Genomic DNA, 111,477 nt, shown 5'->3' with positions numbered 1-111,477 from the left:
CGACCTTCGGCATATTCGAGCGCGCCTTCGAGGCCGCGCGATCCGACCGACGAAAGTGAGACGGGCCCTTTGGCCGATATCCTGACCGATCAACCCGACCTGACGATCTGCGACCGGGAGCCGATCCACCTCCTGGGGGCCATTCAGAGCTTCGGTTTCCTCCTGTCGGTGTCCGCCGACTGGATCGTCAGCCGCGCATCGGAGAATCTCGCCGATCATCTCGGCATCGCCTGGGACGCCGCGATCGGCCAGTCGCTCGAAACCGTGGTGTCGCAGCAGGCCGTCCACGACCTGCGCAACCGCATCGCCTATCTGCAGGGCGAGGACAGCGTCGAGCGGCTGCTGCGGATCCGGCTGAAGCCCGATCTGCCCGAATATGACGTCGCGATCCATTTCAGCCAGAGCATGATCGTGATCGAAGGCGAGCCGAGCGGCGCCGCGGGCCATGAGGATATCGGCATCACCGTGCGGTCGATGCTGATGCGGCAGAGCCAGGCGATGTCGATGCAGAATTTCCGCCTCCACGCGGTGCGGCAGATTCGGGCGATCACCGGCTATGACCGGGTGATGCTGTATCGCTTCGACGGCGACGGGGCCGGCGAGGTGGTGGCGGAATCGGTGGTGTCGAAGCGCGAGAGCTTTCTCGGCCTGCGCTATCCGGCCAGCGACATTCCGCGCCAGGCCCGTGCGCTCTACGTCCGCAACAATCTGCGGCTGATCGCCGACCTGGTCGATCCCGGCGTGCGGGTGATGCCCGAGCGCGATCTCGCCGGCCAGCCGATCGACCTGTCGATGTCGGTGCTGCGGTCGGTGTCGCGGGTCCATATCGAATATCTGCTCAACATGGGGGTCAAGGCGTCGCTGTCGATCTCGGTGGTGTGCGAAGGCCGGCTATGGGGGCTGATCGCCTGCCACCATTACAGCCCGCTCAGGCCGACCCTCGAACAGCGTACCGCCGCCGAACTGTTCGGGCGGATGTTCTCGATGATGCTCGAATCGCGCGAGCGCGAGGAGAGTGCGGCCTATGAGCAGCGCTCGCGCGGCATCGCCGATCGGCTGATGGCGGTGGTCGCGCAGGACGCCGACCTGCTCCACAATCCCGAATGGGTCGGCGATACGATCGGCGCGGCCATCCCCAATGACGGGGTCGGGGTCTATCTCGACGGCAAGGTGTCGCTGTCGGGACTGACCCCCGACGAGACCCAGTTCCGCGCGCTGGTCCGCGATCTGTGTCGCGGCGCCGCCTCGCAGATCATCACCACCGACCGGCTCGAGGGGCTCCATCCGCCGGCGACGGCCTATGCCGACCGTGCCTCGGGTCTGCTCGCCATCCCGATCTCGCGCTCCCCGCGCGATTTCGTCATCCTGTTCCGGGCCGAGAAGGTGCGCACCGTCCGCTGGGCCGGCGATCCGCAGAAGGCGATGGAGGAGGAGGCCGGCGGCGTTCGCCTGTCGCCGCGCAAGAGCTTCGAGCAATGGCGCCAGCTCGTCCAGGGTGTCAGCGAGCCCTTCAGTGCCGCCGAACAGCGCGTCGCCGAGGCGGTGCGGACTTCGCTGCTCGAGGTCGTGCTGTTGCTCGCCGAGGGGCGCGATGACGATCGCAACCGCGCGCATGAGCGCCAGGACCTGCTGATCGCCGAGCTCAATCACCGGGTCCGCAACATATTGAGCCTGGTGCGCAGCCTGGTGTCGCGCACGCGGGCGACCGCGCTGACCTATGAGGAGTTCGTCGAGACGCTCGAGGGGCGCATCCAGGCGCTCGCGCGCGCGCATGACCAGCTGACCGTCAAGCGCTGGGCGGCGGCCGAGATCGAACCGTTGGTGCGCGCCGAGGCGAGCGCCTATCTGGCGGGCAAGGAAAACCGGATCCGGGTCTCGGGTCCGAAGGCCGCGCTCGATCCGGTGGCGTTCAACACGCTCGCACTCGTGCTCCACGAACTGATCACCAATGCCGCCAAATATGGCGCGCTGAGCGACAATGGCACCGTCGAGCTGCGTTGGGGCGTCGAAGTCGGAGGCGACCTGCTGATCCTCTGGCGCGAAGACGGCGGTCCGGCGGTCCAGGCGCCCTCGCGCAAGGGCTTCGGCACGACGATCATCGAGCGCTCGGTGCCCTATGAGCTGGGCGGGCGGGCGCGGGTCAATTACCGGCTGACCGGGCTCGAGGCCGAATTCACGATCCCCGGCAAATATGTGACGATCGGCAGCGGCACCGTCGCCAGCCTCGGCGAGAATGAGGTGCTATCGGCGGTGCCGGCCGAGGATTTCCCGAAGCGGGTGATGCTCGTCGAGGACAGCATGTTGATCGCGCTCGACGTCGAGGAGACGCTGCGCAAGCTCGGCGCGGACACCGTGCTGACCGCCTCGAACATCCGCCAGGCGCGGGAGATCGTCGCCGAAAATCAGCTCGATTTCGCGATCCTCGACATCAATCTCGGTTCGGAGACCAGCCTCCCGATCGCCGACGAACTCGAGCGTGCAGGCACCCCGTTCATCTTCGCCAGCGGCTATGGCGAACAGGCGCAGCTGAGCGAGCGTTTCCCGGGGGCGATCGTGGTGTCCAAGCCCTATGGCCGGGATGAGATCGTCAAGGCGCTCGGCGAGTTGCGCCAGAAATCATAGGCAAAAGAAAAGGGCCGGCGCTTTCGCGCCAGCCCCTGTTTGACCGTTAGGTTTCGGTCGTCGTGCGACGGGGTCAGATCTTGTTGATCACGCCCTTCACGTCGCCCTTGGCCTTCTGCAGGTCGCCCTTGGCTTCCTGGGCATCGCCCTCGGCGGTGATGTCGGGGCGGTCGGTCGCCTCACCGATCGCGCGCTTGGCCTTGCCGATCGCTTCGTTGGCATGGCCCTTCGCCTTGTCGAGCATCTCACCCATATCGAAACTCCTCTTCACACGCCGGAAGATGTCCGGCTCATAATATAGAACGCGTTGGAAAAGCGTTGGTTGCCTCGGAATCTACGCTGGTACGGTCGCGTCGTCGAAAAATAGGGCTTGCGCGATCGCCGCCTTCACGGTCGATCGCTGGAACGGCTTGGTGATCAGGAACGCCGGTTCGGGCCGCTCGCCGGTGAGCAGCCGTTCGGGGAAGGCCGTGATGAAGATGACCGGTACCCGGAACTGCTCGAGCATCTCGTTGACCGCGTCGACCCCCGAACTGGCGTCGGCCAGCTGGACGTCGGCGAGGATCAGCGACGGCCGGTTGCGGCGCGCGGCCGCGACCGCCTCCTGATGGGTCGTCGCGATCGCGGTGACCTCATGGCCCAGGTCGGTGACCAGCGCCTCGATATCCATTGCGATCATCGGTTCGTCTTCGATGATCAGCACCCGGGCATGGGTCTGGCGTTCGATCTCGGTCAGCGCCTCGGACACCAGTTCGGCGATGTCGGCGCGGTCGCACCCCATCAGATAGCCGGCATCTTCCTCGGTGAATCCTTCCATCGCGGTGAGCAGCAGTGCCTGGCGGGGACGGGCCGACAATTGCGCCAGCCGCCGCCGGGCGAGGCTCTCGGGGCTGCCGTCGGTCGGCAGCTCGGCGCTATGCTCGTCCCAGATGTCGAGGAACGCCGCGTAGAGGCCCAGGCGGGTATCGACGTCGCGCGGAAAGGATCGCGGATCGGCGACGATCGCCTCGAGGGTCGCGCGCACCGCGGCATCGCCATCGGCCTGCGCCCCGGTGAGCGCGCGCGCATAACGGCGTAGGAAGGGAAGGTGCGGGGCGAGGTCCTGGCCTAGTGACACGATGGTTCCGATGTTCGAAGAGGGTTGGCGGTCAAACGCTGCGCCGGCCGGGAAGTTGCCATGCGGCCGGCATTCGCGCGACTATCGCGCGAATGCCTCCTGTTCGGTCGGATAGACCCCGGTCAGCACCACGTCGAAATGCTCGCGGATCCGGTCGTTGCATTCGCACGCGGTCGAGCGCAGCCGGTCGGGATCGACGATGATGATCCGGCGACGGCGCGAGGCGAGGATGTTCTTCTGGGTCAGCTGGCGCAGCGAACGGTTGATGAAGCTGCGGCCGACGCCGAGCATTTCGCCGAGCTGTTCCTGGGTGATCACGATCTCGTTGCTGCCGATCCGGTCGCGGGTCGCGAGCAGCCAGCGCGCGAGCCGCTGGACGATCGTGTGCGAGGCGTTGCAGGCCGCCGACTGGAACAGCTGCGCGACCAGGCAGTCCGAATAACGTGCCATCCAGTTGGCGACCGCCGGCGATTGATGGCGGATCGCGTTGAACGGATCGAGCCCGGCGCGCAGGAACGGGCCGCCGAACTGGACATGGGCACGCGCATAAGCGGGCAGGCGGCCGGTCGAGACGATCCCGCCGACCGCACCTTCATTGCCGACCAGTGCGGTATCGACCAGATGGTTGAGATCGGCCGCGACGACGAAGGCCGCAGCGGCGGCATCGAGCGGAAACCAGGCGTGGGTCACCTGCGCCCCCGACTCCTGGAGGATGCGGCCGGTCGGATAGTCGTGCAGCGAAAGGATCGGCAGCAGCAGGTCGAGATCCGAAGGTCTGAGCGCGGCAAGCAGACGGTTACGGCAGGCAGTGGCGGAATCGATCATTCCTGACTCCATGTTGATACGGGGTCGGAACGCTCGTTGCCGGCTTCTGTTCACGCCGACACAGTTTGGCGTGCAACTTTCCTGTCTCGGAACGATACGGCGGCGTAGCGATTTCGTGCCGGAACTATCGCGGTCGCTTTGGGTTTTCGTCGGCCCGCGATGCTCTATACTCGATCAGGATGAACGCGTTGACCTTCCCGGCCGGCCAGGACGATCTCGTCCGTTTCGCCGCCGATCTCTGTGCAACGCCGTTTGCGCTGATCGGCTATGCCGACGATGGTCATATGCGACTCGGATCGGTTTACGGCATCGAGTCGTCGGATGCCGCGATCGGGCGGATTGCCCCGCTTGTTGCCGCCGATGGCGAAGTGGTCGAAGTCGCCGATCTTGCCGCTGCCGGCGGTGCGACCTTCGCGCGTTTCGGTGCGGTGGCGGCCTTGCGATCGGCGACGGGAGCGACGATCGGTTTCCTGGCCGTCGTCGACACCGCGCTTCGGCCCGCCGGCCTCGATGCGCTGCAGCGCCGCGGATTGAAGCTTCTGGCCGACCAACTGTCGTGCCAGGCCGAACTGCGCCGCGCAGCAGCCGATCGCGACGCGGGCGCTTCGGCCAGCGAAGCCGCGCTGGCGGCGAGCGACCAGCGCTTCACCGTGCTCGCCGACACCATGCCGCAGATGGTCTGGTCGACGCTGCCCGACGGCATGCACGATTATTATAATGCCCGCTGGTACGAGTTCACCGGGGTCCCGCGCGGATCGACCGACGGTGAGGCATGGAACGGAATGTTCCATCCCGACGACCAGCCCAAGGCGTGGAAGCGCTGGCGCCATTCGCTCGCGACCGGCGAGCCCTATGAGATCGAATATCGGCTGCGCCACCATAGCGGCGTCTATCGTTGGACGCTGGGCCGCGCGCTGCCGATCCGCGACGACGACGGCGCGATCGTGCGCTGGTTCGGCACCTGCACCGACATCGACGAGCAGAAGCGGACCAGCGAGGAGCGCGAGGTGATCGCGCATGAGCTCAGCCACAGGATCAAGAATATCTTTTCGGTGATCTCGGGGCTGATCGGTCTTTCGGCGCGCTCGCACCCCGAAATCCGCGAGGTCGCCAACGATCTGCGCGATCGGGTGCTCGCGCTCGGCCGCGCCCATGACTTCGTCCGGCCGCACAGCGAGGAATCGCGTGCCGGCCGGCAGCTGTCGAGTCTCAAGGGGCTGCTGGCCGAACTGGTCGCCCCCTATCAGGACCAGGCAGGAGGCCGCATCGCGATCGCGGGGGAGGATGCCGATGTCGACGACCGGTCGGCGACTCCGCTGGCGCTGATCTTCCATGAATTGCTGACCAATGCCGCCAAATATGGGGCGCTGTTCGCCGATGACGGCCGGGTCGCGATCACCATCGGCCATGATGGCGACGACTGGTCGATCGACTGGATCGAAAGCGGCGGTCCGGCGATTTCCGCGCCGGTGCGCCGCGGTTTCGGCACGCGGCTCATCGAACTGAGTCTCGAACGGCAATTGGGCGGGCGGATCGTTCGCGACTGGAAGCCCGATGGGCTTCAGGCGCGGATCATCGTCCCGCCGACCGCAATGTCCCGGTCGTCAGCATAGCGTTGAACGCGGTGAGGCCCTTGATCGAGCCGGGATCGATATCGCTCTCGCCGCTGGCGAAGGCCACCGCCTGAAGCACGGTGTCGGCCTGGAAAGGCTTGCTGATCACCCCCATCGCCGCACTTTCGGCGTCGCCGATCTGCGAGGGGTTGGCGGTCACGAACACCACCTTGGCGCCGTAGCGGCGATCGAGGTCGACCGCCACCGACGGGCCGGTCGCGCCGTCGCGCAGGTTGATGTCGACCAGCGCGACATCGCAATCGGGGGCCATGTCGAGCGCGGAGTTGCGGTCGGCGGCGATGCCGATCACGTCATGTCCGGCGGACAGCAGGATATTCTCGAGATCGAGCGCGACGAAAATCTCGTCTTCGACAATCAATATTCGCGACATTCACACACCACAGAACACGCCCCTTATGGGCGGACAGAACGTCGATCGTGGCGCACGGTTCCCGCCTCCGTGGCGATTTTTCACAAGCGGTGGTCAATGACCCAGCAGGCGCTCGCGATCGGCGTTCGCGATCTCGACCAGCCAGTCGACAAAGGCCCGGATGCGCGGCTGCATCAGCACGTCCTTGTGGGTGACCAGCCAGAAGCTGCGCTGGATACGGATCGCCGGCAGGATCCGCTGTAGCGCGGGATCGGCATCGCCGATGAAGCAGGGGAGGACGGCGATGCCATAGCCGGCCGACGCCATCGCATGCTGGGCGTTGATGCTCGACGATCTGAGACTCGGCTTCAGATGCGCGGCGATCTCTTCGAGATAGTCGAGTTCGGGCGCATAGACGAAGTCGGGAATGTAGCCGATCAGCCGGTGCTGTCCCAGTTGCGCGGGGGTCGCGATCGGCGGGCGCTTTTCCAGATAGGCGTGCGACGCGAACAGCCGCAGCCCGTAATCGGTGAGTTTGCGGATCACCAGCGGACCCTTGCGCGGCCGGGTGAGGACGATCGCGACATCGGTCTCGCGCCGCGACGGGTTGAGGAAGCCGCTGTTGGCGACCAGGTCGACCTGCACCTGCGGGTAGATATCCGAAAAATCGCCGAGCCGCGGCGCGATCATCCGGCTGCCAAAGCCTTCGGATGCGCTGACCCGGACCAGCCCCTCGGGCCCGAGGCCGGTGCCGTCGTGCCGGGCGATCCCCGCCATCGCCCCGTCGATCGGCTCGACCTGCGCCAGAAGCCGTTCGCCGGCCTCGGTGAGCCGCTGGCCGTCGCGTTGCTGTTCGAACAGGGTCGTGCCGAGCGTGGTTTCGAGCCGCCGGAGCCTGCGGCCGACGGTGGTCGCGTCGGCGCCGATCGACTGCGCCGCGCGGCCGATCTGCCCGGTCCGGGCGACCGCCAGAAAATATCTCAGATCATCCCATATCATGGCTGCATTATTGCAGGTTTGACATGCAGGTATAGTGGTTGATTTTGCAGGTCCGCCGGACGAGACAGCCGGCAGTTGCACAGGAGAGTTTCATGGCCGGCATAAGGGAATTGTCGCACAAGATCGCGGGATCGCCGACGTTCGAGGCATTGCGCTACTCGGACGTGTTCGATCCGAACACCGGTCAGGTCCAGGCGCGGCTCGAACTGGGCGGCCAGGCGGTGCTCGACGCGGCGGTGGCGGCAGCGCAAAAGGCGCAGCCGGCCTGGGCGGCGACCAATCCGCAGCGGCGCGCCCGCGTGATGTTCCGCTTCAAGGAACTGATCGAGAAGAACATGGACGAGCTGGCGGCGATGCTGAGCGCCGAACATGGCAAGGTGATCGCGGATTCGAAGGGCGACATCCAGCGCGGGCTCGAAGTGGTCGAGTTCGCCTGCGGCATCCCCCATGCCCTGAAGGGCGAATATACCCAGGGCGCAGGGCCGGGCATCGACGTCTATTCGATGCGCCAGCCGCTCGGCATCGGCGCCGGCATCACCCCGTTCAATTTTCCGGGCATGATCCCGCTGTGGATGTCGGGGGTCGCGCTCGCGGTCGGCAACGCCTTCATCCTCAAGCCCTCCGAGCGTGACCCGTCGGTGCCGAACCGGCTTGCCGAGCTGTTCCTCGAGGCGGGGCTTCCCGAGGGCGTGTTCCAGGTCGTCCACGGCGACAAGGAGATGGTCGACGCGATCCTCGATCATCCGGCGATCGGCGCGGTCAGCTTCGTCGGCTCGTCCGACATCGCCCAATATGTCTACAGCCGCGGCGTCGCCGCCGGCAAGCGCGTCCAGGCGATGGGCGGCGCCAAGAACCATGGCATCGTCATGCCCGACGCCGATCTCGACCAGGCGGTCGAGGAACTGTGCGGCGCGGCGTTCGGGTCCGCGGGCGAGCGCTGCATGGCGCTGCCGGTGGTGGTCCCGGTCGGCCAGGACACCGCCGAGCGGCTGCGCGCCAAGCTGATCCCGGCGATCGAGGCGCTCAAGGTCGGCGTGTCGACCGACAAGGACGCCCATTATGGCCCGGTCGTCACCGCGATCCACAAGGCGAAGATCGAAGGCTGGATCCAGACCGGGGTCGACGAAGGCGCCGAGCTCGTCATCGACGGCCGCGGCTTCAAGCTGCAGGGGCATGAGGAAGGCTTCTTCGTCGGCCCGTCGCTGTTCGACCATGTGAAGCCCGGCATGTCGGCCTATCAGGAAGAGATTTTCGGTCCCGTCCTGCAGATGGTCCGCGCCGACACGTTCGAGGAGGCGATCGCGCTGCCGAGCCAGCACCAATATGGCAATGGCGTCGCGATCTTCACCCGCAACGGCCACGCCGCGCGCGAATTCGCCTCGCGGGTCAATGTCGGCATGGTCGGCATCAACGTGCCGATCCCGGTGCCGGTCGCCTATCACAGCTTCGGCGGCTGGAAGCGCTCGGGCTTCGGCGACCACAACCAGTACGGCATGGAAGGCGTGCGCTTCTGGACCAAGGTCAAGACCGTCACCCAGCGCTGGCCCGACGGCGGCGCCGGCGACAGCGCCTTCATCATCCCCACCATGGGGTGAGCCTGGGGGCGTGAATGTTCAGCCCCGGCGGTCCAGGCCGCCGGGGCGATACCGTCCGGAACGGGGCGAAGCCGATTGCCTGATCCCGGTTAAAAAGGTTAGGCGCGACAGGAGCGAGGTCGGGAATCAGGCCGGATCCGAACCGGCGGACCCGTGGCTCAGGTGAGGATCATAGCGCGATGAGTCAGTTCGATCTCACCGAGGAACAGCAGGCGATCCAGGAGATGGCGCGCCGCTTCACCGCCGATGCGATCACCCCGTTCGCCGCCGAATGGGACGATCGGCATATCTTCCCGCGCGACACGGTGAAGGCCGCCGCCGATCTCGGCTTCGGCGGCATCTATGTGTCGGAGGAAGGCGGCGGCATCGGCCTCGGCCGGCTCGAGGCGGCGCTGATCATGGAGGCGATGGCCTATGGCTGCCCGTCGACCAGCGCCTTCATCTCGATCCACAACATGGCCGCCTGGATGGTCGACCGCTACGGCAACGAGGCGGTGAAGGCCAAATATCTGGCGTCGCTGGTCTCGTGCGACCTGATCGCCTCCTATTGCCTGACCGAACCGAGCGCGGGTTCGGACGCGGCGAGCCTCAAGACCCGCGCGGTGCGCGACGGCGACGATTATGTCGTGACCGGATCGAAGGCGTTCATCTCGGGCGGGGGCGCCAACGATCTTTATGTGACGATGGTCCGTACCGGCGAGGAGGGGGCTAAAGGCATTTCCTGCCTGGTGATCGAGAAGGACATGCCCGGGGTCAGCTTCGGCGCGCAGGAGCGCAAGCTCGGCTGGCGGTCGCAACCGACCGCGCAGGTCAATTTCGACGCGGTGCGGGTACCGGTCGCCAACCGGATCGGCGATGAGGGGCAGGGCTTCCGCATCGCGATGGCCGGGCTCGACGGCGGGCGGCTCAACATCGGCGCCTGCTCGCTCGGCGGTGCCCAGCGCGCGCTCGACGAGGCGGTCGCCTATGTCAAGGACCGGCGCCAGTTCGGTCAGGCGATCGCCGATTTCCAGGCGACCCAGTTCACCCTCGCCGACATGGAGACCGAACTCCAGGCGGCGCGCGCGCTGCTCTATCTCGCCGCGGTCAAGGTGACCGAGGGCGCGGCCGATCGGACCCGCTTCGCGGCGATGGCCAAGCGTTTCGCGACCGACGCCGGCTGGTCGGTGGTCGACCGCGCGCTCCAGCTCCATGGCGGCTATGGCTATTTGCAGGATTTCCCGATCGAACGGCTGTTGCGCGACCTGCGCGTGCATCGCATCCTCGAAGGAACCAATGAGGTGATGCGGATGATCGTCGGCCGCGAGATGGTCAAATGACCGAAGATGTCCTGACCTTCGTCGAAGGCCGGGTGGGACGCATCCGCCTCAACCGCCCCAAGCCGATCCATGCGCTGACCCATAAGATGTGCAACGCGATGATCGCGGCGCTGACCGCCTGGCGCACCGACCCCGAAATCGACCTGGTGATGATCGACCATGCCGAGGGGCGCGGCTTCTGCGCTGGCGGCGACATCCGCACGCTCGCCGACAGCGTATCGCGCGGCGGCGAGGAGGGGCGCGCCTTCTTCTTCGACGAATATCGCCTCAACCATCTGCTGTTCGCCTATTCCAAGCCGACGATCGCCTTCATGGACGGGATCACGATGGGCGGCGGGGTCGGCATCTCGCAACCCTGCGACGTCCGCGTCGTCACCGATCGCACCGCTTATGCCATGCCCGAGACCGGGATCGGCCTGTTCACCGACGTCGGCGGCGGCTGGTATCTGTCGCGCATGCCGGGTCGCACCGGACGCTATGTCGGCCTCACCGGCGCGCGGCTGGGCGGCGCCGAATGCCTCGCGCTCGGTCTCGGCACCCATTATGTCGCCGGCGAGGATGTCGAGACGCTGAAGGCCCAGATCCTTGCCAATCCGGCCGGGCTCGACGCCGCGCTGCGCAGCCTCGTCTCGATGGTCCCGCCCGCGCCGATCCTCGATCATGTCGCCGCGATCGACCGGCTGTTCGCCTCGGACCGGCTCGAGGATATCCGGGTCGCGCTCGCCACCGATCCGTCCGACTGGGCTGCGGCCACCCTCAAGACGCTCGAAACGAAATCGCCGCGCTCGTGCAAGACCGTCCTGCGCCTGCTCGCCGAGTCCGAACGGCTCGACGATTTCGCCGACGAGATGGCGCTCGAATATGCGATTGCGGTCCGGATGTTCGACCATCCCGATTTCATCGAAGGGGTGCGGGCGCTGATCGTCGACAAGGACAATGCGCCGCGCTGGTCGCCCGCGACCCCCGAGGAGGTCGACGCCGCCGCCCTCGACGCCATTTTCGCACCGCTGCCGCCCGACGCGGCCTGGACTCCCCTGCTGCCGATCAAGTGAGGAACGACATGAGCTACGAAACCCTTCTCGTCGAAACCCAGGGCGCGGTCACGATCGTTCGCCTCAATCGTCCGCAGGCGCTCAATGCGCTCAACACGACGGTGCTCGCCGATCTGGTCGCCGCCTTCCGCGCCTATGATGCCGATCCGAGCCAGCGCTGCGCGATCCTGATCGGCAGCGACAAGGCGTTCGCCGCCGGTGCCGACATCAAGGAGATGCAGTCGAAGGGCTTCGCGGCGATGTATGGCGAGAATTTCTTCGCCGATTTCGAACTGCTCACCCGCACCCGCAAGCCGTGGATCGCGGCGGTGTCGGGCTTCGCGCTCGGCGGCGGCTGCGAGCTGGCGATGATGGCCGACATCATGATCGTCGCCGACAATGCCAAGTTCGGCCAGCCCGAGATCAAGCTCGGCGTCGCCCCGGGCATGGGCGGTTCGCAGCGGCTGACCCGCGCGGTCGGCAAGTCGAAGGCGATGGACATGGTGCTGACCGGCCGGATGATGGACGCGGTCGAGGCCGAGAAGGCCAGCCTCTGCTCGAAGATCGTGCCGCTCGCCGATCTCCTCGCCGAGACGCTCAAGATGGCCGAGACGATTGCCGCGATGCCGCCGCTTGCCGCGATCGCCAACAAGGAAATGGTCAACGTCGCGTTCGAGACCGGGCTGGCCCAGGGCATATTGTTCGAACGCCGGCTGTTCAACGGGCTGACCGCGACCGCCGACAAGGCCGAGGGGATGACCGCCTTCGTCGAGAAGCGCCCCGGCGTCTGGAAGGGGGAATAATCGGATGGCCCGGATCGGATTCATCGGCCTCGGCAATATGGGCGGCGGCATGGCCCGCAACCTCGCCAAGGCCGGCCATGACGTGCGCGCGTTCGACCTGTCGGCCGATGCGCTCGAGCGCGCGACCGCGGGCGGATGCCTCGCGGTCGGTTCGGCGGCCGAAGCGGTCGCCGAGGCCGAGTTCGTCGTGACGATGCTGCCTGCGGGCAAGCATGTCCGCGCGGTCTATGAAGGCGAGATTTTCGAGGCGGTGCCAGCGCATGCCCTGCTGCTCGACTGTTCGACGATCGACGTCGCGACCGCCAAGGCGGTCGGGGCGGCGGCGGGGGCCAAAGGCCTCGCGATGGTCGACGCGCCGGTATCGGGCGGCATCGCCGCCGCCGAGGGCGGTACGCTGACCTTCATGGTCGGCGGTTCGGTCGAGCATTTCGACCGCGCCGAACCGATCCTCGCGGCGATGGGCAAGGCGGTGATCCATGCCGGTGCGATCGGATCGGGCCAGGCCGCCAAGATCGCCAACAACATGCTGCTCGGCGCGACGATGGTCGCGACCTGCGAGGCGTTCCTGCTCGCGCAGAAGCTCGGGCTCGACCCGCAGACCTTCTTCGACATCTCGTCGAAGGCCTCGGGGCAGAGCTGGTCGATGACCACCTATTGCCCGGTGCCCGGCGTCGGCCCGGAAACCCCCGCCGACCGCGACTATGAGGGCGGTTTCGCGACCGCCTTGATGCTCAAGGACCTCAAGCTGGCGATGGGCGCCGCGCAGGATGTCGGTGCGAGCGTGCCGATGGGGGCCAGTGCCGAAAGCTTCTACCAGGCGTTCGCCAATATGGGCGCCGGTGGCAAGGATTTCTCGGCGATCATCCAGCTGCTCGATGGCAGCTACGGCAAGGCGGCGTTCTGAGAAGGAAGCGCTATGCTACCATGTCGCTGAACTGGAGCCGCGCGAGCCGGGCGTAGAGCCCGTCGCGCGCGCTCAGGCTGGCATGGGTGCCTTCCTCGACGATCCGGCCCTCGTCCATCACGATGATTCGGTCGGCGGCGCGCACCGTCGCCAGGCGATGGGCGATGACGATCGTGGTGCGGGTCGCCATCAGCCGGTCGAGTGCGTCCTGCACCAGCTTTTCGGATTCGGCGTCGAGCGCCGACGTGGCCTCGTCGAGCAGCAGCAGCGGCGAGTCCCGCAGCAGCGCCCGCGCGATCGTGATCCGCTGGCGCTGGCCGCCCGACAGTCGCGCGCCGCTCTCGCCGAGGAAGGTGTCGAGCCCCTGCGGCAACGCGCGCAGGAAGGTCGCGGCGTTGGCGGCCTCGCAGGCCTGCCAGATCGCGTCATCATCGGCATCCCAGCGGCCATAGCGCAGATTGTCGCGTGCCGACGCCGCGAAGATCACATTTTCCTGCGGCACCAGCGCCATCCGCAGCCGCACCTCGGCGGGATCGGCCTGGGGCAGGGCGACGCCGTCGATCCGGATCACCCCGGCTTGCGGATCGTAGAAACGCTGCGCGAGCTGGAACAGGGTCGACTTGCCCGCACCCGACGGGCCCACCACCGCGACGGTCTCGCCGGGTTCGACGCGCAGCGTGAAATCGTCGAGCGCATTGATCTCGGGTCGGGTCGGATAGCGGAAGGTGACATTCTCGAACGCGATCCGGCCCAGCGCGGGCTCGGGGAGCGTGGCGGGACGGGCGGGGGCCTTGATCCCGGGTTCGGTGTGGAGCAGTTCGCCAAGCCGCGCCGCCGCACCGGCGCCGCGGATCAGGTCGCCGAACACTTCGGCGAGTGCGCCGAACGCGCCGGCGACGACCCCGCCGGTCACCATGAACGCGGCGATCGAGCCGCCCGACAGGCGTCCGGCCTGGACGTCGATCGCCCCCTGCCACATCACCAGCGTGATCGATCCGAAGATCAGCCCGATCACCACCGCGGTCATGATTGCGCGGGTGCGGATGCGCCGCCGCGAGGTCGCGAACGCCTGGGTCGCGGCGTTGGCGAAGCGGTCGGCCTCGCGCTGCTGCTGGCCGAACGCCTGGACGATCTTCATCGCGCCGAGCACCTCGGCGACCATCGATCCGACGTCGGCGATCCGGTCCTGGCTGTGCTTGGACAGGTTGCGCAGCCGCCGGCCCATGATCAGGATCGGGGCGAGCACCACCGGAATGCCGATCAGCAGCATCGCCGCGAGCTTGGGCGCGATCGTGAACAGGGTGATGACCCCGCCGATCACCAGCACGACGTTGCGCAGCGCGATCGACACCGTCGTACCGACCACCTGCTCGATCACCGAAGTGTCGGCGGTCAGTCGCGACGCGATCTCCGACGGCCGATTCTCTTCGAAGAACCCCGGCGCGAGCCGCAGCAGATTGGCCTGGACCGCGATGCGGATGTCGGCGACGACCCGTTCGCCGATCCACGAGACGAAATAGAAGCGCACCGCGGTCGCCAGCGCGAGCATCACGACGATGCCGAGCAGCAGCCCGAAATAGCTACCGACATCGCCGCCCGATGCCAGGAAGCCTTTGTCGATCACCAGCTTGACGCCATAGGGGATCGCCAGGGTCGATCCCGCGGCGACCAGCAGCGCGATACCGGCGGTCAATATCCGCCACGGATAAGCGAGCGCGAACCGCCAGATCATCAACAGTTCGCCGAGCTTGCGCCGGGGCGGCTTCTCGCTTGCCGCGATGTCGTTCAGCGGGCTGTCGTTATCGGTATCGGCCATGGCTTGGCGCCTAGCATCTGGCCGAAAGATGCTCAATCGCGGCTTGGAGAGTTATTCGTAATACCTACATGCAATCTTCACATGCGGCCTATTGCCCTTCGCATTGCGTGTCGGCGCGTTTTGGACGTAAACCCCTGAAAGAACCCGGGGGCGGAGACATCGATGTTGTACAATGCCTATGAGTTCCAGCGTTCGCTTCTGTCCGCCGCCAGCACCTGGGCCGGGATCGGCGCCGAATGGCTGCAAAGCCCGCTCAACCCCTTCGCCTATAACGGCATGACCCCGGTGCTCGCATCGGGGCTCGACGTTTTCGCCCATGCCTCGGCGTCGCGCGGCAAGCCCGACTTCGGGCTCGACAGCACGATCGTCGATGGCCGGACCGTTCCGGTCATCGAAGAGATCGTCGTCGAAAAGCCGTTCGGCAGTCTCAAGCGTTTCGTGCGCGACGGCGTCGAGGGCCAGCCCAAGCTGATGATCGTCGCGCCGATGTCGGGCCATTACGCCACGCTGTTGCGCGGCACCGTCGAGCGGATGCTGCCCAGTTACGACGTCCACATCACCGACTGGGCCGATGCCAAGCTGGTGCCGGTCGAGGCCGGACATTTCGATCTCGACGACTATGTCGATTATCTGATCGAGTTCATCGCCGCGCTCGGCCCGAACAGCCATTTGCTGGCGGTGTGCCAGCCTTCGGTACCCGCTTATGCCGCGGTCGCGCTGATGTCCGAGGACAAACATCCCTGCCTGCCGGCATCGCTGACGATGATGGGCGGCCCGATCGACACGCGCGAGGCGCCGACCCAGGTCAACACCGTCGCGACCCAGCGCCCGCTCGCCTGGTTCGAACAGAATGTCATCCAGACCGTGCCGATGCTCTATCCGGGCAGCGGCCGGCAGGTCTATCCGGGTTTCCTGCAGTTGACCGGTTTCATGGCGATGAACCTCGGCAACCACATGACCAGCCATTGGGATATGTTCCGCCATCTCGTCGAAGGCGACCAGGAAAGCGTTCAGGCGACCAAGAGCTTCTACGACGAATATCGCGCGGTCTGCGACATGTCGGCCGAATTCTACCTCCAGACGATCGACAGCGTGTTCCAGCGGCACCTGCTGCCCAAGGGCGAGCTGACCCATCGCGGCCGCAAGGTCGATCCGGCGCACATCACCGACGTCGCGCTGCTGGCGATCGAGGGCGAGCGCGACGATATTTCCGGTCTGGGGCAGACCCGGGCGGCGCTGTCTCTCGCCACCGGGCTCGCGGACGACAAGAAGCACTATATGATGGCGGAGGGCGCGGGCCATTATGGCATCTTCAATGGCCGCCGCTGGCGTGAGACGATCGCGCCGGTGCTCGAGCAGTGGATCGCCGCCCATGGCCGCTAGGCCCTGGCTGACCCTCGCGATCGCGCTGGCAAGCGCGTCGACGCTTGCCTTCACCCTGGCCCCTGCTCGTGTCGATGCCGCGGTTCCCGATGCCGAAATGCAGCAGGCGGTGCAGGCTGCGCAGGCCGCGGTCGGCCAGCAGGATTGCGGCGGCGCGCTCAGAGCGCTCGACCCGCTGGTGCCGCGGCTCGACGAGGGACCGCAGCGTGCGGTGGTCCAGCGGATGCGGCTGGTCTGCCTGGGAGTCGAGGGGCGTGCTGGCGATATCCCCGCGGTCCAGCGCGAGCTCGCCAAGTCGATGCCCCGCGACGGCGTCGTCCAGGCATTCGGGGTGCTGGTGGCGGCCGACGAGAGCCGCTTCACCGATGCCGCCAGCCAGATCGAGGCGCTCGCCGCCAATTCGCCGCGCAATCTCGAGATACTGACCGGGGCCTCGATCCGGGCGATCGTCGTCCGGCTGAGCGAGCAGCGCGCTTATGGCGAGCGCGGCCGGATGCTGGTCGCGCTCGCCCGCGCCGATTTTCAGCCGACCGACATCCCCGAATTGCGGGTGAGCTTCGCGCAAGGTGCGATCGAGTCGCTGGTCAAGTCGGGGCAGACCGACGAGGCCGCCGAACTGCTCGACCGGATCGACCAACCCGAATTGTTGAGCGGCATGGCGATCGAGCGCCAATATGTCTCGCTATGGCCGGCGATCGAGACCCGGCTCGGTACCAATGGCGCCGCCCAGGCCGATCGCTTCGCCAAGGACCGGCTCAATATCTTCGCCAACGCCCCCGATTCGATCGCTGCACGGCGCGATGCGGTGGTCGCGATGCTGATGCTCGGCCGTTATGACGATGCCGATGCGATCGCCCGTGATGTCGCGGTGCATGAGGGGATGGACCGCGACGAGGTCCGGATCGTCCTGGCCCGGGTGCGTGCGCTGGCGGTGCTCGGCCGTATCGACGAGGCGACGGTGCTGCTCGCCCAGTTCGCCGCACTCGACGTCCGCAAGACCCCCGAGGCGTCGCCCGCCCTGATCAGCTATTCCGAATTTCTCGACGAACAGGGGCAGGAGCAGAAGGCGCTCGACGTCGCCCAGGCTGCCCAGGCCGGTTCGGCCGCCTACCTCACCGATTTCGGCAAGCGCTGGCTCGACCGCACCGAGGTCTGCGCGCTGGCGGCGCTGGGCCGAACCGCGGAAGCGGGCGAGGCGATGGAGCGACTGCTCAAGCTCTCGGCGCAGAACGAGCCGGCGACGATCGAGGCCTTGCTGTGCGTGAAGCGCGATGCCGAGGCCGCGAAAATGGCGGTCAAGGGCTTCGACGATGAGGATGTCGCCGGCAATCTGGTGATGCAGTTCCAGCCGCAGGCATCGCTCTGGGCGCCGTCGCCGTCGCGCCTCCGGCTGTTGTGGGAAGCGTTTCTCACCCGGCCCGAGGTCAAGGCGGCGTTCGAGCGCAAGGGACGGGTGCTGCCGCGCAAGCTGTGGCCTTCGCCGACCCCCCGTGCGGTGCCGCGTCGTGGCGGTTCCAACCTGACCTGATGCGAGTTCGCTGATGCCGTCATTGTCGGTTCGGGTCGATCGCTGGCCGGTGGCCGGGGTCTTCAACATCGCCCGCGGCGCAAAGACGCATGTCGATGTCGTGCTCGTCGAGATCGCCGATGGCGGGCATATCGGGCGCGGCGAGGCGACCGCGATCTATTATCATGGCGAGACCGCCGATGGTGTTGCGGGGCAAGCGGAGGCGGTTGCCGATACGATCGCCGCCGGCGCCGGCCGGGCCGACATCGGCTGGCTGATGCCCCGCGGCGCCGCGCGCAACGCGGTCGATTGCGCGCTGTGGGACCTCGAGGCGAAGCGGTCGGGGCGTCCGGCGGCGCTCATCGCCGGCCTGTCCCCGCTCCAGCCGCTTGAAACCGCCTTCACCATCTCGCTCGCCGATCCCGACGTCATGGAGCAGCGTGCCCGCGCGGCGGCGCCGGTCTATCCGCTGCTCAAGCTCAAGCTGGCGGGGGAGGGCGATATCGCCCGGGTCGCGGCGGTGCGCCGCGGCGCCCCTGGCGCGCGGCTGATCGTCGACGCCAATGAAAGCTGGACCGACCGCGACGTTGCGGCGGAAGCGGCGTCGCTGCTGCCGTTCGGGGTCGAACTGATCGAGCAGCCGGTCAAGGCGGGGCAGGATCATCTGCTCGACGGGGTCGTCTCGCCGATCCCGCTCGCCGCCGACGAGAGCTGCCAGGACCGCGCCGATCTCGCCGCGTGCGTCGGCCGTTATGCGGCGATCAACATCAAGCTCGACAAGGCCGGCGGCCTGACCGAGGCGCTGGCGCTTGCTGTCGAGGCGCGTGCAGCCGGGCTCGAGATCATGGTCGGCTGCATGTTGTGCACCTCGCTCGGCATCGCGCCCGCCATGCTGGTCGGGCAGGGCGCGCGCTGGGTCGATATCGACGGCCCGCTGCTACTCGCCGCCGACCGCAACCATGGTATCGCTTTCGCGAACGGTATCGCCCAGCCGCCTTCGCCGCTGCTCTGGGGTTGAGCATATCGATCGAGGATGCCTCAGCATCTTCGAGATCGCATAGGAACGATCAGCGTTCCGCAGGCTCGGGATAGGGCATGATCGCTCGCCCGTCGGGCGCGGCGGTGAAGCTGGTCTGGGTCGGATAGGCGAATTCGATCCCTTCGCGCGCGAAGGTCTCGAGGATCGTCACATAGATTTCGTGGCGAACCTGGTTGAAGATCTCGCCATCCTCGTCGATCACGTCGAACACCAACTCGTAATCGATGCTCGACGCGCCGAAATTGACCAGCCAGCAATGGCCGAAGCTGCTCTTGTCGGCGGCGACGACGATCGCCTTGACCATCTCGGGGATGCGTCGGCAGACCTCGGGCGGAGTCTGGTAGATGATCCCCAGGTTGACCGTCGCGCGGCGGCGCAGCGTGTGGGCGAGGTTGCGCAATTCCTTATTGAGCAGGTTGGTGTTGGAGATCACCACCTCCTCGCCGGTGGTCGCGCGGACCCGGGTGGTCTTGAGCCCGATCGCCTCGACCGTGCCGACCGTCTGGTCCCATTTGACCGTGTCGCCGCGGCGGAACGGGCGGTCGAAGATGATCGACAGCGCCGCGAACAGATCCGAGAAGATGCCCTGGGCGGCCAGGCCGATCGCGATGCCGCCGACCCCCAGCGAGGCGATCAGGCCGGTGGTGTTGACCCCGAGATTGTCGAGGATCAGCAGGATCGCGATCGCGAAGCAGACCACCGTGACCAGCAGCCGGATGATCCCGACCGCGCTGCCGAGCGTCGACAGATTGTCGTCCTCGCCCGCGCGCTTCTCGACGATGCCGATGACCAGTTCGCGGATCCACAATGCGGCCTGGATCGCGGTGGCGACGATGAACAGGAAGCGGATCGTGGTGTCGAGCGTCGGCGGCGGCGAGGCATAGCCCCCGACCAGTCGCGAGGCGAGCATGACGATGAAGAAGAGGTTGGTCTTCGACACCGCCCGGCCGACGATCATCGGCCAGTGACCGCGGCCGTCGAGCCGGCACAGCCGCATGCCGAGCGCGCGCAGGCCGTAGAGCAGCGCGACGATGATCGCGCCCGCGCCCAGCGCGATCGCGATGCTGAGATAATGGATCAGGATCCAGTGGATCGTCTGGTCCCACAGCCGGGCCAGGCCCTGCGGGGAATCGATCAGGGGGGCGACGTCGATCACGCCGCTATTGCCGGTTTTGCTCATATTCGCGTCAGTTTACGACCGTCCCAGCTGTTCCCGGCCCCAACGGGGTTTCGGGGGCAAACGTTCCGCAGATGCGTCGACCTGTTCCTCTTCCTCCGGTTCGGCCTCGCCGCCGCGTCCGCCGCGTTTCCGGAACGGGTTCCAGACGCGCTTGTTGACATAGGTCTGGACATAGCGATCGAAACCGATCTCGACCGCGACCAGCAGATAGATGAACGGCTGGAAGGCGATGCCGACGAACGACGCGCCGAGCAGATAGATCAAATGGCCGTGCTGCAGCGCCGCCGCGAGCGGCGAGACCCAGTCATGCTCGTCGACATTGTCGCGATAGCGCCGCCGGATCACCTCCATGCGGAAGATGCTGCCGAGATGGAGGATCAGGAACATGAGCAGGCCCGGATAGCCCTGCTCGCCGAGCATTTCGAAATAGCTGTTGTGGAAGGCGCGGCCGGCATCATAGCCGGTCGCGTGGACGATGACGCCGTCGGCGGTCTTGTAGGACAGGTCGATCGTCAGCTTGTTCTGCAGGAAACAGTTGAAGCCGCCGCCGAGCGGATGATCCTGGACATAGTTGAGCGTCCATTTCCACACCGCGATGCGCGTGCTCGCCGATGAATCGCCCTTATAGCCGGCGATCGTGTCCATCCGGCTGAAATAGCTCTTGGGCAGCAGCGGGATCGCCGCCAGCGCGATCGCGGTGAACACCGCCAGATAGGTGAAGCGCCGCTTGGTCGCGCGCAGCTCGAGCAGCACCATCAGCGCGAGGCAGAGCAGCCCGGTGCGCGCCTGGGTGCCGACCGGGATCAGCATGCAGGCGAAGGCGAGGCCGAAGAAATAGATCTTGGTGAAGATGTTCTTCGGAAAGATCGTGCTGTGCTTGGCCATGTACAGGCATAGCGGGATCACGCAGACCGCGACCGCCGAGATGATGCTGCCCTCGTAGAGGCCGCTATTGTTGCTCACCATCAGGTTGAGCGTGCCATAGCCGCCGCCGCCCATCAGCGTCTTGCCGCCGCCGACGATGACGATCGCGCCCAGCGACACCAGCATGAAGGCGAGTGTCGATTCGATGCGCAGCCGGGTGTAGAGCACCATCGGCATGAACATCGCGAACAGCAGCGCCTTCCAGACCCAGTCCCACTTGTCGAGCGCCTGGACCGGGAAGTCGGCGGTGAAGGTCGTGTAGCCGGCCAGCATCAGCAGCAGCAGGATCAGGATCTGGCGCTTCGAAAAACGGAACGTCGTCTTGTCGTCGTTGAGCGCCCATCCGGCGAAAGCGCCGATGAAGAAGATCAGCGAGATCGGAATCGAATTGAGCAGATAATAGGATAGCCGCTGCGGCGAGACGATATCGATATAGATATAGCCGAGCATGAGCAGGAACGGGCGTCGCAGCCCCATCAGGGCGATCGCCGTGATGAAGGTTACGAGGAGGAGATCACGCACGCGGGCCGACCGTCTTGAAGCGGCGGCCGGTCGCGACCGGCTCGACATTGAGATCGGGGTTGTTGAAGATCCTGAGCGCGATCAGAAACAGAAGGCCGTGCGCCAGCAGGAGCGATGCGAAGTCGATCATGGACAGGCTCCGGCCCCGAAACAGGTTGACAAGCAAATCACTATCGTGCGCCTTCCGGCCGATGAAGATCCTTCATATCCTCGATCATAGCCTGCCGATCCATAGCGGATACACATTTCGTACCCGCGCCATCCTGAAAGCCCAGGTCGAAATGGGCTGGCAAGTGATGGGGGTGACCGGCCCGCGCTACAACAGCGCCGACCCCGATCCCTATGAGGAGGATGGGCTGGTCTTCCGCCGGACACCGCCGGTGAAGGCCGCGCGCGCGCCCGTCGGTGAGCTGCGCGAAGTCGCGGCGCTTGCAAGACGGGCCGCGCAGGTCGCGGCCGAATGGAAACCCGACCTGCTTCACGCCCATTCGCCGGCGCTCAACGGTCTTGCCGCCTTGCGCGTCGCGAAGCAGTTGCGGCTGCCCCTGATCTACGAGATTCGCGCCTTCTGGGAAGATGCCGCGGTCGGCAACGGGACCGGTAGGGAAGGTTCGCCGATGTACCGGATCACCCGTGCGCTGGAAAATCACGTGGTCAAGCGCGCCGATGCGGTCGCGGTGATCTGCGAAGGGCTGCGCGGCGACCTGGTCGCGCGCGGAGTCGATCCGGCGAAGATCATGGTGTCGCCCAACGGCGTCGACCTTGAACTGTTCGGCGATCCGCCGCCGCCCGATCTCGAACTCGCCGCCCGGATCGGCGTCGAGCCCGGCGACGTGATCGGCTTCATCGGTTCCTTCTACGATTATGAAGGGCTCGACGATCTGATCGCGGCCATGCCGGCGATCGTCGCGGCGCGGCCGAACGCCGCGCTGCTGATGGTCGGTGGCGGCCCGATGGAAGAGGCGCTGCGCAAGCAGGCCGAAAGCTCGCCGGTCGCCGCGCGCATCCATTTCATCGGCCGGGTGCCGCATCACGAGGTCGAGCGCTATTACAGCCTGATCGACGTCCTCGCCTACCCGCGCAAGTCGATGCGATTGACCGATCTGGTGACCCCGCTCAAGCCGCTCGAGGCGATGGCGCAGCGCCGGCTGGTGGCGGCGTCCGATGTCGGCGGCCATCGCGAACTGATCGAGGACGGCGTCACCGGCACCCTGTTTCCGGCCGACGATCCCGCGGCATTGGCTGCGGCTGTGGCCGGCCTGCTCGCCGACCGGGCGGGCTGGGACGAGCGGCGCGGGGTCGCGCGCAACTTTGTCGAACGCGAGCGCAATTGGGCTGTGAACGTAGCGCGTTATCGGCCTATATATGAACGGATCGCCGGAGGGCGTTCGCGTTAGCCCGTGCGGTTAAATCAATCGCAAGCCGCTTCGTGCTAACGGCCATCAACCGGGTGTAGCATAGGCGAAAAGATGGGCGTGAAACAGGTCAGGCGGCGTACGAGCCTGTTGATGGGCATATCGCTCGCGCTGCTGCTGGGCAGCGCCGCGGCTTTCCTGATCTTCGCGCTGCCGCAATATACGCTCGAAAAGATCACCGTCGCCACCCGGCTGGCCAAGCTGATGGTGCAGGCCGAACCGCCGATTTCGGGGGATGATCGCATCCTGCTGGCGATCCTGGCCGGGGTGGGAACGACCGGGATCGGCTGGGTGCTGATCGACTGGCTGTTCTTCGGGCGCGCGGGGCTGTCGGTCTTCGTCCGATCGCGCGGCGACCTGTATGACGATATCGAGGATGGTGGCGCCTATCGGCCGAGCGATCCGCTCGATCTGGTGCTGCCGAGCCCGATCGACGGCGCCGCCGCCGCACCGCGTGGCGGTGATGCGCGCCGTCCGCTTTCGGCGCGCACCGATATCGGCGATCCGCCGCTTTCGCAGCCGATGCCGGCGCAGCCTGCGATGCCCCAACCGCAGCCGGCGGCCCCGCCGCCGCTGTCGCCCTTCGCCGCCCCGCCCAGCCTCGACGATCTGCTGCCGCCGCTCGACAGGCTGGCTGCGACCGCCGAGCCCGCCGCCGCGCCCAGCCTGGTCGATCCGGTTTCCCTGCTCGGTCTGGCGCCGTCGGGCAATCCGACGCTGCTCGACCTCGATCTGGGCCGGGACATGGCGAGCCGTCCGACGCTGCTCGATCTTCAGGCGATGTCCGTCCCGGCGCCGGCGGATCCGCAGCCCCCGGCAGCACCCCAGATCGCGCCCCCCGTGACGCCGGCGTCGACGGCCCCCATTCCGCCGATCTCGGCTTGGCCGCCGGTACCGCCACAGGCGCCGGTGACGCCGCCTGCCGCATCTATTCTCGCTGGTCCGCCGGCTGCCGTTCCGGCGCCCGAGCCCGCCGCGCCGTCCTGGCCGCCTGCGGCCCCGCCGGTCGCTGCCCGGCCATCGATTACGGCAGCGGATATTTTCGCGTCATTCCCGCCGGAACTGCCGCGGCATGATGCTTCGCTGATCATGCCGACGGATGTCGGACCCGCGGTCTCGCCGGCCGAAACCCCTGTGGCGCAGCCATCGCCCGCTCCGCAGGCGCCCGTTTCGCAAGCGGCTGTTCCGCCCGTCGCCCCGGCTCCGATATTCGCGCCACCGGCAGCTATCGCGGCCCCACCGGCCCCGGCTGCCCCGCCTCCTGCCGCGCCGTCTCCCGTCGCGCCGTCTCCCGTCATTTCGCCCCCCCAGGCGGCTGCGATTGAAACCCCGGCCGTTGCCGTCGCATCGGATTTCACCCCTGATATTTTCGATCGGGCACCGATCGAGGATCTGCTCAACCGCCTCGAGGGGCGGATTCGGCAGCGCCGCACACCGGTTCGTGCGGCGCTTGCAGCACCTTCGCCCGAAGCGCCCCCTGCAAACCCGGCCGTCGCCGCCGATGTGGTCGCCGCGCCGCCGCCCGAGGCCGAATCCGTGCGCCGACCGCTGCCCCCGGGCTTTGCTTCGACGCGGTTGGTCGAATTTCCGCCGCCGGCTCCCGAGCCTGCGGTGACCGAGCCGGCACCGACCGATGTCGTCGCGCCGATCCCGGCCGGTATACCGGCGGCCGCGATCGATGGCGACGATCTGCTCGACCAGCCGCTTTACATCGCGCTCGAAAGATTGCGTGGGCTGATCAAAGGCTGACCGGCCGCATCACCGCCGGTCGTAGAGATAGAGCCCCAAGCTGATCGCCAGACCGGCCGCGAGGCCGGCCACGAAACCGATCGACGGCTGGCCATAGCGGACACCGATCAGCGCGCCGGCGATGATCGAGAAGGCGATGATCGCGCCGCCGGCGCGGGAGGCTTTTTGGGGTTCGCTCGACATCGGCCTCCCTTGCCATGCAGCGCATGCGGACGCCAGCCGCTTGGCGGTGATCATGCGAGCCTGGTGGAGTGCGCACGCTCCAGCGCTTTGATTTGATAGGATAAGCGTGCGGCCCGTCGATCCCGCCCGATTGGCCGTCGATCGGACGGCCCGCAAAATGGTGAACGACTCATGCACCACCAGCCTTCACAAAAGCGGCATGTCTGACGGCTAGACCGCTTCTTGCCAGGAAGCTGGGAAGGGCAGGATAGTTGGAAGAACTGTTTTACATCGCCGATCGCGCCAGCATCGACGACGCTACCAGGCTGATCAGCCAATTCGGCGACCATGCGGTGATCGAAGCCGCCCAGCGTGCCGATCGCTATCGTGGCCTCGGAAACGCGATCCGCTTTTGCCAATGGCGCCAGATCGAGCGGGTGATCTCGGTGCTCAGCCAGGAATGTTCGATCGGCACCGTCCACTGATCGGCGGCTAGGGGCGCTGCTGTCCCATATTGGCGTCAATTCGTCGCAACCGCGACTCCGCTCGACCTGTGTTACAACTGGGTACTGGCGGGGGCGCATCACCAGCGGTAGAGAGTCGGCATGTATGCCGGTCGAGCGCCGTTTTGCGGCCAGTCCTTCGCGGTGGTCGCGATGCTGTGCGTTGCTGCGCCGCTCATGGCGCAGACCGCCGATCCCCAGCCGGTCGAACTGCCCGCGCTCGATCCTTCGTCCGACATGGCGCCGCTGCCCGATCTCGGGGTCGACTGGCCCGATCCCACCCGCGAGGGTGCCCAACCCGGCCCTGCCGCGACCGCGCCGGCCGCTGGCCAGTCGGTCCCCTCGGCGGTGGCGATCACCGACAGCGGGGCCGGCGACAAGCAGGCCGAGCAGCATTACAGCGTGGTCATCGACGGGCTGAGCGGTTCCGGGGGGATCGCCCCCGAGACCGAGACCGCGCTCCGCCTGCGCTTCAAATCGCTGTCCGCGCTCGAGGAAGGCAAGGGCGTCGGTAACGTCGCCCAGGTCGATCGCCGCGCCCGATCGGACGAGGGGCTGGTGCGGGACCTGATGCGCGCGGCGGGCTATTATGACGCCAACGTCACCGCGCGGATCGAAGGCGCCGCAGCGGGGCGGTTGCGGGTCACCCTGGTGGTCGAACCCGGCGACCTCTACAGCTTTTCGGCGATCGATCTGCCCGGGGTCGGTGCGGCCGGATCGCATGAGGTGGCGATCCGCAAGAGCTTCGGGCTCGCCGTCGGCGATCCGGTGGATTCGGACCGGATCGCCACCGGCCAGGCGGCGGTGAAAACCGCATTGGGCCATGACGGCTTCGTGTTCGGCAAGGTCGGCGAGCCGAAGCTGAGCATCGATCACGATGCCCATCAGGCGACGCTGACGATGTCAATCGATCCCGCGGGCTCGCGCAAATTCGGCACGGTGACGATCGAGGGCGATCGGCTGTTCAGCGCGAAACATCTCGGCCGGATCGCGCGGTTCCATAGCGGCGATCCCTATGATGCCGCCCGCCTCGAGGACTTTCGCCGTGCGCTGATCCAGACCGGCCTGGTCTCCTCGGTCGTCATCAAGCCGGTGCAGTCGGCCGATCCCGAACTGGTCGATATCCAGGTGAAGCTCGAACCGGCGCCGCCGCGCACCGTTTCGGGATCGCTCGGCTATGGTACCGGCGAAGGCTATCGCGTCGAGACGAGCTGGCAGCATCGCAACCTGATCCGGCCCGAAGGCGCGGTCACCTTCCGCGGCGTGCTCGGCACCCAGGAACAGTCGCTCGGAGCGGTCCTGCGCCGCAACAATTACAAGGCACGCGACCGGGTTCTCACCGGGCAGGTGTTGCTGAGCCATCTCAACGAAAATGCCTATGAGGCGCGGTCGCTGACGCTGGCGGCCGGGCTCGAACGCCAGACCAACATCATCTGGCAGAAGAAATGGACCTGGTTCTATGGCGGCGAACTGGTCTTCTCGAAGGAAGACGACACCGTCAAGGCGACCGGCGCGCCGCGCAGCCGCCAATATCTGATCGGGGCGCTGCCGTCGGGCCTCTCCTATGACGGGTCCGACGACCTGCTCAATCCGACCCGCGGCTATCGGCTGGCCGGCCGGATCTCGCCCGAACTGTCGCTTCAGGGCGGCGCCTTCGGCTATGGCAAGGTGCAGATCGACGGCAGCTATTATCAGCCGGTCAGCGATCGTGCGACGATCGCCGGGCGCATCCGGCTCGGTTCGATCATCGGCGCCAGCGCCGAACGGATCGCGCCGACCCGTCGCTTTTATGCGGGCGGCGGCGGATCGGTTCGCGGCTATGGCTACCAGAAGATCGGGCCGGTCGACGTCAATGGCGATCCGGCCGGCGGGCGCAGCCTCGCCGAATTCTCGGTCGAGGCGCGGGTCCGGTTCGGCGATTTCGGCGTGGTGCCGTTCCTCGACGGCGGCAATCTCTATGCGGGGGCGGCGCCGAGCTTCGCCAATCTGCGCTACGGCGCTGGTCTTGGCGTGCGCTATTATACCAGCTTCGGGCCGATCCGGGTCGATGTCGGCACCCCGCTGAATCCGCGATCGGGCGACAGCCGGGTCGCGGTCTATGTCTCGCTGGGGCAGGCCTTCTGATGGCCGACGAGACACCGCTGGCGATCGAGGACCCGGCTCCGCTGGTCCGGGCACGGTCCTGGTGGCGCATGGCGCTGCGCGCGGTCGGCATGCTGCTGCTCGGGGTGGCGCTGCTCGCGGCGGCGGCGGTGTGGATGCTCGACACCGCACCCGGGCACCGGCTGATCATCGACCGGATCGCCAGGATCGCGCCGTCCTCGGGGCTCCGTATCAAGGTCGGAAGGATCGAGGGGTCGATCTGGAACCGGGCGACGATCCGCGACCTGCGGCTCTACGACAGCCAGGGCCTGTTTCTCGAGGCGCCCACTATCAAGCTCGACTGGCGGCCGGCGGCGTGGGTCGCCAACCGATTGTCGATCAACCGCGTCGAGTCCGACCTGGTGATGCTCGATCGCCTGCCGCGATTGAAGCCATCGCCGAGCAAGGGGCCGCTGCTGCCGGGTTTCGACATCCATCTCGGCAGGCTCCATATCGGCCATCTGCGGCTGGCGCCGGCGGTGTCGGGGCAGCAGCGTGTGGCGCGGATCGATGGCAGCGCCGATATTCGCAAGGGCCGGGCGATGATCCGGCTGACCGCGGACAGCAACGCCCATGACCGCTTCCGGCTCTCGGTCGATGCCGAACCCGATCGCGACCGCTTCGACATCGATGCTCGGGTGACCGGACCGGCCGAAGGCGTCATCGCCGGGCTCATCAAGGTTCGGCGGCCGATCGACGGCATCATCGCCGGCAAGGGCCGCTGGAGCGCATGGAAGGGCCATGCCGGGCTCGATCTCGGCGCGCTCAAGCTGGCGGACCTGCAACTGACCGCCGATCACGGCAAATATAGCTTCGGCGGCATGCTCGCGCCGTCGAGCCTGCTCAGCGGCAAGCTCCAGCGACTGACGGCGCCGCGGATCGAATTGTCGGGAGCAGCGACGCTTGCCGATCGCCGGCTCGACGGCAATTTCGCGGTGCGGACTCCCGAGATCGAATTTGCCGGTTCGGGGACGCTCGACCTGGCCGCCAGCACCTTCAACGGGGTGGTGATCGACGGGCGGCTGGTCGTGCCCAAGGCGCTGTTCCCGAACATGACCGGCCGCAACATCAAGCTGCATGTCGGGTTCGACGGACCTTTCGCGACCGCGGCCTATAGCTATGCGCTGACCGCCGATCATGTCGCCTTCGACGAGACCGGCTTCGATATGGTGCGAGCCGACGGCAAGGGGATGCTGTCGAAGCCGCCGGTCAAACTGCCGGTGCGGCTGACCGCGCGGCGGGTGACCGGAGTCGGCGACGTCGCCGGCGGGATCCTCGGCAATCTCAAGATCGATGGGCTGCTCGCCGTCACCGCGACCGAGGTGATCGGCAAGGGGCTGTCGCTGTCGTCGGACAAGCTCGGCGGCAAACTCGATCTCAGGCTCGACCTGCGGACCGGCGACTATGATGTGGCGCTCTCGGGCAAGCTGCTGCGCTATTTCATCCCCGGGGTCGGCATCGTCGACGTCAATTCCGAACTGAGCGTGGTGCCGGGCGCGGGCGGCCATGGCACCACGGTGGCCGGACGCGGCCGGGCCTGGGTGCGGCGCTTCGACAACAGTTTCCTGCGCTATCTCGCCGGCGGTCTGCCCCAGATCGACACCCGGCTGCGCCGCGGCCCCGACGGGATATTGCATTTCGAACGGCTGCTGCTCACCGCGCCCTCGATCCGGATCATGGGGAGCGGCTTGCGCCGTCGCGACGGCAGCTTCGCCTTCAAGGGCAGCGGCACCCAGGCACAATATGGCGCCTTCGACATCGCGCTCGACGGCAATATCTCGCGGCCGAAGATCGATCTGCTGTTCGCGGCGCCGCTCGATGGGCTGGGGTTGAAGGATGTCGCGCTGCACCTCGATCCGACCGCCGAGGGCTTCGCCTATAGCGCCGCCGGCGGGTCGCTGCTCGGGTCGTTCAAGAGCCATGGTGCGATCCTGCTGCCAGCCAGTCAGCCGGCGACGATTGCGGTCGCCGCGGTCGAGGTATCGGGTGCGCGCGGTGCGGGCAGCCTGCGTTCGGATCCGGGCGGCTTTACTGGCCAGATCGATCTGGCCGGCGGCACCGTCACCGGTTCGATGGGCTTTGCGGTGCGGAACGGCATCCAGGCGATCGACATGGACCTGCTCGCCCGGCGCGCGACCTTCGCGGCGGCGACCCCGATCAGCGTCGGCCGCGGTCGTTTCCGCGGCACAGTGCTGCTCGATCCCGCCGGTACCGCGGTCAACGGCAGCGCGACGGCGTTCGGGGTGCGGCGCGGTGGTCTGGTACTCGCGCGCGGCCGGGCCGATATCCGCACCGCGGGTGACCGCGGTACGATCAACGCCAGCGTTTCGGGGCAGCGCGGTCGCGGTTTCCAGCTCAAGACCGCGATCAGCTTCGGACCCGATCGGATCGCGGTCGGTGCCGACGGGGCGATCGATCGCCGGCCGATCAAGCTTGACGACCAGGCTGTCCTGGTCCGCGACGGCGATGCCTGGCGGCTCGAACCGGTGAGCCTCACCTTCGGTCAGGGCAGCGCGACGATATCGGGCCGGTTCGGCGGCGATGCCAATGTCGTGCGCGCGGGGGTCAAGGCGATGCCGTTGTCGGTGCTCGACCTCTTCTATCCCGAACTAGGGCTGAGCGGCACCGCCACCGGCGATCTCGATTATCATGTGCTCGCCGGGCGCCGCTTGCCGACCGGCCGCGCCAATCTGACGATCAAGGGGATGTCGCGCTCGGGGCTGGTTCTGTCGTCGCGGCCCGCCGACCTCGCCATCGCCGCGGTGCTCAGCGAGACCGGCGCGGCCGCGCGCGCGGTTGTGTCGAGCGAGGGCAAGGTGATCGGCCGGGCGCAGGCGCGGATCACCGGTCTGGCGGCCGATGGCGAGATCGGCGATCGGCTGGCGGCGGGCAGTCTGTTCGCGCAGCTGCGCTATAACGGGCCTGCCGACACGCTGTGGCGGCTGGTGGGGGTCGAGACGATCGACCTGACCGGTCCGGTCGCGATCGGCGCCGACATCGGCGGCACCGCCGCGGCGCCGCTGATCAAGGGTTCGCTGCGCACCAGCCAGGCGCGGCTCGAAAGCGCGGTGACCGGCACCGTGATCAGCAACATCGCCGCGAGCGGCCGGTTCGATGGCTCGCGGTTGATCATCGACCGATTGTCGGGCCAGACCCGCGGCAATGGCCAGGTCAGCGGGCGCGCGGCCTTCGACTTCGCCGCCGGCCGCGGTTTCGGGATGGACGTGGCGATCGATGCGCAAAATGCCCAGCTGCTCAACCGCGACGATATCGGCGCAACCGTCACCGGACCGCTCACGATCAAATCCGACGGCAATGGCGGAACGATCGCCGGTGATGTGAAGCTGGTGAAGAGCCGCTTCCGGCTCGGCCGCGCGGTCGCCGCGCAGGGGATCCCGAAATTCGAGACGGTCGAACTCAACCGGCCCGCCGACTCCGACGAGGACGATGCCCCGCGCGCGCCGTGGAAGCTCGCGATCAAGGCCAATGCCCGCAACCAGCTGATGGTCAACGGGCTCGGGCTAGACAGCGAATGGCGCGCCGATCTCGATATCGGCGGCGCGATCGACAATCCGGCGATCACCGGCCGCGCCGATCTGGTGCGCGGTGGCTATGAATTTGCCGGGCGCCGCTTCGATCTCGAACGCGGGATCATCCGCTTCCTCGGCGAGGCACCGCCCGATCCGGTGCTCGATATCCTCGCCAAGGCCAATATCAACGGGGTCAGCGCGGCGATCCAGGTCAGCGGAACCGGGCTCAAGCCGCAGATCAGCTTCACCAGCACCCCGGCGTTGCCCGAGGACGAACTCCTGTCGCGGTTGCTGTTCGGCACCTCGATCACCAACCTGTCGGCGCCCGAAGCCTTGCAACTGGCGGCGGCGGTCGCCTCGCTGCGCAACAGCGGCGGCGGGCTCGATCCGATCAACGCGGTGCGCCGCGCGACCGGGCTCGATCGGTTGCGGATCATCCCGGCCGATCCGACCAAGGGGACGGGGACCGCGGTCGCGGTCGGTAAATATATCGGCCGCAAGACCTTCGTCGAGGTGGTCAGCGACGGGCAGGGCTATTCGGCGACCAATGTCGAGTTCCAGATCACCCGCTGGCTGTCGCTGCTGTCGAGCATCTCGACGATCGGGCGCCAGAGCGGCAGCGTGAAGGTGTCGAAGGACTATTGATAGCGGGTGCCCGCTTATTCGAAATGCACCACCGTATCGGCATCGGCGGATCGATCGAACAGGCGGCCATGCTCGACGACGAGCACGATCATAAGCGCGGCAAGGCCGCCGCCGGCAAAGCCGAGCGCGAGCGGCAGGGTCGACCCCGAGAAATTCTGGCCGACTGCCAGCCCGATCGCGGCGCCGATCAGCGTCGAGACGAAGCCCTGCACCGATGACGCCGACCCGGCGATATGGCCCATCGGTTCCATCGCCATCGTGTTGAAGTTCGATCCGGTCATGCCGAAGAAGAACATCGTGATCGCCTGGAGGATCGCGAAGCTGACGATCGTCTCGCGGCCGGCGGCGGCGATCGCAACATGGACCAGGCTCGCGGCGATCAGCGACAGCATCGCGACATGCGATACCCGACGCATGCCGTAACGCTCGACGATCCTCGCGTTGATCAGCGCCGCGCAGGCCATCATCCCGGCGACGCAGGCGAACATGATCGGAAAGATCTTCGGCGCATGGAAGATGTCGCTGAACACCTGCTGCGAGCTGTTGATGAAGCCCATCAGCCCGCCGAATATGCAGGCGCTGGCGACGGTATAACCGATCGAATAACGGTTGCCGGTGATCGCCTTGCCGGCGCGCCACAGCGTCATCGCGCTGATCGGGCGGCGATCCTCGATGTGCAGCGTCTCGGGCAGGCGAAACCAGGCCCAGATCATCACGAACAGGCTGAAGATCGACAATATGTAGAAGATCCACTGCCAGGGCGCGACCAGCAGGATCGCCTGGCCCAGGCTCGGCGCCATCACCGGGACGGCGAGGAAGGTCATGAAGCACAGCGACATCACCCGCGCCATCTTGCGCCCCGAATAGCAGTCGCGGATGATCGATACCGACAGGACGCGGGTCGCCGCGGCGGATATGCCCTGGGTCGCCCGCGACACCAGCAGCAGGTCGAAGCTCGTCGCATGCGCGGCAAGCGCGCTCATCGCCGCATAGACCGCCATCGCCGCGATCAGCACATTGCGCCGGCCATAGCGGTCGGCGAGCGGGCCGTAGAAGAGCTGGCCGATGCCGAAGCCGACGATATAGACGACGATGATCAGCTGGCGGTGATTTTCGATCGTCACCCCGAATTCGCTGCCGATCGCCGGCAGCGCGGGCAGCATCGTGTCGATGCCGAGCGCGTTGACCGCCATCAGCGCCGCCATCAGCGCGACGAACTCGCCGAACCGCATGCCGGGATGCGGCGTCCGGGAGAGGGCGGGGTCGGAGGCGGGGCCGTGCACGTCGAATTCCAATCTGCTTTGTTGCGCCGCGATAATCGCGGTTACGCCTGGTGGCAACGCGGGATGTGGTTGCTGATGCGCCTGGCGATGCTTCCAGGATCCCGCTCTTCTCCGCATTTTCCGCCGACCCCAAACGGAAAAGGGCCCCGGAGCTTTCGCCCCGGAGCCCCTTCTGGCCCAACTGGTCGAAAGATCAGTAGGAGTAGTACATGTCGAATTCGACCGGCGACGGGGTCATTTCCCAACGCGCGACGTCCGGCCACAGCAGTTCCATATAGGACTCGATCTGGTCTTCGGTGAACACACCGCCCTTGGTGAGGAAGGCATGGTCGGCCGCGAGGCTGTCGAGCGCTTCGCGCAGCGAGCCGGCGACGGTCGGAACCAGCGCGAGTTCTTCCGGGGGAAGGTCGTACAGATTCTTGTCCATGGCTTCGCCCGGATGGATCTTGTTCTCGATCCCGTCGAGGCCGGCCATCAGCAGCGATGCGTAGCACAGATACGGATTGGCCATCGCGTCGGGGAAACGGAACTCGACGCGCTTCGCCTTGGCGCCCGAGCCATAAGGAATGCGGCACGACGCCGAACGGTTGCGCGCCGAATAGGCGAGCAGCACCGGCGCTTCATAGCCCGGCACCAGCCGCTTGTAGCTGTTAGTGGTCGGGTTGGTGAAGGCGTTGAGCGCCTTGGCGTGCTTGATCACGCCGCCGATGAAATACAGGCACATGTCGCTGAGGCCGGCATAGCCGTTGCCGGCGAACAGCGGGGTCTTGCCGTCCCAGATCGAGATGTGGGTGTGCATGCCCGAGCCGTTGTCCTTGGCGATCGGCTTCGGCATGAAGGTCACGGTCTTGCCGTAGGCCTGCGCCACGTTCCAGCAGACATATTTGTAGATCTGCATGCGGTCGGCGGTGGTGACGAGCGTGCCGAAGGTCAGGCCCAGCTCGTGCTGCGCGGCGGCGACCTCATGGTGATGCTTGTCGCAGGGCAGACCCATTTCGAGCATGGTCGAGACCATCTCGCCGCGGATGTCGGTCGCGGGATCGACCGGAGCGACCGGGAAATAACCGCCCTTGGCGCGCGGACGGTGGCCCAGATTGCCGCCTTCATATTCCTTGCCGGTGTTGGTCGGCAGCTCGACATCGTCGATCTTGAAATAGGATTCGTTATACTGGGTGTCGAACTGGACATTGTCGAACATGAAGAATTCGGCTTCGGGACCGACATAGACGGTGTCGCCGATACCGAGCGTCTTCACATAGGCCTCGGCGCGCTTGGCGGTCGAGCGCGGGTCGCGCGAGTAGAGTTCGCCGGTCGAAGGCTCGACGATGTCGCAGACCAGGATCAGCATCGGCGTCGCCGAGAAGGGATCGGTCCAGACCGCGTCCAGATCGGGCTTGAGCACCATGTCGGACTCGTTGATGGCCTTCCAGCCTTCGATCGACGAGCCGTCGAACATGAAGCCTTCGTTGAGCTCATCCTCGCCCACGACGCCGGCGACCATGGTCAGGTGCTGCCACTTGCCCTTGGGGTCGGTGAAGCGAAGATCGACCCATTCGATCTCCTGGTCCTTGATCAGTTTCAGAACGTCTGCGGCCTTGTTCGCCATGGTAGTGCCTTCCCCGTGAAAGAACCCTGAAAGATGCGGGCGGTCGTTGCCGCCCTATGCCTGTCGGCTGTGCCTGTGGGCGCGCGTCAGATAGCGTCCGCGTCCCTCTCCCCCGTCCGGATCCGGACGGCCCCTTCGACCGGCAAGATGAAGATCTTGCCGTCCCCGATGCGACCCGTCTGGGCCGCTGCTGCGATCGCTTCGACCACGCGGTCGGCCAGAGAGTCGTCGACGACGACCTCGAGCTTCACCTTGGGGAGGAAGTCGACGACATATTCCGCGCCGCGATAGAGCTCGGTATGGCCCTTCTGGCGCCCAAAACCCTTGGCCTCGGTCACGGTGATTCCGGACACGCCGACCTCGTGCAGCGCTTCCTTCACCTCGTCGAGTTTGAAGGGCTTGATGATGGCTTCGATCTTTTTCACCTTGGCCCTCCCCGGCCGCGCTTGGGGACCTTCAATAAGCGTGCCACCGCGCGAGTCGCAAGGATAGGCGTCCCGCGCTGTACGGAAATTCGCTGCGATGCCGCAAAACTTTGCAGAAAGTTGCGCATTGCCCGTTTTTTGGGCAATGGCTGCCCTTCACGCCGACATCGACCACCCGGCTTGCTCTGGGCCGATCAGGCGTAAGGCGGATTGTGCAGCCCGCGGCTCGACTGGGTGAAGATCTCGCAGCCGGTCTCGGTGATCCCGATCGAATGCTCGAACTGCGCCGACAGCGAACGGTCGCGGGTGACGGCGGTCCAGCCGTCGTCGAGCATCTTCACGTCGGGCCGGCCGATATTGATCATCGGCTCGATCGTGAAGAACATGCCGGGGCGCAGTTCGGGGCCGGTGCCCGGGCGGCCGACATGGACGACCTCGGGGGCGTCGTGGAACATCCGGCCGAGGCCATGGCCGCAGAAATCGCGGACCACGCCATAGCGGTGGCGTTCGGCATGGCTCTGGATCGCGTGGCTGATATCGCCGAGCCGGTTGCCGGGCTTCGCCTGCTCGATCCCCAGCATCAGGCATTCATAGGTGACGTCGACCAGCTTGCGCGGCTTGATCGCGACGTCGCCGACCAGATACATGCGGCTGCTGTCGCCATGCCAGCCGTCGAGCAGCGGGGTGACGTCGATATTGACGATGTCGCCGTCCTTGAGCGTGCGCGACGACGGGATTCCGTGGCAGACGACATGGTTGATGCTGATGCAGCAGCTATGGGTATATCCGCGATAGTTCATCGTCGCGGGAACCGCGCCACCGGCGATCGTCATGTCGTAGACGATCCGGTCGAGCTCCTGGGTCTCGACCCCGGGGACGACATGCGGCACCAGCGCATCGAGGATATCGGCGGCGAGGCGTCCGGCCGCGCGCATGCCGGCAAAGCCGTCGGGTCCGTGGAGCTTGATGGCGCCGGTGCGGGAGGCCGCGCCGGCCTCGTCTGCGATCACATAGTTGGTCATCTTCATAATATAGCGACATTCGTCGCGCTTTGCGAGCGCGGGGCGGCGCGCTATGGCCGACGTCATGGACTCGGAACGCATCTGGACCGCCGCGCTGCTCGTGATCGGCGACGAAATCCTCTCCGGCCGCACCCAGGACAGGAATATCGCCCAGGTCGCGACCTGGCTCAACGTTCAGGGCATCCGCCTCGCCGAAGTGCGGGTGGTGGCCGACGACATGGGCGCGATCGGTGAGGCGGTGACCGCGCTCAAGGCGCGCAACGATTATCTGTTCACCACCGGCGGCATCGGCCCGACCCATGACGACATCACCGTCGATGCGATCGCGACCGCGCTCGGGCTCGACATCGTCGTCCATCCGGCGGCGCGCGCGATCCTCGAACGCCATTATGAAACGCGCGGCGGGCTGACCGACGCCCGGCTCAGAATGGCGCGGGTCCCCGACGGCGCCACCTTGATCGAGAACCGCGCCTCGGGCGCGCCCGGCATCCGCATCGGCGACATCTTCATCCTCGCCGGGGTGCCGGCGATCGCGGCGATGATGCTCGACGCGCTGACCGGCAAGCTGCAGGGCGGCCGGCCCGTCGTGTCGCGGGTGGTCGGCTGCTGGGTCGCCGAGAGCGAGATCGCCGATCTGCTGCGTTCGACCGAGGCCGCGCATGACGGTGCCCAGATCGGCAGCTATCCCTTCTTCCGCGAAGGAAAGACTGGCGCCAATTTCGTGGTGCGATCGGTCGACATCGCGATCGTCGATGCCTGTATTAACGCGATCTCGGCCGGGCTGGTCGCGCTCGGTTACGAACCGGTGCCCGAAGGGATCTGATCACCGGCCACGCCGACGATCAGATCGACCATTTTATCGCATTTCCCGAGCCGTCGGCCTGGCCGACCGGAGCATTCTCTAGTCAGCTGGAATCACCTGACGACTCGGAGAATGCGCAAAACAAAGGAAATCTAGAGCACTGAGCGATTAAACCTAATCGTTCAGTGCTCTAGGAAATGCTGTGATCCCTGACCCTGCGCGTCAGCGCCAGCGAGACCAGCGCGAGGAAGGCAAAGCTCGACGCGATCACGAACGCCGCGCCCGGGAAATGGACCGGCGCGTGCGGCCCGGTGAAATAGGCGAGCGCCGGATTGAGCAGCATCGGCCCGGCGATCGCGGCGACCGAATTGAGGCTGCCGATGAAACCCTGCATCTCGCCCTGCGCGTCGGCGGGGGCGCGCTGCGACATCAGCGCGGTGATCGAGGGCTGGACCAGCGCCTGCAGCGCGGTGAGCGCGACGATCGCGAAGCCGATCAGCGGCGACGTGTTGACGGCGAGGATCGCGAAACCGACCATCGCGACGCTGACCCCGATCATCGCGGTGCGCCGTTCGCGGAAGCGCGCGATCACCCGGCCTAGCACCATCGTCTGGACCAGCGCCATCGATACGCCCGCCAGCGCCAGCGACGCGCCGATCGTGCCGGTCGACCAGCCATATTGGGCGATCGCGAAATAGGACCAAGTCGCCGGATAGACCATCGACGCGATCCCCCACAGCAACAGGATCCCGGCCAGGCCGAGCACGCCCTGCAGCTTGCGCGCCGCCAGCAGCGCACCGACCGGATTGGCGCGGCGCCACTCGAAGCGCCGGCGCTTTTCCCTGGGCAGCGTCTCGGGGAACACGAAGATGCCGAACAGGAAGTTGATCGCCGCGGTGGCGGCGGCGGCATAGAATGGCGCGCGCGGGCTGATCTCGCCGAGCAGCCCGCCGATCGCCGGGCCGATGATGAAGCCGATGCCGAACGCGGCGCCGACCAGGCCGAAGGTCTTGGCGCGGTCGGCGGGCGGGGTGACGTCGGCGAGCGCGGCGGTGGCCGGGCCGAACGACGCTCCGAACACCCCCGCGATCGCGCGGCCGGCGAACAGCCAGGCGAGGGTGGGAGCGAAGCCGAGGATCAGATAGTCGATCGCGAAGCCGCCGAGCGCGAGCAGCAGCACCGGCCGCCGGCCGAAGCGGTCGCCAAGATTGCCGGCGAGCGGCCCGCACAGGAACTGCATCAGCGCATAGACGGTGGCGAGCCAGCCGCCGATCCGGGTCGCCTCGGCCAGGTCGACATGGCCCAGCTCCATCACCAGCCGCGGCAGCACCGGAATGATGATGCCGAAGCCGATCGCATCGATCAGGATGGTGCCGACAATGAACAGCAGGATCTTCTTCCGGCCGGATGGATTGGTCGACGTCATGGTCCCCGCAACGCTGCTTCGCGGAGAATCCCCCTCCCGCGCAGGCTTCATCGTCCGGCGCGTGCGCGAACACAAGAGCCGAGCAAGCAGATCGTGACGAACCGGCCGGGCTCGTCCATGAAGGCGGTCGAACAGCAAGGGGACGCGCATGACCCGTATCATCATCGCCTATGTGGCGACGCTCATCGTCTTCGCCGCGATCGACGCGATCTGGCTGACGCAGGTCGGCCCGTCGCTCTACCGGCCGATCATCGGCGCGATCCTCGCGCCCGAACCGCGGATGACCCCCGCGGTGATCTTCTATCTGCTCTACATCGCCGGCATCGTCACCTTCGCGGTCGGCCCCGCGCTCGCCGCCGCCGACTGGCAGGTCGCGCTGGTCAAGGGCGCGCTGTTCGGCTTCTTCGCTTATGCGACCTATGACCTCACCAACCAGGCGACGCTCAGCGTCTGGTCGACGAAGATCACCCTGCTCGACATGGGCTGGGGCACGTTCGTCACCGGCACGTCGGCGACGATCGCCTTCTTCCTGACCCGGCTGGTCGCCAGATGAGGGGCGACAAATGAAGGTCGAGGGCGGCTGCCATTGCGGGCTGGTGCGGTTCGAGGCGGAGATACCCGAACAGCCGATCGAGATCCTCGACTGCGACTGCTCGATCTGCACGATGTCGGGCTATCTGCACCTGATCGTGCCCGATACGAAGTTCCGGCTGACCGACGGCCAGCGCGAGACGGTGACCTACCGCTTCGGCAGCGGCAAGGCCCGCCACATCTTCTGCGGCCAGTGCGGGATCAAGAGCTTCTACCGTCCGAAATCGCACCCCGACGGGGTGAGCATCAACCTGAAGTGCGTCGATGACTGGGAGGCGCTGGAGGTAAGGGTGGTGGCATATGCGGGGCGGTGAGGGGGAGTCGCGTTTACATCTGGCGTGTTCGGTAAGCTGACATCGCAATTTCCTGACGCCGCCGAAATTCTGGCCAGAATTCGAGACTATGCGCGCGGCGGGTCCGCAATGGTTCACGTTGCAAAGCCCGATATTCTTTCGTAGCCTATGCGTATCAAGTTTCCGGGGGGACACGTGATTTGGGTTGATTTAGCGGCGGCGGCAGCTTTGCTCGCCGCGCCGGCTGCCGATGGCGCGGCGCCCGTTGTCGAGGCGCCCATTGCCGAGGCGGGGTGTGAGCTCCACGTCTGGCCTGGTTCCGGACTCAATTCGGTTTATAGCGGCTGGTTCCATGGCGGGCTGGTCAACGGAGCCGTGACGGGGCGCGACGGATATCCGGTCGTGCCCAGCGAACCGATCGACACGCGAAATCAGGTCGAGCTTCTTGCCGGGTCCGCGCCGCAGCATCTCCTGGGACGGCCCGATTATCGGCTGGTCGTCCATGACGAAGCTCTCCCCAGCCGCACAATTCGGACCAGTGTCACACGGATCGATGAATCCAAGGCGGCCTGCTATACCGAGCTGATTGTCGATGACGTGTTCTTCCAACAGGATATCGTCGATGGCAGCTTCCTGAAAATTCTGTTCCGCTATCGTGATTTCGGCGCGGATATGGCGCCGCAGCGCGTGTTCGGGACGTGGGTCAAGACGAGGCTCAAGCTGCTGCCGCCGCAGCCCGGCACCGACATGGCCGCGGCAGGCGACGAATTGCGCGCAGCCTTTTCGAACGACGTCAAACTCTTCGCCACTGCGGTGCTCAAGTCGCGGCCGGCGCATTGATCGCCTCAGTGGCGCTTTAGAATCATCTTCTATGTGGGAATGCCCCGGGGCAAAGGGCAGGAAGGGACTATAGGCAATGAAATTATCGATTTTGCGCGTCGCGGGGCTGGTCGCTTCGATGGTCGCGATTTCATCATCCGGTCAGGCGATGGCGCAGGCTGCGCCGTGCGAGCTGCATGTCTGGCCGGCGGAACGGATGAACTCGATGACCACAGGGCTGCTCGGCGGCGGTCTGCTCGACGCTGCGCTGCATAGCGGCAAGGACGCAAGCAACAAGGCGCAGATGGCAAGCGCGCTCGACAGCCCGTCGCAATTGGATGCGCTACAGTCTTTGAACCTGGTCGAACTTCTTTCGCGCAAGCCAGGCACCATCATCGTCCGGCACGAGCAGCCGCTCGAGCGCAAGACGATGAACAAGATCAAGACGCGCAGATCGGATTCCAAGGCCGAATGCTATTCGGAGCTGATCGTCGCGGACGTATTTTACCAGAAGGCCGCAATCTATGGCCGGTCGCTGCGCACGCTCTTCATGCTGCGTGAATTCGGAAACGATCAGACAATCGACTATGAGTATAAAGCTTGGGGTGGCAACGGCCTGAAGCTGTTTCCGGCCAAGGAGGGAGAGGATGCGATCGCCGCGCTCAATGAACTCGTGTCGGTATTCAACAAGAATTTCGAGGAATATGCCAACAACGCGCGCAAATCCATCGCCGTGAAGCCCCTGTGAGCGCGCCGGGCAGTCACGATCGGTCGTGACTGCCCGCCCGTCGCCCACGGATAGGGCGGCGAGATATATTTGTTGGGCGTTGCCATATATGAGCGGGCTGCCATCGGCAGCTTCGCTGGTGCACGGCGATGTTCGCGCCCTGCCGGTGCCGTAAAATATGGTCCTGCAATTGCTTTCGCGCGGCACATAGGCAGATTCCGATGTCCACACCGGTGCTTGCTGCGCAATGGTTGATGCCGTTCGATGTCGGGCGCTTATCATTGAAGATCGCCGAAGCTGTGAAAATATGCGCGCCATGCCTCGACCAACCCGCCCTGCCGAAGACGCCGCCACCGCCACCTCCTTCTTCGCCACGCGCGTACCCGCGATGGAGGTCGGCCACTTTGCGAGCATGTGGCACATCCTGGGGCTCGCCCATTTGGTGGAACTCGATTTCGGGCGGATCGCGGCGGAGCATGCGCTATCGGGGGCCGATCTGCTGCTGCTCGGGGCGTTGCGGGTCGCGGGCGGCGCGCCGATGCGGGTGACCGATCTGGCGGAAAAGATGCATGTGTCGATGGCGGTGTTCTCGACCCGGGTCGTCCGGCTGGAGCGGGCTGGGCTGGTGCGGCGCGAGCGCAGTCCATCGGACCGCCGGGCGTCGCTGATCACCCTGACCGGCGCGGGCGAGACGACCGCCGATGCGGCGATCGCCGATATCGCCGAGCGCGGGGCGTTCGCGCAGGCGCATCGGCGGCTGGGCGAGGACGAGCGGGCGGAGATGGTGGCGATGCTCGCGCGGCTGCACGACATGCTCCATCGCCATACGGTGATCAGCCCGCGCGGCTGAAGCTTAAGGGCTCAAGCAAGCCGGGCTCGCCGTGCCTGCCGGTGTCGGATAGCGACAGGCCGGCAGCAGGGAGAGGGCGATGTTCCGGACCAATCTGAGCTTCGATATGCGGTCGATGGCGGGCGGCACGCCGCAGCCCGAACTTTACGCCGCCGCGCTCGACATGATCGCCTTCGCCGACGAGGGCGGCATCGAGAATGTCATCGTCTCCGAGCATCATGCGTCCGAGGACGGCTATATCCCGGTTCCCGCCCTGCTGGCCGCCGCCGCTGGCGCGCGGACCCGGCGGATCGCGATCACCCTGGGGGCGATCGTGCTCCCGCTGCACGATCCGGTGAAGGTCGCCGAGCAGATCGCGGTCACCGACCTGATCTGCGGCGGCCGACTGCATACGGTGTTCGTCGCCGGCTATTCGGCGCAGGACTTCGCCGCCTTTCGCCGCTCGCTCGCCGACCGCGGCCGGCTGATGGACCAGGGGCTGGCGATCATCGTCCGGGCGCTGGCCGGCGAGCGGTTCCGCGACGGCGACCGCGCGGTGTTCGTGCGGCCGCTGGCGGGGGAGGGGCGGCCGCTTCTCTATGTCGGGGGCGGGGTGCCGGCGGCGGCGCGGCGGGCGGCGCGCCATGGGATCGGTTTCTGGCCGATGCACGACGAGCTGATCGCCGACTATGAGGCGGCGTGCGCGGCGGCGGGTCGGGCGCCGGGCCCGGTGATGCGCACGGCGATCGGGGTCCATGTCGCGCATGATATCGAGCAGGGCTGGCGCGAGATCGGGCCGCATGCGCTCCATCTGGCGCGCAGCTATGCCGAGATCAGCGGCGATTATGCCCAGTCCAACTCGCCGCTGCACGGGCTCGACAGCCTCGATGCGGTGCGCCGGTCGGGGGTGGTCCAGGTGCTGACGCCCGACCAGTGCGTCGAAATGGCGGGGGCGCGGCCGTTGGCACTGACCCCGCTGATCGCGGGGCTGGCGCCCGAGATCGGATGGCGCAGTCTGCGGCTGTTCGTGGACGAGGCGCTGCCGCGGATTCTGGCGCTGCAGTAAGGGCGCTTGTCTGGAAGGTGAGGCGTGAACCTTGGTGGCATCGACCTGCGTCGGCGCAAATCCTCTGTCGACAACGCGAATATCGATTTGCGATGCTGCGATCGTGGGTCGGAACCGGTGACGCATGATGGCGGAACCGGCCGCGCGATGGGAGATATGCATGTCGTTTGGACTGGGGGACGCCGCCAATATCGCCACGATCGCCGGGGTCGCCGGCATCGGGCTGGCCTGGTTGTCCTACCGTCATGGTGTCGAGGGGGACAAGGCGAGTCACATGAACGCGCTGTTTCGCGATTTTTTGCGGCTGGAGTTCGACTTCTTCAACAGCGATCAGCCCAAACCGCGCGAGAGCGATGCCTGGCGATCGCTGTTCAGCTACAAGATGTGGGTGCTGGAAGAGATCTGGACCTGGGTCGACAGCCAGCGTTTCCGTACTTTTCCACTGCAGTCGCGCCGGGCCGCGATGCATCGCCGGATGCTCGCCGGCTGGCATGACACGCTGATCTTCCATCTCCAGCATCGCGCCGACGAGCGTGGCTGGCGCGACCTGATCGACAATGCCGGCTGCTACGCCCCGGGTTTCATCGTCTTCGCACGGCTGCGCCATCCGCACAGCCCCGACTATCGCAAACAGGGCGAGACCATCGAATGCCCGGTTTGTGCGAAGCCGGTTGCGGCCGAGCCAGGCTGGCTGTCGGAGTGTTTGCCCGCCCGTTAAGGGGCTTCATTGGTGAGTGGCTTGCGAGGTCCGGCACGCCGAGCAGGCCGCTACCCCGCCGGCTTCAGCCGATAATGGCTCACCGCCCAGGGCACCCCGTCCTTATGGCCGAACAGCCCCGCGGTCGCGAGGAAGAACAGCCGCCAGCGCCGCTCCCACAATTTCGCGTCGGCGCCATAGGTCTGGCGGAACAGCCGGGCGATCGCCGGCTGGTTGGCGTCGAAGCGGGCGAGCCAGTCGAACGCGGTGCGGGCATAATTCTTGCCGTTCCAGCGCCATTCCGCCTCGACCGTGAACAGGTCGGGGAAGTGCCGGATCAGGCCGTGGCTCGGCATGATCCCGCCGGTGAAGAAATGCTGGGCGATCCAGTCGGCCTTGTCGGCATGATCGAAGCGGTAGCTTGCCTTGTCGTGGGTGAAGATGTGGATGAACAGATGGCCGTCGGGCTTCAGCCAGCCCTTCACCCGGGTCAGCAATTCCTCCCAGTTCGACATATGCTCGAACATCTCGACCGAGACGACCCGGTCGAAGCGCTGTTCGGTCCGGAAATCGTTCATGTCGCAGGTGATCACGGTCAGGTTGGTCGATCCCTGCGCCGCCGCCAGCTTCTCGATATGCGCGCGCTGCGAGTTCGAGTTGGAGACCGCGGTGATCCGCGCGCCCGGATAGCGCGCTGCCATATAAAGGCTGAGCGAGCCCCAGCCGCAGCCGAGTTCGAGAATGTCGAGCCCGTCGGCAAGCCCGGCATGGTCGGCGGTCGCGGCGAGCGCGGCTTCCTCGGCCTCGGCGATCGTCGTGCCGTCGTCGGCGTAGAGGCAGCAGCTATATTTGCGGCGCGGCCCCAGGCACATGTCGAAAAAGGCCGCGGGCACCTCATAATGCTGGGCATTGGCGTCGTCGGTGTGGATCGCGATCGGATAGTCGCGCATCGTCGCCGCGAACGCGGCTTCGGTGTCGGGGGCCTTGGCGAGTTTGCGGCCGGTGCGCCCGACCAGAAACTCGACGCCGGCCAGGGTGATATTATCGGGTAGCGGCAGGCGCTCGACGGCGGACGTCGCGGCAGCAATCAGGTCCATCAGGGCTTACTTTCTGGGAGGAAGGGGAAAGAAGGCGCTGGTGCGCGCCATGTAGCGGCGGAAGGCGTCGCCGCGCGACCGCAGCATATGCGCCTCGAGCGGTGGGATGCCCGAGGCATATACGAGCAGCCAGTACATCATCGCCGGACCGATCAGCGCCAGCCAGCCCTGCCACCAGCCGCCCGCCGGATCGATCGCGATCACCGCATAGGCGACCCAGCCGAGCCACTCGAAGAAATAATTGGGATGGCGCGACCAGCGCCACAGCCCGACGTCGCAGACCTGGCCATGACGGGCCTTGGCGAAGGCGCGCAACTGGGCATCGGCGACGCCTTCGCCGATCACCGACAGGATCAGCAGCGCCAGTCCGGCATAGTCGGCGATCGAGAGCGCCGGGCCGGGACGCAGCGCCGCGGCATAGGCCGACACCACCAGTCCGAGCCCGCACAGCGCCTGGATCTGCAGGAACAGGAACAGCTGTGCCTGGAAATTCGCCCCCCAGGTCCGGCGCAGATCGGCATAGCGCGGATCCTCGGTCCGCGCCGACCAGGTCCGGGTCAGGATATGCCAGCCGAGCCGGATCGACCAGAAGCCGACCATCGCCGCCACCAGCCAGCGCCGCGCATCGGGCGCGTCACCCGCGGTCGTCAGGATGACGATCAGCCCGCCGACCCCGATCGCGAACGACCAGAACACGTCGGCCCAGCCCGATTGGCCGGTGATCCGCTGCACGCCCCAGGCGGCCGCCATCATCGCCGACAGGACGACCGCCGCGATGATGATGCTGATCGATGCCGCCATAGTCGCCCCGAACCCCCCGTGCTTTCCTACCCAATACGCAGGCCGAGGCAAATCCGTTGCGTCGGCAACGCGCCCGATCGAAATTCGCCTCCTGCGTTCGGCGCCGGTCTTGCGCTTTCGGTCGCCAGGCGTAGCAGTCGGGACGGGGCCGCATGCAACCCGATCGCCGAAGCCGCCGTATCTGCGGAAAGGTGTCGGGCCGCGTGGCGTACGGTCCGGGGGGCGTATGTGAGGATGATCGGATGACGAACGGCCGCGCTGGGCAGCGGATCGCCATAATCGGCAGCGGGATCACCGGGCTTTCGGCGGCCTGGCTGCTGTCGCAGACCAACGATGTCGTGCTCTACGAGGCCGAGGGCCGGCCCGGCGGGCACAGCCGGACGATCGACGTCGACATGCGCGGCCATGACGGCGACGCCGACACGCTCGGGGTCGATACCGGCTTCATCGTCTTCAACGACCGCACCTATCCGAACCTGATCGCGATGTTCGATCATCTGGGCGTCGCGGTGCGCGCGACCGACATGAGCTTCGCGGTGTCGCTCGACGACGGCAAGCTCGAATATGCCGCCGGCGACCGGATCTGGCAGCTGTTCGCGCAGCCGTCGAACCTGTTCTCGGCGCGCTTCTGGTCGATGCTGCGCAACCTCGTCCGCTTCTACCGCGAGGCAGCGGCCGGGATCGGCGGCTTCGGCGACATGACGCTCGGCCAGATGCTCGAACAGGGCCGCTATGGCGAGGCGTTCCGCGACGATCATCTGCTGCCGATGGCGGCGGCGATCTGGTCGGCGCCCGCGCAGCTGCTGCTCGACTATCCGGCCGAGGCGTTCGTGCGCTTCTGCGACAATCATGGTCTGCTCAATCTCGGCGCGCGGCCCAAATGGCGCACCGTCATCGGCGGCAGCCGGACCTATGTCGACCGGCTGCTCGGCGATTTTTCTGGTGAGCTGCGGCTGTCGACCCCCGTCGCGAAGGTCGATCGCCAAAATGGGCAGGTGACGATCACCGATCGCCACGGTCAGGTCGATCGCTTCGACGAGGTGGTGATCGCCGCGCACGGCAACCAGGCGCTCGCCATGCTCGCCGATCCCAGCCCGCAGGAACGCGACCTGCTCGGCGCCTTCCGCTATTCGACCAACATCACCGTGCTCCACGACGATCCCGCGCTGATGCCGAAACGCCGCGCGCTGTGGGGGGCATGGAATTATTTCGGGCGACGCCACGCCAACGACGCGACCGGCGACCTGTGCGTCAGCTACTGGATGAACCGGCTGCAGGGGCTGCAGACGAAGCGGCCGCTGGTGGTCACCCTCAACCCCAACCGCGCGATCGCGCCGGGGCGCGAGATCAACCGCACCAGCTTCGAACATCCGATCTTCGATCATGCCGCGCTCGAGGCGCAGCGCGCGATCTGGGCGATCCAGGGCCAGCGCAACACCTTCTACGGCGGCGCCCATCTCGGCGCGGGCTTCCACGAGGACGGGCTCCAGGCCGGGCTCGCCATCGCCGAGATGCTCGGCGCCAGGCGGCCCTGGACCGTCGCCGACCCCAACGGCCGGCTGGCGATGGAGCTGGCCCGCCCGTACGGGGTCGCGGCGTGAAATCGGCGATCTACGCGGGCAAGGTCTTCCACCGGCGCTTCCGCCCGCGTGCCCATACGCTACGCTACCGCATCTTCCAGTGCCTGTTCGACCTCGACGAGATCGATGCGATCGCGGGCGCGCACCGGCTGTTCTCGCGCAACCGCTGGAACCTCTTCTCCTTCCACGACCGCGACTATGGCGATCGCTCGGGGGCGCCGCTGCGCCCGCAGATCGAGGCGCTGATGACGGCGGCGGGGCGGTTGCCCGATGGCGGCCCGATCCGGCTGCTGACGATGCCGCGCATGCTCGGCCATGTCTTCAATCCGCTGTCGGTGTGGTTCTGCCACCGCCGCGACGGATCGCTGTCGACGATCGTCTATGAGGTGACCAACACCTTCAAGGAACGCCACTCCTATGTGATCCCGGTCGAGGACGGCGCCGAAGGCACCATCCGCCAGTCGTGCGACAAATGCTTCTACGTTTCGCCGTTCATGGATCTCGACATGCGCTACGACTTCACCGTCGAGGCGCCCGGCGAACGGACCGAGGTGGTGGTCGAAGGCGGCGACGCCGGTGGCCCGCTGATCGTCGCCGCCTTTTGCGGCGCCCGGCAGGAACTCAGCGACCGTGCGCTGCTCGGCGCCTTCCTGCGCCACCCGCTGCTCAGCCTGAAGGTGGTCGCCGGCATCCATGTCGAGGCGCTGTGGCTGTTCCTCAAGCGGATCGGCATCCGCCGCCATGTCGCCAGCGGTGGCGATGGGGTGTCGATCGTGACGGGGCAGGTGCCGCAGGCGGCGGAGTAGGCCTCCGCCGGAGAGGCAAGAAAGTCCGCTATTCCACCGTCACCGGCTTCGCCAGGTTACTTGGCCTGCGGGCTTGGAGTGGATTGCGTCATTCATTTGCATTACATAAAGCGGAAAGGAGATCGACGTGACCGCCAACGCCCTGATCCAGACCCGTATCGATGCCGATGTGAAGGAACGTGCTGCGGCCGTCTTCGAGCAGATGGGTTTGACCCTGTCCGATGCGGTGCGGATCCTCCTGACCCGCGCTGCACGCGAGGGAAGGGTGCCGCCCGAACTGCTGGTCGATCAGCAGATCTACGACCAGTGGTTTCGAGAGCGGGTCCGCGAGGCGCTGGACGACCAGCGCCCCGATGTTGCCGACGATGACGTCAGCGCGCGCTTTGCCGCGCTACGCTCCGAAGCGCGGAAGGGCATTGCGCCGACATGAGGTTGGTCTGGTCGGCACATTCGATCGACGACCGCCTGGCCATTTTCGACTGGATCGCCGCTGACAATCCGGATGCGGCGGCGCGCAACGACGAACGCATCGAGCGCGCCACCCATCGGCTCGTCGATTTCCCAAAGAGCGGTCGCCCCGGTCGGATCGAGGGCACATATGAACTCGTGATCGCCCTCACATCCTACATCGCGGCCTATCAGGTCGATGGGGATGTTGTGCGCATTCTTCGCGTCATACATGGCGCGCGCATGTGGCTGGACGATATCCCGCCGGATCGCGAGCACGAATAGCCTCGGTAGCCCGATCGCTTCATTCCACCGTCACCGACTTCGCCAGGTTGCGCGGCTGGTCGACGTCGGTGCCCTTGGCGACCGCGACATGATAAGCGAGCAGCTGCACCGGCACCGCATAGACGATCGGCGCGATCAGCGGGTGGACCTTGGGCATGGTGATCGTCGCGACGCAGCTGTCGCCGGCCGCCGCGATCCCGTCATAGTCGGAGATCAGGATCACCTTGCCGCCGCGCGCCTGGACCTCCTGCATGTTCGACACGGTCTTGTCGAACAGCGGACCCGTTGGCGCGATCACGATCACCGGGACATTCTCGTCGATCAGCGCGATCGGACCATGCTTCATCTCGCCGGCGGCATAGCCCTCGGCGTGGATATAGCTGATCTCCTTGAGCTTGAGCGCGCCTTCGAGCGCCAGCGGATAATCGGTGCCGCGGCCCAGATAGAGCACGTCGCGCGCGACCGCGACGATGTTCGCCATCGCCTGGATCGCCTCGTCATAGGCGAGCGCGCCGTTGATCGCGGCGGGCGCCTCGGCGAGGTGGCGGACCAGTTCCTTCTCCTCGCGCGGCGACAGCCGGCCCTTGGCGCGGGCCAGATTGGCGGCGAGCGCGGCGAGCACCGCGAGCTGGCAGGTGAACGCCTTGGTCGAGGCGACGCCGATCTCGGGGCCGGCATGGGTCGGTAGCAGCAGGTCGGCCTCGCGAGCCATCGTGCTGGTCGGCACATTGACCACCACCGCGATCTTCTGGCCCTCGCCGCGCGCATGGCGCAGCGCCGCCAGCGTGTCGGCCGTCTCGCCCGACTGGCTGATGAAGAGCGCGAGCCCGCCTTCCTCCATCACCGGCGCACGATAGCGGAACTCGGACGCGACATCGAGGTCGACCGGCACCCGCGCGAACTGCTCGAACCAATATTTGGCGACCATGCCGGCATAGAAGCTGGTGCCGCAGGCGACGATCGTCACGCGCTTGATGCTCGACAGGTCGAAATCGGGAATCGGCAGCGATACCTGGTCGTCGAGCCGGCGCAGATAGGATTTGAGCGTCTGGGCGACGACGATCGGCTGCTCGTAGATCTCCTTGAGCATGAAGTGGCGGTGATTGCCCTTGTCGATCGTCAGGCTCGACACCCCCGACAGGACGATCGGACGCTCGACCTTGCGATCTTCCTTGTCGAAGATCTGCGCGCCGTCGCGGGTGATGACGACCCAGTCGCCCTCCTCGAGATAGGCGATCTTCTGGGTCAGCGGGGCGAGCGCCAGCGCGTCCGATCCCAGATAGACCTCGTCGTCCTCGCCATAGCCGACCACCAGCGGCGAGCCGAGCCGCGCGCCGATCAGCATGTCGGGATGCTGGCGGAACAGGATCGCCAGCGCGAAGGCGCCGTGGAGCCGCTTGAGGTTGGTGCGGACCGCCTCGATCGGGTCCATGCCCTGTTCGACATCCTGCGAGATCAGATGCGCGACCACCTCGGTGTCGGTCTGGCTCTCGAAGGTGCGGCCCTTGGCGATCAGTTCGTCGCGCAGCGTCTTGAAATTCTCGATGATGCCGTTGTGGACCAGCGCGACCTCGCCGGTCGCGTGCGGATGGGCATTGTCCTGGGTCGGCGCGCCATGGGTCGCCCAGCGTGTATGGGCGATACCGATGACGCCCGGCAGCGGATCGGTGGCGAGCTTCTTCGCCAGATTGTCGAGCTTGCCCTCGGCGCGGCGGCGATCGAGCACGCCGTCGTGGATCGTGCAGACCCCGGCCGAGTCGTAGCCGCGATATTCGAGGCGCCGCAGGCCGTCGACCAGCCGGTCGGCGACGTCATGCTTACCCAATATGCCGATGATGCCGCACATGGACTGTCTTTCCTCTCAAAGCGTGTAGGGCACGCGGATGCCCAGCATGTTAGCCGGGAAGTCGCGGGTGTTGCGAGTGACCAGAATCATATTCGTCGCCTGCGCGCTTGCCCAGACGATCGCGTCGGGCAGCCGCAGCCGGCGATGCTGCCCGCACAGCAGCGCCGCGCGGCGCGCAATGTCCTCGCTGATCTCGATCGTCTGGAAGCGGCGCAGGAACAATTCGGTCTCGGTGCGGACGGCGGCGGGGGCGGCGGCCATGATCTCGATCCAGCTCAGCCGGCTGATCGATCCGCCGCGCGCCCGCGACAGTTCGTGGCGCGCCTGCGCGACCGTGCCGAGCGCATCGATCAGGATGTTGCTGTCGAAGAAATAGCCGCTCACCGCGCGCCGCCATCCCATTCGGTGCGGATCCGGTGCTGATGCTCGACCCCGTCCTCGGCGAAGCCATGCGCCGCCCACAGCCCGAAATAGCGTTCGATCGCGTCGCTCTGCTTCTCGGCGCGGAACGCCGCCACCGCCTCGCGCAGCAGCGCCGCGCGCGACATCCCGGTCTCGCGCGCACGCCGGTCGAGCCAGTCGATATCGTCGTCGGGAAGATCGGCGAGGATGCGCATGATGCCATGATATCATATCATGATATCTTCGCAACTTTCCCATCTTGCCGCCCGCGAATATTTCACGGAGGCTGTATCGATCTTCGGGGGAGGGTGCATGCGATATCGGGCGATGAAGACGATCGGCCTGGCCTGGGCGATCACGGCGGCTGTGGCCACGCCCGCGGCGGCGGCGGACAAGGCGGCCAGCGCCGAGGCTGTGCCGGCCGATGCCGCGCAGCGCGCGCTGTACCGCGAGGGGCTGGCGCTGGTCCAGGCCCATCAGCCCGCGCAGGCGATCGAGCGGTTCGACCAGGTGATCGCTTGGTACGACGACCATTATGCCGACGAGAAAAGGCGAATCTATTGCGCGCGCGAGCCCCAGGAGGTGCTGATCTACATGCTGGAGGCGGCGGCCGCGAAGAAAAGTGCGATCGCGCTCGATTCGACCTGGTCCGACGCGATCTTCTTCAAGGCGTTCGCGCTGATCGATCTGGGGCGCCGTGAGGAGGCGAAGCCGCTGATCGAGCGGGCGATCGCGATGGCCCCGCAGAACAGCCAATATCTGGCCGAGTTCGCCGAATATAAAAAGGGCGATCGCGACTGGCAGGGGGCGCTCGACCTGTTCCAGCAGGCGGCGGCTGCCGCCGAATTCGTCGCCGAGGACCATCGGTTGGTGCCGCTGGCGCGCGCCTGGCGCGGCATGGGCTTCGTGATGATCGAGATGGGCAAACTCGACGAAGCCGAGGCGATCTTCAAACGCTGCCTCGAACGCGACCCGAACGACCGCGGCGCGCGCGCGGAACTCGCTTATATCCAGCAGCAGCGTACGCGGGCGAAGGCCAGCCCGAGCAGTTGAGGGGGGCGTAACCTGTTACTTCGTCATGCTGAAACACGTTCAGCATGACCGAGAAGGACGGGGGAGCTTCTAACCCTTCTTCGCTTCGGCCTTCTTCGCCGCCATCGTCGCCCGGAAACTCGCCGCCCAGCCTGCCTTCGCCTCCTGCCGGCCGCGACCGAGGGCGAGCGCGTCGGGCTCGACGTCGCGGGTCATCACCGATCCGGCGGCGACGATCGCGCCCTTGCCGATGGTGACCGGCGCCACCAGCGCGCTGTTCGAACCGATGAACGCGCCTTCGCCGATCACCGTCTTATATTTGAGGAAGCCGTCATAATTGCAGGTGATCGTGCCCGCGCCGATATTGGCCTTCGCGCCAATCTCGGCGTCGCCGATATAGGACAGGTGATTGGCCTTGGCGCCCTTGCCGAACTTGCCGTTCTTGACCTCGACGAAATTGCCGATCTTGGCATCTTCGCCGATGTCGGCGCCGGGCCGCAGCCGCGCATAGGGCCCGATCTCGGCGCCGCTGCGCACGACCGCGCCCTCGATATGGCTGAAGCCATGGATGACGACCTTGTCCTCGATCGCCGCCTTCGGGCCGAAGAAGACGTTCGGTTCGATCACGACATCGCGGCCGACGACCGTGTCATGGCTGAACCAGACCGTGTCGGGCGCGATCAGGGTGGCGCCGTCGGCCATCGCCGCCTGCCGCCGGCGGTGCTGCCATGCGCCCTCGACCGTCGCCAGCTCGGCGCGGCTGTTGACCCCGGCGACCTCCCAGGCCTCGGCGGCGATCACCGCCGATCGCCGGCCGTCGGCGGCGGCGATCATGACGATGTCGGGCAGATAATATTCCTGCGCGGCATTGGCGTTGCCGACCCGTGCGAGCAGCGGCCACAGATCGGCGGCGCGTACCGCCATCAGCCCCGAATTGCACAGCCGTACCGCGCGCTCGGCCTCGGTGGCGTCCTTATATTCGACCATCCGGTCGATCAGCCCATCGCCGTCGGCGAGGATGCGGCCATAGGCCAGCGGATCGTCGGGGGTGAAGCCGAGCACCACCGCGGCCGGGGCGTCGGGGGCGTTCAGCCGGGTCAGCATGCCGCGCATCGTCTCGGGCCGGACCAGCGGCACGTCGCCATAGAGGATCAGCACATCGCCGTCGAAGCCTTCGAGCGCGCGCTCGCCCTGCTGGACGGCATGGGCGGTACCGAGCTGGGGTTCCTGGGTGACGACATCGGCGCCGTGCGGCGCCACGAACGCCTCGACCTGTTCGCGGCCGGCGCCGGTCACCACCACCTTGCGCGCCGCGCCCAATTGCTCGACCGCGGCGAGCAGATGGCCGAGCATCGGCCGCCCGGCGATCGGGTGGAGCACCTTGTGCAGATCGGATTTCATCCTCGTACCCTTGCCGGCGGCAAGGATCAGGGCGGCGAAGGGGCGTGTCGTCATGGCGCGTTTCTCTGCCACGAAGCGCTTGCCAATGCCATATCGCGCACGCCATGGCGGCACGCATGACCAGCTTTCCCTTCGACGTCGTCGCCTTCGATCTCGACGGCACCCTCGCCGACACCGCCCCCGATCTCACCGCCGCGCTCAACCATGCGCTCGGCGCGATGGGACGGCCGGCGGTGCCCGCCGAGGATGTCCGCCACATGGTCGGGCATGGCGCGCGCGCGCTGCTGCAGAAGGGGCTCGCCGCGACCGGCGAGATGACCGAGGCGCTGGTCGATCAGGGCTTTCCGATCTTCATGGACCATTATGTCGCGCATATCGCCGACCATAGCCGCGCCTTTCCGGGGATCGAGGCGGCGCTCGACGCGCTTGCCGCGCGCGGGGTCAAGCTGGCGGTCTGCACCAACAAGCTCGAAGGGCTCGCCCGCCAGCTCGTCGATGCGCTCGGCTGGGGCGACCGCTTCGCCGCGATCGTCGGCGGCGATACGCTGCCGGTGCGCAAGCCCGATCCGGCTCCTCTGTTCGAGGCGATCGCCCGCGCCGGCGGTGGCAGGCCGGCTTATGTCGGCGACTCGATCACCGACACCGACACCGGCCGCAACGCCGGCATCCCGACCGTCGCGGTCACCTTCGGCTTCTCCGACCGCCCGCCCGAACAGCTCGGCGCAACCGCGCTGATCGACCATTTCGACGAGCTGATCCCGACCCTCGAACGGCTCGGCAAGCTGGCCTAAAACCGCCCCCGCGCCTTGGTCCACAAATGCCGCGCCAGCATCAGCGGCGGCATCCGCATCCAGTGCGACCGGATATAGAAAGCGAGCCGGGTCGCGGGGCGGGTCTCGGCGCCCCAGCCGTTGCGCGCGAGCAGCCGGCGGATGAACGCGCCGTCGCTCATCCGGTCATGGCCGGCGACGCGCGGGTCGACCGGGGTTTCGTAGAGCCGGTGCGCCAGACGCAGCGCGCGCGCCACCGGCTCGACCATCTGGTGGCGCGCGGCACGCGCCTCGAGCGCGTCCCAGAAACCCGGGTCGACCGCATAGAGCCGCAGCAGCCGGTCGATGTCCCACAGGTTGCGCAGGCCGCCGGCGAGGTCGCCATCGGCGAGCATATGGGTGGCGGCATGAACGATGATGTCGGCGGGCGAGAGGGTGAAGATGCCCGGCGCGACCTCGACGCTGTCGGCGACCAGCGCGGCGGCGTCGGGGGTGCGCCTCGCGGTCAGCGGCAGGATCGTGTGGTGGACGTCGATCATGCTGCCGCGCTCGCGGTGGACCAGCGGCGGCAGCTCGTGCATCCACCGACGATAATAAAGATCGGTATAGGCGTCGGGCTTGAGCCACTCATAGCCGGCCTCCGCCAGCACCGCCTCGGCCTCGGCCATGCGATCGCCGGGGACGAGGATGTCGAGGTCGCCGACCTGCCGGCCGATCGCCGGCGGCAGCGCGGCGAAGGCGAAGGCGCTGCCCTTGAGCAGGATCAGCGGCAGGCCATGCGGCGCGAAGGCGCGGCGGACCATCTCGACCTCCCACAGCGCCTGGACATGGCCGAACGCGGTCTGGGTCTTGGTCTCGTCGAGCGCGGCGGCGACCGCCGGCGGCAGCGCGACCCCCGCGAGGCGCGCCGCGAGGCTGCCGATCAGCCGTTCGCCATGCGCGATCGCCAGCAATTCGGTCCAGGCACCGCCGCGCAGATCGCGCGTCGACTGTGGATGGGTGAGCGCGCGGACCAGGGGCAGGGCGGTGCTCATGTCTCGGCCCAGAAGCGCCCGACCAGGTCGAGCGCGGCCGCGGTGTCGCCATAGCCGAACATCGCGCCCGGCACGGTCTGGACCAGCCGCACCAGCGTGGCGAAACCGCGCTCGCCCAGCGCGATATAATTGGGCGATCCCTGGGTCAGCCGTGCGAACAGCTCGGCCCGGCCGATCCCGGTCGGATCGGTGGCGACGCCAAACAGCGGAAACAGCACCAGCGCGGGGATTGCCGGCTCATCCATCCGGCCGATGGCGTCGGCGTTCGGCCGAAGATGCCGGATGTCGCCCTTGGGCGTGGCGGTGAGCAGCGGCCCGAACCGCGCCGGATCGGCGACATGCTTCGCCATTTCGGCGACCGAGGCGTTCTTGAGGCTGATCGCCCGCGGAAAGGCATGGACCAGCCCGGTGTCGGGGTCGATCAGCACGAACTCGTCGGCCATCAGCCGCCAGCCATGCTCGCCGAGCAAAGCTGCGAGCGTCGATTTGCCCGATCCGGATTCGCCGGTCAGGATCAGCGCGCGGCCGTCCTTCTCGACCGCCGCGGCGTGGAGCAGCAGAAAGCGGCGCTGGCCCATCGCCACCTGCAGGTTCATCGCCATCTCGGCGGCGAGCAATCCGTGCCGCAGCGCCATCGGCACCGCGTCGGGCAGGGTGTGATCGCCCTCGATCGCGACCTGCGGCCTGATCCAGCGCCGCCAGGGCCGGGTCGGTTCGATCCGCGCGGTCAGCGTCGCGATGCCGTCGTCGGGTTCGGGATAGCCCGCATAGAGATAGCGCAGCGCCGCCATCGGGGCGTCCCAGGCCGATCCCACCCGGAACCCCATTGGCCCGACCCGGACGCGCAGTTCGTTCATGCGGTCCACACCAGCCCGGCGCCGCGCAGTTCGTCGAGGCGGGCCGCGACCACGATCCGCGCCTCGTCGTCGCACGGCACGTCGAGCTGGCGGGCAAGTCGCTCGGCGAGGGCGTCGGCATCGCAGGGGTGCTCGGCGAGCAACGCCAGCATCTCGGGCAGCGGACTGGCCAGGAAATGGGTTTCGCCCGACCGGCGGTGGAACAGCAGGACGATCCCGTCGATCTCGGCGACCGGGTTCGCGCGCTGCGCCTCGGCATGGAAGACGGGCACCGTCATGCGCGATCCGCGCGGGCGGTCAGGTCTGACTCTGGATCGAGTAATAGCAGGTGAACCCCTGCTTACCCTGGGTCAGCTTCTTGATATAGTTGGTGTAGGCGGTGCTCTGATTGGTGTTGTACCCGGTATAGTTGGTACCGAATTTCACCGCATTCTTGACCTCTTCGCCCGGCAGCGCCTTCGACGGCGGCGCATAGGCGCCGCTGGTGTTGGCCGCGACCAGCGTGCCGTCGGACTTGATCCATTTGGTCGAATTGGCCGAATCGGGTACCGGCACCGAACATTTGAGCAGCGATGCCGCGGCCTGGGCCATGCCGGGCTTGATCGTCGCGAGCGCGGCGCCGCCGAGGGCGCTCATCCGCAGCATGTTACGCCGCGACGTCAGTTGGGCGTCGAAGGACGCGGCCGTCGGACCGTCCGGGATTCCGCCTTCCGGTGTGCCGTCCCGATATTGCTCGCTCTGATCCTGCACAAGATTCCCCAACGCCATATACTTCGCCGGACCAATATCGCGCTTCGACCTCCGAAGCGAGGGGGGCTTTCATCGCAAGCGGCTATGTCAGATAGAATTCACAATTGGTGTCTAGGCTCGGCCGATGGCCGCGCAACATGACGAACAGAGGCGGGAGCAACATAGCGTGAGCGATCGCCGCCTGACATGGGCGCTGGCAGCATTTCTGGCCGCAGCGGCGATCGCCTCGGTGCTCGGCGCGCCGTCGATCGCCTGTCTGGGGGCGGGGTTGGCCGCGGTGGTGGTGGTGTGGGGGGCGACGTCGTTCGCACCCGTGCCGGTCGCCGTGCCGGTCCCGACCGCTCCTCCGCCCGACATTACCGGCACCCTGATCGATGCGATCGACGACCCCCTGCTGATCGTCGAGGGGCGGCGGATCACCCACGCCAACGGCGCCGCGGTCGACCTGTTCGGGGCCGACCGGCTCGACGGCGATTTCCGCCTCGCGCTGCGCCATCCGCTCGCCGCCGAACTGCTCGCCGAGGACGCGCCGTCGAGCCCGTCGGCGTCGATCGAACTGGTCGGCATCGGCCGCCCCGACCGGCGCTGGATCATGAGCGTGCGCCGGCTCGACGGCGATGCCCGGCTGGTGCGGCTGCGCGACCGCACCGAAAGCTGGGTCGCCGAACGCATGCGGGTCGATTTCGTCGCCAATGCCAGCCACGAGCTGCGCACCCCGCTCGCGACCCTGCTCGGCTTCATCGAGACGCTGAGCGATCATGGCGCCGGCGGCGACGCCGCGACCCGCGATCGCTTCCTCAAGATCATGTTCGGCGAGGCCCGCCGGATGCAACAGCTCGTCGACGACCTGATCTCGCTGTCGCGGATCGAGGCCGATCGCTTCTCGCCACCGCAGACCCCGCTGGCGCTGGCGCCGGTGGTCGAGGAGGTTGCCGGGGTGATCCGCTCGGGCCTGCGCGATTCGGCCGACCGGCTGGTGCTCGAACTCGAGCGCACCAACGAGGTCCGCGCCGACCGTGTCCAGGTCGGGCAATTGCTCCACAATCTGATCGGCAACGCGGTCAAATATGGCAAGCCCGAAACCCCGATCCGGGTCGCGGTGCGCGAGACCGAGGCGGGGGTGCGGCTGAGCGTCACCGACGAGGGCGACGGCATCGCTCCCGAACATCTGCCGCGCCTGACCGAGCGCTTCTACCGGGTCGATCCCGGCCGCAGCCGCGCGGTCGGCGGCACCGGTCTCGGCCTCGCCATCGTCAAGCATATCGCCGAGCGCCACCGCGCCAAGCTGGCGATCGACAGCCGGCTCGGGGTCGGCACCACCGTCAGCATCACCTTCCCGCCGGCGACTCCGGAAGCTCTGTCATCATAGTGTCACACAAATGAAACATAGGCAGCGCCGAAGTGTCACGGCGCTGACCCCCGTGACCGGTAGCTGAACTCAACGACGGAGATTACGGATGCGAATCGGTTCTGCAGCGCTTGCGCTCGCCCTCTGCACCGGCCTTGCGGCCTGCGGCAGCAACAACGGCGGCGGCTCGGGGACCGGCGGCTCGCGCGATCAGATCCGCGCAGTCGGTTCGTCGACCGTCTATCCCTTCACCACCGCGGTCGCCGAGCAGTTCGGCCGCAAGAACCCCAATTTCAAATCGCCGATCGTCGAATCGACCGGCACCGGCGCTGGCATGAAGCTGTTCTGCGGCGGCGTCGGATCGCAATATCCCGACGTTGCGAACGCCTCGCGCCAGATCAAGAAATCCGAACTCGAGGCGTGCGAGAAGGCCGGCGTCAAGGACATCGTCGAAATCCAGATCGGTATCGACGGTATCATGATGGCCGAAAGCAAGGCCGGGCCCGAGATGAAGCTCACCCCCGAGCAGATCTACAAGGCGCTCGCCAAGACCCCTTATGGCAAGCCGCAGACCGCGCAGACCTGGAAGGATGTCGATCCGTCGCTGCCGGCGATCAAGATCGTGGTCTATGGGCCGCCGCCGACGTCGGGCACCCGCGATGCCTTCGCCGAGCTGATCCTCGACAAGGGCTGCAACGCCGACGAGGCGACCAAGGCGCTCAAGAAGACCGACGAGGACAAGTACAAGGCGATCTGCACTGCGATCCGCGAGGACGGTGCCTATGTCGAGGCCGGCGAAAACGACAATCTGATCGTCCAGAAGCTCGGCGCCAACCCCAACGCGGTCGGCATCTTCGGTTACAGCTTCCTCGAAGAGAATGCCGACAAGATCCGCGGCATTCCGCTGAGCGGCATCGCACCGACCTATGACACCATCGCCGACTACAGCTATCCGGGCGCCCGCCCGCTCTTCATCTATGTGAAGGCGGCGCATCTCAAGGTGATCCCGGGCCTGAAGGAATTCGTCGCCGAATATGCCGGCGCGTGGGGCAAGGGCGGCTATCTCGCCCGCCGCGGGCTGATCGCGGCGCCCGACGACGTCCAGGCGAAGAATGCGGAAATCGCGAAGAACATGACGCTGCTCGACCCCGCGACGGTCAAGTGATGGTGCGGGGCAGCGGCGGCCAAGACGGGGGTTCGATAAACTGATGTCTTCCACGGCAATCCTGCTGGTGGTGCTGGGGCTGGGCGCGATCGCCTGGTTCACCGCACGCGCCAAGGCGGTGGCCTTTGCTGCACCCGGCGCGACGCCGGGGGCGGCGGGGTCGTCCGCCGCCCTGCGCCCGCACAGCCGGCCCAATTATCATGGCTGGTACGTGGCGCTCTGGGTGCTGCTGCCCGCTTTCCTGTTCCTGATCATCTGGTCGTTCGCAGCACCATCGCTGGTGATGCAGGACGTGCTGTCGGCGCCGGCGGCGTCACAGCTGCCGGCCGATCCGATGGAGCGCGGCGCCGTGATCGGCGAGATGCGCGGCATCGCCGACGGCACGATGGAGGCGGGCTTCAACCCCGCCGCCGAGGAACTGGCCCCGGTCTATCGCGCTTCGGCGCAGCGTTATTCGTGGATCGGGCTCGGCCTCGCGGCGCTGCTCGCGGTCGCCGGCGGCGCCTTCGCCTTCTTCCGGCTGACCCCCGATTTCCGCGCCCGCACCCGGGTCGAGCGGGTGGTGATGCTCACCTTGCTGGGCGCGTCGCTGATCGCGATCCTGACCACGATCGGCATCGTCGCCTCGCTGCTGTTCGAATCGCTGCGCTTCTTCTCGAAGGTCTCGCCGATCGAGTTCCTGTTCGGCCTGATCTGGAGCCCGCAGACCGCGATCCGCGCCGACCAGGTCGGCTCCTCGGGTGCCTTCGGCGCGGTGCCCTTGTTCTGGGGCACGGTGTTCATCGGCGCGATCATCGCGATGATCGTCGCGATCCCGTTGGGGCTGATGAGCGCGATCTACCTGACCCAATATGCCAAGCCCAAGGTGCGGACCTGGATGAAGCCGATCCTCGAGATCCTCGCCGGCGTGCCGACGGTGGTCTATGGCTATTTCGCCGCGCTCACTGTGGCGCCGGCGCTGCGCAACTTCGCGGTGTCGATCGGGATCACCAGCGCCTCGTCCGAAAGCGCGCTCGCGGCCGGCCTGGTGATGGGCATCATGATCATCCCGTTCGTGTCGTCGATGGCCGACGATTCGATCGCCGCGGTGCCGCAGTCGATGCGCGACGGCAGCCTGGCGATGGGCGCGACCACCTCCGAGACGATCAAGCGGGTGCTGGTGCCCGCGGCGCTGCCCGGCGTCGTCGGCGGGGTGCTGCTCGCGGTCAGCCGCGCGATCGGCGAGACGATGATCGTGGTGATGGCCGCCGGTCTCTCGGCGAACCTGACCGCCAACCCGTTCGCCAGCGTCACTACCGTGACCACCCAGATCGTCCAGTTGCTGACCGGCGACCAGGAATTCGACAGCGCCAAGACGCTCGCCGCCTTCGCGCTCGGCCTGGTGCTGTTCCTGGTCACCCTGTTCCTCAACGTCATCGCGCTCGCCGTGGTGAAGAAATATCGGGAATCCTATGAGTGACGCCCTGATGACGAAGGCGCCCGGCGAGGCGCCCAAGCGTCTGCCCACCGACTGGAAGGGCAGCGAGATGCAGAAGCGCATCGCCCGTCGCTATGCGTCCGAGCGCCGCTTCCGCGCGATCGGCCTGGGCGCGGTCCTGCTCTCGGCGGGCTTCCTCGCCTATCTGCTGATCACGATGATCGGCGGCGGCGCCGGCGGTTTCCGCCAGACCGAACTCAAGCTGCCGATCGACTTCGCCGCCTCGACGCTGATGATCGATCCGGCATTGCTCAAGTCGGACAAGGAAGCGGCGCTCGGCGCGGCCGATATCGAGGGCGCCACCGCTTTGGCCGCGACCGCGGCCTATGGCGAGAACGGCCCGCATCTCCTGTCCGACGGCGCCTGGCTGGTGGTGAAGGACAAGATCGCCGAGAATCCCGACATCCTGAAGGGCAAGGCGGAGATCTGGGTGCCGGTCGCCTCGGCGCTCGACACCGCCGCCAAGGGAACCGGCGACGCCGCGAGCGAGGCCGAGGTCGCCAGGCTCGAAAAGGCGAACGCGATCGACACCAAGTTCAGCATCGGCTTCATGACCCGTGCGGACTCGACCGATCCGACGATGGTCGGCATCTGGGGTGCGTTCAAGGGATCGCTGCTGACGATGCTGGTCACGCTCGGCCTCGCCTTCCCGGTCGGGGTGCTGTCGGCGCTCTATCTCGAGGAATATGCCCCGCGGAACCGCTGGACCGACCTGATCGAGGTCTCGATCAACAATCTGGCGGCGGTGCCCTCGATCATCTTCGGCCTGCTCGGGCTCGCGGTGTTCCTCAACACGATGAACCTGCCGCGCTCGGCGCCGCTGGTCGGTGGTCTCACCCTCGCGCTGATGACGATGCCGGTCATCGTCATCGCCGGCCGCAACGCGATCAAGTCGGTGCCGCCCTCGATCCGCGACGCCGCGCTCGGGATCGGCGCCAGCCGGGTGCAGGTGGTGTTCCACCATGTCCTGCCGCTGGCGCTGCCCGGTATCCTGACCGGCACGATCATCGGCATGGCGCGTGCGCTGGGCGAGACCGCGCCGCTGCTGATGATCGGCATGCGCGCCTTCATCTCGGCGCCGCCCACCGGGCTCACCGATCCGGCGACCGTGCTGCCGGTGCAGATCTTCCTGTGGTCGGACGAGGTCAGCAAGGGCTTCGTCGAGAAGACCTCCGCGGCCATCATCGTCCTGCTGGCCTTCCTGATGGCGATGAACGGAATCGCCATCTACCTACGTAACCGCTTCGAGAGGCGCTGGTAATGAACACGCAAACCCTCAACGACCTCGCGGCGGATCAGACCGCGACGGTCGACGCCGAACTCAAGATGCAGGCGAAGAACGTCAACGTCTTCTACGGCGCCAAGCAGGCGATCCGCGACGTGTCGATCGACGTGTCGATGGAGAATGTCACCGCCTTCATCGGCCCGTCGGGCTGCGGCAAGTCGACCTTCCTGCGCACCCTCAACCGGATGAACGACACCGTCGCCGGCGCCCGGGTCGAAGGCAAGATCACCCTCGACGGCGACGATATCTACGGCGCCGACATGGACGTGGTGCAGCTGCGCGCGCGGGTCGGCATGGTCTTCCAGAAGCCCAACCCGTTCCCCAAGTCGATCTACGAGAATATCGCTTATGGCCCGCGCATCCATGGCCTGGGCCATGGCAAGGCCGACATGGACCGGATCGTCGAGCAGTCGCTCAAGCGCGCGGGTCTGTGGGACGAGGTCAAGGACCGGCTCGCCGAAAGCGGCACCGCCCTGTCGGGCGGCCAGCAGCAGCGCCTGTGTATCGCCCGCGCGATCGCGGTCGATCCGGAAGTGATCCTGATGGACGAGCCCTGCTCGGCGCTCGATCCGATCGCCACCGCCAAGATCGAGGAACTGATCCACGAGCTGCGCGGCCGCTATGCGATCGTGATCGTCACCCACAATATGCAGCAGGCCGCCCGCGTCTCGCAGCGGACCGCCTTCTTCCATCTCGGCCATCTCGTCGAATATGGCGACACGTCCGACATCTTCACCAATCCCCGCGAGACGCGGACCAAGGATTACATCACCGGCCGTTACGGCTGAGGAGAGGGTACCAATGGCTACCACCGGACATACCGTAAAAGCATTCGACGAAGATCTCGGCCAGCTGCGTGCGCTCGTCTCCGAAATGGGCGGTCGCGCCGAAGCGGCGATCACCGGCGCGATCGACGCGCTCGCCAACCGCGACCTGCAGGGCGCGGCCCGGATCGTCGAGGGTGACCGCAAGATCGACCAGCTCGAGGCCGAGATCGAACGCCAGGTCATCCGCCTGATCGCGCTGCGCGCGCCGATGGCCGACGATCTGCGCGAGGTGCTCGCCGCGCTCAAGATCGCCGGCGTGGTCGAGCGCATGGGCGACTATGCCAAGAACATCGCCAAGCGGGTGGCGACGCTTCAGGACGCGCGCGGTCTCGAGGCGCTGTCGGTGCTGCCGTCGATGGGCAAGGTCGTGACCGAGATGGTCAGGAACGTGCTCGACGCCTTCGTCACCCGCGATGCCGCGGGCGCGGTGGCGGTGGCGGCGCGCGACAAGGCGGTCGACGATTTCTACAACAGCATCTTCCGCACCCTGCTGACCCATATGATGGAAAATCCGCAGAACATCACCGCGTCGACCCACCTGCTGTTCATCGCCAAGAATCTCGAACGGATCGGCGACCATGCGACCAACGTCGCCGAGATGGTCTATTATGCCGCCACCGGCGACCAGATGGCCGAGCGCGCCCGTGGCGAAGACCTGCTGGCGGGGGCCGACTGATGGCACGTGGAAGGATCCTGCTGGTCGAGGACGATGCCGCGCTCGCCGAGCTGGTGAGCTGGCATCTCGAGCGCGAGGAGTTCGAGGTCGAACGGACCGCGGACGGTGAGGAAGCGCTGCTGCTCGCGCGCGAGACCCCGCCGGACCTGGTGCTGCTCGACTGGATGATCGAGGGGATTTCGGGGATCGAGGTCTGCCGGCGCCTGCGCCGCATGGCCGACACCGCCAATGTCCCGATCATCATGCTGACCGCGCGCGGCGAGGAGGAGGACCGCGTTCGCGGCCTCGAAACCGGTGCCGACGACTATGTCACCAAGCCCTTCTCGCCGCGCGAACTGGTCGCGCGGGTCGGGGCGGTGCTGCGCCGCGTCCGTCCGGCGCTCGCCGGCGAGCGGCTGGCCTATGCCGATATCGAGATGGACACCGCCAGCCACCGCGTCCGCCGCGGCGGCAGTCCGGTGATGCTCGGGCCGACCGAATTCCGGCTGCTCAAGCATTTCCTCGAACATCCCGGCCGCGTCTTCTCGCGCGAGCGGCTGCTCGACTCGGTGTGGGGTCGCGAGGCCGACATCGAGCCGCGCACGGTCGACGTCCATATCCGGCGGCTGCGCAAGGCGATCAACCTGTCCGACGCCCCCGACATCATCCGCACGGTGCGCTCGGCGGGCTATGCCCTCGACAGCGAAGGCGTCGCCTGACCGGCTGACTTTCACCCGTCATCCCGGCGGAGGCCGGGATCTCAGGAGGCAAGGGCGCGCCCTAACCGCACGAGATCCCGGGCGATGCCCTTCCTCGGACGGGGCAAAGCCCCGATCCGGTGGCCGGGATGACGAAATGGATTTGGGTGCGAATGTGGTGCTTACGGACCTCCGCACAGCACCGTATCGCTGTATTGATACGATAATACAGTCGTGCTAAAAGCCTCCGCACACGGAATTGCGGAGAGGCGCCATGTACAGCGAAACCGATATCGACGGAGCGGTCCAGGCCGGGGTGCTGAGCCCCGACGCGGCGGAGGCGCTGCGGGTGCATGTCGCGGGACAGCGCGCGACCCCGCTCGTCGACGAGGAGAGCTTTCGCCTCCTGACCGGCTTCAACGACATCTTCGTCTCGATCGCGGCGGTGCTGCTGCTGGTGGCGATGGGCTGGATCGGCAATTCGATCCGGATCGGCGCCGAGGTCGAGGGGCCGTCGCCGCTGCTCGGCTTCGCGGTCGCCGGCACCGCCTGGGTGCTCGCCGAATATTTCACCCGGATCCGCCGGATGGCGCTGCCCAGCATCATCCTGCTGCTCGCCTTCGCCGGCGGGCTGTTCGTCGGTTTCGGCGCCAGCTTCGTCGGCCGTGCCGATTTCGAGCATGACAGCGGCTCGATCCTGCTGCTGGCGGTGGCGGCTGCGCTGACCGCGGGCGGGGTATGGTTCCACTGGCGGCGTTTCCAGGTGCCGATCACCGTTGCCGCCGGGGCGGCGGCACTGGCGGGCCTGATCGTCCTGCTGCTGATCGGCTCGGCGCCGGCGCTCCAGGACCATGTCAGCCCGATCCTGCTCGCCTGCGGCCTGGCGGTGTTCGCCTTCGCGATGTGGTGGGACGTGAGCGATCCGAAGCGGCTCACCCGCCGCTCGGATGTCGCCTTCTGGCTGCATCTGCTCGCCGCGCCGATGATCGTCCATCCGGTCTTCGACATGATGGGCATGCTCCATGGCACCGCCGATCCGGTCAAGGCGAGCATCGTCATCCTGCTCTATATCGGGCTCGGCATGGTCGCGCTGGCGATCGACCGTCGCGCGCTGATGGTCTCGGCGCTCGCTTATGTGCTGTTCGCGCTGTCGAGCCTGATGGAGCAGGCGGGGGCGATGAACCTGTCGTTCGGCTTCACCGCGCTGATCATCGGCTCGGCGCTGCTGCTGCTCTCGGCCTTCTGGCAGTCGGCGCGGCGGTTCGTGGTCGGGCTGCTCCCGTACGACATGGCGGGCAGGCTGCCCCATGCGAACCGGGCCAGCCTGGCCTGATCCGCGGCGCGGGCATCAGTCGGTCCGCAGCATCCGGTCGACCCGCATCGTCAGGTCGTCGACCGCGAACGGCTTGGTCAGCACCTCCATGCCGCGTTCGATATGGCCATGGTTGAGCACCGCATTCTCGGCATAGCCGGTGATGAACAGCACCTTGAGCTCGGGTCGTAGCGCGCGGGCGGCATCGGCGACCTGGCGGCCGTTGAGCCCGCCGGGCAGCCCGACATCGGTGATCAGCAGGTCGATGCGGTTGCTCGACTGGAGGATGCTCAGCCCCGACGGGCCGTCGACCGCCTCGGCGCAGGCATAGCCGAGCTCGCCCAGCGCATCGGCGATCAGCATCCGCACCGTCGGTTCGTCGTCGACGATCAATATCGTCTCGCCGGTCGCGGTCCCGGCCGGGATCTCGGCTTCGGGCACCGGTTCGGCCTCCTCGGCGCCGAGATGGCGGGGCAGGTAGATGCACACCATCGTTCCCTGGCCGACCTCCGAATAGATGCGGACATGGCCGTTCGACTGGCGCGCGAAACCATAGACCATCGACAGGCCCAGGCCCGTCCCCTGGCCGATCGGCTTGGTCGTGAAGAAGGGGTCGAACACCCGGGCGAGCGTCGCCTTGTCGATGCCGGTGCCGGTATCGCTGACGCAGACCGTGACATATTGGCCGGGCTCGAGCCCGCGCTCGGCGCCGGTGCGCTGGTCGAGCCATTTGTTGCCGGTCTCGATCGTGATGCTGCCGCCGTCGGGCATCGCGTCGCGGGCGTTGATACACAGGTTGAGGATCGCATTTTCGAGCTGGTTGGCATCGACCAGCGTCGGCCACAGTCCGCTCGCCGCGATCGTCTCGACCCCGATCGACGGGCCGACCGTGCGCTGGACCAGGTCGACCAGTTCGCTCATCAGCCGGTTGATCACCACGGGCTTGGGCGACAGCGTCTGGCGGCGCGAAAAGGCGAGCAGGCGGTGGGTGAGCGCCGCGGCGCGGCGGGTCGCGCCCTGACCGGCGGCGAGATATTTCTCGACGTCGCGCGCGCGGCCCTGCGACAGCCGCATGCCGATCATCTCGAACGCGCCCGAGATGCCGGCGAGCAGATTGTTGAAATCATGCGCCAGCCCGCCGGTCAGCTGGCCGACCGCCTCCATCTTCTGCGCCTGGCGCAGCGCATCCTCGGCGGCGATCAGCCGCTGCTGCTCGTGCAGCCGTTCGGTCACGTCATGGACGAACTGATAGGCGCCGATCTGGCGGCCCTCATGGTCGCGCAGCATGTTGAACCGCATCTCGTAATGGCGGCGATCGCGCGACGGGTCGCCGAACTCGCCGATCTCGACGAATTCCTCGCCGCTCAGCGCACGGTCCCAGACCGCCTGCACGGCCTGCCGATTCTCGGGCTGATCGGCCAGCAGGTCGAGCATGCGATCGCCGACCCTGGGCACGATGCCGAAGATCCGCTCGAACTCGCCGGCCGCTGCGCTATTGATCGCCAGCCAGCGATAATCGCGATCGACGACCTGGACGAAGGCGTTGGTGCCCTCGACCAGGTCGGCGAGGATCCGGCGCTCGGCCAGCGCATCCGCGACCCTTGCTTCGAGCGTCGCATTGAGCTCGATCAGCTCCAGTTCGGCGCGGCGCCGCTCGGTGATGTCCTGGAACAGCACCGCGACCTGGCGGCGGCTCGCCGGCTCGATCCGGAACGCGGACAGCGACAGGAAGCGCCCGGTCGCCTCGAGTTCGCGCTCGAAGCGGATCGGCACCCCGGTGCGCAGCACCGATCCATAGCGCGCGACCCAGTCGCCGGCCTCGTCGGGCACCATCTCGCGGACCTTCTGCCCGACGACATTGGGGATGCCGGCATGGCGCTCATAGGCGGCATTGGCCTCGACATGGACATAGTCGCTCAGCGGCCCGTGCGGGCCGTCGAAAAATTCGATGATGCAGAAGCCTTCGTCCATCGAACCGAACAGCGTCTGGTAGCGATCCTCCTTCTCGTCGCGCTGTTTCAGCGCCAGCCGCAGGTCGAGCTGGCTCATGATCTGGCAGGCGAGCACCTTGAGCGTGCGCTGCTGCATCTCGCTTAACTGCTTCGGCTCGGTGTCGAGCACGCACAGCGTGCCGATCGGCAGGCCGTCCTCGGTCTTGAGCAGCGCGCCGGCGTAGAAGCGCAGATGCGGATCGCCGGTCACCAGCGGGTTGCCGGCGAAGCGCGGATCGGTGGTGGCGTCGGGGATGAGCAGGACATCATCCTCGAGGATCGCCCAGGCGCAGAAGGATGTGTCGAGCGGGGTCTCGCGCACGCCGAGCCCGACCTCGGCCTTGAAGAATTGCCGGCCTGCGTCGATCAGGTTGACCACCCCGATCGGCGCGCCGCAAATGTCGGCGGCGAGCCGCGCGACGTCGTCGAACACCGCCTCGCGCGGGGTGTCGAGGATATCGTAACGATGCAGGGCCTCGAGACGACGGCGCTCGCGGTCCTGCACATGTTCACCGTCCATCTGGTCTTGCGCCCCGTTTTCCTACCCGCCGCTCATGCCCCCTGGCATCCGCGCGCACCGCGACAACCCCCGGTCCGGCCGAAGGTTGCGCACATAGGTTAATCTTTATGCCCGGTGGGGACGTGGCTCAATCGTCGACCAGCTTGACCAGCTTGCGCTCGAGCGGGGCCAGCACCGGGCCGAGTTCATGGCCGCGCTTGAGCACAGCGCCGCCTTCGCCGATCAGTGCCCACATCCCCTGGCGGCTGCGCAGCGCCGGACGCTTCTCGATCCGATATTCGGGGCGTTCGGCGGCGCGCCGGAAGCAGGCGAACACCGCGGCGTCGCGGCCGAGGTCGATCGCATAGTCGCGCCACATCCCGTTTGCGACCATGCGGCCGTAGAGATCGAGGATGCGGCCCAGCTCGGCGCGGTCGAAACCGACCTGGAGCGGGCGGCCGGGGAAGGGCGATACGACCCCCATCAGGCCCGGTCGCGCTCCTTCGCGGCCATCGCCGCGTCGCGTTCTTCCATGAGCGTGGTCAGCCGGGCGCGCATCGTCTCGATCTCGCAGCGCAAGATTTCGAGCTGCTGGGTCTGGGGATCGAACCGCTCGCTGCACTGGGTGCCATAGGGGACGAAGTCGCGCTGATATTCCTTGACGTCGACCAGCATCGGCTTGGCCGGGATCCCGACCACGACCTGGCCCTCGGCGACGTCCTTGGTCACCACCGCATTCGCGCCGACCCGCGCCCGCGCGCCGATCATGATCGGGCCGAGCACCGCCGCGCCCAGGCTGATGATCGCGCCGTCGCCGATCGTCGGATGGCGCTTGCCGCCATGGCCGTTGGTGGGGTTGGTGCCGCCCAGCGTCGATCCCTGGTACATCGTCACGTCATGGCCGATGATCGCGGTCTCGCCGATCACCACGAAGCCATGGTCGATGAAGAAGTTGCGGCCGATCTGGGCGCCCGGATGGATGTCGATCGCGGTCAGCGCCCGGGCGATATGGTTGACCAGCCGCGCCAGGAAATAGAGTTCGGCCTGGAACAGCCAGTGCGCGACCCGGTGGAGCCCGAGCGCGAGCACCCCCGGATAAAGCAGGATTTCCCAGCGCGAGCGCGGCGCCGGATCGCGGGCCTTGATCGAATCGAGGTAGGAGATCAGGCCGTCCAGCATAGGCAAATTCCAGGCGCGCTTATCGTTCGTGGAACAATATAGGCACAAACGCCCGGGGTTGAAAGGGTTCCGCCCGACGCCCCCGATCAGACCGCGGTCGCGTGGACCGTCGCGGCCGCCTTGATCACCGCGCCGATGCGCGCGGCGCTCTGGATCACCTCGGTGGCGACGCCATGCTGGCGCAGCACCTTTTCGTGGCTGTCGATACACAGGCCGCAGCCGTTCATCGCCGACACCGCCAGGCTGAACAGCTCGAAATCGGCCTTGTTGATGCCGGGTTTGCCGATCACGTTCATCCGCAGCTTGGCGGGAAGCTGGCCATAGTCCTTGTTCGAGGCGAGGTGGACGAAGCGATAATAGACATTGGTCATCGCCATCACCGCCGCCGATGCGCGTGCGGCATCGGCGGCCTCGGGGCTCAGTTTGCCCGCGGCCTCGGCCTCGGCGGCCTCGACGATCGGCCGGTAGCCGCTGCCATGCGCGCAGGCGAGCAACAGCCCGTATTTACGCTGGTCGCCGAGCATCTGGTCGCCCAGCAGCGCGCCGACGTTCAGCCGGATATCCTTGGCATAATCGGGAAGCGCTTCGGCAAAGCTCTCGAGCGACATGGCAGGGCTCCTTACGAGGGGGCATTTTCGATCTGACAGTGTGGATATAGGGCCGATTTCGGGGTGAAAAAGGGCGCGGAGGTGGGGGAAACCTCCGCGCCCCATTCGGGCCGCGCCGTCGGGGGAAACGGCGGGGCCGGGCTGCCCTGGGGGCGGGCAGCCAGCTTCGGGACCGCATGGGTCCGAAGTATATCGATAACGCGGATCGCTGTGGCCGGGTTCCGGCCAAGGCGGGGGGCGTCATAGCGTCCAGTTCCAAATGGGTGCTGCCAAAAATCTTGCAAGCCCCCTGTGACAGGCTGGCTATTGTCGAGCAAATTGATTATTTTGGCGATATTAATCGATAGAGGCGATGAATGGCGACCTATCTACCGACCCTCAAACAGCTCCAATATCTGGTGGCGCTCAAGGATCACGGCCATTTCGGCCGGGCCGCCGACGCCTGTTTCGTCACCCAGTCGACCCTGTCGGCGGGCTTGCGCGAACTCGAATCGCTGATCGGCATCACCCTGGTCGAGCGGACCCGGCGGGTGGTGCGCTTCACCCCGCTCGGGCTGCGCATCGCCGAAAAGGCGCAGCGCGTACTGCGCGAGGCCGAGGAACTCGGCGACCTCGCCCGCGCGGCGGGCAAGCCGCTGTCGGGGGATCTGCGCATGGGGGTGATCCCGACGATCGCGCCCTTCCTGCTGCCGCGGATCCTGCCCAAGCTGCGCCAGGCCTGGCCTGATCTGAAGCTCTATCTGCGCGAGGAGACCACCAGCGCCGCCTGCGATTCGCTCCACCGCGGCCATGTCGACTGCGTGCTGCTGGCGCTGCCTTATCATTGCGGCGACGTCGAATCGGTCGATCTGTTCCTCGACAAGCTGTTCGTCGCCTTCCCCGATGGCGAGATCGCCAACCCACCGGCGATGATCAGCGCCGACGGCATCGACGAGACCCGGCTGCTGCTGCTCGAGGATGGGCATTGCCTCAAGGATCATGTCCTGTCGGCGTGCAACCGCCCCGAGATGCGCGCCGAGGCGGCGATGCTCGGGACCTCGCTCCACACGCTGGTGCAGATGGTCGACAATGGCCTTGGGGTCACGCTGCTGCCGGCGATGGCGCTCGACGCCGGCATCCTCGACAACACCCATGTCATCGCTCGCCCGCTCGACGCCGAACATCCCTCGCGCCGGATCGCGCTCGCCTGGCGCAAGGGCAGCCCGCGCGACAAGGAATTCCGCTTGCTTGCCGATGCCTTGCGCATATCCGACACCGACGCCCACTGAGGCCGCCTCCGCGGAAAAGTGGGTTTTTTTTGATACGGCTCCGCAACCGGATCGGGCTCGCCGCCGTAACTCGCATTGCCCCCCCACTCGAACCCCTTCGGGGGTGCGGGCGACCGGTGCGAGTTGCGTTGCATCGGGCGTGTCCGTCGGTTGGCGGTCCGGTCCGCCGGACCTTCAGCTGACGGGCACGTTCACCATCTGGCCCGAATAGAGCACGGGGCCGGTCGGCGCACCGGTCGGCGATCCGCCCGCGGGCTCGAGCGAGACCGCGATCGTCATGTCCTTGGCCGGATCGATCCGCATCGCGATGTCGGCGGCGCCGCGCTCGGGCATCAGCCCGATCGATTTCGGCGCGGCCTTGCCCGCGATCATCCACAGTTCGAGGCTCTTGCCCGCCTGCGCGCTGACATTGACCGGCAGCACCCGCATCCGCCCGGCACTGTCATAGGTCACCAGCAGCGCCGGGCTGCCGCCCTGCGCGCTCAGCGCCGCGACCGACCGCATCAGCGGCGACGGCGCGGGGGCCTGGGCCACGATCGGCGCGGGCGTCGGCGCGACCGGGCGGATCGCGAGTCCGGCGATGCCGACCGCGGCGAGCACCGCCGCAGCGGTCGCGGTCTGCCACCAGCGCACCGATCGATTGTCGTTGGCTGCGCGCGGCAGCGCGGTCGCCGCCTCGATCCGCTGCCACAGCCCCGGCGGCGGCGCGACTTCGGCGGCGATCAGGCCGAGCGGGGCGAGTTTCGCCTGCCAGTCGGCGACCTGCGCGACCATCGCCGCATCGGTCAGCAGCCGGCGGCCGACCGCGCGCCGTTCGGCGGCGTCGAGCGTGCCGAGCACATATTCGGCGGCGAGCATGTCGGGATCGTCAGCCATCGAGGCAGCCCTTCAGCCGGGCGAGGCCGCGATGGAGCCACGATTTGATCGTGCCCATCGGATGGCCCAGCCGCTCGGCGAGCTCCTCGCGGCTCTCGCCGCGCAGATAGGCCGACAGGATCAGCGCGCGCTGGTCGGCGTCGAGCCGGTCGAGGCATGCGCGCAGCGCTGCCAGCGCCTCGGCCGATGGGGCGTGGCGGTCGGCGGTCAGCATGTCGAGATCGATCGACTCGTCGCGCTCGCGGCCGGCCGGGATCTCGCGGCGGCGCATGTCGATCGCGACATTGCGGGCGATCGTCGCCAGCCATGTGATCGGCCTGCCGCGCGATGCGTCATAACCTGCGGCGTTGCGCCATATCTTTGCATAAGCATCTTGCATTGCGTCTTCTGCGAGCGACCATTCAGGCAAGATACGCAGCACGATTCCGAAAAGTTTCGCCGAGGTCCGGCGATAGAGCTGCTCGAACGAGGCGCGGTCGCCGTCGGCCATGGCCAGCAGCAGGTCGGCGAGATCGGGCTCGGCCATGTCTATCGGTTTCCCCATCTCGCGGCGGCGTCGTCGTCCGATTGTCTAGCCTCGACCCAGGCGCTTCGGCCACCCTCGAAATGCTCCTTCTTCCAGAAAGGCGCCGCGGTTTTCAGCCAGTCGATCAGGAAGGCGCAGGCCTCGAGCGCGGCCGCGCGGTGCGCCGATCCGGCCGCGGTCAGCACGATCCGTTCGCCCGGTCGCAGCAGGCCGACGCGGTGGATGATGGTGATCGCGGTCAGCGGCCAGCGCGCCGCCGCCTGTGCGGCGATGTCGGCGAGCGCCTGTTCGGTCATGCCGGGATGATGTTCGAGCTCGAGCGCGGTCAGCCCGCCGGTGCCGCGGACGACCCCGGTGAAGCTCGCGACCGCGCCGCCGCCCAGTGCCTCGATCCGCGCCAGCTCGGCGCCGACGTCGAAATCTTCCGGCTGGACGCGGACGAGACTGCTCATCCCCCGGTCACCGGCGGAAACAGCGCGATCTCGCGTGCGCCGGCGATCGGCGCCTGCGGATCGACGAACGCCTGGTCGATCGCGGCCCGCAACCGCGCGCGGTCGGCAAAGGCCTGCGCATAGCCGCCGCCGCGCGCCGCGAGCCAGTCGACCAGATCGGCGAGGCTGACGATATCGGCCGGTGGCTCGACCCGCTCGCCATTCTTGCCGATCGCCTCACGCACCCCCGCAAAATAGAGCAGTTCGATCGCCAATATTCTTCAATCCATATGTTTCATGCCGACGCGCAGATAATCCCAGCCGGTGATCAGCGTCAGGCCCGCCGCGGCCCACAGGCTGACCAGCCCGACGTCGCGGACCCAGGGCCATCCGGGCAGCGCGCCGCCGAGGATGATCGACCCCAGCGACAAGAGCTGGAAGGTCGTCTTCCATTTGGCGAGCTGGCTGACCGGCATCGAGATCTGCAGCCCGGCGAGGAATTCGCGCAGGCCCGACACGGTGATCTCGCGCAGCAGGATCACCAGCGCGGCGATCGCATGATAGCCGTCGACGTCGCGGGTGAAGATCAGCATCACGATCACCGCCGCGACCATGATCTTGTCGGCGATCGGATCGAGGAACGCGCCGAGCCGCGACACCGCCCCCTGCGCGCGCGCCAGATAGCCGTCGAAATAATCGGTGATCGCCATCAGCGCATAGAGCGCGAACGCCAGCGCATATTCGAACGGCGTCGGCATCCACAGCAGGAACACCAAGATCGGCACCGCGAAAATCCGCGACAGGGTCAATATGTTGGGCAGTGTCAACATCCCGGTCCGTCTAGCGCGGTTGAGGGCCGGCAGGAAGGCCGAAACCCGGCCGCCGCCATGCGTAATTTACGGCATGTCCGTGTGCCGGGCGCCGCGTTGTGATCCGGTCAGGCTCCTATCTTGCTTTGACCTGTCATCTGCTTCGGCTATGTCCTGCGCCGGACGTCGCTGCGGCGATAATGGAAAAGGCGTAGAACCTCCGCATGACACCGTCTTTCCGGCTTCTCGCCAAGCGCCGGTTCCTGCCGCTTTTCGTCACCCAGTTCCTGGGGGCCTTCAACGACAATCTGTTCAAGACGTCGCTGGTGCTGTTCGTCACGTTCGAGGTCTATTCGGATCCGGCGGTCGAGGCGAAGTTCAATGCGCTGGCGACCGCCTTGTTCATCCTGCCCTTCTTCCTGCTGTCGGCGCTGTCGGGGCAACTCGCCGACACCCGCGACAAGGCGAAGATCATCCGGCTGGTGAAGACCGCCGAGATCGGCATCATGACCGTCGGCGCGGTCGGGCTGATGATCCCGTCGATCCCGGTAATGCTCGCCGCGGTGCTGGCGATGGGGGTGCATTCGACCTTCTTCGGGCCGATCAAATATGCGCTGCTGCCCCAGCATCTCGAGGCCGACGAGGTGCTCGGCGGCACCGGCCTGGTCGAGGCGGGAACCTATATCGCGATTCTCGCCGGCACCATCGCTGCCGGCTTCATCAGCGCTCAGACCACCGCGATCGTCGTGATCTGCGTCGCCGTGCTCGGCTGGTTCGCCGGGCGCCAGGTGCCGCCGGCACCGGCCTCGCTCGGCGCGGCGCCGCTCGATTTCCATGTCGTGCGCTCGTCGATCAAGCTGGTGTCGGACACGATGCACATCCCGCGGCTGTTCCTCGCGATCTGCGCGATCAGCTTCTTCTGGGCGATCGGATCGATGCTGATCATCGAATTCCCGCCGCTGGTGAAGAATGTCTTCCTCGCCGACGAGAAGGTCGCCAGCCTGTTCCTCGCGATCTTCTCGGTCGGGGTCGCGATCGGCTCGGTCGCGATCAACCGGATGCTCGGCGCCCATGTCTCGGCGCGTTACTCGCCGGCCTCGGTGATCGGCATGGGCTGCTTCGTGCTGTTCATGTATGTCGTGACGATCGGCTGGACCGGCAGCGCCGACGGCCATCTCTTCACCCTCGCCGAATTCATCCATCATCCGCGCGCGCTGCTCGTCGCGGTCGCACTGCTCGGGGTCGCGATCACCGGCGGCATGTTCGTGGTGCCGCTCTACGCCTTCCTCACCACCACCGTCACCGAGGACAAGACCGCGCGCACCGTCGCCGCCAACAACATCGTCAACTCGGGCGCGATGGTCGCTGGCGCTGCGGTGATCATGGGCATCCTCGCGCTCGGCGTCACGGTCGCTCAGGCGCTGCTGGTGATCCCGCTCTTCTGCCTGGTCTCGGCCTGGCTGGGGTGGAAGCTGCACAAGGCGTGCGACTGAGGGGCGTTATACCCAATCACGGTGAGTTTGACTCGTCGGGATTGGGTATCAGCCCGTGCGGCGCTTGAGCATAACGATCGAGGATGCGTCAGCATCCTCGAGATCGCGTGTTTGCGGCCATTACCCCCAACCGAACAGCATCACGATCATCAGGAAAAAACACATATAGGCGACGCAGAACAGGCGCAGATCCTCGCGCCAGCGTTCGGCCATGATGATGCGCTTCATCGCGCCAGAAGCGGGCAGGGCGCCTCTTCTGTCAAGTTCGGCTGGTTAATGCAGCTTGGCGATCGGCAGGCTGTCGTGCTTAGCCCGGTCCTTGACCGATTCCTCACTGCGCTTGAGCGCCTTGGCGATCGCGCGCAGCGCCATGCCCTTCTTGGCGAGGGTGTGGAGCTTCTGGATCTCGTCCTGGGTCCAGGGCTGCTTATGTCGTTCGAATCGTTCGGCCATGGGCGCTCTCCTACAGCAGGCTCGATAGCGCGTGCAGCCCCAGGCCGACCAGCCCGCCGACGATCGTGCCGTTGACCCGGATATATTGGAGATCGCGCCCGACCGCATTTTCGAGCTGGCTGGTCACCGTGCGCGCATCCCAGCCACGGATCGTCTCGGATACCAGCTTGACGATGCCGTCGCCATAGTCGGCGACCACGCCGACGATCGCCCGGCGCGCGAAGCGGTTGATCGTGCGGCGTAGCCCGGCATCGTTCTGCAACGTGGCGCCGAGCTGCTTGATCGCATCGCCGATCTGGCCGCCGAGCGCGGCGTTGGGGTTGCGCGCGATCGCGATCATGCCGCGCCGCGCGCTCTGCCACAGAGTGTCCATCCACGCGACGAACGCCGGGCTGTCGAGCAGGTCGCTCTTCAGCTGGGCGACCTTGGCGCGGGTGTCGGGATCCTGCTCGAGCTTGTCGGCGAGCATCTCCATCCCCTCCTGCGCCTTGAGGCGAAGCGGATGCTGCGGATCGGTCGACATGTCGTCGAGCAGCTTGTGCAGCCCCTCGACGATCGCGGTCGACAGCTTCGCGTCGAGCCCGGTCCAGCGCATCAGCTTGCCCGCGCGCGACTCGACCATCTCGTGGATCATCGCCTCGTTGTGGAGCAGGATGCGGCTCGCCCAGCCGATGATGCCGTCGAGCATCTCGGCATGGCGATTCTCGACGATCGCCGCCTTGAGCGTCTGGCCGAGCAGCGGCGAGATGTCGAAATTGCGCAGCCGGGTCGACAGCGCCGACTTGATCATTCCGCCGAAGCGGTCGTCGTCGAGCGATTCGAGGATCGCCGCGATCAGCTTGCCGATGCCGTCGCGCATCGGCCCGCTTTGCGGAGGGTTGGCGAGCAGCCGCCCGATCGCGCCGGCGACGTCGACCTTGTGCATTCGCCGCGCCACCACCGATGCGGTCAGGAAATTGGTGCGCAGGAAGGCGGCGAGACTGGTGCCGATCCGGTCCTTGTTGCGCGGGATGATCGCGGTGTGCGGGATCGGCAGGCCGAGCGGATGGCGGAACAGGGCGGTGACCGCGAACCAGTCGGCGAGCCCGCCGACCATCGCCGCCTCCGCGAAGGATCGCAGATAGCCCCAGCCGGGGTGAGCGCTCTCATGGGCGCGGGCGACGAGATAGATCGCCGCCATCGCGATCAGCAGTCCGGTGGCGACGATCCGCATGCCCCGGACCCCGCCCTGGGCGGGATTGAAGCGGTCGAGGCCGGTGCGGGCAAGGATGTTCATGGACTTATAATGTTCCGCCCGGGCCAAGGTTCAAGCCCGGCCGCGATCTTCTCGGCGATCGCGGCCGGGCGAGACCTCATTCGGCGGGCAGCGGCGGCGTCTTCGGCTCGGGCTGGTGGGGTTCGTCGTTGACCAATATCCGGCCGAGCTTGGGCCCGAGCCATTTCTCGAGATCGTCGGCCAGGGTGAAGCCCGCGGGGACGATCACCAGGGTGAGCAGGGTCGACAGCGCGATGCCGCCGATCACGCACACCGCCATCGGCGCGCGCCAGCTGCCGTCGCCCCCCAGCCCGATCGCGATCGGCAGCATGCCGGCGATCATCGCGATCGAGGTCATCACGATCGGCTGGGCGCGCTTGTGCGCCGCCTCGAGGATCGCGTCGAAGCGATTGGCACCGTGGCGCATCTCCTCGATCGCGAAGTCGACCAGCAGGATCGAGTTCTTGGCGACGATGCCGAACAGCATCAGCAGGCCGATATAGACCGGCAGCGAGATCGACATGCCGGCGAGCTTGAGCGCGATGATGCCGCCGAGCGGCGCCAGCAGCAGCGACGCCATGTTCACGAAGGGCGGCAGCACCCGCTTGTAGAGCAGCACCAGCACCGCGAACACCAGCAGCACGCCCGACAGGATCGCGATGATGAAGCCCGAGACCAGATCCTCCTGCATCTCCTGGTCGCCGACCTTGATCTGGCGCACCCCGGCCGGCATGTTCTTGAACGCCGCGGTCGCATAGATCGCCTTATAGGCGTCGCCGCTGACCGCGCCCGGCGCCAGGTCGGCGCCGATCACCAGCCGGCGGACCTGGTTGTAGCGGCGGATCTTCGACGGGCCCGCGCCGAAATGGATGTCGGCGACGACCTTGAGCGGCACCGAACCGCCATTGACCGTCTGCACCGGCATGTTCTGGATCGTGCCGAGATCGCGGCGCGATTCCTCGCTCAGCGACACCCGGATCGGGATCTGGCGGTCGGACAGCGAGAATTTCGCCATATTCTGTTCGATGTCGCCGAGCGTCGCGATCCGGATCGCCTGGCTGAGCGCCGCGGTGGTCACCCCCAGGTCGGCGGCGATGTCGAGCCGCGGCTTGATCAGCAGCTCGGGACGCTGCAGGTCGCCGTCGATGCGCGGGGCGCGGATCGTCGGGATCTTGCCCATCGCCGCGATCAGGGCATTGGCGGTCTGCTGCAGCTTGTCGGGATCGTCGCCCGCCAGCATCACCGTCAGGTCGCGGCCGAAACCGCCCGACTGCGACTGGAAATTGACCCGCGCGTCGGGGATCGCCGCCAGCTCGGGGGCGACCTCGCGCTCGAACTCGATGCTGGTGCGCTTGCGCTCCTTGCCGGGCTTCAGCGTGATGTAGATCGTCGCATAGCGGGTGTCGCCATTGTCGCCGATGTCGGAAAAGGCGTCCTTGACCTCGGGCTGGCGGTTGAGGATCGCCACCGCCTGGTCGGTCACCCGCTCGGTGTCCTCGCGGACGCGGGCGCCCGGGGTCAGCTCGATCTTGACCATCGAGCTGTCGAGATTCTGCGGCGGCTGGAATTCCTGCGGCATCGTCGCGAACAGCAGGAAGGTCGCGACGAAGCAGGCGACCCCGACCGAGATCGTCTTCCAGCGATGGCGCAGCGACCATTTGAGCAGGCCGATATAGCGCTCCATCACCGGCCCGCCGCCATGTTCCTTGATGCCGTCGGCCTTCAGGAAATAAGCCGCGATCATCGGCGTGATCAGTCGCGCGACCAGCAGGCTCATCAGCACCGCGACCGCGACCGTCAGGCCGAACTGCTTGAAGAACTGGCCGGCGATGCCGGGCATGAACGACACCGGCGCGAACACCGCGACGATCGCCATGGTGGTGGCGACCACCGCCAGGCCGATCTCGTCGGCGGCGTCCATCGACGCCTGATAGGCGGTCTTGCCCATCTTCATGTGGCGGACGATATTCTCGATCTCGACGATCGCGTCGTCGACCAGGATGCCCGCGACCAGGCTCAACGCCAGCAGGCTGATCATGTTCAGTGTGAAGCCCATCAGGTCCATGAACCAGAAGGCCGGGATCGCCGACAACGGGATGGCGAGCGCCGAGATCGCGGTCGCGCGCCAGTCGCGCAGGAAGAAGAACACCACCAGCACCGCCAGCACCGATCCCTCGACCATCGCGTCGATCGCCGAATGATATTGGCTCTTGGTGAAGGTGACGCTGGTGTACAGTTCCTTGAACTCGATCCCCGGATTCTCCTTGCGGAGATCGTCCATGATCTTGATCATCTTGTCGTAGACCTCGACCTCCGACGCGCCCTTCGCCTTCTGCACGGCGAAGGAGAGCACCTGGCGGCCGTTCATCTTCGAGATGTTGCGCTGCTCGCCATAGGCGTCGCGGACCTCGGCGATGTCCGACAGGCGGACCGACCGGCCCATCCCCATCGAGATCTGGGTCTCGCCGAGCTGATAGGCGGTGCGGGCATTGCCGAGCACGCGCACCGACTGTTCGGCGCCGGCCACTTCGGCACGGCCGCCGGCGGCGTTGAGATTCACGCGGCGCAGCACGTCGTTGACCTGGCTCGCGGTCACCCCCTGCGCCTGCATCTTGGCGGGGTTCAGGATGACGCGGATCTCGCGGCTGACGCCGCCGCCGCGGAACACCCCGGCGACGCCGTTGATCGACAGCATCCGCTTGATCACGGTGTTGTCGACGAACCAGCTCAGCTGTTCGAGCGTCATGTTGACGCCCGACACCGAATAATAGGCGATCGGCCCGCCATCGGCGTCGATGCGCTGAACCTGCGGCTCGAGAATGCCCTCGGGCAGGTCCGACCGGATCTTGGCGACCGCGTCGCGGACGTCGTTGACCGCGCGGTCGACCGGGGTGCCGAGCTGGAACTCGACATTGGTGCCGCTGGTGCCCTCGGTCGCCCAGGAGGTGATCGACTTGACGTTGCCGACCGAGGCGACCGCCGCCTCGACCTTGCGGGTGATCTGCGTCTCCATCTCGGTCGGGGCCGCACCCGGCTGGGTGATCGTCACCGACGCGCCCGGGAAGCTGATGTCGGGCATCTGGTTGATGTCCATCCGCGTGAAGCTGATGAACCCGGCCAGGGTCAGCGCGACGAACAGCACGATCGGCGGGATCGGATTCTTGATCGCCCAGGCGGAGATGTTACGCATGATCTGTGCTCCGGTGCGTCAGCGGGTGACGGCGGTCGGTTTGGCCAGTTCGGGCTTCACCTTGTCGCCCGGGTTCAGGAAGGCGCCGGCGGCGAGCACGATCTTCTCGCTGCCGTTGATGCCCGACAGGATCACCACCCCGGCATCGGACACGTCGCCGATCTTGACGTCGCGGCGTGCCACCGAACCGTCGGCGTTGACGATATAGACATAGGATCCCTTGTCGTCGCTCAGCACCGCCGATTCCGGCACCCGCGGCGCCAGCACATTGCCGCTCTGCAGGTCGGCCGAGGCGAAGCCGCCCGGGCGCAGCGCGGGATTGTAGCTCAGCTGGATGCGCGCGGTGCCCTGGCGGGTCTGCGGATCGATGACCGGGGAGATCTGCCAGATCCTGCCGGTGAACGCCTGGGTGCCGCCGATCGGGGTGACCTGCGCGCTGTCGCCGATCTTGAGCCGGGCGAGGTCCTGCTCGGCGAGCAGCGCCTTCATCTCGAGCTCGCCGTCCTTGGCGACCCGGAACAGCGCGCCGCTGCTCGGGCCGACGATCTGGCCGGGCTCGATGGTGCGGGTCAGCACCAGGCCGGCAGCCGGCGAGCGGATGTCGAGCCGGCCGATCTGCGCCTGCATCTGGCCGAACTGGGCGCGGGCCACGGCGACGCGGGCGACCGCGGCGTCGCGGGTCGCGCCCTTGCGGTCGAGGTCGGCCTTCGAGATGAAGCCGCGTGCGACCAGCGCGCGGGCGCGTTCGAAATCGGACTGGGCGATCGCGGCGTCGGCCTGCGCGACCTTGACCGAGGCCGCCTGCGAATTGGCCTGCTCGGCCTGGACCGAACGGTCGATGATCGCCAGCGTCTGGCCGGCCTTCACCCAGGTGCCGGGCTCGACCAGCACCGAACGGACCATGCCGCCCTCGCCGGCGACGCCGACCGGCATCTCGCGCTTGGCGGCGAGCGATCCGGTGGCCGAGATCGTGCCCTGCACGGTGGTGCTGCCGGGGGTGATGACGGTGACCGTCGGCAGCGCCGCCGGCTTGGCGGCGGGCTTGTCGCCGCCGCGCAGCATGAACCAAGCGGCGGCGAGCAGCACCAGCAGAACGACGCCGCTGATGACGATCAGCCGGCGCTTCTTGGCGGCCTGCTGCTCGTCATAATCATAATCGGCATATTCGGGTGCACCCTGACGGATGCCGGATTCGACGTTCATCCCCATCAACTCTCTACCAGCTGGCCCTGAAAAGGCGCCCACGATTGCCACTGTATTATATCAATATGTCACCTCGCTCAAGCCGGGATTTGCGCCGTCATCCCGGGCGGGCCGATGGTGGGGCGGGCGCAGGGACGGGCGTTCAGGCCCCGTGCAGGCGCAGCGCGGCAGGGCTATACGCCTGCGCTGCCGGTGCGGCAACGCAGTAGAACCATCATGGAGCGGATTTTGAAACAGTCGATCATGCGCCGAATCACCCCGGTCTTGCTGGCCCCGGTCCTGGCCGGCGCGGTCGTCCCGGCGATCGCGATGGCCCAGGAGCCGGCCGCCCCGGTGCTCGCCGGCACCCGGCTCGATATCGTCGCGACCGGCGAGGCGAGCACGGTGCCCGACGTCGCGCTGATCGGCGCCGGGGTCGTCACCCAGGCGCCCGCCGCGGCCGATGCGATGGCCGAAAATGCCCGGCGGATGGCGGCGACCGTCGCCGCGCTGCGCAAGGCCGGGGTCGCCGACCGCGACATCCAGACCAGCTCGATCGGGCTCAGCCCGCAATATCGCTATGCCGACAACCAGCCGCCGGTGATCACCGGCTATCAGGCGGCGAACCGGGTCTCGATCCGCTTTCGCGACGTGAAGCGCGCCGGCGCGATCCTCGACGCGCTGGTCGCGGCGGGCGCCAACCAGATCGACGGCCCGACCCTGACGGTCGACCGCCCCGACGCGCTGCTCGACGAGGCGCGCAACAAGGCGATCGCGATCGCGCAGGCGCGTGCGGCGCTCTATGCGAAGGCTACGGGCATGCAGGTCAAGCGGATCGTCGCGATCAGCGAGGGCAGCAACGAGGGGCCGATCGTGCGGCCGATGGCGATGATGGTCCGGTCGAAGGAAGCCGCCGACAGCTCGGTCGAGGCCGGCGAGCAGAAATTGTCGGTGAGCGTCTCGGTGACGTTCGAACTGCAGTAAACAAAAGGGCCCCCGGAAATTACTCCGGCGGCCCTTTTTCGTTTCGCTGGTGCCGCGCTGGTTCGGGCGTGGCCGAACCAGCCTCGAAACTTAACGCATCGCGCCGCGACGAACCAGATTGACGATCGCCAGCAGGATCACCGCGCCCAGGAAGGCCGCGACCCAGCCGCCGATGCCGCCGGTGCCGAGGCTCCGGCCGAACAACACGCCGCCGATGAACGACCCGACGATGCCGACGACCACGTTCAGGATGATGCCCTGCTGCGCGTCGGTGCGCATGACGATGCTGGCGAGCCAGCCGATGATGCCGCCGACGATCAGGAAAATGATCAAGTCCATAAAATCCTCCTGCAACTCTATCTGCTCAGGCTCGCTCAGGAACCTACAGCGGCAAATACGCGCAGGCGACCGCTTCGTTCCTCTTATGGCCCCTTTTGCCGCGGTTCGTTACGGCCTCGGCCGGCGGCTTCGAAAGCCTTGAAACGCAACCGGCCCGCCTTCGTGGGGGAAGGCGGGCCGGCAAATTTCTGGCGTTTCGGGCGCCCGTGCGATCAATATTTCTGCTGGCGCTCGTACAGCGATTTATAATGCTGGATCCGGGTGACGCGCAGGCCGGGCATGCCCGAACGTTCGACCGCGCGCTGCCACGAGGCGAACTCCTCCATCGTCAGCGCATAGCGATCGCAGACTTCGTCGATGGTGAGCAGACCGCCGCTGACGGCTGCGACCACCTCCGCCTTGCGGCGGACCACCCAGCGGGTGGTGCCGGCGGGCGGCAGCGAAGCGATGGTGAGCGGTTCTCCCAACGGGCCGATGACCTGGGCCGGACGGATCTTCTGGTTCTCAATCATACGCAACCTCTACGCGGTCCGAAGACCTTAGTGTTCCCCTGACCCGACATTGGCGGCGTGCCCCTCAAGGAAGGTTCAAAATCCAAGGTAAATGCGTGTGTCATAATCGTTTACGGCCGTTCATTCGGAAACATGGCCGGCGGCGCCGGCGTGAAAGCTGCCACCCATCGCACTGGTCGCCCGATCGCGCCCGTCTTCGTTGCGGAAGACGATGATGGCGTTTTCGACCCGCGGATTGTCGCCCGCGGATCGTGCCTCAGGCTCCGCCGCGATGCGGGCGGTTGGCGACTGTGCCTGGGCACGGGCGAGCAGCATGCACAAAAGCGAAAAATCCAGCGGGACCGCGACCGGCGTGGCGCCGGCGAGGTCGAAGCTGGAAAAATTCTCTTTCATGCCGGCTGCGACTCCGTTGGCGACCCAAGCCAAGGAACGGGCGGTGACGGCGAAACTTTAGCGTGATGCGACAAAAGGATGACGGCGAATTTGGCCGATCGGCGCTCAGCCTGCTATGGGGCCGCGCATGGAAGCCGATTTTCAGCTGGGAAACGCCCCCGAAAGCGATCTGCGGGGCAAGCGTATCGTCGTCGCGATGTCGGGCGGGGTCGACAGCTCGGTGGTGGCGGCGCTCGCCGCGCGCAGCGGCGCCGAGACGATCGGCGTCACCCTGCAACTCTACGATCATGGCGCCGCGGTCGGTCGCACCGGCAGCTGCTGCGCCGGCCAGGACATCCGCGATGCCCGCGCGGTCGCCGATCGGCTCGGCATCGCCCATTATGTGTTCGACTATGAAAGCCGCTTCCGCGACTCGGTGATCCAGAATTTCGCCGACGAATATGCCGCCGGCCGCACCCCGATCCCGTGCGTGCGCTGCAACCAGGGGGTCAAGTTCACCGACCTGTTCGGGATCGCGCGCGATCTCGGCGCCGATTGCCTCGCCACCGGCCATTATGTCCGCCGGGTGATCGGCGACGATGGCCGCGCCCAGCTCCACCGCGCCGCCGATCCGGCGCGCGACCAGAGCTATTTCCTGTTCGCGACCACCCAGGATCAGCTCGATTATCTGCGCTTCCCGCTCGGCGGCATGCCCAAGCCGCGGGTGCGCGAGATCGCCGCCGAGGTCGCGCTCGGCGTCGCCGCCAAGCCCGACAGCCAGGACATCTGCTTCGTGCCCGACGGCGATTATGCCAAGATCGTCCGCAAGTTGCGCCCCGAGGCCGCCGACGAAGGCGACATCGTCGACCTCGAGGGCCGGGTGCTCGGCCGCCACAAGGGGCTGATCCACTTCACCGTCGGCCAGCGCCGCGGCATCGAGATCGGTGGCAGCCCCGAGCCGCTCTATGTCGTCCGGCTCGATCCGGCGGACAAGCGGCTGGTCGTCGGCCCGCGCCGCGCGCTCGCGGTGCAGGCGGCGGTGCTCGACGATCTCAACTGGATCGGCGGCGACCATCGCGGGCCGGTGACCGCCAAGGTCCGCTCGCTGGCCAAGCCGGTGCCCGCGCATTTCGACGGGCGCGCGGTCCATTTCGACGCGCCCGAATATGGCGTCGCGCCGGGGCAGGCGGCGGTGCTCTATGCCGGGGACCGGGTGCTCGGCGGCGGCTGGATCGCCGAAACCGTCGCCTCCGAGCAGGCGGCTGAGGTCGCCGCATAGGTTTGCATTGTTATAACATTGTAAAATCGTTGGAAATCTGCCGAAAAATAGGTATTACTACGGAACTCGTTACGGCGATGGTTGTTGGCGTCCTCATGTTGGCGTGATTGGCTCTGACTCGATTGGGATCCGTAGCAAATGCCCTATGGTGGTATCGACAGGCGTGAGGGCACCCGGGCCGCGGTCCGTTTCTCGACGCGACTCAAGGCGGACATCAGCTTCACCTTCGACAGCACGACCTCGGTCGGCGACATGATCAACCATGTCACCGTCCACGACCTGTCCGACACCGGCATGGCGGCGAGCTCTTCGGGGGTTCTTCAGGTCGGCGAGCAGGTGACGGTCGAGGTCCCGCTGGTCGGGTGGCGTGAGGCCGAGGTGATCTGGATCGGATTCGGCCGGATCGGCTGCCGCTTCGTCGAACCGCTGTCGCAGGCCGAACTGCGCAAGGCGGTGATGAGCAACACCAGCTTCCGCGACGATTTCCCGGGCCTGTTCGACCAGGAGATGCCGTTCGCGGTCAAGCCGGCGCCGCTTCACTCGATCGACATCGTCCCGGCCGGGATCGAATTTTCGCTCGCTGTGCGGATCGGCGGGCAGGGCGCCGAGATCCTGTCGATCACCCCAGTCTGAACCCGCCCTCGATCACCGTCACGCAGGCGCCGCCGAGCACCGCCCGGTCGCCGGCCAGCGTACAGTTCAGATAACCCCCGCGCGCCGACGCCTGGTAGGCGGTGAAGCTGTCGCGGCCCAGCCGCTCGGCCCAATAGGTCGTCAGCAGGCAATGCGCCGATCCGGTCACCGGATCCTCGTCGATGCCGCCGCCCGGCACGAAGCAGCGGCTGATGATGTCGGTCTCGTCGCCCCCTTCACCACCACCGGGGGCGGTCGCGATCAGCAGCAGGTCGCCCAGCGCCTTCAGCGCCCGGAAATCGGGATCGAGCGCGCGGATCGCCGCGGCATCGGCATAGACCAGTACCGCATAGCCGCCGTCGCGCCAGCGCGTCTCGACCGGCGCGCCGCCCATCCCGGCGACAAGGCCGTCGGGAAGCGTCGCCGGCTCGGTCCGCCAGGCTGGGAGCGCCAGCTTATAGCCACCCGCATCGCGCGCGACCTCGAGCACGCCCGCGTGGCGGGTCATGAAGCGCACCCGCTCGCGCGCCGGATCGGCCGACAGCAGGACATGGCCCGACGCCAGCGTCGCATGGCCGCACAGCTTGACCTCGACGGTAGGGGTGAACCAGCGCAGCTCATGATCGGCGTCTTCGCCCGCCCAGGGCACGATGAACGCGGTCTCGGCCAGGTTGTTCTCGGCGGCGATCGCCTGCAGCGTCGCATCGTCGAGCCACGCGTCAAGCGGCATCACCGCCGCCGGATTGCCCGCGAACGGGCCGCTGGCGAAGGCGTCGACCTGGGTGAATGGGATGATCATGCGCGCATTTCCTTGGCCGGATCGAATTGTCCGGTCGGTTCGGGGTGGATGATGATCTCGGTGCCGGGGAATTCGGCCATCAGCCGCTCCTCGAGCTCGTCCATCGCGCGGTGGGCCTCGCCGACCGTCATCGTCGGATCGACCCAGACATGGAACTGGACGAAATCGGTCCCGCCCGAGGTGCGGGTCCGCAGCTCATGGATGCCGCTGAGTTCGGGATGCTGGCTCGCCGCCTGCAGGAAGGCGCGGCGCCGCTCCTCGGGCCATTCCTTGTCCATCAACTGGTCGATCGCGTCGCCCGACGCGCGCCAGGCGCCGAACAGCAGCCACAGCGCGATGCCGATCCCGAACAGCGGATCGGCGCCGGTCAGCCCCATCACATGATCGAGCAGCAGCGCCGCGATCACCGCGGCGTTGACCAGCAGGTCGCTCTGATAATGGACATGGTCGGTGCGGATCGCGACCGATCCGGTCCGGGCGATGATCCGGCGCTGATAGACGATCAGTGCGAAGGTCAGCGCCAGCGCCACGATCGAGACGATGATCCCCGATTCGGCAGCGGCGATGGGCGTTCGCGAAACATATTGCTCGATCGCCTGCTCGGCGATCCCGAACGCCGACAGGCTGATCAGCACGATCTGGAACAGCGCCGCGATCGCTTCGGCCTTGCCATGGCCGAAGCGGTGCTGGCGATCGGCGGGCTGGCTGGCGATATGCACCCCCCACAAGGTCGCCAGCGACGCGACGAGGTCGAGCGCGCTGTCGGCGAGCGACCCGAGCATCGCCACCGAACCGGTGTCCCAAAGCGCGTAGAGCTTGAGCGCGATCAGGGTCGTCGCGACCATGACCGAGGCAAGCCCCGCGCGGACGTTGAGACTCGTCGGGGGCGCTGCGGGCGTCACGGGTAGAGCAGGCCTTCGGTCCAGCCGTCGGCGGTGCGGGTGAACAGCCGGCGCTCGTGCAGACGATGTTCGCGGTCCTGCCACAGCTCGATCCGCTCGGGGGCGACGCGGAAGCCCGACCAGTGCGGCGGCCGCGGCACCTCGCCGCCGGCGAAGCGAGCCTCCATCGCATGGAAGCGCGCCTCGAAGGTCGCGCGACTGTCGAGCGGGCGCGACTGGTCCGATGCCCAGGCGCCGAGCTGCGAATCGCGGCTGCGGGTCGCGAAATAGGCGTCGCCCTCGGCGTCGCTGACCTGGCTCACCGGGCCTTCGATCCGTACCTGCCGGCGCAGCGATTTCCAGTGGAACAGCAGTGCCGCCCTGGGCTGGCCGAACAGCTCGCCCGCCTTGCGACCCTCGAGATTGGTATAGAAGACGAAGCCGCGCGCATCATGGCCCTTCAGCAGCACCATGCGCAGCGACGGCTGGCCGTCCGCGCCGACGGTGGCCAGTGCCATCGCATTGGAATCGTTGATTTCGCTGGCGCGCGCTTCGGCGAACCAGGCTTCGAAGATGGGGAGGGGATCGTTGCTCATGCGCGCGCCTATACCACGGCCGCGACATGCGCGGAGCGTTCGTCGAACACCGCGGCGATTCGGTCGATCGCCTGGGCCAGCGTCGCCCGGTCGGCCGGGGTGCCCAGGCAGATCCGCACCCCCGAGATCAGCCCGGCGTCGACCAGCGGCGCCGACGGCACGGTCAGTTCGACCCCGGCGCGCATCGCCCGCGCCGCGAAGCGCTCGGCATCGAGTTCGGCCATCGGCATCCACAAATGCGGGCAGCGCGGATCCTGCGGCGGTTCGACCGCATGGCCGATCTGCGCCATCGCCAGCGCGTTGCGTGCCGCCATCTCGGCCAGCACTTCGGCGACGATCTCGTCGGCCGATCCGTCCTCGATCCACTGGCTGGCGATCCGCGCCCCCATCGACGCGGGCGCATAGATGCGCGCCCGGATCAGCCGCAGCACATGGTCGAGACGCTCGGCGTCGGGGACGATCAGATAGCCGGTGCGCAGGCCCGGGGCGAGCGCCTTGGAGGTGCCGTTGATGTAGAAGACCCGCTCGGGGGCGTAGGCGGCGAGCGGCGGCGGTGCGGTGCCGAGCGCGAACGCCGAATAGAGATCGTCCTCGACGACCCACAGCCCGCGGCGGCGCGCGACCTCGGCGATGGCGGCGCGGCGCCGGTCGCCCATGATCCGGCCGGTCGGGTTCTGCAGCGTCGGCAGCGTGTAGAGCACCCGTGCGCCGTCGTCGGCGGCGCGGTCGAGCGCCTCGGGCAGGAGCCCTTGTTCGTCCATCGCCACCCCGCGGACCCGATAGCCGCCGATCTCGGCGATCGACTTCACCCCGAAATAGCTCGCCGCCTCGGTCAGTATGGTGTCGCCGCGCCGGCACAGCGTGTCGAACGCCAGCGTCATCGCCTGCTGCGCGCCGGTGGTGACGACCAGCCGCGCCGGATCGGCGCGCCCGATCGCGCTGGTCCGCTCGATCCAGCGCGCGCCGAGCCGGCGGTCGAGGTCATGGCCGGCCGGCGGCGCATAATCGAGCTGGTCGAGCAGGTCGGCGCGGGTGCGCAGCTTGGCGAGCGCGGCGGCGAAGCGGCGCTGCGCGAAGATCAGCGGCGGGACATTCTGGCCGAGCAGGATCGGCCCGCTCCTGTCCCGGGCGGCGGGGGCGTCGGCGACGAAACTGCCGCGCCCGACCTGCGCCGTGACCAGCCCCTGGCGCGCGGCCTCGGCATAGACGGTGGTGACGGTGCCGACCCCGATCTTGAGCTTGTGCGCGAGCTCGCGGTGCGGCGGCAGCTTCGCGCCCGGCGCCAGCCGCCCCTCGGCGATGTCGCGGCGCAGCGCATTGAGCAGGCGTCCCGAAACCGTATCGGCATCGTCGATCGGTTCGGGGGACCACATGCGCGATTGTCTCCTTAATTGTCACTGTGACAATATTGATTTTGACTTGTGACAAATGGCGGGACATTCGGCGCCTGTCAATCGGATGGTTTCAACACCGGTCGGCACATGACGATATCATCGGGCCTCAAGGAGAACGGCCATGCGCAAATTCGAAACGACCGCGATCGCGACCTTCGTGCTGGGCGGCATCGCCATCGTCACGGCCGCCTCGGCGATCAGCGAATATGCGGCGCGGTCGCGCGACATCGTCAGTGCCGAATATCGGCTTGCGGGGGCGCTCGGGCGATGAAGGCCGAGGTTCTCGTCGCGCTCGCCTCCTTCTGCATCGTCTCGACGGTGACCCCGGGGCCGAACAACATGATGCTGCTGTCGTCGGGGGCGACCTTCGGTTTCCGCCGGACGCTGCCGCATCTGTTCGGGATCAGCATCGGCTGCGTGGTGATGGTGCTGCTGCTCGGCTTCGGCCTGTCGGGGTTGATCGCCAGCCTGCCCTGGCTCTACACGCTGCTCCACATCGTCTCGACCGCCTATCTCCTCTATCTTGCCTGGCGGATCGCGACCTCGACCCGGATCGGCGAGGCGACCCCGCGCGCGAAACCCTTGTCGTTCCTCGGCGCGGCGGCGTTCCAGTGGGTCAATCCCAAGGCCTGGGCGATGTGCCTCGGCGCCGCGACCAGCTTCTCGCGGCCAGAGACCCTCACCGCCGACGTCTCGATCGTCGCGCTGATGCTCGCTCTGTGCGGCCTGCCGTGCATCATGCTGTGGGCCGGCGGCGGCGTCGCGGTGCGCCACAAGCTCGACGATCCCGGCGCGCTCCGCGCGTTCAACCTGGTGATGGCGGCGTTGCTGGTGGGTTCGCTGCTCCCCGGGCTGATCGAGTTGGTCCATGCGCGGGCATGATTGATCGGTCGTGCGGGTAATCGTTATTGCACCGCACAACCCCTTGCTGCATCAGTTTGTGCATGATTCAGGCCGCGCTCCACCACAAGACCGCCTATAGCTATGACCGTCCGGTCCAGCTCGGGCCGCAGATCATCCGGCTGCGCCCAGCCGCGCACAGCCGCACCGAGGTCGAGAATTACTCGCTCAAGATCACCCCCGAGAATCATTTCATCAACTGGCAGCAGGATCCGCACGGCAACTGGCTGGCGCGGATCGTCTTTCCCGAGCGGACCAACGAATTCTCGATCACGGTCGACCTGATCGCCGACATGGTGGTGGTCAATCCGTTCGACTTCTTCGTCGAGGATTATGCCGAGACCCGGCCGTTCGACTATACCCCCGACCTGCGTACCGACCTCGCCGCCTATTTCGACATCGAGCCGCAGGGCGATCTGTTCGAGGCGTTCGTCGACCAGTTCCGCGGGGTCAGCAAGCGCACGATCGATTTCCTCGTCGACCTCAACGTGGCGATCAACCAGCGGGTCGGCTATGTCATCCGCATGGAGCCGGGCGTCCAGACGCCCGAGGAGACGCTTGCGGTCGGTACCGGCAGCTGCCGCGATTCGGCCTGGCTGCTGGTCCAGGCCGCGCGCCGGCTCGGCTTCGCCGCGCGCTTCGTGTCGGGCTATTCGATCCAGCTCACCCCCGACATCATTCCGATCGAAGGACCGAAGGGGGTTTCGCAGGACGTCTGCGATCTCCACGCCTGGGCCGAGGTCTATGTGCCCGGCGCCGGCTGGATCGCGATGGACGCGACCTCGGGGATGTTCGCGGGCGAGGGGCATATCCCGCTCGCCGCGACCCCGCATTTCCGCTCGGCGACCCCGATCGAGGGCGCGCTGCTCGAACCCGCCCATGTCGATTTCCATTTTGAAATGGACGTCCAGCGGATCGCCGAGGCGGTGCGTATCACCAAGCCGTTCACCGACGCGCGCTGGGAAGCGCTCGACCGGCTCGGCGAGAAGGTCGATGCCGATCTGGTCGCGCAGGACGTGCGGCTGACCACCGGCGGCGAGCCGACCTTCGTCGCGCTCGAGGATGCCGAGGCGCCCGAATGGAATGGCGATGCGGTCGGCCCGACCAAGGCGCTGTTCGCCGACAAGTTGATCCGCAAGCTGCGCGATCGCTATGCGCCCGGCGGCATGCTCCACCATGGCCAGGGCAAATGGTATCCCGGCGAAAGCCTGCCGCGCTGGGGCTATTCTATCTACTGGCGCCGCGACGGCGTGCCGGTGTGGCGCGACGCCAGCCTGATCGCGGGTGCGAACACCGGCGAGCCCGTGACCAATGCCGAGGCGGGGGTTTTCCTCGATCGGATCGCCGATCGGCTCGGCGTCGGCGAGGGCATGGTCCAGGAGGCCTATGAGGACGGGATCGAATGGGCGGTCAAGGAAGCCCAGCTCCCCGAAAATGTCGACCCGACCGATCCCAAGATCGACGATCCCGAACAGCGCAGCCGGATGGTCACCGCGTTCGAGCGCGGACTGAGCAAGCCGGTCGGTTTCGTGCTGCCGATCCAGCGCTGGCAGACCCGGCAGGCGCCGGTCGGGCGACGCTGGCGGTCCGAGCGCTGGCAGGTGCGGCGCGGCAAGCTGTTCGTGACTCCGGGCGATGCCGCAATCGGCTATCGCCTGCCGCTCGGGTCGCTGCCTTATGTGCCGCCGTCGGCCTATCCCTATCTCCACGTCCAGGACACCACCGAACCGCGCGGTCCGCTGCCCGATTTCGCCGAAGCGATTGCGGCCGACGCGCCGCAGCGTTCGGAGGCGGTGGCGATGGCGGCGGGCTCGGCCGCACCCGAGGAGCGCCAGGAACAGAAGATCATCGAGGGCGCGGTGCGCACCGCGATGACTGCCGAGGCGCGCGGCGACCATATCGCGGTGTTCCTGCCGCCGACCGAACGGCTCGAGGATTATCTCGAACTGGTCGCCGAGATCGAGGCGACCGCCGAGCGCACCCGTACCCCGGTCCGCATCGAAGGCTATGGCCCGCCGCCCGATCCGCGGCTGCAGGTGCTCAAGGTCACCCCCGATCCGGGCGTGATCGAGGTCAATGTCCACCCGGCGTCGAGCTGGGCCGAAACCGTCGACATCACCACCGGCCTCTACGACCTCGCCCGCGAATGCGGGCTCACCGCCGACAAGTTCATGGTCGACGGTCGTGCGATCGGCACCGGCGGCGGCAACCATATCGTGCTCGGTGGCGAATCGGTGAACGACTCGCCGTTCATCCGCCGGCCCGACATGCTCAAGAGCTTCGTGCTCTACTGGCAGCGTCATCCGGCGCTGAGCTATCTCTTCTCGGGTCTCACGATCGGCCCGACCAGCCAGGCGCCGCGCATCGACGAAGCGCGCCATGACGGGTTGTACGAGCTCGAGATCGCGCTTGCGCAGGTGCCGGCGCCCGGTGAGGGGCCGCAGCCCGCGCCCTGGGTGGTCGACCGGCTGTTCCGCAACCTGCTCGTCGACGTCACCGGCAACACCCACCGCACCGAGATCTGCATCGACAAGATGTTCTCGCCGGATGGGCCGACCGGGCGTCTCGGCCTGCTCGAATTTCGCGGGTTCGAAATGCCGCCCGAGGCGAAGATGAGCCTCGCCCAGCAATTGCTGATCCGCGCGCTCACCGCCTGGTTCTGGCGCGAGCCGCAAAAGGGCGGCTTCGTCCGCTGGGGCACGACCCTCCACGACCGCTTCCTGCTGCCGCATTTCGTGTGGGCCGACTTCATGGAGGTGCTGAACGACCTGCGCCATGCCGGCTATGCCTTCGACCCAGCCTGGTTCGAGGCGCAGCGCCAGTTCCGCTTCCCGATCCACGGCACCGTCGAGGCGGGCGGAGTGACCCTCGAGATCGCGCATGCGCTCGAACCCTGGAACGTGCTCGGTGAGACCGGGGCGATCGGCGGCACCGTGCGCTATGTCGACAGCTCGACCGAGCGGCTGCAGGTCAAGGCGTCGGGGCTGGTGCCCGGCCGCCACATCGTCGCGGTCAATGGTCGCGCGGTGCCGATGACCCCGACCGGGGTCCCGGGCGAGGCGGTCGGCGGGGTCCGCTACAAGGCGTGGAAGCCCGCCAACAGCATGCATCCGCTGCTCGATCCCGACGCGCCGCTGACCTTCGACCTGCTCGACCGATGGAACGGGCGGTCGCTCGGCGGCTGCGTCTATCATGTCGCGCATCCGGGCGGTCGCAACTATGATAACGTACCGATAAACGATCTCGAGGCAGAGGCACGGCGCCGCGCGCGTTTCCAGGACCATGGACACACGCCGGGGCAGGTCGACATGCCGATCATGGAGAGGCCAGGCGAATTCCCGATGACTCTCGATCTTCGCGCGCCGCCGAATCTGTAGCTGCCATGCAGGGGGACATGATGGCGCAAATGCTGCCCGGATTGCCGAGCCTCGGCGAGGGCTGGCTGCAATCCTATATTGCCAAGGCGGGGACGGCGGACACGCTGCGCGGCGATGTCGGCCGCGGCGCGAAATGGTGGCACAATCTGTTCGACGGGATCGGCCAGCTCGCCGATGGCCGGCTCGACATGCTGCAGCAGCGGGTCGCGCGCCAGGTCCGCGAACTCGGTACCGCCTTCCGCTATCCGGGCGAAAGCCAGGAACGGCCCTGGCCGCTGTCGGCGCTGCCGCTGCTGATCGGCGAGGACGAATGGACCGGGATCGCCGAGGGGGTCGCCCAACGCGCCGACCTGCTCGAACGTGTGCTCGACGATGTCTTCGGCGAGCAAAAGCTGATCGCCGCGGGCGCGATCCCGGCCGCGCTGATCACCGGCAGCCGCGCTTATTGGCGCTCGCAGATCGGGGTCAAGCCGCCCGGCGGCTACCGGCTCCACATCTATGCGGTCGATCTGGCCCGCGATCCCAGCGGCGAATGGCGGGTGATCGACGATCATGCCCGCGCCCCCGTCGGCGCCGGCTATGCGCTCGAAAACCGGCTCGCTTCGGCGCGCGTCATGGGCTCGCTCCAGACCCGGCTCCACGTCGAGCGGCTCGCGCCCTTCTTCTCGTCGTTCCGCGAAGGCTTGTCGGCGGTCTGCCGCCGCGCCGAACCGCGCATCGGCCTGCTCACCCCGGGACGCTTCAACCAGAGCTATCCCGAACAGGCGCATCTCGCCCGCTATCTCGGCCTGTTGCTGGTCGAGGGCAGCGATCTCGCGGTGCGCGACGACGGGCTGTTCGTGCGCACGATCGAGGGATTGAAGCGGATCGACGCGCTGTGGCGCCGGATCGACTCGCGCTTTCTCGACCCGCTGACCTTCGACGCCGGCTCGGCGATCGGCGTGCCCGGGCTGATGGACGCGATGGCGGCGGGGCAGGCGGTGATCGCCAACGCGCCGGGCGCCGGCGTGGTCGAGGCCAATGCGATGGCGGCCTTCCTGCCGGCGCTGTCGCGCCGGCTGCTCGGCCGGACGCTGCTGCTGCCCAATATCGCCACCTGGTGGTGCGGACAGGACAAGCCCCGCGCCGAGGTCGAGGCCGGGCTCGACGAGATGCTGATCGCTCCGGCGTTCGGCGAACGGCCCGCCGGGCTGCCCCGCGGACGCGCGGTGATGGGGGCGTCGCTGTCGTCCGAACAGCGCGCGCGGCTACTCGCCGACATGGCGCTCCGGCCGATGGATTATGTCGGGCAGGAGGTCATCCGCCTGTCGACCACCCCGACCGTCCAGAACGGCGTGCTGGTGCCGCGGCCGTTCACGATCCGGGTGTTCGCGGCGCGCGACGGGCAGGGGCAGTGGACGGTGATGCCGGGCGGCTTTGCCCGGGTCGGCGACGATTCGGACGTCCGCGCGACGGTGATGGGCGACGGCGCCTTTTCGGCCGACGTCTGCATCGTCGGCCGCAAGCCGGTCGAAAGCGTCAGCCTGCTGCCGATCGAGGTGCCGATCCGCCGCAACCCCGGCACTTTGCCGAGCCGCGCCGCCGATAATCTCTACTGGCTCGGCCGCTATCTCGAACGCGGCGAGACCACGCTGCGGCTGGTGCGCGCGACGCTGGGCGGCAGCATCGTCGCCGATGGCGGCGCCGCTTTGTTCCCGCTCACCCTCGACCGGCTGGGCAGCCTGCTGCTCTCGTCGGGTGCTGCCTCGCTCGAGGCCGAAGAGGATGAGGACGACGAGGATTATCATGGCGGCGAGACCCATGACCTGCGCGAACTCGCACAGCTTGCGCTCGACGGCGACGGTCCGGCCAGCGTCAAATGCCTGATGAGCCATGCCCGGGCGATCGCCGGCGGCACCCGCGACCGGCTGTCGGCCGATGTCTGGCGGCTGGTCGACATGCCGCTGCCCGCCGCGACCTCGGACGATGCCGAGGCGACGCTCGCCCGCGCGATCGACATGCAGGAGCGTTTCTCGGCGCTGGCCGGCCTCGCCGCCGAGAATATGGGCCGCACCGCCGGCTGGCGCTTCCACGACATGGGCCGCCGGATCGAGCGCGCGATGACGGTGTGCCGCTGGATGCGCAGCTTCGCCGGCAACGAGGCTTCGGCCGACGATCTGACCACGCTGCTCGACCTGTGCGACAGCCAGATCAGCTATCGTGCCCGCTATCTTGCCGGGCTGGCGCTGGTGCCGGTGCGCGATCTGATCGCGCTCGACCCCTATAATCCGCGCTCGATCGCCTATCAGGTCGAACGGATCCGCGAGCATCTCGAAAAGCTGCCGACCCTGCGCGACGACGGCATGGCCGAGGCGCAGGTCTCGATCTCGATCCGGATCGAGGCGGCGATCCGCATGGCGCAGGCCGAGGCGCTCGACACCAAGTCGGTGCTCGGCATCGAGAATATGCTCGCCGAACTGTCCAACGCGATCTCGGTCCGCTTCTTCCTGCAGGGCAGCGAATCGCTGCGCGCCGCCGGCATGACGCTGGCCTGAGACCGCCGGGAACCGCATGATGCTCTACGAAATCCACCACCGGACCCGGTTCCGCTACGCCTATCCGGTCAACTTCGCGCGCTGCAACCTGCGGCTCAAGCCGGTCGAATGGGCTGGCCAGACGCTCGAGGCGTACGGCCTCGAGGTCAATCCGCCATCGGGCAAGGTGATCGGCACCAGGGAGATCGGCTATCTCGGCAATGTCACCCGGCTGGTGATGGAAAAGCCGGTGCGCGAACTGGTGATCGAAAGCCGCTTCCGCATCCGGGTCAGCCGCGAGATGCCGGTGCCGCTGCCCGACGATCCGCTGATCGACGAGATCGCCGCGCTGGCGCGCGCGACCCTCGACAGCGGCCCCGAAAGCCCGGCCAATTATCTCTATCCCTCGCCGAGCATCGCCACGGTGCCCGAGATCGTCGACTGGTGCGCCGCCGATCTCGCCCCCGAACGGCCGATCGTCGAGGCCGGGCTGGCGCTGGCGACCCGCATCCATGCCGAGTTCAAATATGACGGCAGCGCCACCGCCGCCGACACCCCGCCCGCCGAGGCCTTCGCCAAGCGCCACGGCGTCTGCCAGGATTTCGCCCAGATCATGATCGCCGGCCTGCGCGGGCGCGGCATCCCGGCGGCCTATGTCTCGGGCTATCTGCGCACCATCCCGCCCCCAGGCAAGGCGCGGCTGATCGGCGCCGACGCCACCCATGCCTGGGTTGCGATCTGGTGCGGTCCCTTGCGCGGCTGGCTCGGCTTCGACCCGACCAATGCCTGCATGGTCGGCAGCGACCATATCATCACCGCGATGGGCCGCGACTATTCCGACGTCGCCCCGATCGACGGGGTCTTCACCGGCCAGGACGGCCAGAAGATCGACGTCTCGGTCGATGTCGCGCCGGTCGGAGAATAGTCGAGGTCGGTCGGGAGAAAACCGCGCACCGCTGCCTTTGGGATCGGATGGTTCACATAGCCCGTCGCAACCGCATCACGCCGCCGACTTGATGTCGGTCTGCGCAAAATCATTGCCCTTGAACAGAAGCGGTTCGCTCGTGGCTTTCGCCAGCGCATAGGAGAAGCAATCGCCGTAATTCAGGCTCGCCTTGTGCCGGCCTTTGCCGAAATCGAGGAAGGCCTGGCGCGCCAGTTCGCCATGATCGACCGTCACCGGTTCGATAACGATCCCTGCGCGACGGAAGAAGGTCTCCGCTTGGCGCATGGCTTCGGGGCCGAGCTGGCTTTCGATCACCATCGCCAGCTCGACACAGTTGGCCACGCTCATGCGGCAAATTTCCGCGTCATGGATGAGTTGTGCGAAATCGGCGGCTTCGGGCTGTCGGTAGAGAATGGCCACCATCGCCGAAGTGTCGAGAATCATTTTGGCAAGCCGTTCTCATCGTAAAGCAGCTCGGCATGGTCGACATAGGGATGCTTGACGTGGGCGGCAGCGCGATCGGCTATCGCCAACAGCTCTTCGACGCCAGCCCTTACCTTCGCGTGCTCAAGGCGTGCATATCGTTCCCTGAGGGCTTTTTTGACGACGCTGGTCATGCTCTCGCCCGTGGCGCGGGAGATTGCCTGCGCGAGCTGGTGGGCCTCCGGGTCTTTGATGTTGAGACTCACATATCTCTCCGTTCTAGAAAATCATCCCAGTTTCTACCATTCTACCTGGAGAGATCGAGTTGTGCAAAGAACGAATTCGCCAGCCTCGTTGAACGTGACGGCGCAAGGAGAGTGGCGGCCTACCCCCGCCCCGCCGCCTTCGCCACCAACCGGTTCACATAGTCGATCTTGCCCATGATCGCCGGCGACAGGTGGAAGGGATAGAGGTCGAGCTGGCCCATGCTCCGGTTGATCGCGTTGAGCGCGAACGAGAAGGGCATCATCTGCCCGGTCAGCTGGTCGGTCGTCGCGCGATAGGCGTCGAAGCCGACGCTTGCCGCGGGGTGGCTCTCGGGGCCGGGCAGCGGCGCCATCGTGATCCCGAAGCCGCCGATCGCCGCGAGCAGGTCGGTAATGTGGAGATAATGGGCGAAGGTCTCGGCGAAATCCTCCCATGGGTGCGAGGTCGCGTAGAAGCTCACATAATCGTCGGTCCACACCGCGTCGCTGTTCGGCCCGTAATGCTGCTGGAGCGCCTGGGCGTAATCGATCGTCTCGTCGCCGAACACCGCGCGGAACGCCTGCAACTCCTGCGGGTCGTGCTCGATCAGCCGCGACCAGTAATGATGGCCGACCTCGTGGCGGAAATGGCCGAGCAGGGTGCGGTAGGGCTCGCCCATCGTCCGGCGGATCCGCTCGCGCTCGACATCGTCGGCCTCGATCAGGTTGAGCGTGACCACCCCGCCGTCATGGCCGGTGAGAACCTGCGCCTGGCCGCTGTCCTCGGCGGACGGATCATAGAGGAAGTCGAAGGCGAGGCCCTGGACGTTGAGATGCTCCTCGGCCTTGGTCTCGAGCGGCAGCCCGAGCTTGATCAGCGTGTGGAACATCCGCCGCTTGGCGGCTTCGATCCTGCCCCAGCGTTCGGGAACCGTCGGCACCGTCAGGTCGGGGATCGTCCGGTTGTGGCGGCACGCCCGGCAATAGGGTGTGTCGTCGGTCGTCGACACCAGCCAGTTGCAGACCTCATAGGCATTGTTGTTCGCGCAGACGACGACCTCGTGCGGATGTCCCTCGCGGTCGCGCCAGACGGTCGCGCCATCGCCCAGGAACAGGAAGCGATCCGATGCCGGATCATAGCCGAGCGTGAACGCGCAGGCGGGGCACACCCGCACTTCGAAATGGTTGAGACGCTTGCAGTTGGGGCACTCATAGGGCGCCATAGGGCTAACTCGCTTGTGATCGGGGAAATTCCGACGCAGAACGCAGGCATGAACCGGCGGTTGCCAGGCGTGGGCGTGAAATTACCACTTGCGCGGCGCTGACCCAATGCACATCTCATCTGTTGCATTTTTGCAACAGGGCGTAACATCAGGACGATGACGGACAGAATGGCTGATCTTTATGCGAAGCTGGGCATCGCGCGCGGGGCGGATGAGGCCGAGATCAAGAAGGCCTATCGCAAGCTGGCCAAGGAGCTTCATCCCGACCGCAACAAGGACAAGCCCGATGCCACCGAGCGCTTTGCCGAGGTGACCCAGGCCTATGACCTGCTGTCCGATCGCGACAAGCGCGCCCAATATGATCGCGGCGAGATCGACGAGCAGGGCAATCCGCGCGGGCCGTTCGGCTTCGGCGGGCGCGGCGGCGGCGGGGGCTTTCACCCCGGCGGCGGCCCCGGCGGCGCCAATTTCGAATTTGGCGGCGACGGTGGCGATTTCGGCGACATCTTCGAAGGCATTTTCGGCCGCTCCCGCGGCGGTGGCGGTGGCGGTGCGCGGCCCGGCGGTTTCGGCGGCTTCGGCACCCAGGGCGGCGGACGCCCGCTGAAGGGCGCCGACGTCTCGTACCGGCTCGCAGTGCCGTTCGAGGACGCCGCCGCGCTCAAGGCGCAGCGGGTGACGCTGTCGAGCGGCAAGACGATCGACGTCAAGCTGCCCAACGGTGTCGACACCGGGCTGCAGATGCGGCTGAGCGGCCAGGGCGACGAGGGGCAGGGCGGCAAGGGCGATGCGATCGTCACGATCGAGGTGCGTCCGCACCGCTTCTTCAAGCGCGACGAGGATGACGTCCGGCTCGATCTGCCGGTCGGCATCGACGAGGCGGTCGCCGGCGCCAAGGTCAAGGTGCCGACCGTCGATGGTGCGGTGATGCTGTCGATTCCGGCGGGGACGACCTCGGGCAAGACGCTGCGCCTCAAGGGCAAGGGCTTCCACCGCAAGGACGGGTCGCGCGGCGACCAGCTCGTCACCGTGATGATCGATCTTCCCGCCGATGACGCCGAACTGAAAGCGTTCGTCGATAGCTGGTCGGCGAAGGGCCAGCGCAACCCGCGCGCGAATCTGGGCGTTTGACCGGTCGCGGCGCGGAGCGGCGATAAGGAGGACGGCTGGGCGTGCAGGACGAACATCCCGAGGCCCGTCGCAAGCGCCCGTTCGATCGCCATCTGAACCAGATGCGCCCGGGCGGGCGCATCTACACCGTGGTCAGGCGCGCGGCGATCGGCGTCTACACCGACGGCTCGATCCATGCCGGCAACATCGCCTATCTGGCGCTGTTGACGATGTTCCCCTTCTTCATCGTGATGGCGGCGCTGGCGCAGATGTTCGGCCGCCAGCCCGACGTCCAGCAGGCGCTGGCGGGCTTCCTCCACACCCTGCCGCCATCGGTCGGCGAACTGGTATCGAAACCGATCAGCGATGTGCTCGTCGCGTCCGAGAACGGGACCCTGCTCTGGCTCGGCGCGCTGGTCGGTCTGTGGACCACCGGCAGCTTCGTCGAGACGATCCGCGACATCCTCTACCGCGCTTATGGCACCAAGCCGAGCAAGGGTTTCTGGCATTATCGCGCGGGATCGATCCTGATCATCATCATGTCGGTGGTGCTCGCCATGTCGGCGTTCAGCGCGCAGGTGGTGCTGACCGGGGTCGAGCAGTTCGTGTGGCGGCTGCTGCCGGTGTCGACCAAGATCCAGACCGCGATCAACCTGTCGCGGCTCGCCCCGCTGGGGATGCTGATGCTGGGGCTCTACGGCCTGTTCCTGTCGTTGACCCCGTCCAAATATCGCATGTCCGATTGTCCCAAATGGCCGGGCGCGCTGTTTACCGCGGTCTGGTGGATCGGGGTGACGATGGCGCTGCCGCTGTTCCTGTCGCTGGTCGGCGGTTATGGCCGCACCTATGGCAGCCTGGCGGGGGTGATCGTGACCCTGTTGTTCTTCTGGCTGGTCGGTCTCGGACTGGTTTTCGGTGCCCATCTCAATGCGGCTCTAGCCGAGCCCCCCGAACCTTCTGTAAAGGAGGCGCCGTAATGGGATTTAAGGAGGTGTCGTGGCCGGCCTGATGGAAGGTAAGCGCGGGCTCATCATGGGCCTTGCGAACGACAAGTCGTTGGCTTGGGGAATCGCGAAGGCGCTGCATGCGCATGGGGCCGAACTGGCGTTCAGCTATCAGGGCGAAGCGCAGAAGAAGCGCGTCGCGCCGCTGGCGACCGAGCTGGGTTCGGATTTCCTGATGGAATGCGACGTCAGCGACATGGGGGCGCTCGACACGACGTTCGAGACGCTGGCCGCGCGCTGGCCGACGATCGATTTCCTGGTCCACGCCATCGGCTTTTCGGACAAGAACGAGCTGCGCGGCCTCTATGCCGACACCAGCCTCGACAATTTCCTGATGACGATGAACATCTCGGCCTATTCGCTGGTCGCGGTCACCAACCGCGCGCGGCCGATGATGCCCGATGGCGGGGCGATCCTGACGCTCAGCTATTATGGCGCCGAGAAGGTCGTGCCGCATTATAACGTCATGGGCGTCGCCAAGGCCGCGCTCGAGACCAGCGTCAAATATCTGGCGATGGACCTCGGCCCTGAGAAGATCCGCGTCAACGCGATCTCGGCCGGGCCGATCCAGACGCTGGCGGCGCGCGGCATCGGCGACTTCAACTATATCCTCAAATGGAACCAGCTGAACTCGCCGCTCCGTCGCAACGTCACCATCGAGGATGTCGGCGGCGCCGGCGTGTACATGCTCTCCGACCTGTCGTCGGGCGTGACCGGCGAGATCCACCATGTCGACGCCGGCTACAACGTCATCGGCATGAAGGCGGAGGACGCCCCGGACATCGCGCTGGCTTGAATTATCCCTCTCCCTGCAGGGAGAGGGAGGGGCCCATGCGCAGCATGGGAGGGTGAGGGCGGTTGAAACGACCACCTGGTCTCGAAGCCTTGGAACGCCAGCGTTCATTGCGCGCCTTCGGCACGGAAGCCGAAAAGCGTCTCTGGGGCTGTCTCTGCGGCAGGAGGTTGGAGGGTTGCAAGTTTCGACGCCAAGTCTGGCTGGGCAGCTATATCGCCGATTTCGTTTGCCTGGAGCGCAAGCTGATCGTTGAAGCCGATGGCGGGCAACATGCCGATCAGTCGGAATATGACGATCGCCGCACCGCATTTCTCGAAGGCGAGGGCTTTCGTGTCGTTCGCTTCTGGAACAATGACGTGATGACGAATCTGGAAGGGGTTGTGGACGTGATCAGAGGGATGTTGGTGGGGGACAGGCCCTCACCCTCCCATGCTACGCATGGGCCCCTCCCTCTCCCCTGCAGGGAGAGGGAATAATGAGTTTCAATGCCTTCGGCCGCGTCTTCCGCTTCACCACCTGGGGCGAGAGCCACGGCCCGGCGATCGGCGCCGTCGTCGACGGCTGCCCGCCCGGCCTTCCGCTGTCGGAAACCGACATCCAGCCCTGGCTCGATAAGCGTCGTCCCGGCACCTCGCGCTTCACCACCCAGCGGCAGGAGCCCGATCAGGTTCGGATCCTGTCGGGGGTGTTCGAAGGTCGCACCACCGGTACTCCGATCAGCCTGATGATCGACAATGTCGACCAGCGTTCGAAGGATTATTCGGAGGTCGCGCTCGCCTATCGGCCGGGCCATGCCGATTATGCCTATGACGCCAAATATGGCTTTCGCGACTATCGCGGCGGCGGCCGGTCTTCGGCGCGAGAAACCGCGTCGCGGGTCGCGGCGGGGGCGGTGGCACGTGCGGTGATCCCCGAGGTGCGGATCCGCGCCTATCTGGTCGAACTCGGTGGCGACGCGATCGATCGGGCCGCGTTCGACGATGGTGCGATCGACGAGAATCCCTTCTTCTGCCCGGACCGTGCCGCCGCGCTGCGCTGGGAGGCGATCGTCGACGATGCGCGCAAGGCGGGCTCGTCGGTCGGTGCGATCGTCGAATGCATCGCCGAGGGCGTGCCCGCCGGCTGGGGGGCGCCGCTCTACGCCAAGCTCGACAGCGAGCTGGCGAGCGCGATGATGTCGATCAATGCGGTCAAGGGAGTCGAGATCGGCGACGGCTTCGAGGCGGCGCGGCTGACCGGCGAGACCAACGCCGATCCGATGCGGCCCGGCAACGACGGCAAGCCGGTGTTCCTCGCCAACCACGCCGGCGGCATCGCCGGCGGCATCGCCACCGGCCAGCCGGTGATCGTCCGCGTCGCGCTCAAGCCGACCTCGTCGATCCTGACCCATGTCGAGACGATCGATCGCGACGGCGCCGCCGCCGAAATCCGCACCAAGGGCCGCCACGATCCGTGCGTCGGCATCCGTGCGGCACCGGTGGTCGAGGCGATGATGGCGCTGGTGCTCGTCGACCAGAAGCTGCTCCACCGGGCCCAGATTGGTGGCTGACGACCGGATCGCCCGGCGGCTGCGGATCCATGGCCGCGTCCAGGGCGTCTGGTATCGCGGCTGGACGGTCGAGCAGGCGCGGGCGCTCGGGCTCGACGGCTGGGTCCGCAACCGCGAGGACGGCAGCGTCGAGGCGGTCGCGGCGGGGCCGGCGGCACAGGTCGAGGATCTGATCGCGCGCTGTCACCAGGGGCCGGCCGCCGCCCGCGTCGACCGGGTCGAGGTCGAGGAAACCCCCGGCATCGTCGCCGAGGGCTTCACTCAGAAGCCGACGGTCTAATTCCCTCCGGTCCTCCCTGCGCGAAGCGCGGGGAGGGGGACCGCCAAAGGCGGTGGAGGGGTAATGCACAATATCTGAAGGATCGCGACGTCGGAGGTCGGCAAACCCCTCCACCAGCTACGCCCGCGGCTGCTTCGCAGCCGGTTCCGCGCTTTCGTCATGCCCCCGGCATGACGTCGCACTACACCCCCCTCCCCATCTGCGATGGGGAGGATTGGGGTTGGTCAGTCCGCGAACGGGTCGCGAACCAGGATCGTGTCCTCGCGCTCGGGGCTGGTCGACACCAGCGCCACCGGGCACTGGATCAGTTCTTCGATGCGGCGGATATATTTGATCGCCTGCGCGGGCAGTTCGGCCCAGCTGCGTGCGCCGCCGGTCGACTCGCTCCAGCCGGGGATCGTCTCGTAGATCGGTTCGACCCGGGCCTGGTCCTGCGGATGCGGCGGCAGATAGTCGTAGACCTGCTCACCGATCCGATAGCCGACGCAGATCTTGATCTCGTCGAAGCCGTCGAGCACGTCGATCTTGGTCAGCGCGATGCCGGTGATGCCCGACACCGCCGCCGACTGGCGCACCAGCACCGCGTCGAACCAGCCGCAGCGGCGCTTGCGGCCCGTGACGGTCCCGAACTCATGGCCGCGCTCGCCGAGCCGCTGGCCGGTCTCGTCCTCGAGCTCCGAGGGGAACGGGCCCGAGCCGACCCGGGTGGTGTAGGCCTTGACGATGCCGAGCACGAAGCCCGCCGCCGACGGGCCGAGCCCCGATCCGCTGGACGCGGTGCCGGCGATCGTGTTCGACGAGGTCACGAACGGATAGGTCCCATGATCGACGTCGAGCAGCACGCCCTGCGCGCCTTCGAACAGGATTCTGCGCCCGCGCTTGCGCGCTTCGTTGAGCGTCAGCCACACCGGCTTGGCGAAGGGCAGGATGAAGTCGGCGATCTCGGCCAGTTCGGCCTTGAGCGCCTCGCGATCGACCGGCGCCTCACCGAAGCCGGCGCGCAGCGCGTCATGATGCGCGCAGAGCCGGTCGAGCTGAAGCTCGAGATCGTCGAGATGGGCGAGGTCGCACACCCGGATCGCGCGGCGGCCGACCTTGTCCTCATAGGCCGGGCCGATGCCGCGGCGGGTGGTGCCGATCTTGCCGGCGCCGCTGGCATCCTCGCGCAGCCCGTCGAGGTCGCGGTGGATCGGCAGGATCAGCGGGCAGGTCTCGGCGAGCTGGAGGTTCTCGGGCGTGATCGTCACCCCCTGCGCCTTCAGCTTGGCGACCTCGTCGCGGAAATGCCAGGGATCGAACACCACGCCGTTGCCGATCACCGACAGCGTGCCGCGGACGATGCCCGAGGGCAGCAGGCTCAGCTTGTAGACTTGGTCGCCGACCACCAGCGTGTGGCCGGCATTATGGCCGCCCTGGAATCGGACGACGACGTCGGCGCGCTCGGCGAGCCAGTCGACGATCTTGCCTTTGCCTTCGTCACCCCATTGGGCGCCGATCACCGTCACATTTGCCATGGATGCGAGTCTCCGCCTGCCACGCGGATCCGGGCGCCCTTCGACAGGACTCGACGACCGGATTTTTCGGGGTCGGGCGGTTGCCCGGTTCGGGCGTCCCCCTGCCTTCAGCGGGACGCGAGGTCAAGTCAGATCGGCCGGATTTCTCCGTCCGCCAATATGTGGGTGCAGCCCAGCGTCGCGGCGTCGTCGGCATCGGACAGCGCCGCGATCGTCGTCCAGTCCTCGCCGCGCAGCCGGGCGGCGGCGGCGGGATCGGTGCCGATCGGCAGGAAGATGGTGCGGCGCTCGACCACGCCCAGGCCGGTGTCGACCAGCGGGTCGATATAGAGCGAGAAGCCGATCGCCTTTTCCTCACGCCCGTCGGTGTGGAGGATGGTGTAGCTGCCGCCACGGCCGATCTCGCCCGACAGGCCATGGCCGAACAGCGAGAAGCCGATCCAGGTCTGATATTCGAAGCCGTGGCGCTCGGTCGGATCGAGGGTCAGGATGACCTCGTCGCCGATCGCCGCGCGGATCGCGTCGATCGCCGCGAGCCGGTCGTCTAGCGCGGGAATCGCCGGGATCGCGCGCAGCTTGGTGAGCGCGGTCGCAATCGGGCCGGCGGCCTCGACGAACGGCAGATAGGCCTGCGCGCCCTGCGCGGCGAGCCCGCCCGCATCCTTGACGTCGAGCAGCTTGCGGACCGCGTCGATCCGCTCGGCGGGCAGCGGGATCGCGTCGGTGGCGAGCGTCTCGACCAGGTCGGGCAAAGTGAGGTCGACGGTGATCCGCTCGACCCCCGCGACCTTCAGCGCCTCGATCGCGACCTGCAGGATCTCGATGACCGCGGCGAGGCTGTCGGTGCCGATCAGCTCGGCGCCAGCCTGGGTCAGTTCGCGCTCGGGGCGCAGCTGGGTCGCGCGCAGCTTGAGCACCGGGCCGCCATAAGCGAGCCGCAGCGGGCGCGGGCGATGGCTCATCCGGGTGGTGGCGATCCGGCCGACCTGCGCGGTGATGTCGGGGCGCAGCGCCAGCGTCCGGCGCGACACCGGATCGACGAAGCGCAGCAGGTCGGTCGCGCGCGCCGACTTGAGCCGGCCGATCAGCCCGTCCTCATATTCGGCGAGCGGCGGCGACACCCGCGCATAGCCATGCTTGCCGATCGCGACGATCACCCGGTGGAGCAGGCGCGACCCGGCTTCGGCCTGCGGGGGCAGGCGGTCGTGCAGGCCTTCGGGGAGGAGTCCGGGTGCGATGTTCATCGGCTGCGGCTCATAACGGGTCCGGGGCCATGTTCAACTCGAACATCGCCCCGGACCATTTTGGTCAGGTCAGAACTTCAGCGCCTTGGCGCTCTTCACGCCGGGCAGCGCGAAGATCTTCGGCTTGAGCGCGACATCGACCGGCTCGTCGACCGACAGCAGCAGCACCGCCTCGCCGCCGGCCGAGCGGCGGCCGAGGTGGAAGGTGCCGATGTTGACGCCGGCCTCGCCGAGGGTCGACCCCAGCCGGCCGATGAAGCCGGGGGCGTCTTCGTTGACGATGTAGAGCATGTTGCCGTCGAGATCGGCCTCGACCTTGATCCCGTAGATCTCGACGAGGCGCGGCTGGGCGTTGGCGAACAGCGTGCCGGCGACCGAGCGCTGTCCGGCGGCGGTCTTCACCGTCACCCGCACCAGCGTCGAATAATCGCCCTCGCGGTCATGGCGCACCTCGCGAACGTCGAGCCCGCGCTCCTTCGCCAGGAACGGCGCGTTGACCATGTTCACCGTGTCCGAATAGACCCGCATCAGCCCGGCCAGCACCGCGCCGGTGATCGGCTTGATGTTGAGCTCGGCGGCGGCGCCCTCGACCTCGATCGAGATCGCCTGGACCGCATCGCCCTCGAGCTGGCCGATCAGCGCGCCAAGCCGCTCGGCAAGCGCCATGTACGGCTTGATCTTCGGCGCTTCCTCGGCCGACAGCGACGGCATGTTGAGCGCGTTGGTAACCCCGCCCGACAGCAGGAAGTCGGCCATCTGCTCGGCGACCTGGATCGCGACATTGACCTGGGCTTCGTTGGTCGACGCGCCGAGATGCGGGGTCGAGATGAAGCCCGGGGTGCCGAACAAAGGCGATTCCTTGGCGGGCTCGGTCACGAACACGTCGAGCGCGGCACCGGCGACATGGCCGTTGTCGAGCGCTTCCTTGAGCGCGGCCTCGTCGATCAGCCCGCCGCGCGCGCAGTTGATGATCCGCACACCCTTCTTGGTCTTGGCGAGATTTTCCTTCGACAGGATGTTGCGGGTCGAATCGGTCAGCGGGGTGTGCAGCGTGATGAAGTCGGCGCGCGCCAGCAACTCGTCGAGCGTGACTTTCTCGACCCCCATCTCGATCGCGCGCTCGGTGGTCAGGAACGGGTCGAAGGCGACGACCTTCATCTTGAGGCCGATCGCGCGGTCGGCGACGATCGAACCGATATTGCCGGCGCCGATCAGGCCGAGGGTCTTGTTGGTGACCTCGACGCCCATGAAGCGGTTCTTCTCCCACTTGCCGGCCTGGGTCGACTTGTCGGCCTCGGGCAGGTCGCGGGCGAGCGCGAACATCAGCGCGATCGCGTGTTCGGCGGTGGTGATCGAGTTGCCGAAGGGGGTGTTCATGACGACCACGCCCTTGGCCGAGGCCGAGGGGATGTCGACATTGTCGACGCCGATGCCGGCGCGGCCGACGACCTTCAAATTGGTCGCGGCCTCGAGCACTTCCTTGGTGACCTTGGTCGAGGAGCGGATCGCCAGACCGTCATATTGGCCGATGATCGCGATCAACTCGTCCTTGGTCTTGCCGGTGATCTCGTCGACCTCGACCCCGCGGTTGCGGAAGATCTGGGCGGCGAGCGGATCCATGGCGTCGGAAATCAGGACTTTGGGCATGGTATTTTCCTAAACTGGTCGTCGTGCCAGCGCAGGCTGGCATCCAAGTCTCTCTCGACAAGCGGTGATCCGGGTGGAGAGAGCCATGGGCCCCAGCCTTCGCTGGGGCGACATGATTGAAATAGACGGGAGAAGGTCAGCCGCGCGCTTGCGACCAGGCCCAGTCGAGCCAGGGGCCGAGCGCCTCGACATCGGCGGTCTCGATCGTGCCGCCACACCAGATCCGCAGACCCGGAGGGGCGTCGCGATAGCCGGCGACGTCATAGGCGGCTTCCTCGATCTCGAGCAGCGACGCGATCTTCTTGACCAGCGCGAGCTGCGCCTCGTCGTCGAGCCCCTCGACCGCGGCGGGCGCGAACTTCAGGCACACCGAGGTGTTCGACCGGCTCGCCGGATCGATCGCGAGGTGGTCGACCCAGTCGGTCGTCTGGACCCAGGCGTCGAGCGTTGCGGCATTGGCGTCGGCGCGCGCGATCAGCGCTTCGAGGCCGCCGATCTGCTTGGCCCATTCGAGGCTGTAGATATAATCCTCGACCGCGAGCATCGATGGCGTGTTGATCGTCTCGCCCTTGAAGATGCCCTCGATCAGCTTGCCGCCCTTGGTCATGCGGAAGATCTTGGGCAGCGGCCACGCCGGGCTGTAGCTTTCGAGCCGCTCGACCGCGCGGGGGCCGAGCACCAGGATGCCGTGCGCGCCTTCGCCGCCGAGCACCTTCTGCCACGAGAAGGTGACGACATCGAGCTTGTCCCAGGGCAGGTCCATCGCGAAGCAGGCCGAGGTCGCATCGGCGATCGTCAGGCCCTCGCGGTCGTCGCGGATCCAGTCGCCGTTCGGCACGCGCACGCCGCTGGTGGTGCCGTTCCAGGTGAAGACGATGTCGGTCGACTGGTCGAGCGCGCCGAGGTCGGGCAGCACGCCATAGGGCGCCTTGACCACGTCGGCCTCGATCTTGAGCTGCTTGACGACGTCGGTGACCCAGCCTTCGCCGAAGCTCTCCCAGGCGACCATCGTCGCCTTGCGGGCGCCGAGCATCGACCACAAGGCCATTTCGACCGCGCCGGTGTCGGAACCGGGGACGATGCCGATGCGGTGGGTGGCGGGGATGCCGAGGATATCGCGGGTCAGGTCGATCGCATGGACGATGCGCGCCTTGCCGAGCTTCGACCGGTGCGAGCGGCCGAGCGATCCTATGGCGAGCTTGTCGGGATCCCAGCCGGGCGGCTTTGCGCAGGGGCCGGAAGAGAAATGGGGTCGTACCGGCTTGGAGGCCGGGCGTTCAAAATCAGTCATTTAAGACTCTCCTCACAGAGAGCACGCGCTGCGTTGGGACAGCGTGGCCCGTCGGCGCTTCTAGAGGCGCGGATTCGCCTGTCAATCGGCTTGGCGGTCGCCCGGCGGCCCGGTGGCCCCGATCCGGCCATGGCGGTCGACGATTCGTCCCGGCTTTCCGGGGCGATTTGGCAGTCCGGATAAATTTCTCCGATCGTTCGTTGATGTCTTCAGAACTGCCGGTTCGGACAAGTTCAAAAGGAAGGATGACCCCAAGAAGACATTTTTGATCGGAGGCGCGTCGATCGCGCTGGCTATCGTTGCGATGCCGGTTTCGGCGCAATTGCTCGGCGGTAGTGGAGCGGCCGGCGGGGCCGTGGGCGGTGCGGTCGGTGGCGCGGGCGGCACGCTCGGCGGCGCCGGCTCCACCGGCGGCACGCTTGGTTCGCCGGCAGGCAGCGTCGGCGGAACCCTCGGCAGTGCGGGCTCGACCACGGTCGATACCGCCCGTGGCGGTGTCGCCAGCAATGGCGGGGTGACCGGCACCCTCAACGGTACGACCGCTAATGCGGCGGGATCGCTCGCCGCCGACACGCCGGGCACCGACATGGCGCGCGACACGGCACGCAGTGCCGCCGGTACGACGCGCCAGGCGGCCGGCGATGCCGCGGGTACCGCGAATCGCACCGCCCGCGACACGGTGGCGACCACTCGCGAGGCGGCGCGCGAGACCCGCGACAATGCCCGCCAGGCCGCCCGCGACAGCCGCGATGCCGCGCGCACGACCGGCCGCAACACGCGCTCGACCGTCAAGAGCACGACGTCGACCGTCCCCGCCGCCAGCGCCGGCGCGCAGACCGACGTCGAGGCGAGCACCCCGGGCGCCTGATCGGGAGCAACGTCGCCCTATGTGGCTCCGGCAGAGATGCCGGAGCCGCTCGCGTGTCGATCGATCGCCGCGATTGACCCGCGACTCGCGCTCGCCCACACAGGCGTCATGCGGTCGCGGGTCCTGTTCATGCTGCTTTGCCTGGCGCTCGGGGCATGCGTCGGGCCTTCGAACAAGGGCCGGCGCCCGCGTTACGTCCCCCCGGCCGAGACCGCCGAGCGCTTTCGCCAATGCGTGACGGTGCTGCGCGCCGAAGGATCGAAGGTCGATCCGCTACCCGACCGCCGTTTCGACAATGGCTGTTCGGCGACCTCGTCGGTCAAGTTCGTGACGATCGGTATCCCGGTCACCAATCTCGGCGCGGTCAAATGCGGCCTCGCCGAACCCTTCGCGCGCTGGGTCCGCGACGACGTGCCCGCGGCGGCTTTGCGCTATCTCGATACGAGCGTGACGAAGATCGAGAGCTTCGGCACCTTCGCCTGCCGCCCGGTCAACAACCAGGCCGGCAACCGCCTGTCCGAACATGGCCGCGCCAACGCGGTCGACATCGCCGCGTTCAACCTCGGGGACGGCCGGCGGATCACCGTCAAGCAGGGCTGGAACGGCGACGACCCGCGCGTCCGCGATTTCCTGCGCGCGCTCCACAAGGCGGCCTGCCGGCGTTTCTCGGTGGTGTTGGGGCCCGAGGCGAACGCGCTCCACGCCGATCATCTGCATTTCGACATGGGCAGTGGCCCATATTGTCGCTAATATATTGGTTTTTGCGCGGCGCTGTAGCGCGCCTGCAAGACTGTCGAGGTAAGTGAGTTTCAATGGCCGACCGCAAGATCCCAACCCGCGTCTTCCCCCGTGCGAAGGAGGACGCGGCGGTCGCCAAGACCGCGACCCAGACCCCGCAGACCGCGAACGAGAGCTACAAGCTCGCCTTCCAGGACACCGACTTCCTGCTCCGCGACGAACTGCGCCCGGTCCGCTTCCAGCTCGAGCTGATGAAAGTCGAGATGATGCTCGAGGAGGCGAACATAGGCTCCACTTTCGTCATGTACGGCTCGGCGCGCATCCCCGAGCGCGAGAAGGCCGAGGCGATGCTCCGCGCGGCGACCACCGACAAGCAGAAGCTGATCGCCGAAAAGCTGCTCGCGAAGAGCAAATATTATGACGAGGCGCGCAAGCTCGCCCAGATGTCGAGCCAATATCCGGACGACGCGAACGGCAAGCGCCAGTTCGTGGTCTGCTCGGGCGGCGGTCCGTCGATCATGGAAGCGGCCAATCGCGGCGCCGCCGATGTCGGCAAGGAATCGATCGGCCTCAACATCGTGCTGCCGTTCGAGCAGACGCCGAACGCCTATGTGACCCCGTCGCTGAGCTTCCACTTCCACTATTTCGCACTGCGCAAGATGCACTTCCTGCTGCGCGCCCGCGCGGTCGCGGCCTTCCCGGGCGGCTTCGGCACCTTCGACGAACTGTTCGAGCTGCTGACCCTGATCCAGACCGGCAAGATGGCGCAGCTGCCGATCTTCCTGTTCGGCCGCGAATTCTGGGAGAAGGTCGTCAACTTCGACGGGCTGGTCGAGGAAGGCGTCATCGCCGAACATGACCTCAACCTGTTCCGCTTCGTCGAGACCGCCGAGGAAGCCTGGGAAAAGCTCGAACATTATTACGCGACCCGCGATCGGGTGCATCTGCACAGGGATCCGCCGAAAGCGGCTTGAGTGACGTTGAAACATAACGTCATCCCGGCGGAGGCCCTAGGGGATGCACACATCTCATTGCGTAGGTGAAACAGTGCTGGCCTGTTTGGGCGTGTAGTGATTCAAGTTGC

General features: G+C 67.0%; 109 protein-coding genes (1 of these 109 only partly in view). 57 read left to right on the top strand and 52 right to left on the bottom strand.

The genetic code is table 11. The features are described 5' to 3' along the window. Positions 1 to 59: the 3' end of a biliverdin-producing heme oxygenase gene (locus AC1RM6_RS25195; RefSeq protein WP_493106402.1), read on the top strand. 649 nt of this gene lie to the left of the window's left edge; 59 of the gene's 708 nt are visible here — the last part of the coding sequence; its start codon lies off the left edge, out of view; its stop codon occupies positions 57 to 59. A gap of 10 nt (positions 60 to 69) precedes the next feature. After that, positions 70 to 2,622 (top strand): HWE histidine kinase domain-containing protein, encoded by a 2,553-nt coding sequence (locus AC1RM6_RS25190; RefSeq protein ID WP_493106400.1) that lies wholly within the window; start codon positions 70 to 72, stop codon positions 2,620 to 2,622. 73 nt (positions 2,623 to 2,695) lie between these two features. On the opposite strand, the gene AC1RM6_RS25185 is transcribed toward AC1RM6_RS25190, so the two are convergent. From AC1RM6_RS25185 to AC1RM6_RS25175, 3 genes are all read right to left on the bottom strand, one after another. Then, positions 2,696 to 2,875 (bottom strand): CsbD family protein, encoded by a 180-nt coding sequence (locus AC1RM6_RS25185; protein ID WP_493106398.1) that lies wholly within the window; start codon positions 2,873 to 2,875, stop codon positions 2,696 to 2,698. Positions 2,876 to 2,956: 81 nt separating this feature from the next. Next, a complete protein-coding gene (locus AC1RM6_RS25180) occupies positions 2,957 to 3,739 on the bottom strand; it encodes a response regulator (protein WP_493106396.1) in 783 nt (260 codons plus the stop codon). Positions 3,740 to 3,820: 81 nt separating this feature from the next. Then, positions 3,821 to 4,564, bottom strand: a complete 744-nt coding sequence (locus tag AC1RM6_RS25175; RefSeq protein ID WP_493106394.1) for a Crp/Fnr family transcriptional regulator — start codon at positions 4,562 to 4,564, stop codon at positions 3,821 to 3,823. A 179-nt stretch (positions 4,565 to 4,743) separates the two neighbouring features. Between AC1RM6_RS25175 and AC1RM6_RS25170 the strand changes: the two genes are divergently transcribed. Then, complete coding sequence (locus AC1RM6_RS25170) at positions 4,744 to 6,177, top strand: PAS domain-containing protein (protein ID WP_493106392.1); 1,434 nt, start codon at positions 4,744 to 4,746, stop codon at positions 6,175 to 6,177. Here AC1RM6_RS25170 and AC1RM6_RS25165 read toward each other — a convergent pair. Together AC1RM6_RS25165 and AC1RM6_RS25160 are read right to left on the bottom strand one after the other, a co-directional pair. Further along, on the bottom strand, positions 6,137 to 6,568 hold the full coding sequence (locus AC1RM6_RS25165) for a response regulator (protein WP_493106390.1): 432 nt from the start codon (positions 6,566 to 6,568) through the stop codon (positions 6,137 to 6,139). The two genes, AC1RM6_RS25170 and AC1RM6_RS25165, sit on opposite strands and share 41 nt — an antisense overlap. 93 nt (positions 6,569 to 6,661) lie before the next feature. After that, complete coding sequence (locus AC1RM6_RS25160; RefSeq protein WP_493106388.1) at positions 6,662 to 7,546, bottom strand: LysR family transcriptional regulator; 885 nt, start codon at positions 7,544 to 7,546, stop codon at positions 6,662 to 6,664. 92 nt (positions 7,547 to 7,638) lie between these two features. On the opposite strand from AC1RM6_RS25160, the gene AC1RM6_RS25155 reads away from it, so the two are divergent. From AC1RM6_RS25155 to mmsB, 5 genes are all read left to right on the top strand, one after another. Continuing rightward, entirely contained in the window at positions 7,639 to 9,141 is a 1,503-nt protein-coding gene (locus AC1RM6_RS25155; protein WP_493106386.1) for a CoA-acylating methylmalonate-semialdehyde dehydrogenase, read from the top strand. Between the two features lie 179 nt (positions 9,142 to 9,320). Then, the gene (locus AC1RM6_RS25150; protein WP_493106384.1) at positions 9,321 to 10,460 is read left to right on the top strand and encodes an acyl-CoA dehydrogenase family protein; all 1,140 of its coding nucleotides are present in this window, start codon (positions 9,321 to 9,323) and stop codon (positions 10,458 to 10,460) included. After that, positions 10,457 to 11,512, top strand: coding sequence for an enoyl-CoA hydratase/isomerase family protein (locus tag AC1RM6_RS25145; RefSeq protein ID WP_493106382.1), 1,056 nt, complete (start codon positions 10,457 to 10,459; stop codon positions 11,510 to 11,512). Before AC1RM6_RS25150 ends, AC1RM6_RS25145 begins: the two co-directional genes overlap by 4 nt. Before the next feature lie 8 nt (positions 11,513 to 11,520). Further along, on the top strand, positions 11,521 to 12,294 hold the full coding sequence (locus tag AC1RM6_RS25140; protein ID WP_493106380.1) for an enoyl-CoA hydratase-related protein: 774 nt from the start codon (positions 11,521 to 11,523) through the stop codon (positions 12,292 to 12,294). A 4-nt stretch (positions 12,295 to 12,298) separates the two neighbouring features. Further along, the gene (mmsB, locus tag AC1RM6_RS25135; protein WP_493106378.1) at positions 12,299 to 13,198 is read left to right on the top strand and encodes a 3-hydroxyisobutyrate dehydrogenase; all 900 of its coding nucleotides are present in this window, start codon (positions 12,299 to 12,301) and stop codon (positions 13,196 to 13,198) included. A 10-nt stretch (positions 13,199 to 13,208) separates the two neighbouring features. Here mmsB and AC1RM6_RS25130 read toward each other — a convergent pair whose 3' ends face one another. Further along, positions 13,209 to 15,014 carry an ABC transporter transmembrane domain-containing protein gene (locus AC1RM6_RS25130; RefSeq protein WP_493106376.1) on the bottom strand — a complete coding sequence of 602 codons (1,806 nt, stop codon included), beginning with the start codon at positions 15,012 to 15,014 and terminating at the stop codon, positions 13,209 to 13,211. Positions 15,015 to 15,176: 162 nt separating this feature from the next. Here AC1RM6_RS25130 and AC1RM6_RS25125 point away from each other — a divergent pair, with 162 nt between their 5' ends. From AC1RM6_RS25125 to dgcA, 3 genes are read left to right on the top strand one after another with little or no spacing between them, the layout of a single operon-like run. Next, entirely contained in the window at positions 15,177 to 16,397 is a 1,221-nt protein-coding gene (locus AC1RM6_RS25125) for a polyhydroxyalkanoate depolymerase (protein WP_493106374.1), read from the top strand. Then, positions 16,387 to 17,925: a tetratricopeptide repeat protein gene (locus AC1RM6_RS25120; RefSeq protein ID WP_493106372.1), complete on the top strand. Its 1,539-nt coding sequence runs from the start codon at positions 16,387 to 16,389 to the stop codon at positions 17,923 to 17,925. Before AC1RM6_RS25125 ends, AC1RM6_RS25120 begins: the two co-directional genes overlap by 11 nt. A gap of 13 nt (positions 17,926 to 17,938) precedes the next feature. Further along, a complete protein-coding gene (dgcA, locus tag AC1RM6_RS25115) occupies positions 17,939 to 18,922 on the top strand; it encodes an N-acetyl-D-Glu racemase DgcA (RefSeq protein WP_493106370.1) in 984 nt (327 codons plus the stop codon). 49 nt (positions 18,923 to 18,971) lie between these two features. Here dgcA and AC1RM6_RS25110 read toward each other — a convergent pair whose 3' ends face one another. The 3 genes from AC1RM6_RS25110 to AC1RM6_RS25100 are packed head-to-tail and all read right to left on the bottom strand — an operon-like array spanning position 18,972 to position 21,699. Then, entirely contained in the window at positions 18,972 to 20,123 is a 1,152-nt protein-coding gene (locus AC1RM6_RS25110) for a mechanosensitive ion channel family protein (protein ID WP_493106368.1), read from the bottom strand. 12 nt (positions 20,124 to 20,135) lie between these two features. Continuing rightward, on the bottom strand, positions 20,136 to 21,569 hold the full coding sequence (locus tag AC1RM6_RS25105) for a putative O-glycosylation ligase, exosortase A system-associated (RefSeq protein ID WP_493106366.1): 1,434 nt from the start codon (positions 21,567 to 21,569) through the stop codon (positions 20,136 to 20,138). Then, positions 21,562 to 21,699, bottom strand: a complete 138-nt coding sequence (locus AC1RM6_RS25100; protein WP_493106364.1) for a hypothetical protein — start codon at positions 21,697 to 21,699, stop codon at positions 21,562 to 21,564. Before AC1RM6_RS25100 ends, AC1RM6_RS25105 begins: the two co-directional genes overlap by 8 nt. Positions 21,700 to 21,760: 61 nt before the next feature. Between AC1RM6_RS25100 and AC1RM6_RS25095 the strand changes: the two genes are divergently transcribed. Together AC1RM6_RS25095 and AC1RM6_RS25090 are read left to right on the top strand one after the other, a co-directional pair. Further along, complete coding sequence (locus tag AC1RM6_RS25095) at positions 21,761 to 22,966, top strand: TIGR04063 family PEP-CTERM/XrtA system glycosyltransferase (protein ID WP_493106362.1); 1,206 nt, start codon at positions 21,761 to 21,763, stop codon at positions 22,964 to 22,966. 111 nt (positions 22,967 to 23,077) lie between these two features. Further along, on the top strand, positions 23,078 to 24,733 hold the full coding sequence (locus AC1RM6_RS25090) for a hypothetical protein (RefSeq protein WP_493106360.1): 1,656 nt from the start codon (positions 23,078 to 23,080) through the stop codon (positions 24,731 to 24,733). A 9-nt stretch (positions 24,734 to 24,742) separates the two neighbouring features. Here AC1RM6_RS25090 and AC1RM6_RS25085 read toward each other — a convergent pair whose 3' ends face one another. Then, positions 24,743 to 24,970, bottom strand: coding sequence for a hypothetical protein (locus AC1RM6_RS25085; RefSeq protein WP_493106358.1), 228 nt, complete (start codon positions 24,968 to 24,970; stop codon positions 24,743 to 24,745). A 197-nt stretch (positions 24,971 to 25,167) separates the two neighbouring features. On the opposite strand from AC1RM6_RS25085, the gene AC1RM6_RS25080 reads away from it, so the two are divergent. The 3 genes from AC1RM6_RS25080 (at position 25,168) to AC1RM6_RS25070 (ending at position 31,715) form a co-directional block, all read left to right on the top strand. Further along, on the top strand, positions 25,168 to 25,380 hold the full coding sequence (locus AC1RM6_RS25080) for a hypothetical protein (RefSeq protein ID WP_493106356.1): 213 nt from the start codon (positions 25,168 to 25,170) through the stop codon (positions 25,378 to 25,380). A 120-nt stretch (positions 25,381 to 25,500) separates the two neighbouring features. After that, positions 25,501 to 27,522: an autotransporter assembly complex protein TamA gene (locus tag AC1RM6_RS25075; protein WP_493106354.1), complete on the top strand. Its 2,022-nt coding sequence runs from the start codon at positions 25,501 to 25,503 to the stop codon at positions 27,520 to 27,522. Beyond that, the gene (locus tag AC1RM6_RS25070; RefSeq protein WP_493106352.1) at positions 27,522 to 31,715 is read left to right on the top strand and encodes a translocation/assembly module TamB domain-containing protein; all 4,194 of its coding nucleotides are present in this window, start codon (positions 27,522 to 27,524) and stop codon (positions 31,713 to 31,715) included. The genes AC1RM6_RS25075 and AC1RM6_RS25070 overlap by 1 nt, the downstream gene beginning before the upstream one ends. 14 nt (positions 31,716 to 31,729) lie before the next feature. Here AC1RM6_RS25070 and AC1RM6_RS25065 read toward each other — a convergent pair whose 3' ends face one another. The 4 genes from AC1RM6_RS25065 to map all read right to left on the bottom strand — a co-directional run bounded on the left by AC1RM6_RS25065 (position 31,730) and on the right by map (position 36,051). Next, a complete protein-coding gene (locus AC1RM6_RS25065; RefSeq protein ID WP_493106350.1) occupies positions 31,730 to 32,947 on the bottom strand; it encodes a multidrug effflux MFS transporter in 1,218 nt (405 codons plus the stop codon). A gap of 244 nt (positions 32,948 to 33,191) precedes the next feature. Further along, positions 33,192 to 34,604, bottom strand: coding sequence for a type I glutamate--ammonia ligase (glnA, locus tag AC1RM6_RS25060; RefSeq protein WP_493106348.1), 1,413 nt, complete (start codon positions 34,602 to 34,604; stop codon positions 33,192 to 33,194). 86 nt (positions 34,605 to 34,690) lie between these two features. Further along, entirely contained in the window at positions 34,691 to 35,029 is a 339-nt protein-coding gene (locus tag AC1RM6_RS25055; RefSeq protein ID WP_493106346.1) for a P-II family nitrogen regulator, read from the bottom strand. Between the two features lie 194 nt (positions 35,030 to 35,223). After that, complete coding sequence (gene map / locus AC1RM6_RS25050) at positions 35,224 to 36,051, bottom strand: type I methionyl aminopeptidase (protein ID WP_493106562.1); 828 nt, start codon at positions 36,049 to 36,051, stop codon at positions 35,224 to 35,226. A 64-nt stretch (positions 36,052 to 36,115) separates the two neighbouring features. Here map and AC1RM6_RS25045 point away from each other — a divergent pair, with 64 nt between their 5' ends. Then, positions 36,116 to 36,874, top strand: coding sequence for a competence/damage-inducible protein A (locus tag AC1RM6_RS25045; RefSeq protein WP_493106344.1), 759 nt, complete (start codon positions 36,116 to 36,118; stop codon positions 36,872 to 36,874). Positions 36,875 to 37,043: 169 nt separating this feature from the next. Here AC1RM6_RS25045 and AC1RM6_RS25040 read toward each other — a convergent pair whose 3' ends face one another. Then, a complete protein-coding gene (locus AC1RM6_RS25040) occupies positions 37,044 to 38,279 on the bottom strand; it encodes a TCR/Tet family MFS transporter (RefSeq protein WP_493106342.1) in 1,236 nt (411 codons plus the stop codon). A 148-nt stretch (positions 38,280 to 38,427) separates the two neighbouring features. On the opposite strand from AC1RM6_RS25040, the gene AC1RM6_RS25035 reads away from it, so the two are divergent. The 7 genes from AC1RM6_RS25035 (at position 38,428) to AC1RM6_RS25005 (ending at position 43,322) form a co-directional block, all read left to right on the top strand. Beyond that, positions 38,428 to 38,832: a DUF2177 family protein gene (locus AC1RM6_RS25035; RefSeq protein ID WP_493106340.1), complete on the top strand. Its 405-nt coding sequence runs from the start codon at positions 38,428 to 38,430 to the stop codon at positions 38,830 to 38,832. Positions 38,833 to 38,842: 10 nt separating this feature from the next. Further along, positions 38,843 to 39,184: a GFA family protein gene (locus AC1RM6_RS25030; RefSeq protein ID WP_493106338.1), complete on the top strand. Its 342-nt coding sequence runs from the start codon at positions 38,843 to 38,845 to the stop codon at positions 39,182 to 39,184. 147 nt (positions 39,185 to 39,331) lie between these two features. Then, positions 39,332 to 40,003, top strand: a complete 672-nt coding sequence (locus tag AC1RM6_RS25025; protein WP_493106336.1) for a hypothetical protein — start codon at positions 39,332 to 39,334, stop codon at positions 40,001 to 40,003. A gap of 76 nt (positions 40,004 to 40,079) precedes the next feature. Continuing rightward, a complete protein-coding gene (locus tag AC1RM6_RS25020) occupies positions 40,080 to 40,730 on the top strand; it encodes a hypothetical protein (RefSeq protein ID WP_493106334.1) in 651 nt (216 codons plus the stop codon). 295 nt (positions 40,731 to 41,025) lie between these two features. Then, a complete protein-coding gene (locus AC1RM6_RS25015) occupies positions 41,026 to 41,559 on the top strand; it encodes a MarR family winged helix-turn-helix transcriptional regulator (RefSeq protein WP_493106332.1) in 534 nt (177 codons plus the stop codon). A gap of 79 nt (positions 41,560 to 41,638) precedes the next feature. Continuing rightward, positions 41,639 to 42,604, top strand: a complete 966-nt coding sequence (locus AC1RM6_RS25010) for an LLM class flavin-dependent oxidoreductase (protein WP_493106330.1) — start codon at positions 41,639 to 41,641, stop codon at positions 42,602 to 42,604. A 160-nt stretch (positions 42,605 to 42,764) separates the two neighbouring features. Further along, complete coding sequence (locus AC1RM6_RS25005; protein WP_493106328.1) at positions 42,765 to 43,322, top strand: hypothetical protein; 558 nt, start codon at positions 42,765 to 42,767, stop codon at positions 43,320 to 43,322. Between the two features lie 50 nt (positions 43,323 to 43,372). Here the strand turns inward: AC1RM6_RS25005 and AC1RM6_RS25000 are convergent, their stop codons facing one another. Both AC1RM6_RS25000 and AC1RM6_RS24995 read right to left on the bottom strand, forming a co-directional pair. Then, entirely contained in the window at positions 43,373 to 44,398 is a 1,026-nt protein-coding gene (locus AC1RM6_RS25000) for an SAM-dependent methyltransferase (protein WP_493106326.1), read from the bottom strand. 6 nt (positions 44,399 to 44,404) lie between these two features. Continuing rightward, positions 44,405 to 45,199, bottom strand: a complete 795-nt coding sequence (locus tag AC1RM6_RS24995) for a DUF1295 domain-containing protein (RefSeq protein ID WP_493106324.1) — start codon at positions 45,197 to 45,199, stop codon at positions 44,405 to 44,407. 242 nt (positions 45,200 to 45,441) lie between these two features. Here AC1RM6_RS24995 and AC1RM6_RS24990 point away from each other — a divergent pair, with 242 nt between their 5' ends. The 4 genes from AC1RM6_RS24990 to AC1RM6_RS24975 all read left to right on the top strand — a co-directional run bounded on the left by AC1RM6_RS24990 (position 45,442) and on the right by AC1RM6_RS24975 (position 48,317). After that, positions 45,442 to 46,800, top strand: a complete 1,359-nt coding sequence (locus AC1RM6_RS24990) for an NAD(P)/FAD-dependent oxidoreductase (RefSeq protein ID WP_493106322.1) — start codon at positions 45,442 to 45,444, stop codon at positions 46,798 to 46,800. Beyond that, complete coding sequence (locus AC1RM6_RS24985) at positions 46,797 to 47,585, top strand: DUF1365 domain-containing protein (RefSeq protein ID WP_493106320.1); 789 nt, start codon at positions 46,797 to 46,799, stop codon at positions 47,583 to 47,585. The genes AC1RM6_RS24990 and AC1RM6_RS24985 overlap by 4 nt, the downstream gene beginning before the upstream one ends. A gap of 127 nt (positions 47,586 to 47,712) precedes the next feature. Then, positions 47,713 to 48,015 (top strand): type II toxin-antitoxin system RelB/DinJ family antitoxin, encoded by a 303-nt coding sequence (locus tag AC1RM6_RS24980; protein WP_493106317.1) that lies wholly within the window; start codon positions 47,713 to 47,715, stop codon positions 48,013 to 48,015. Next, complete coding sequence (locus AC1RM6_RS24975) at positions 48,012 to 48,317, top strand: type II toxin-antitoxin system RelE/ParE family toxin (RefSeq protein WP_493106315.1); 306 nt, start codon at positions 48,012 to 48,014, stop codon at positions 48,315 to 48,317. Before AC1RM6_RS24980 ends, AC1RM6_RS24975 begins: the two co-directional genes overlap by 4 nt. 19 nt (positions 48,318 to 48,336) lie before the next feature. Here the strand turns inward: AC1RM6_RS24975 and glmS are convergent, their stop codons facing one another. Genes glmS through AC1RM6_RS24960 form a run of 3 tightly spaced genes read right to left on the bottom strand, consistent with a single transcriptional unit; the run spans position 48,337 to position 50,780 of the window. After that, on the bottom strand, positions 48,337 to 50,163 hold the full coding sequence (glmS, locus tag AC1RM6_RS24970; protein WP_493106313.1) for a glutamine--fructose-6-phosphate transaminase (isomerizing): 1,827 nt from the start codon (positions 50,161 to 50,163) through the stop codon (positions 48,337 to 48,339). A gap of 15 nt (positions 50,164 to 50,178) precedes the next feature. Further along, entirely contained in the window at positions 50,179 to 50,547 is a 369-nt protein-coding gene (locus tag AC1RM6_RS24965; RefSeq protein WP_493106311.1) for a type II toxin-antitoxin system VapC family toxin, read from the bottom strand. Then, positions 50,544 to 50,780 carry a ribbon-helix-helix domain-containing protein gene (locus AC1RM6_RS24960; protein ID WP_493106309.1) on the bottom strand — a complete coding sequence of 79 codons (237 nt, stop codon included), beginning with the start codon at positions 50,778 to 50,780 and terminating at the stop codon, positions 50,544 to 50,546. The genes AC1RM6_RS24965 and AC1RM6_RS24960 overlap by 4 nt, the downstream gene beginning before the upstream one ends. A gap of 97 nt (positions 50,781 to 50,877) precedes the next feature. Here AC1RM6_RS24960 and AC1RM6_RS24955 point away from each other — a divergent pair, with 97 nt between their 5' ends. Then, positions 50,878 to 51,618 (top strand): tetratricopeptide repeat protein, encoded by a 741-nt coding sequence (locus AC1RM6_RS24955; protein WP_493106305.1) that lies wholly within the window; start codon positions 50,878 to 50,880, stop codon positions 51,616 to 51,618. 69 nt (positions 51,619 to 51,687) lie between these two features. Here AC1RM6_RS24955 and glmU read toward each other — a convergent pair whose 3' ends face one another. Then, positions 51,688 to 53,052, bottom strand: a complete 1,365-nt coding sequence (glmU, locus tag AC1RM6_RS24950) for a bifunctional UDP-N-acetylglucosamine diphosphorylase/glucosamine-1-phosphate N-acetyltransferase GlmU (RefSeq protein WP_493106303.1) — start codon at positions 53,050 to 53,052, stop codon at positions 51,688 to 51,690. Between the two features lie 62 nt (positions 53,053 to 53,114). On the opposite strand from glmU, the gene gph reads away from it, so the two are divergent. Continuing rightward, positions 53,115 to 53,789, top strand: coding sequence for a phosphoglycolate phosphatase (gph, locus tag AC1RM6_RS24945; protein WP_493106301.1), 675 nt, complete (start codon positions 53,115 to 53,117; stop codon positions 53,787 to 53,789). On the opposite strand, the gene AC1RM6_RS24940 is transcribed toward gph, so the two are convergent. Genes AC1RM6_RS24940 through AC1RM6_RS24925 form a run of 4 tightly spaced genes read right to left on the bottom strand, consistent with a single transcriptional unit; the run spans position 53,786 to position 56,295 of the window. Continuing rightward, a complete protein-coding gene (locus AC1RM6_RS24940; protein WP_493106299.1) occupies positions 53,786 to 54,802 on the bottom strand; it encodes a nucleotidyltransferase domain-containing protein in 1,017 nt (338 codons plus the stop codon). The two genes, gph and AC1RM6_RS24940, sit on opposite strands and share 4 nt — an antisense overlap. Beyond that, entirely contained in the window at positions 54,799 to 55,659 is an 861-nt protein-coding gene (locus AC1RM6_RS24935) for an HprK-related kinase A (protein WP_493106297.1), read from the bottom strand. The genes AC1RM6_RS24940 and AC1RM6_RS24935 overlap by 4 nt, the downstream gene beginning before the upstream one ends. Then, entirely contained in the window at positions 55,656 to 55,937 is a 282-nt protein-coding gene (locus AC1RM6_RS24930; RefSeq protein WP_493106295.1) for an HPr-rel-A system PqqD family peptide chaperone, read from the bottom strand. Before AC1RM6_RS24930 ends, AC1RM6_RS24935 begins: the two co-directional genes overlap by 4 nt. 19 nt (positions 55,938 to 55,956) lie before the next feature. Further along, positions 55,957 to 56,295 carry a hypothetical protein gene (locus tag AC1RM6_RS24925; protein ID WP_493106293.1) on the bottom strand — a complete coding sequence of 113 codons (339 nt, stop codon included), beginning with the start codon at positions 56,293 to 56,295 and terminating at the stop codon, positions 55,957 to 55,959. Positions 56,296 to 56,575: 280 nt separating this feature from the next. Here AC1RM6_RS24925 and AC1RM6_RS24920 point away from each other — a divergent pair, with 280 nt between their 5' ends. The 8 genes from AC1RM6_RS24920 to AC1RM6_RS24885 all read left to right on the top strand — a co-directional run bounded on the left by AC1RM6_RS24920 (position 56,576) and on the right by AC1RM6_RS24885 (position 65,197). Then, positions 56,576 to 57,778, top strand: a complete 1,203-nt coding sequence (locus AC1RM6_RS24920) for an ATP-binding protein (protein WP_493106291.1) — start codon at positions 56,576 to 56,578, stop codon at positions 57,776 to 57,778. Between the two features lie 88 nt (positions 57,779 to 57,866). Further along, complete coding sequence (locus AC1RM6_RS24915; protein ID WP_493106289.1) at positions 57,867 to 58,922, top strand: substrate-binding domain-containing protein; 1,056 nt, start codon at positions 57,867 to 57,869, stop codon at positions 58,920 to 58,922. 43 nt (positions 58,923 to 58,965) lie between these two features. Further along, positions 58,966 to 60,381: a phosphate ABC transporter permease subunit PstC gene (gene pstC / locus AC1RM6_RS24910; RefSeq protein WP_493106287.1), complete on the top strand. Its 1,416-nt coding sequence runs from the start codon at positions 58,966 to 58,968 to the stop codon at positions 60,379 to 60,381. Then, positions 60,374 to 61,660 (top strand): phosphate ABC transporter permease PstA, encoded by a 1,287-nt coding sequence (gene pstA, locus AC1RM6_RS24905; RefSeq protein ID WP_493106285.1) that lies wholly within the window; start codon positions 60,374 to 60,376, stop codon positions 61,658 to 61,660. Before pstC ends, pstA begins: the two co-directional genes overlap by 8 nt. Beyond that, positions 61,660 to 62,472 carry a phosphate ABC transporter ATP-binding protein PstB gene (gene pstB / locus AC1RM6_RS24900; RefSeq protein WP_493106281.1) on the top strand — a complete coding sequence of 271 codons (813 nt, stop codon included), beginning with the start codon at positions 61,660 to 61,662 and terminating at the stop codon, positions 62,470 to 62,472. Before pstA ends, pstB begins: the two co-directional genes overlap by 1 nt. 13 nt (positions 62,473 to 62,485) lie before the next feature. Continuing rightward, positions 62,486 to 63,187, top strand: a complete 702-nt coding sequence (gene phoU / locus AC1RM6_RS24895) for a phosphate signaling complex protein PhoU (RefSeq protein ID WP_493106279.1) — start codon at positions 62,486 to 62,488, stop codon at positions 63,185 to 63,187. Next, positions 63,187 to 63,885 (top strand): phosphate regulon transcriptional regulator PhoB, encoded by a 699-nt coding sequence (gene phoB / locus AC1RM6_RS24890; RefSeq protein ID WP_493106277.1) that lies wholly within the window; start codon positions 63,187 to 63,189, stop codon positions 63,883 to 63,885. Before phoU ends, phoB begins: the two co-directional genes overlap by 1 nt. 253 nt (positions 63,886 to 64,138) lie before the next feature. After that, on the top strand, positions 64,139 to 65,197 hold the full coding sequence (locus AC1RM6_RS24885) for a hypothetical protein (protein ID WP_493106275.1): 1,059 nt from the start codon (positions 64,139 to 64,141) through the stop codon (positions 65,195 to 65,197). Between the two features lie 15 nt (positions 65,198 to 65,212). Here AC1RM6_RS24885 and AC1RM6_RS24880 read toward each other — a convergent pair whose 3' ends face one another. The 4 genes from AC1RM6_RS24880 to ahpD form a co-directional block, all read right to left on the bottom strand. Next, positions 65,213 to 67,687 (bottom strand): PAS domain-containing protein, encoded by a 2,475-nt coding sequence (locus tag AC1RM6_RS24880; RefSeq protein WP_493106273.1) that lies wholly within the window; start codon positions 67,685 to 67,687, stop codon positions 65,213 to 65,215. 127 nt (positions 67,688 to 67,814) lie between these two features. Continuing rightward, on the bottom strand, positions 67,815 to 68,150 hold the full coding sequence (locus AC1RM6_RS24875; RefSeq protein WP_493106271.1) for a DUF2794 domain-containing protein: 336 nt from the start codon (positions 68,148 to 68,150) through the stop codon (positions 67,815 to 67,817). Beyond that, the gene (gene epsC, locus AC1RM6_RS24870; protein WP_493106269.1) at positions 68,150 to 68,845 is read right to left on the bottom strand and encodes a serine O-acetyltransferase EpsC; all 696 of its coding nucleotides are present in this window, start codon (positions 68,843 to 68,845) and stop codon (positions 68,150 to 68,152) included. Before epsC ends, AC1RM6_RS24875 begins: the two co-directional genes overlap by 1 nt. Positions 68,846 to 68,931: 86 nt before the next feature. Beyond that, entirely contained in the window at positions 68,932 to 69,453 is a 522-nt protein-coding gene (gene ahpD / locus AC1RM6_RS24865) for an alkylhydroperoxidase, AhpD family (protein WP_493106267.1), read from the bottom strand. 356 nt (positions 69,454 to 69,809) lie between these two features. Here ahpD and AC1RM6_RS24860 point away from each other — a divergent pair, with 356 nt between their 5' ends. Next, complete coding sequence (locus AC1RM6_RS24860; protein WP_493106265.1) at positions 69,810 to 70,721, top strand: LysR substrate-binding domain-containing protein; 912 nt, start codon at positions 69,810 to 69,812, stop codon at positions 70,719 to 70,721. A gap of 174 nt (positions 70,722 to 70,895) precedes the next feature. Here the strand turns inward: AC1RM6_RS24860 and AC1RM6_RS24855 are convergent, their stop codons facing one another. Genes AC1RM6_RS24855 through pgsA form a run of 5 tightly spaced genes read right to left on the bottom strand, consistent with a single transcriptional unit; the run spans position 70,896 to position 73,384 of the window. Further along, entirely contained in the window at positions 70,896 to 71,597 is a 702-nt protein-coding gene (locus tag AC1RM6_RS24855) for an anti-sigma factor (RefSeq protein ID WP_493106263.1), read from the bottom strand. Then, the gene (locus AC1RM6_RS24850; protein WP_493106261.1) at positions 71,590 to 72,123 is read right to left on the bottom strand and encodes a sigma-70 family RNA polymerase sigma factor; all 534 of its coding nucleotides are present in this window, start codon (positions 72,121 to 72,123) and stop codon (positions 71,590 to 71,592) included. Before AC1RM6_RS24850 ends, AC1RM6_RS24855 begins: the two co-directional genes overlap by 8 nt. Positions 72,124 to 72,125: 2 nt before the next feature. Beyond that, complete coding sequence (locus AC1RM6_RS24845; protein WP_493106259.1) at positions 72,126 to 72,575, bottom strand: molybdenum cofactor biosynthesis protein MoaE; 450 nt, start codon at positions 72,573 to 72,575, stop codon at positions 72,126 to 72,128. Then, entirely contained in the window at positions 72,572 to 72,829 is a 258-nt protein-coding gene (moaD, locus tag AC1RM6_RS24840; RefSeq protein WP_493106257.1) for a molybdopterin converting factor subunit 1, read from the bottom strand. Before moaD ends, AC1RM6_RS24845 begins: the two co-directional genes overlap by 4 nt. 6 nt (positions 72,830 to 72,835) lie before the next feature. Next, entirely contained in the window at positions 72,836 to 73,384 is a 549-nt protein-coding gene (gene pgsA / locus AC1RM6_RS24835) for a CDP-diacylglycerol--glycerol-3-phosphate 3-phosphatidyltransferase (RefSeq protein WP_493106255.1), read from the bottom strand. Between the two features lie 203 nt (positions 73,385 to 73,587). On the opposite strand from pgsA, the gene AC1RM6_RS24830 reads away from it, so the two are divergent. Then, entirely contained in the window at positions 73,588 to 74,856 is a 1,269-nt protein-coding gene (locus AC1RM6_RS24830) for an MFS transporter (RefSeq protein ID WP_493106253.1), read from the top strand. 273 nt (positions 74,857 to 75,129) lie between these two features. Here the strand turns inward: AC1RM6_RS24830 and AC1RM6_RS24825 are convergent, their stop codons facing one another. From AC1RM6_RS24825 to AC1RM6_RS24810, 4 genes are all read right to left on the bottom strand, one after another. Beyond that, complete coding sequence (locus AC1RM6_RS24825) at positions 75,130 to 75,309, bottom strand: hypothetical protein (protein ID WP_493106251.1); 180 nt, start codon at positions 75,307 to 75,309, stop codon at positions 75,130 to 75,132. Between the two features lie 10 nt (positions 75,310 to 75,319). Further along, positions 75,320 to 76,585, bottom strand: coding sequence for a DUF445 domain-containing protein (locus tag AC1RM6_RS24820; RefSeq protein ID WP_493106247.1), 1,266 nt, complete (start codon positions 76,583 to 76,585; stop codon positions 75,320 to 75,322). Positions 76,586 to 76,661: 76 nt separating this feature from the next. After that, complete coding sequence (locus AC1RM6_RS24815; RefSeq protein ID WP_493106245.1) at positions 76,662 to 79,754, bottom strand: efflux RND transporter permease subunit; 3,093 nt, start codon at positions 79,752 to 79,754, stop codon at positions 76,662 to 76,664. An 18-nt stretch (positions 79,755 to 79,772) separates the two neighbouring features. After that, on the bottom strand, positions 79,773 to 80,957 hold the full coding sequence (locus AC1RM6_RS24810; RefSeq protein ID WP_493106243.1) for an efflux RND transporter periplasmic adaptor subunit: 1,185 nt from the start codon (positions 80,955 to 80,957) through the stop codon (positions 79,773 to 79,775). 216 nt (positions 80,958 to 81,173) lie between these two features. Between AC1RM6_RS24810 and AC1RM6_RS24805 the strand changes: the two genes are divergently transcribed. Next, positions 81,174 to 81,920 carry an SIMPL domain-containing protein gene (locus AC1RM6_RS24805; RefSeq protein ID WP_493106241.1) on the top strand — a complete coding sequence of 249 codons (747 nt, stop codon included), beginning with the start codon at positions 81,174 to 81,176 and terminating at the stop codon, positions 81,918 to 81,920. 90 nt (positions 81,921 to 82,010) lie between these two features. Here AC1RM6_RS24805 and AC1RM6_RS24800 read toward each other — a convergent pair whose 3' ends face one another. The 3 genes from AC1RM6_RS24800 to AC1RM6_RS24790 form a co-directional block, all read right to left on the bottom strand. Next, complete coding sequence (locus AC1RM6_RS24800) at positions 82,011 to 82,259, bottom strand: GlsB/YeaQ/YmgE family stress response membrane protein (RefSeq protein WP_493106239.1); 249 nt, start codon at positions 82,257 to 82,259, stop codon at positions 82,011 to 82,013. A gap of 212 nt (positions 82,260 to 82,471) precedes the next feature. Beyond that, a complete protein-coding gene (sciP, locus tag AC1RM6_RS24795; RefSeq protein ID WP_493106237.1) occupies positions 82,472 to 82,771 on the bottom strand; it encodes a CtrA inhibitor SciP in 300 nt (99 codons plus the stop codon). A 120-nt stretch (positions 82,772 to 82,891) separates the two neighbouring features. Continuing rightward, positions 82,892 to 83,164: a hypothetical protein gene (locus tag AC1RM6_RS24790; protein ID WP_493106235.1), complete on the bottom strand. Its 273-nt coding sequence runs from the start codon at positions 83,162 to 83,164 to the stop codon at positions 82,892 to 82,894. Between the two features lie 127 nt (positions 83,165 to 83,291). Here AC1RM6_RS24790 and mnmA point away from each other — a divergent pair, with 127 nt between their 5' ends. Then, the gene (mnmA, locus tag AC1RM6_RS24785; RefSeq protein ID WP_493106233.1) at positions 83,292 to 84,422 is read left to right on the top strand and encodes a tRNA 2-thiouridine(34) synthase MnmA; all 1,131 of its coding nucleotides are present in this window, start codon (positions 83,292 to 83,294) and stop codon (positions 84,420 to 84,422) included. 138 nt (positions 84,423 to 84,560) lie between these two features. After that, on the top strand, positions 84,561 to 85,055 hold the full coding sequence (locus tag AC1RM6_RS24780; protein ID WP_493106231.1) for a PilZ domain-containing protein: 495 nt from the start codon (positions 84,561 to 84,563) through the stop codon (positions 85,053 to 85,055). Here AC1RM6_RS24780 and AC1RM6_RS24775 read toward each other — a convergent pair. The 4 genes from AC1RM6_RS24775 to AC1RM6_RS24760 are packed head-to-tail and all read right to left on the bottom strand — an operon-like array spanning position 85,042 to position 88,704. Then, a complete protein-coding gene (locus AC1RM6_RS24775) occupies positions 85,042 to 85,854 on the bottom strand; it encodes a PhzF family phenazine biosynthesis protein (protein WP_493106229.1) in 813 nt (270 codons plus the stop codon). The genes AC1RM6_RS24780 and AC1RM6_RS24775 overlap by 14 nt on opposite strands. After that, complete coding sequence (locus tag AC1RM6_RS24770; RefSeq protein ID WP_493106228.1) at positions 85,851 to 86,756, bottom strand: cation diffusion facilitator family transporter; 906 nt, start codon at positions 86,754 to 86,756, stop codon at positions 85,851 to 85,853. Before AC1RM6_RS24770 ends, AC1RM6_RS24775 begins: the two co-directional genes overlap by 4 nt. Beyond that, entirely contained in the window at positions 86,753 to 87,331 is a 579-nt protein-coding gene (pdxH, locus tag AC1RM6_RS24765) for a pyridoxamine 5'-phosphate oxidase (RefSeq protein WP_493106227.1), read from the bottom strand. Before pdxH ends, AC1RM6_RS24770 begins: the two co-directional genes overlap by 4 nt. Before the next feature lie 8 nt (positions 87,332 to 87,339). Then, complete coding sequence (locus tag AC1RM6_RS24760; RefSeq protein ID WP_493106225.1) at positions 87,340 to 88,704, bottom strand: aminotransferase-like domain-containing protein; 1,365 nt, start codon at positions 88,702 to 88,704, stop codon at positions 87,340 to 87,342. Between the two features lie 142 nt (positions 88,705 to 88,846). Between AC1RM6_RS24760 and AC1RM6_RS24755 the strand changes: the two genes are divergently transcribed. The 5 genes from AC1RM6_RS24755 to AC1RM6_RS24735 all read left to right on the top strand — a co-directional run bounded on the left by AC1RM6_RS24755 (position 88,847) and on the right by AC1RM6_RS24735 (position 96,440). Further along, a complete protein-coding gene (locus tag AC1RM6_RS24755; protein ID WP_493106223.1) occupies positions 88,847 to 88,996 on the top strand; it encodes a hypothetical protein in 150 nt (49 codons plus the stop codon). After that, positions 88,993 to 89,607 carry a LysE family translocator gene (locus tag AC1RM6_RS24750; protein WP_493106221.1) on the top strand — a complete coding sequence of 205 codons (615 nt, stop codon included), beginning with the start codon at positions 88,993 to 88,995 and terminating at the stop codon, positions 89,605 to 89,607. The genes AC1RM6_RS24755 and AC1RM6_RS24750 overlap by 4 nt, the downstream gene beginning before the upstream one ends. A 62-nt stretch (positions 89,608 to 89,669) precedes the next feature. Continuing rightward, positions 89,670 to 93,002, top strand: a complete 3,333-nt coding sequence (locus AC1RM6_RS24745) for a transglutaminase family protein (protein ID WP_493106219.1) — start codon at positions 89,670 to 89,672, stop codon at positions 93,000 to 93,002. Between the two features lie 5 nt (positions 93,003 to 93,007). Continuing rightward, a complete protein-coding gene (locus AC1RM6_RS24740; protein ID WP_493106217.1) occupies positions 93,008 to 95,536 on the top strand; it encodes a circularly permuted type 2 ATP-grasp protein in 2,529 nt (842 codons plus the stop codon). 19 nt (positions 95,537 to 95,555) lie between these two features. After that, positions 95,556 to 96,440: a transglutaminase family protein gene (locus tag AC1RM6_RS24735; protein WP_493106560.1), complete on the top strand. Its 885-nt coding sequence runs from the start codon at positions 95,556 to 95,558 to the stop codon at positions 96,438 to 96,440. A 75-nt stretch (positions 96,441 to 96,515) separates the two neighbouring features. Here AC1RM6_RS24735 and AC1RM6_RS24730 read toward each other — a convergent pair whose 3' ends face one another. The 3 genes from AC1RM6_RS24730 to AC1RM6_RS24720 form a co-directional block, all read right to left on the bottom strand. Beyond that, a complete protein-coding gene (locus AC1RM6_RS24730) occupies positions 96,516 to 96,905 on the bottom strand; it encodes a type II toxin-antitoxin system VapC family toxin (protein WP_493106215.1) in 390 nt (129 codons plus the stop codon). Then, on the bottom strand, positions 96,902 to 97,150 hold the full coding sequence (locus tag AC1RM6_RS24725; protein ID WP_493106213.1) for a type II toxin-antitoxin system VapB family antitoxin: 249 nt from the start codon (positions 97,148 to 97,150) through the stop codon (positions 96,902 to 96,904). Before AC1RM6_RS24725 ends, AC1RM6_RS24730 begins: the two co-directional genes overlap by 4 nt. 119 nt (positions 97,151 to 97,269) lie before the next feature. After that, complete coding sequence (locus AC1RM6_RS24720) at positions 97,270 to 98,352, bottom strand: zinc-binding metallopeptidase family protein (protein WP_493106212.1); 1,083 nt, start codon at positions 98,350 to 98,352, stop codon at positions 97,270 to 97,272. 168 nt (positions 98,353 to 98,520) lie between these two features. Between AC1RM6_RS24720 and AC1RM6_RS24715 the strand changes: the two genes are divergently transcribed. The 6 genes from AC1RM6_RS24715 to AC1RM6_RS24690 all read left to right on the top strand — a co-directional run bounded on the left by AC1RM6_RS24715 (position 98,521) and on the right by AC1RM6_RS24690 (position 103,091). Then, complete coding sequence (locus AC1RM6_RS24715; protein ID WP_493106210.1) at positions 98,521 to 99,483, top strand: DnaJ C-terminal domain-containing protein; 963 nt, start codon at positions 98,521 to 98,523, stop codon at positions 99,481 to 99,483. Between the two features lie 41 nt (positions 99,484 to 99,524). Beyond that, positions 99,525 to 100,439, top strand: a complete 915-nt coding sequence (locus tag AC1RM6_RS24710; protein WP_493106208.1) for a YihY/virulence factor BrkB family protein — start codon at positions 99,525 to 99,527, stop codon at positions 100,437 to 100,439. A gap of 19 nt (positions 100,440 to 100,458) precedes the next feature. Beyond that, positions 100,459 to 101,262: an enoyl-ACP reductase FabI gene (gene fabI / locus AC1RM6_RS24705; protein ID WP_493106206.1), complete on the top strand. Its 804-nt coding sequence runs from the start codon at positions 100,459 to 100,461 to the stop codon at positions 101,260 to 101,262. Between the two features lie 62 nt (positions 101,263 to 101,324). Next, positions 101,325 to 101,738 carry an endonuclease domain-containing protein gene (locus tag AC1RM6_RS24700; RefSeq protein ID WP_493106204.1) on the top strand — a complete coding sequence of 138 codons (414 nt, stop codon included), beginning with the start codon at positions 101,325 to 101,327 and terminating at the stop codon, positions 101,736 to 101,738. Continuing rightward, positions 101,738 to 102,811 (top strand): chorismate synthase, encoded by a 1,074-nt coding sequence (gene aroC, locus AC1RM6_RS24695; RefSeq protein WP_493106202.1) that lies wholly within the window; start codon positions 101,738 to 101,740, stop codon positions 102,809 to 102,811. Before AC1RM6_RS24700 ends, aroC begins: the two co-directional genes overlap by 1 nt. Continuing rightward, positions 102,804 to 103,091, top strand: a complete 288-nt coding sequence (locus tag AC1RM6_RS24690; protein WP_493106200.1) for an acylphosphatase — start codon at positions 102,804 to 102,806, stop codon at positions 103,089 to 103,091. Before aroC ends, AC1RM6_RS24690 begins: the two co-directional genes overlap by 8 nt. Before the next feature lie 224 nt (positions 103,092 to 103,315). Here the strand turns inward: AC1RM6_RS24690 and AC1RM6_RS24685 are convergent, their stop codons facing one another. The 4 genes from AC1RM6_RS24685 to AC1RM6_RS24670 all read right to left on the bottom strand — a co-directional run bounded on the left by AC1RM6_RS24685 (position 103,316) and on the right by AC1RM6_RS24670 (position 108,787). After that, the gene (locus AC1RM6_RS24685) at positions 103,316 to 104,605 is read right to left on the bottom strand and encodes an adenylosuccinate synthase (protein ID WP_493106198.1); all 1,290 of its coding nucleotides are present in this window, start codon (positions 104,603 to 104,605) and stop codon (positions 103,316 to 103,318) included. Between the two features lie 128 nt (positions 104,606 to 104,733). Continuing rightward, entirely contained in the window at positions 104,734 to 105,849 is a 1,116-nt protein-coding gene (locus tag AC1RM6_RS24680) for an ATP phosphoribosyltransferase regulatory subunit (RefSeq protein ID WP_493106196.1), read from the bottom strand. Positions 105,850 to 105,918: 69 nt separating this feature from the next. Next, positions 105,919 to 107,496, bottom strand: a complete 1,578-nt coding sequence (gene serA / locus AC1RM6_RS24675) for a phosphoglycerate dehydrogenase (RefSeq protein WP_493106194.1) — start codon at positions 107,494 to 107,496, stop codon at positions 105,919 to 105,921. A gap of 136 nt (positions 107,497 to 107,632) precedes the next feature. Next, positions 107,633 to 108,787, bottom strand: a complete 1,155-nt coding sequence (locus AC1RM6_RS24670; RefSeq protein WP_493106192.1) for a phosphoserine transaminase — start codon at positions 108,785 to 108,787, stop codon at positions 107,633 to 107,635. 265 nt (positions 108,788 to 109,052) lie between these two features. On the opposite strand from AC1RM6_RS24670, the gene AC1RM6_RS24665 reads away from it, so the two are divergent. The 3 genes from AC1RM6_RS24665 (at position 109,053) to AC1RM6_RS24655 (ending at position 111,367) form a co-directional block, all read left to right on the top strand. Then, a complete protein-coding gene (locus AC1RM6_RS24665; RefSeq protein WP_493106190.1) occupies positions 109,053 to 109,655 on the top strand; it encodes a hypothetical protein in 603 nt (200 codons plus the stop codon). Positions 109,656 to 109,784: 129 nt separating this feature from the next. After that, positions 109,785 to 110,405 carry an extensin family protein gene (locus tag AC1RM6_RS24660; RefSeq protein ID WP_493106188.1) on the top strand — a complete coding sequence of 207 codons (621 nt, stop codon included), beginning with the start codon at positions 109,785 to 109,787 and terminating at the stop codon, positions 110,403 to 110,405. A 62-nt stretch (positions 110,406 to 110,467) separates the two neighbouring features. Next, the gene (locus AC1RM6_RS24655; RefSeq protein WP_493106186.1) at positions 110,468 to 111,367 is read left to right on the top strand and encodes an LOG family protein; all 900 of its coding nucleotides are present in this window, start codon (positions 110,468 to 110,470) and stop codon (positions 111,365 to 111,367) included. Positions 111,368 to 111,477: the final 110 nt, after the last annotated feature.

Source organism: Rhizorhabdus sp. GW822-FHT03C02 (genome assembly GCF_058801765.1).
This window is presented reverse-complemented; position numbering and strand designations above follow the sequence as displayed.

Excerpts from the sequence above, each read along its gene's own strand:
- AC1RM6_RS25185 (WP_493106398.1), bottom strand. The coding sequence starts at position 2,875 with ATGGGTGAGATGCTCGACAAGGCGAAGGGCCATGCCAACGAAGCGATC.
- AC1RM6_RS25175 (WP_493106394.1), bottom strand. The coding sequence starts at position 4,564 with ATGATCGATTCCGCCACTGCCTGCCGTAACCGTCTGCTTGCCGCGCTC.
- AC1RM6_RS25170 (WP_493106392.1), top strand. The coding sequence starts at position 4,744 with ATGAACGCGTTGACCTTCCCGGCCGGCCAGGACGATCTCGTCCGTTTC.
- AC1RM6_RS25165 (WP_493106390.1), bottom strand. The coding sequence starts at position 6,568 with ATGTCGCGAATATTGATTGTCGAAGACGAGATTTTCGTCGCGCTCGAT.
- AC1RM6_RS25160 (WP_493106388.1), bottom strand. The coding sequence starts at position 7,546 with ATGATATGGGATGATCTGAGATATTTTCTGGCGGTCGCCCGGACCGGG.
- AC1RM6_RS25155 (WP_493106386.1), top strand. The coding sequence starts at position 7,639 with ATGGCCGGCATAAGGGAATTGTCGCACAAGATCGCGGGATCGCCGACG.
- AC1RM6_RS25150 (WP_493106384.1), top strand. The coding sequence starts at position 9,321 with ATGAGTCAGTTCGATCTCACCGAGGAACAGCAGGCGATCCAGGAGATG.
- AC1RM6_RS25145 (WP_493106382.1), top strand. The coding sequence starts at position 10,457 with ATGACCGAAGATGTCCTGACCTTCGTCGAAGGCCGGGTGGGACGCATC.
- AC1RM6_RS25140 (WP_493106380.1), top strand. The coding sequence starts at position 11,521 with ATGAGCTACGAAACCCTTCTCGTCGAAACCCAGGGCGCGGTCACGATC.
- mmsB (WP_493106378.1), top strand. The coding sequence starts at position 12,299 with ATGGCCCGGATCGGATTCATCGGCCTCGGCAATATGGGCGGCGGCATG.
- AC1RM6_RS25130 (WP_493106376.1), bottom strand. The coding sequence starts at position 15,014 with ATGGCCGATACCGATAACGACAGCCCGCTGAACGACATCGCGGCAAGC.
- AC1RM6_RS25125 (WP_493106374.1), top strand. The coding sequence starts at position 15,177 with ATGTTGTACAATGCCTATGAGTTCCAGCGTTCGCTTCTGTCCGCCGCC.
- AC1RM6_RS25120 (WP_493106372.1), top strand. The coding sequence starts at position 16,387 with ATGGCCGCTAGGCCCTGGCTGACCCTCGCGATCGCGCTGGCAAGCGCG.
- dgcA (WP_493106370.1), top strand. The coding sequence starts at position 17,939 with ATGCCGTCATTGTCGGTTCGGGTCGATCGCTGGCCGGTGGCCGGGGTC.
- AC1RM6_RS25110 (WP_493106368.1), bottom strand. The coding sequence starts at position 20,123 with ATGAGCAAAACCGGCAATAGCGGCGTGATCGACGTCGCCCCCCTGATC.
- AC1RM6_RS25100 (WP_493106364.1), bottom strand. The coding sequence starts at position 21,699 with ATGATCGACTTCGCATCGCTCCTGCTGGCGCACGGCCTTCTGTTTCTG.
- AC1RM6_RS25095 (WP_493106362.1), top strand. The coding sequence starts at position 21,761 with ATGAAGATCCTTCATATCCTCGATCATAGCCTGCCGATCCATAGCGGA.
- AC1RM6_RS25090 (WP_493106360.1), top strand. The coding sequence starts at position 23,078 with ATGGGCATATCGCTCGCGCTGCTGCTGGGCAGCGCCGCGGCTTTCCTG.
- AC1RM6_RS25085 (WP_493106358.1), bottom strand. The coding sequence starts at position 24,970 with ATGATCACCGCCAAGCGGCTGGCGTCCGCATGCGCTGCATGGCAAGGG.
- AC1RM6_RS25075 (WP_493106354.1), top strand. The coding sequence starts at position 25,501 with ATGTATGCCGGTCGAGCGCCGTTTTGCGGCCAGTCCTTCGCGGTGGTC.
- AC1RM6_RS25070 (WP_493106352.1), top strand. The coding sequence starts at position 27,522 with ATGGCCGACGAGACACCGCTGGCGATCGAGGACCCGGCTCCGCTGGTC.
- AC1RM6_RS25065 (WP_493106350.1), bottom strand. The coding sequence starts at position 32,947 with ATGCGGTTCGGCGAGTTCGTCGCGCTGATGGCGGCGCTGATGGCGGTC.
- glnA (WP_493106348.1), bottom strand. The coding sequence starts at position 34,604 with ATGGCGAACAAGGCCGCAGACGTTCTGAAACTGATCAAGGACCAGGAG.
- map (WP_493106562.1), bottom strand. The coding sequence starts at position 36,051 with ATGACCAACTATGTGATCGCAGACGAGGCCGGCGCGGCCTCCCGCACC.
- AC1RM6_RS25045 (WP_493106344.1), top strand. The coding sequence starts at position 36,116 with ATGGACTCGGAACGCATCTGGACCGCCGCGCTGCTCGTGATCGGCGAC.
- AC1RM6_RS25040 (WP_493106342.1), bottom strand. The coding sequence starts at position 38,279 with ATGACGTCGACCAATCCATCCGGCCGGAAGAAGATCCTGCTGTTCATT.
- AC1RM6_RS25035 (WP_493106340.1), top strand. The coding sequence starts at position 38,428 with ATGACCCGTATCATCATCGCCTATGTGGCGACGCTCATCGTCTTCGCC.
- AC1RM6_RS25030 (WP_493106338.1), top strand. The coding sequence starts at position 38,843 with ATGAAGGTCGAGGGCGGCTGCCATTGCGGGCTGGTGCGGTTCGAGGCG.
- AC1RM6_RS25025 (WP_493106336.1), top strand. The coding sequence starts at position 39,332 with ATGCGTATCAAGTTTCCGGGGGGACACGTGATTTGGGTTGATTTAGCG.
- AC1RM6_RS25020 (WP_493106334.1), top strand. The coding sequence starts at position 40,080 with ATGAAATTATCGATTTTGCGCGTCGCGGGGCTGGTCGCTTCGATGGTC.
- AC1RM6_RS25015 (WP_493106332.1), top strand. The coding sequence starts at position 41,026 with ATGCCTCGACCAACCCGCCCTGCCGAAGACGCCGCCACCGCCACCTCC.
- AC1RM6_RS25010 (WP_493106330.1), top strand. The coding sequence starts at position 41,639 with ATGTTCCGGACCAATCTGAGCTTCGATATGCGGTCGATGGCGGGCGGC.
- AC1RM6_RS25005 (WP_493106328.1), top strand. The coding sequence starts at position 42,765 with ATGTCGTTTGGACTGGGGGACGCCGCCAATATCGCCACGATCGCCGGG.
- AC1RM6_RS25000 (WP_493106326.1), bottom strand. The coding sequence starts at position 44,398 with ATGGACCTGATTGCTGCCGCGACGTCCGCCGTCGAGCGCCTGCCGCTA.
- AC1RM6_RS24995 (WP_493106324.1), bottom strand. The coding sequence starts at position 45,199 with ATGGCGGCATCGATCAGCATCATCATCGCGGCGGTCGTCCTGTCGGCG.
- AC1RM6_RS24990 (WP_493106322.1), top strand. The coding sequence starts at position 45,442 with ATGACGAACGGCCGCGCTGGGCAGCGGATCGCCATAATCGGCAGCGGG.
- AC1RM6_RS24975 (WP_493106315.1), top strand. The coding sequence starts at position 48,012 with ATGAGGTTGGTCTGGTCGGCACATTCGATCGACGACCGCCTGGCCATT.
- glmS (WP_493106313.1), bottom strand. The coding sequence starts at position 50,163 with ATGTGCGGCATCATCGGCATATTGGGTAAGCATGACGTCGCCGACCGG.
- AC1RM6_RS24960 (WP_493106309.1), bottom strand. The coding sequence starts at position 50,780 with ATGCGCATCCTCGCCGATCTTCCCGACGACGATATCGACTGGCTCGAC.
- AC1RM6_RS24955 (WP_493106305.1), top strand. The coding sequence starts at position 50,878 with ATGCGATATCGGGCGATGAAGACGATCGGCCTGGCCTGGGCGATCACG.
- glmU (WP_493106303.1), bottom strand. The coding sequence starts at position 53,052 with ATGACGACACGCCCCTTCGCCGCCCTGATCCTTGCCGCCGGCAAGGGT.
- gph (WP_493106301.1), top strand. The coding sequence starts at position 53,115 with ATGACCAGCTTTCCCTTCGACGTCGTCGCCTTCGATCTCGACGGCACC.
- AC1RM6_RS24940 (WP_493106299.1), bottom strand. The coding sequence starts at position 54,802 with ATGAGCACCGCCCTGCCCCTGGTCCGCGCGCTCACCCATCCACAGTCG.
- AC1RM6_RS24935 (WP_493106297.1), bottom strand. The coding sequence starts at position 55,659 with ATGAACGAACTGCGCGTCCGGGTCGGGCCAATGGGGTTCCGGGTGGGA.
- AC1RM6_RS24930 (WP_493106295.1), bottom strand. The coding sequence starts at position 55,937 with ATGACGGTGCCCGTCTTCCATGCCGAGGCGCAGCGCGCGAACCCGGTC.
- AC1RM6_RS24925 (WP_493106293.1), bottom strand. The coding sequence starts at position 56,295 with ATGAGCGCCCTCGGCGGCGCCGCGCTCGCGACGATCAAGCCCGGCATG.
- AC1RM6_RS24915 (WP_493106289.1), top strand. The coding sequence starts at position 57,867 with ATGCGAATCGGTTCTGCAGCGCTTGCGCTCGCCCTCTGCACCGGCCTT.
- pstC (WP_493106287.1), top strand. The coding sequence starts at position 58,966 with ATGTCTTCCACGGCAATCCTGCTGGTGGTGCTGGGGCTGGGCGCGATC.
- pstA (WP_493106285.1), top strand. The coding sequence starts at position 60,374 with ATGAGTGACGCCCTGATGACGAAGGCGCCCGGCGAGGCGCCCAAGCGT.
- pstB (WP_493106281.1), top strand. The coding sequence starts at position 61,660 with ATGAACACGCAAACCCTCAACGACCTCGCGGCGGATCAGACCGCGACG.
- phoU (WP_493106279.1), top strand. The coding sequence starts at position 62,486 with ATGGCTACCACCGGACATACCGTAAAAGCATTCGACGAAGATCTCGGC.
- phoB (WP_493106277.1), top strand. The coding sequence starts at position 63,187 with ATGGCACGTGGAAGGATCCTGCTGGTCGAGGACGATGCCGCGCTCGCC.
- AC1RM6_RS24885 (WP_493106275.1), top strand. The coding sequence starts at position 64,139 with ATGTACAGCGAAACCGATATCGACGGAGCGGTCCAGGCCGGGGTGCTG.
- AC1RM6_RS24880 (WP_493106273.1), bottom strand. The coding sequence starts at position 67,687 with ATGGACGGTGAACATGTGCAGGACCGCGAGCGCCGTCGTCTCGAGGCC.
- AC1RM6_RS24875 (WP_493106271.1), bottom strand. The coding sequence starts at position 68,150 with ATGGGGGTCGTATCGCCCTTCCCCGGCCGCCCGCTCCAGGTCGGTTTC.
- epsC (WP_493106269.1), bottom strand. The coding sequence starts at position 68,845 with ATGCTGGACGGCCTGATCTCCTACCTCGATTCGATCAAGGCCCGCGAT.
- ahpD (WP_493106267.1), bottom strand. The coding sequence starts at position 69,453 with ATGTCGCTCGAGAGCTTTGCCGAAGCGCTTCCCGATTATGCCAAGGAT.
- AC1RM6_RS24860 (WP_493106265.1), top strand. The coding sequence starts at position 69,810 with ATGGCGACCTATCTACCGACCCTCAAACAGCTCCAATATCTGGTGGCG.
- AC1RM6_RS24855 (WP_493106263.1), bottom strand. The coding sequence starts at position 71,597 with ATGGCTGACGATCCCGACATGCTCGCCGCCGAATATGTGCTCGGCACG.
- AC1RM6_RS24850 (WP_493106261.1), bottom strand. The coding sequence starts at position 72,123 with ATGGCCGAGCCCGATCTCGCCGACCTGCTGCTGGCCATGGCCGACGGC.
- AC1RM6_RS24845 (WP_493106259.1), bottom strand. The coding sequence starts at position 72,575 with ATGAGCAGTCTCGTCCGCGTCCAGCCGGAAGATTTCGACGTCGGCGCC.
- pgsA (WP_493106255.1), bottom strand. The coding sequence starts at position 73,384 with ATGTTGACACTGCCCAACATATTGACCCTGTCGCGGATTTTCGCGGTG.
- AC1RM6_RS24830 (WP_493106253.1), top strand. The coding sequence starts at position 73,588 with ATGACACCGTCTTTCCGGCTTCTCGCCAAGCGCCGGTTCCTGCCGCTT.
- AC1RM6_RS24825 (WP_493106251.1), bottom strand. The coding sequence starts at position 75,309 with ATGGCCGAACGATTCGAACGACATAAGCAGCCCTGGACCCAGGACGAG.
- AC1RM6_RS24820 (WP_493106247.1), bottom strand. The coding sequence starts at position 76,585 with ATGAACATCCTTGCCCGCACCGGCCTCGACCGCTTCAATCCCGCCCAG.
- AC1RM6_RS24815 (WP_493106245.1), bottom strand. The coding sequence starts at position 79,754 with ATGCGTAACATCTCCGCCTGGGCGATCAAGAATCCGATCCCGCCGATC.
- AC1RM6_RS24810 (WP_493106243.1), bottom strand. The coding sequence starts at position 80,957 with ATGAACGTCGAATCCGGCATCCGTCAGGGTGCACCCGAATATGCCGAT.
- AC1RM6_RS24805 (WP_493106241.1), top strand. The coding sequence starts at position 81,174 with ATGGAGCGGATTTTGAAACAGTCGATCATGCGCCGAATCACCCCGGTC.
- AC1RM6_RS24800 (WP_493106239.1), bottom strand. The coding sequence starts at position 82,259 with ATGGACTTGATCATTTTCCTGATCGTCGGCGGCATCATCGGCTGGCTC.
- sciP (WP_493106237.1), bottom strand. The coding sequence starts at position 82,771 with ATGATTGAGAACCAGAAGATCCGTCCGGCCCAGGTCATCGGCCCGTTG.
- AC1RM6_RS24790 (WP_493106235.1), bottom strand. The coding sequence starts at position 83,164 with ATGAAAGAGAATTTTTCCAGCTTCGACCTCGCCGGCGCCACGCCGGTC.
- mnmA (WP_493106233.1), top strand. The coding sequence starts at position 83,292 with ATGGAAGCCGATTTTCAGCTGGGAAACGCCCCCGAAAGCGATCTGCGG.
- AC1RM6_RS24780 (WP_493106231.1), top strand. The coding sequence starts at position 84,561 with ATGCCCTATGGTGGTATCGACAGGCGTGAGGGCACCCGGGCCGCGGTC.
- AC1RM6_RS24775 (WP_493106229.1), bottom strand. The coding sequence starts at position 85,854 with ATGATCATCCCATTCACCCAGGTCGACGCCTTCGCCAGCGGCCCGTTC.
- pdxH (WP_493106227.1), bottom strand. The coding sequence starts at position 87,331 with ATGAGCAACGATCCCCTCCCCATCTTCGAAGCCTGGTTCGCCGAAGCG.
- AC1RM6_RS24760 (WP_493106225.1), bottom strand. The coding sequence starts at position 88,704 with ATGTGGTCCCCCGAACCGATCGACGATGCCGATACGGTTTCGGGACGC.
- AC1RM6_RS24755 (WP_493106223.1), top strand. The coding sequence starts at position 88,847 with ATGCGCAAATTCGAAACGACCGCGATCGCGACCTTCGTGCTGGGCGGC.
- AC1RM6_RS24750 (WP_493106221.1), top strand. The coding sequence starts at position 88,993 with ATGAAGGCCGAGGTTCTCGTCGCGCTCGCCTCCTTCTGCATCGTCTCG.
- AC1RM6_RS24745 (WP_493106219.1), top strand. The coding sequence starts at position 89,670 with ATGATTCAGGCCGCGCTCCACCACAAGACCGCCTATAGCTATGACCGT.
- AC1RM6_RS24740 (WP_493106217.1), top strand. The coding sequence starts at position 93,008 with ATGCAGGGGGACATGATGGCGCAAATGCTGCCCGGATTGCCGAGCCTC.
- AC1RM6_RS24735 (WP_493106560.1), top strand. The coding sequence starts at position 95,556 with ATGCTCTACGAAATCCACCACCGGACCCGGTTCCGCTACGCCTATCCG.
- AC1RM6_RS24730 (WP_493106215.1), bottom strand. The coding sequence starts at position 96,905 with ATGATTCTCGACACTTCGGCGATGGTGGCCATTCTCTACCGACAGCCC.
- AC1RM6_RS24720 (WP_493106212.1), bottom strand. The coding sequence starts at position 98,352 with ATGGCGCCCTATGAGTGCCCCAACTGCAAGCGTCTCAACCATTTCGAA.
- AC1RM6_RS24715 (WP_493106210.1), top strand. The coding sequence starts at position 98,521 with ATGGCTGATCTTTATGCGAAGCTGGGCATCGCGCGCGGGGCGGATGAG.
- aroC (WP_493106202.1), top strand. The coding sequence starts at position 101,738 with ATGAGTTTCAATGCCTTCGGCCGCGTCTTCCGCTTCACCACCTGGGGC.
- AC1RM6_RS24685 (WP_493106198.1), bottom strand. The coding sequence starts at position 104,605 with ATGGCAAATGTGACGGTGATCGGCGCCCAATGGGGTGACGAAGGCAAA.
- AC1RM6_RS24680 (WP_493106196.1), bottom strand. The coding sequence starts at position 105,849 with ATGAACATCGCACCCGGACTCCTCCCCGAAGGCCTGCACGACCGCCTG.
- serA (WP_493106194.1), bottom strand. The coding sequence starts at position 107,496 with ATGCCCAAAGTCCTGATTTCCGACGCCATGGATCCGCTCGCCGCCCAG.
- AC1RM6_RS24670 (WP_493106192.1), bottom strand. The coding sequence starts at position 108,787 with ATGACTGATTTTGAACGCCCGGCCTCCAAGCCGGTACGACCCCATTTC.
- AC1RM6_RS24660 (WP_493106188.1), top strand. The coding sequence starts at position 109,785 with ATGCTGCTTTGCCTGGCGCTCGGGGCATGCGTCGGGCCTTCGAACAAG.
- AC1RM6_RS24655 (WP_493106186.1), top strand. The coding sequence starts at position 110,468 with ATGGCCGACCGCAAGATCCCAACCCGCGTCTTCCCCCGTGCGAAGGAG.